Raw genomic sequence first — 115,343 nt, forward strand, 5'->3', positions numbered from 1 at the left:
GTTCGCGGCCGACGGCCACGGGGACGGTACCGACACCGTAACGCGGGTCGCCCGGAGCGTCGCGACCGCCCACGGGGAGAATGACCGGATGCGCAGCCAAAGGGTGTGGGATCTCGTCATACCGCTCAAACCGCTGGTCCTGGCCAAGAGCCGGCTGGGGGATCTGCGCCCTGGCCTGGCCCTCGCGTTCGCCCAGGACACGGTGGCCGCGGCGCTGGCCTGCGCGGCGGTACGGGGGGTGCACGTGGTCACCGACGACGCGCTGGCCGCGGCCGAGCTGTCGGCGCTCGGCGCGCGAATCGTGCCGGACGCGCCCGCGGCGGGCCTCAACGCGGCGCTGGCGCACGGTGCGCGGGTGGTGCGGGCCGAGCGGTCGCTCGGCGCCGTGGCGGCCCTGAACGCGGATCTTCCGGCGCTGCGGCCCGCGGAGCTCGCGGCGGTGCTGGAGGCGGCGTCCGCCGAGGCCGGACGGGCGTTCCTCGCCGACGCGGCGGGCGTCGGCACCACACTGCTCGCCACCGCGCCCGGCACCGAACTGCGCCCCGCCTTCGGCGGCCCCTCCCGCGCCCGCCACCGCGCGTCCGGCGCCAGGGAGATCACACTGAGCGGAGTCGACTCGGTACGGCGGGACGTGGACACCGCCTCCGACCTGCGCGCCGCCCTCGCGTTGGGCGTGGGCCCCCACACGGCCAGGGCCACCGCGGCTCTCCAGTTGTGACCCCTTGCGGGGCGTTCGCGGGCGACCCGGCGACGCGGATCACCACCATCGTGCTGGGGCCTGCCCCAAGTCCCTGTCCGCCGCCGGGGCGGGCAACTCCCACGCCGCGGCCCGGCGGTGTCGAACCAACCGCGTTCAAGGCCCGGGAAGCCCGCCCACCCGGAAGGGAACAGCGTGGCCGGCAGCCGACTAGGCTGCGAGGCATGCAAGCGACGTCGTACACCTTCGATCCCGAGACCCGCAGCGGCAGTGTGCTGCTCGACGACGGCACGCCGGTACCGTTCGACGCGGCGGCGTTCGACGCGGGCGGGCTGCGGTTGCTGCGCGTCGGCCAGCGGGTGCGCATCCGGATCGAGGGCGAGGGCGACGCCCGCCGAGTGGTCTTCGTGACGTTGCAGACCTTCGAGGACCCGGGGGCCTGATCCGTCAACTTCCGCCGTCGACGCGGCGCGGGCCGGGCTCCCGTGTGGGGGCCCGGCCCGTCGCGGCCTGAGGGACTGCTCCGCCTGGCGGTCTACCGCCGGGCGGTCCGCTTGGCGGTGGTCTTGCGGGTGGTGGTCTTCTTCGCCGGAGCCTTCTTGGCGGTGGCCTTCTTGGCGGCGGCCTTCTTCGCCGTCGTCTTCTTGGCGGTGACCTTCTTCGCGGTGGTCTTCTTCGCCGGAGCCTTCTTGGCGGTGGTCTTCTTCGCGGCGGCCTTCTTGGCGGTCGTCTTCTTCGCCGCGGCCTTCTTCGCGGCGGCCTTCTTCGCCACCGCCTTCTTGGCCGTAACCCCGCCGGTGAGGCTGCCCTTGGGCGCCTTCTTCACCGCGACCTCGCCGCCCCGCGGCAGCTTCTTGGTGCCGGCGACCAGGTCCTTGAAGCCCTGGCCCGCACGGAAGCGCGGCACGGAGGTCTTCTTGACCCGGACGCGCTCGCCGGTCTGCGGGTTACGGGCGTAACGCGCGGGCCGGTCAACCTTCTCGAACGAACCGAAACCTGTGACCGAGACCCGGTCGCCAGCGACAACCGCGCGGACGATCGCGTCGAGAACGGCGTCGACCGCTTCCGCGGCGTTCTGCCGCCCGCCGACCTTGTCGGCAATCGCTTCTACGAGCTGCGCCTTGTTCACGTCTTCCCCTTCGGAAACTTTGCTGGAACGAAAACCGTGTCCAAGCAGATCAAGCTTTTTCGCACGTTAGGCAGATATATACCGCAAATCAAATACGAAACGGGCGAATCACCCTTGTGCCGCAACGAACTCGGTGCTCACTGAGTTCCGGGATCGGTGAACCGCCCCTCGTCTAAGTCCCGCATGAAGCGCTCCAACCGCTGCTCTGCGCCAACCACGTCGTGCTTGGCGGCGGCGGTGATGACTAGCAACTTGCGGGTCATCGCCACCCGTACGTCGTCGGGGACTTGCAGTGCCCGCACCCTGGCGTGCGCCACCTTGAGGCGTGCCGCAACGACCCCGTAGAGCTTGAGTTGGTCATCGCGGTCCATGTGGCAATTGTGCCATCTGCTACGAGTTGTCACCTCCGCAGGGGTCAACTCGCCGTGCAGCCAACGCCTCCAGCGTGCCTCACACGCCGAACGCGCCCCCAGCCTCAGGGGCTGGGGGCGCGTTGCGGATGGTACGTGGTGAGCACGGGAAACGGGAGGTCAGACCTCCACCGTGCGCGGCTTGTGGACGGGTCGACGCGCCTCGTAGTCGGCGATGTCGGCCTCATGGCGCAGCGTCAGGCTGATGTCGTCCAAGCCTTCGAGCAGCCGCCAGCGCGCGTTGTCGTCCAACTCGAAGGACTGCGTTAGGCCTTCCGCGCGTACCTCGCGGGCCACGAGGTCGACGGTGATCTCGGCGGCCGGGTCGGATTCCGTCAGCTTCCACAGCCGTTCGATGACGTCCTGCGGCACAACGACCGTCAGCAGGCCGTTCTTCAGCGAGTTGCCGCGGAAGATGTCGGCGAAGCGGGAGGACAGCACGGTCTTGAAACCGTAGTTCTGCAACGCCCACACCGCGTGCTCACGCGACGAGCCGGTGCCGAAGTCGGGTCCGGCGACCAGCACGGTGGCACCCTGCCGTTCGGGCTGGTTGAGCACGAACTGAGGGTCCTTGCGCCATGCCTCGAACAGCCCGTCCTCGAAACCGTTGCGGGTGACCTTCTTCAGCCAGTGCGCGGGGATGATCTGGTCGGTGTCCACGTTGCTGCGGCGCAGCGGGACCGCACGGCCGGTGTGCGTGGTGAAAGCTTCCATGACCGCTCAGGCCTCCACGGGGGTACGTACGTCGGACAGGTCGGCGGGCGAGGCGAGGTGCCCCAGCACCGCGGTGGCGGCGGCGACCTGGGGTGAGACCAGATGGGTGCGGCCGCCCTTGCCCTGCCGCCCTTCGAAGTTGCGGTTGGAGGTGGACGCCGACCGCTCCCCCGGGGCGAGTTGATCGGGATTCATACCCAGGCACATCGAGCAACCCGCGTGCCGCCATTCGGCCCCAGCGGCGGTGAACACCTTGTCCAGCCCCTCCTCGACGGCCTGCAGGGCGACCCGCACCGAGCCGGGCACCACCAGCATCCGCAGCCCGTCGGCGACCTTGCGGCCCTCCAGCACGGACGCGGCCGACCGCAGGTCCTCGATACGGCCGTTGGTGCACGAGCCGACGAACACGGTGTCCACCGCGATCTCACGCAGCGGCTGGTCGGGCGCCAGGCCCATGTACTCCAGCGCCTTCTCGGCGGCCAGCCGCTCGCTCGGGTCGGTGAACGACGCCGGGTCCGGTACGGCGGCCGACAGCGGCGCGCCCTGGCCCGGGTTGGTGCCCCAGGTGACGAACGGAGCCAGTTGGGCCGCGTCGATGTGCACCTCGCGGTCGAACACCGCGTCGTCGTCGGTGCGCAGCGTCTTCCAGTACTCGACCGCCGCGTCCCAGTCCGCGCCCTCGGGCGCGTGCGGACGGCCCTTGAGGTAGGCGAACGTGGTCTCGTCGGGGGCGATCATGCCGGCCCTGGCGCCCGCCTCGATCGACATGTTGCACACGGTCATCCGGGCTTCCATCGACAGCTTCCCGATGGCGGAACCGCGGTACTCGATCACATAGCCCTGGCCGCCGCCGGTGCCGATCTTCGCGATGATCGCCAGGATCAGGTCCTTGGCGCTGACGCCGTCGGGCAGTTCACCGTCGACGGTGATCGCCATGGTCTTGAACCTGGGCATCGGCAGCGTCTGGGTGGCCAGTACGTGCTCGACCTGGCTGGTGCCGATGCCGAACGCCAGCGCGCCGAACGCGCCGTGAGTGGAGGTGTGGCTGTCGCCGCAGACCACGGTGGTGCCCGGCTGGGTCAGTCCCAGTTGCGGTCCCACCACGTGGACAACGCCCTGCTCCACATCACCGAGCGGATGCAGCCGAACACCGAACTCGGCACAGTTCTTACGCAGCGTCTCCAACTGGGTACGGGAGACCGGGTCGGCGATCGGCTTGTCGATGTCGAGGGTGGGGGTGTTGTGGTCCTCGGTCGCGATGGTGAGGTCCGTGCGACGCACGGTACGGCCGCTCAGCCGCAGTCCGTCGAAGGCCTGCGGGCTGGTCACCTCGTGCAGCAGGTGCAGATCGATGAAGAGGAGGTCGGGCTCGCCCTCGGCGCGCCGAACGACGTGGTCGTCCCAGACCTTCTCCGCGAGTGTCCGTCCCATCGCTTTCCCTTCGGCCGGTGTCCCCACCGCGCCTGCTCGTCCTGGCGGGGTTGCCATCCAGCGTGACGGCTTCTCCGGAAAATTGAACTTGCGTTTCACACTGTGAGACGTAAGTATCGTTGCATGGACAACTCTAGCGGCGTCGGCGTTCTCGACAAGGCAGCTCTGGTGCTCAGCGCACTGGAGTCGGGACCGGCCACCCTGGCCGGGCTCGTCGCCTCCACCGGCCTCGCCCGCCCCACCGCACACCGGCTCGCGGTCGCGCTGGAGCACCACCGGATGGTGGCGCGCGACATGCAGGGCCGTTTCATCCTCGGCCCCCGGCTGTCGGAGCTGTCCGCCGCCGCGGGCGAGGACCGGCTGCTGGCCACCGCCGGTCCGGTGCTCACCCACCTACGGGACGTGACCGGTGAGAGCGCGCAGCTCTACCGGCGCCAGGGCGACATGCGGATCTGCGTGGCCGCGGCCGAGCGGCTGTCCGGACTGCGGGACACCGTGCCGGTGGGCTCCACGCTGCCGATGAAGGCCGGATCGGCCGCCCAGGTGCTGCTGGCCTGGGAGGAGCCGGAGCGGCTGCACCGCGGGCTGCAGGGCGCCCGGTTCACCGCCACGGCGCTGTCCGGCGTACGCCGCCGCGGCTGGGCCCAGTCGATCGGTGAGCGCGAGCCGGGCGTGGCGTCCGTCTCCGCGCCCGTACGCGGTCCGTCCAACCGCGTGGTGGCGGCGGTCTCGGTCTCCGGCCCCATCGAGCGTCTGACGCGGCATCCCGGCCGCATGCACGCCCAGGCGGTCATAGACGCCGCCGCGCGCCTGTCCGAGGCGCTCCGCCGCAACGGCTGAGCTCGCCCTCGCGGCGCGTTCGCGGGTTGCGGTTCGTTCGGAATCCGCCGGACTCGCGATTGGCCCCAGTCGCGACGGAAAGGTCCTCGGGGGCCAGCCCCAAGCCTCCAGCGCGATCCCTTGCGGGGTTGGGGCTTGTCCCCAACCGCACCCCCGAACCCCCGCAGCCACGGAGGGAGTTGTGCGCATCCCCGTGCGCGGCGCGTGCCGCCAAAAGCAAAAGGCCTCCTGCGCGAGCAGGAGGCCTTACCGTACCCCCGACCGGATTCGAACCGGCGCTACCGCCTTGAGAGGGCGGCGTGCTAGGCCGCTACACAACGGGGGCCCTAGCGATCCTTCAGGATCCGTACCCCCGACCGGATTCGAACCGGCGCTACTGCCTTGAGAGGGCAGCGTGCTAGGCCGCTACACAACGGGGGCTTGATCGAAGTTCATCGATCAGCTGGGGTACCAGGACTCGAACCTAGACTAACTGAACCAGAATCAGTCGTGCTGCCAATTACACCATACCCCACCGAACTCAACCCCCCGGGGAGGCCTTGTTTGGCGTTTGCGCTTCCCGGTCCGGCCTTTTTTCGGCCCGCCCGGGCGGCGCAGAAAGAACATTACCGGATGCCTGCCCCAGCACCAAAATCGAATACCCCGACCTGCGGTCCGACACGCTGCGTGGCCGTCCCCGCACTCTCGGGCGCGGCCGGTGGAAGGCCCGCGGGAGGCCCGCGGACAGCCGAAAGGGGGCGGCGGCCACCATGGGCCGCCGCCCCCTCACGGGCGTACGGGTGTCAGCCGCCGAGCTTGGCCAGCGCGGCGTCGACGCGGGCCAACGTCCGCTCCCGGCCCAGCACTTCGAGCGACTCGAAGAGCGGCAGCCCGACCGTGCGGCCGGTGATCGCGACCCGGACCGGCGCCTGCGCCTTGCCCAGCTTGAGGCCGTGCTCCTCACCGGCGGCCAGGACAGCCGACTTGAGCTCCTCGGCGTTCCAGTCGGCCAGCTCCGCCAGCTTGGCGCGGACGGTGCGCAGCAGCGCGTCCGAACCCTCCTTCATCGCCTTGTTCCAGGACGCCTCGTCCTCGACCGGCTCGTCGAGGAAGAGGAAGTCCACGTTGGCGGTGATGTCGGACAGCACCGTGAGGCGGGTCTGCGCGTGCGGCGCGATCGCCTCGAAGGCCGCCTGGTCGAACGCCTCCGGGCGCCAGGGCGCGTGCGGGGCCTTCAGCCACGGGCCGCACGCCTCGATGAACGCCTTCGGGTCCAGTCGGCGCAGGTGCTCCGCGTTGATGTGCTCGCACTTCTTCAGGTCGAACCGCGCCGGGTTGGCGTTGACGTCCTTGATGTCGAAGGCGGCGACCATCTCGTCCATGGTGAAGATGTCGCGGTCCTCGGCGAGCGACCAGCCCAGCAGGGACAGGTAGTTGAGCAGTCCCTCGGGGAGGAAGCCTCGCTCCCGGTAGAGGTTGAGCGAGGACTGCGGGTCCCGCTTGGACAGCTTCTTGTTGCCCTCGCCCATGACGTACGGCAGGTGCCCGAACTGCGGGGTGGTGCCGTTGCCCACGCCGATCTCGGCGAGCGCCGCGTACAGCGCGATCTGCCGCGGGGTGGAGGACAGCAGGTCCTCGCCGCGCAGCACGTGCGTGATCTCCATCAGCGCGTCGTCCACCGGGTTGACCAGGGTGTACAGCGGAGCGCCGTTGGCCCGCAGGATGCCGTAGTCCGACACGTTCTCCGGGGTGAAGGTCAGCTCGCCACGCACCAGGTCGGTGAAGGTGATCGGCCGGTCGGGCATCCGGAACCGCACGATCGGGGTGCGGCCCTCCGCCTCGTACGCCGCGATCTGCTCCGCGGACAGCTCCCGGCACTTGCCGTCGTAGCCGGACGGCTTGCCCGCGGCGCGGGCCGCCTCGCGGCGGGCGTCCAGTTCCTCGGTGGTGCAGTAGCAGCGGTAGGCGTGCCCGGCCTCCTGGAGCCGGCGCGCCACGTCCGCGTAGATGTCCATCCGCTGGGACTGCCGGTACGGCACGTGCGGGCCGCCGACTTCGGGGCCCTCGTCCCAGTCGAAGCCGAGCCAGCGCATCGCGTCGAGCAGCTGGTTGTACGACTCCTCGGAGTCGCGGGCCGCGTCGGTGTCCTCGATGCGGAATACCAGGGTGCCCTTGTGGTGCCGGGCGAAGGCCCAGTTGAACAGGGCGGTGCGGACCAGGCCCACATGGGGGTTGCCGGTCGGCGAGGGACAGAACCGTACGCGTACTGGTGCGCTAACCACGCTTGATCACCTTGTTGGTGAGAGTGCCGATGCCTTCGATGGAGACGGCGACCTCGTCGCCGATGTCGAGCGGGCCGACCCCCGCCGGGGTGCCGGTGAGGATGACGTCACCGGGGAGCAGGGTCATCGCCTCGCTGATGTTGACGATGAGGTCGGCGATCGGGTGCGTCATCTGGCTGGTGCGGCCCGCTTGCCGCAGTTCGCCGTTGACCGTGCAGGTGATCGCCAGGTCGGCCGCGGTCTCCAGACCAATGCCGGTCTCCACCCACGGCCCGAGGGGGCAGGAGGCGTCGAACCCCTTGGCGCGGGCCCACTGGTTCTCGGTGCGCTGTACGTCGCGCGCGGTGAGGTCGTTGGCGCAGGTGTAGCCCAGGATGACGTCGGCCACCCGGTCCCGCGGCACCTCCCGGCACATCCGGCCGATGACCACGGCGAGTTCCGCCTCGTGGTGCAGTTCGGAGGAGAACGGGGGGTAGGGGACCGGGTCGCCGGTGCCGATGACCGAGGTCGACGGCTTGAAGAAGGCGAACGGCGCGGTCGGCACCTCGTTGCCCAGTTCCGCGGCGTGCTCGGCGTAGTTGCGCCCGAACGCGACGACCTTGCTGGGCAGTACCGGGGGTAGCAGCCGGACCTTGCTGAGCGGGACCTTGGTGCCGCTCAACTCGAACTCGGCGAACGGGATGCCCTTGATGATGTCGATGGCGAGGGTGTCCGGCTGGGCCGGGTCCCCTTCCACCGCGCCGAAGGCGACATTGCCGTCGATGGAGAATCTGGCGATGCGCACGGATGCCGCGCCCTTCACAGGTTGGAGACTGACGCTCCAGGCTATCGCGGGGTGGCGGCGCGCCCCCGGCTCATTTCCGGGACCGGGCCGGGCGGCGGGGTCAGGCGCCGGGCAGCGTGTCCAGGACGGTGCGGCGCGGGTTCGCGGTCTGCTGCGGGAGGTCGCGGGCCTCCACGGCGGTCTCCTCGGCGGCCGGGGCCGGGACCAGTTCGTCGGCGTCCTTCAGATGGGCGAGCGTGGTGCGACGCGGGTTGGCTATCGGACGCATCAGCATCGTCGTCTTCACGTTTCGGTCCAGACCTTTTGCAGTTGGGGCGCCGACGGCGCCGTTTGTCGAAGTAACACCTTGTGTAAAGGCTCAGGCTATGTCCGTGCATTCCGGTGACTCCGTGACCCAGGCAACGATCACCGTGTGATTTTGCTCACTAACACCAGGGCAATTCGCCGCAAATCGACTCGCCAATTCGATACGGAGAAACCGGCATTGAGGACTGATCGCCTCTTATCTCCCCCGATGGGCGTTAGCGGGTCAGCACGGCCACGTACCGGGCTCGCGGGTAAAAGTCCGTTATCGCCGACATGGTCCTAGACCCGCGGTGATCCATTGCCTGCGGTGCGTAACCATCGTCACAGCTCGGGCACGCACCTTGTTGGACCTCCCCGCCTGTGCTGGAATTCCACGGACCGCCGCGACCAGTCGACGAGCACGCAGGGGGCGCGCAGCAGCGTCGAGCGGCGGTGCAACGGGCACTCGCCGGTCAACCGTTCCCCAGGAGGGCCGCGGGCCCCAAGAACCGACACCGTCCCCCGCGCGCGGGGGACGCCTGGTCCAGAGGTTGCGACGCTAGTGCAGGGACGTTTCAAGAGGGATGGCGGCGCCGCGGGAGACCCGGAGGCGCGCGACGGAGCCGGCCGCGGCCCGGAGCCGCGGATGGCTCCTTCCGCACCGCCAACCGATCCGGTCACCCCGGCCACCGGGCAACCAGGCCCCAAGGGCGGCGCATCCGCGAAGGGCGCGGCCCCCAAGGGCCCATCCGCCAACGGCGCGCCGGCCCCGGACGCCGGCCCCCGCGCCATGAGCGCCCCGGCCACGCCGGGCGGCGATGTGGAGCCCCCCGCCACCTCGGGCAGCCAGGGCAAACACGCCTCGCGCATGTCCATGCGCAACTGGAGCATCCGCACCCGTCTGGTCTCCCTGCTCGCGCTGCCGGTGGTCGCCGCCACCACGCTGGGCGTGCTGCGCATCCAGGACCAGCTGAAGAACGTGGACCAGCTGGACCACATGAAGCTGCTGACCGAGATGACCGGTCACGCCACCAAGCTCGCCGACGCCCTGCAGAACGAGCGCGACGCCTCGGCCGGTCCGATCACCAGCAAGCACCCCAACGACGACACCGTCGTCGCCGCCCAGCAGGCCACCAACCAGCAGATCCAGGGCTTCCAGGACGCCACCGCGGGCATCAACACCAACGACAGCTCGCTGGTCGGCGTCCGCAGCACCATCATCGACATCACCCGGCAGCTGCAGAGCCTCAAGCAGATCCGCGGTGACGCGTACAACAACCCGCAGTACATCTCGCAAACGGTCAGCGGCTACGACCAGTTGATCAACTCGCTGCTGTCGCTCTCCCAGGACATGGCGCAGGCGACCAGCAACTCCGACATGATCAAGAGCACCCGTGCGCTCGCCGCGTTCACCGCGGCCAAGGAGTACGAGTCGATCCAGCGAGCCGTCATCAGTGCCGCGCTCGCCAACCCGTCCGGCCCTTCGCTGTCCAACAGCGACCGGCTGTACGCGCAGACCGCCTCGGACAGTGAGAACTCGGAGATCAAACGGTTCTCCGAGATCTACGGCCCCGGCTCGGCCGAGCTGATGAAGGCGCTGGACGGCGGCAACGTCGTGATCACCCAGGCCGACCAGTACCGCGACCGGGTGCTGCAGACCCAGAACGGCATCGCCCAGGAGTCCAAGTCGTACCTGGACTGGTACGACCAGGCCGACACCAAGATGCAGGAGATGTCCCGCATCGAGGCCGAGCTGCTCGACCAGATGTCGCAGAAGGCGCTGGAGCTGCGCTCCGCGGCCCAGCAGGACGCGCTGATCAACGGTGCGCTGATCCTGCTGGTCCTCGGTGTCTCGCTGGTCGGCGCGTTCGTGGTGGCCCGCTCCATGATCCGCTCGCTGCGGCGGCTCCAGGACGCGGCGCAGGACGCTGCCCAGCGGCGACTGCCCGAGCTGGTCAAGCAGTTGTCCGAGTCCGACCCGCAGGACGTGGACACCTCCGTCCAGGAGATCGGCATCAACACCCGCGACGAGATCGGCCGGGTGGCCCGCGCGTTCGACGACGTCCACCGCGAGGCGGTCCGTCTCGCCGCCGAGCAGGCGCTGCTGCGGGGCAACGTCAACGCGATGTTCACCAACCTCTCGCGTCGCAGCCAGGGCCTGATCCAGCGCCAGCTGTCTCTCATCTCCGAGCTGGAGAGCCGCGAGGCGGACCCGGACCAGCTGTCCAACCTCTTCAAGCTGGACCACCTCGCGACCCGTATGCGCCGCAACGGTGAGAACCTGCTGGTTCTCGCGGGTGAGGAGCCGGGCCGCCGGTGGACCCGCCCGGTGCCGCTGGTGGACGTGCTGCGTGCCGCGGCGTCCGAGGTGGAGCAGTACGAGCGCATCGAGCTGACCGCGGTCCCGCCCACCGAGGTCGCCGGCCGGGTCGTCAACGACCTCGTCCACCTGCTCGCCGAGCTGCTGGAGAACGCCACCTCGTTCTCCTCCCCGCAGACCAAGGTCCGGGTCACCGGCCACGCGCTGCCTGACGGCCGGGTGCTGGTGGAGATCCACGACACCGGCATCGGCCTGTCGCCCGAGGACCTGTCGGACATCAACGAGCGGCTGGCCAACCCGCCGACGGTGGACGTGTCCGTCTCCCGCCGCATGGGCCTGTTCGTGGTCGGTCGCCTCTCGCTGCGGCACGGCATCCGGATCCAGCTGCGGCCGTCGGACTCCGGCGGTACGACCGCGCTGGTCATGCTGCCGGTGGACCTCACGCAGGGCGGCGCCAAGCCCGCCCCCGGCGCGGCCCAGGGCAAGCGCGGCGGCGTCATACCGCCGGTGCCGGGCGGCAAGAGCGCTGCCGGGGACATCGCGGCGGCGCGCGGCGCGTCCGCCGAAGGCGGCGTGCGCCGGGCCGGCCAGGTCGGCCGCGGCGCCCAGCCGGGGCAGCAGCCCAAGAGCCAGGTGCCTCCGGTCGGCCCGCGTCCCGCGCTCACCGGCAACCGGGACTCCGGGCAGGACCGCCCGCAGCAGCGCACCCCCTCGGGCCTGCCGACCCGGTCGGGCCCCGGCGCCCCGCAGCGGCCCGCGGCGCCCACCCCGGCGGCGTCCGGCGAGCGGCCCACACCTAGCTGGGCCGCCCAGCAGGGCCGGGACGGCGCGGACGTGCCGCGCGGCCATGACGACGTGGAGTCCACGGCCCAGTTCGAGCGCCCGGCGTTCCCGGACGCCGCTTCGACCGCCAACCCCGGTGCCCGGCAGCCCGGTTACGGCGACGCCGCCACCGGCGAGTTCCCGGTGGCGCAGCCGCCCGGGTACCCCGACAACGCCACCACGGGCGAGTTCCGGCAGCCCCAGGCGCCTGGCTACGCGGACAACTCCGGGACCGGCGAGTTCCGTCAGCCGGGATACGGCAACTCCGGCACCGGCGAGTTCCGGCAGCCGGGTTACGACAACTCCGGCACCGGCGAGTTCCGTCAGCCCCAGCAGCCGCCGGCCACCGACTTCTTCGGTGGTCAGCCGGCCGGTTCCGGCTCGGACGTGTTCGGCCCGCGCGGCCGTCAGGCGCCGCAGCCGCAGCAGCGTCCGGCCGCCGAGCCCCCCGCGTACGAGGCGACCGGCGAGTTCCCGGCGGTGACCGACGCTCCGCGCGGGCCGCGGCAGCGGCGTGCGGAGGCCCAACTGCCGCCCGCCGCCGAGCCGATGGCGCTGCCGCCCGCCGACTCCCCCGGCGACGGCCGCTCGCCGATCTTCGAGTCGCTGGAGTCGGACTGGTTCCGGCAGCAGGACGAGCACGACGTCCCGGCCGCTGGCGGCCCCGCCGCGCCCCAGCGTCAGCAGCCCCCGCTGACCGGCGGCCCGCAGCCGTCCCGGGTGCAGGGCGCGCCGTCCGCCGAGACGACCCAGGAGTGGCAGCCGTCGCCCAACGACGAGCGGTGGCGCCGCGCCGAGCAGGTACGGGAGCCCGCCGCTGGCGGGATCACCTCATCCGGCCTGCCGCGCCGGGTGCCGCGGGCGAACCTCGTCCCGGGCACCGCGGAGCAGACCCAGCACACCGGTCCGCAGGTCTCGCGGGCACCCGACGACGTACGCGGGCGGCTCACCAACCTGCGCCGCGGCATCCAGCAGGGCCGCAGCGCCGGGTCCGGCCAGACGGACGGGCGCGGCTTCGGTACCGGCACTTCTCACCAGCAGGAGCGTTAGTTGAGTCCGATGAGCCAGGCGGCACAGAATCTGAACTGGTTGATCACCAACTTCGTGGACAGCACGCCCGGTGTGTCCCATACGGTGGTGGTCTCCGCCGATGGTCTGCTGCTCGCGATGTCCGAGGGCTTCCCGCGTGACCGGGCCGACCAACTCGCCGCGGTGGCCTCCGGGTTGACCTCGCTGACCGCGGGCGCCTCGCGCATCTTCGAGGGCGGCAGTGTCAACCAGACGGTGGTGGAGATGGAGCGCGGCTTCATGTTCATCATGTCCATCTCCGACGGCTCCTCCCTCGCCGTGCTTGCGCACCCCGAGTGCGACATCGGCCTCGTGGGCTACGAGATGGCCCTGCTCGTGGACCGGGCAGGGACCGTGCTCACCCCCGATCTACGCGCCGAGCTGCAAGGCACCCTGCTCGGCTGATCCTCGCTCTTTGCAGTACCTCCCCCGCAATGACCCGGACCAGCTTGCTTCTGCTTCGCTCGGAGGACGACGTACATGACCCCGCCACCCGCCTCACCCGACCCGTACGGCGCTGCCCACCACCTGCCGTACGACGCCGAGGAGGGCGAACAACCGCTGGTCCGGCCCTATGCCATGACCGGTGGTCGCACCAGACCCAGATACCAGTTGGCGATCGAGGCGCTGGTGAGTACCTCGGCGGACCCTTCGCTGTACCAGGGTCTGCTTCCTGAGCACCAGCGCATCTGCCATCTGTGCCGTGAGATCAAGTCGGTGGCGGAGATCTCCGCGCTGCTGGCGATCCCGCTCGGTGTGGCGCGGATCCTGGTGGCGGACCTCGCCGAGGCGGGCATGGTGGCGATCCACCAGCCGAGCACCGGTGAGGCCGGCGGACAGCCCGATGTCACTTTGCTGGAGAGGGTGCTCAGTGGACTTCGCAAGCTCTAGACCGCAGGGCGCCGACTCGTACGCACAGGGTGCGGGCGGTCTGCCCCAGCACGGCGCGGCCTACGGGCAGCAGACGGCGCGGTCCACCACCTCCGCCAAGATCGTGGTGGCGGGTGGCTTCGGCGTCGGCAAGACCACCTTCGTCGGTGCCGTGTCGGAGATCAACCCGCTGCGTACCGAAGCGGTGATGACCGCGGCCTCGGCCGGGATCGACGATCTCAGCCAGGTCAGCGGCAAGACCACCACGACCGTGGCGATGGACTTCGGCCGCATCACGCTCGATGACGACCTGATCCTCTACCTGTTCGGCACCCCGGGACAAGACCGTTTCTGGTTTATGTGGGATGACCTGGTGCGTGGTGCGATCGGTGCGGTTGTCCTGGTCGACACCCGTCGGCTGGCCGACTGCTTTCCCGCGGTGGACTACTTCGAGAACTCCGGTCTGCCGTTCGTCATCGCGCTCAACGGCTTCGAAGGCCACCAGCCGTACGCCCCGGACGAGGTCCGCGAGGCGCTGCAGATCGGCCCCGAGGCGCCGATCGTGACCACCGACGCCCGTCAGCGGGCGGACGCCAAGGGCACGTTGATCACGCTGGTGGAGCACGCGCTGCTGGCCAGACTCAAGTAGCCGTTGGATCTTGCCAGTTGTGATCGGCAAGGAGCGGGCCGGCTGTGTCTTATGACACGACCGGCCCGCTCCTTCATAACGTTTCGACAGAGAATCGCCGGGGGGCGGACACCCCCCGCATACGATCCGTTCCACAGCGCTCACTTATCGCTCGTCATTTGCCGCCGAATAGCGCTTATGCCCGTTTTATCAGTCCTGTCTTGGCGGTTGGCGAACTCTGTCCAGACGTTTGGAAAGGACCGCCGTGACGTGCTGGAATTCGTTGAACCAGCGAGTAGACACGGCACGTCGGTGTGTCGGCGCCGAGAGGTTGTTGGTCGAGTGAGGAATACGACGCGGACACGGCCTGACCCCGTGCAACCGGCCCGAGGCAATTTCACGCCGCCGGGCCGCGACACCGGGGCGATGGCCGACGAAGCCATTCCGGCCCCACCCGCAGGCAGTCGCCTCTCGCCCGGCAACTGGCGGGTGCGGACCCGGCTGAACGCGATCCTGCTCATCCCCGTGCTGGTCGCGCTGGTGGTCGGCGGGTTCAACGTCAAGGACTCGGTCGACCGCTACCAGCAGGCCGACGCCGCGGTACGCACCGCCAAGCTGGTCCGAGCCGCCAGCGCCTATAGCCACGCATTGATTGACGAGCGGGACCGCTCGGTGGTTCCACTCCTCAAAGGTGACACAAAGAATTCCGACGTGGTCGCCGCCCGGGCCACCACCGACGCCGCGGCCAACGCCTTCAACGCCGCCGTCGCGCAGATGCCCGACGCCCCGGACCTGAAGCGCCGGTTGGCCTCCTTCCGCCAGGTCGAGCCCAAGCTCGCGGCGCTGCGCCAGGCCGCGTACACCAGCAAGCTGCCGGGCGTGCAGACCGAGGAGGGCTACGTCCAGGTCCAGCACCCGCTGATGGAGTTCGCCAACGACCTGGGCTTCGGCACCAACAACATGACGAGCTACGGCCGCACGCTGTACGCGGTCTCGCTCGCCAAGGCCGCCGAGTCGCTGACCCGTTCGATCGGCATGCAGGTCATGTCCGAGGGCCCGGTCCCGGAGTCCGAGCGCAGGCTCCAGCTGACCGCGCTGGCCTCCTACGCGTACCTGGAGAACATCGCGCTCCAGGAGTACGAGGGCGGCGGCACCCCGACGGACATGCAGCGGCTGCAGGACGCCAACGACTCCGCGCAGCAGCAGGGCAGGCAGCAGATCGCCGACGCCAAGTCCAAGGCGCAGGCCGCCGGCCAGCCGTTCGTCGCCCCGCCGGACCGCACCACCATGGTCAAGGCGATCTCCTCCGGCGAGTCGGCGACCGCGCTGCGCGCCCAGGGCATCACCCCGCAGAGCTGGTGGGCCTCCTCCACGCTGGCCTTCAACGCCTACCGCTCGGTCGAGTCGACGCTGGCCAACCAGGCCGAGAACGACGCCGCGGCGGTGGCCTCCGACGCCAAGAGCAACGCCATCGTCAACTCCGCGGCGGTACTCGCCGGTGTGCTGCTGGCCTTCGTGGTCGCCGCGCTGATGGCCCGCTCCATGAGCCGCAGCATGCGCAAGCTGCGCACCTCCGCCTTCGAGGTGGCCGAGCAGCGCCTCCCGGCCCTGGTCGACCAGCTCTCCCGCACCGATCCCGGCCGGGTGGACACCCGGGTGGCACCGATCCCGATCAACACCCGGGACGAGATCGGCGAGGTCGCCAGGGCGTTCGACCAGGTGCACCGGGAAGCGGTACGACTCGCCGCCGAGCAGGCGCTGCTGCGCGGCAACGTCAACGCGATCTTCACCAACCTGTCGGTGCGCAACCAGGACCTCATCCAGCGCCAGCTGTCGCTCATCACCGAGCTGGAGAACAACGAGGCCGACCCGGACCAGCTGGAGAACCTGTTCCACCTGGACCACCTGGCCACCCGTATGCGCCGCAACGGCGAGAACCTGCTGGTCCTCGCCGGCGAGGAGCCCGGCCGCAGCTGGAACCAGCCGGTACCGCTGGTGGACGTGCTGCGCGCCGCCTCCGCCGAGGTGGAGGACTACGAGCGCATCGAGCTGGCCTCCATACCCGAGGTGGAGATCCACGGCGCGGCCGTCACCGACCTCGTCCACCTGCTCGCCGAGCTGCTGGAGAACGCCACCACGTTCTCCTCTCCGCAGACCAGGGTGAAGGTCACCGCCACCCGGCTGCCGGACGGCCGGGTCATGGTGGAGATCCACGACAAGGGCATCGGCCTGACCGCCGAGGACTTCGCGGACATCAACCACAAGCTGGCCGACCCGCCGACGGTCGACGCCTCGGTCTCCCAGCGCATGGGCCTGTTCGTGGTGGGCCGCCTGGCCGACCGGCACAACATCCGGGTCCAGCTGCGTCCTTCGGGCGAGCAGGCGGGCACCACCTCGCTGGTGATGCTGCCGGAGCCGATCACCCACGGCGGTGGCGGCGAGGAGCCGGCGCCGGACGACTTCACCGTCTCCCGGATCGTCCCCGAGCACCAGGTCGACGACTTCCACGCCGGCCAGTTCACCGCCGCGGAGCTGGGCTTCGACGACCGGGCCTTCGAGGTCCCGGACGACGCCCGGGCGTTGGACCCGATCAGCCGCCAGCTGCGGCGCGAGGAGCGCCGGGCGGCCCTGGAGGCCGCCGCGGGCGAGCGCCAGGACACCGAACGGCGACCGCTGTTCCGCGACGAGGTGGCTCCCGCCGCCCAGCCCGAGCGGACCGCGCAGCAGCCGTACCAGCCCGAGCCGTCGTACCCGCGTCCGGAACCGTCGTACGACCCCGAGTCGTCGTACCAGCCCGAGTCGGCGTACCGACCGGAGGCGTCCTACGACCCGGAGCGGTCGTACCCCGGTTTCGAGCAGCCGGTGCCACCGGTACCGAACCAGTACACCGGCGAGTTCGCCGTACCGCAGCAGCCGTCGCACGGGACCGACGGCCGACCCGCGCACGGCTACCAGCCGGAGGGTGAGTTCACCTCCGCGCAGTGGCAGCCGGAGTATCCGCAGGATGGCTGGTCGGCACCGGGTTCGGAATCGCACTCCTCCCTTGGAGCCGCGGAGCGCGTAGGCTACGACGCACCGGAAGCCGAGCCGACGAGCACCCCTTCGCTGACCGACGCGGGGCTGCCACGTCGCAACCGGCAGTGGCAGCAGCCAGAACCGGCCGCGCCGCAGCGGCAGGAGAACACGCTCGCGGACGGCCCCGTGCGGGAGCAGGGAGGCGATGGCAACGCCGACGACTGGCGTTCCGCGAACGACGAGCACTGGCAGCGGGCCGAGCAGGTCCGTGAGCCCAAGGCCGGCGGAGTGACCAGCTCCGGCCTGCCGCGGCGAGTGCCGAAGGCGAACCTCGTCGCCGGCACCGCACACCAGACCCCGCAGGGCGGCCCACAGGTCTCCCGCGCCCCCGAGGACGTACGCGGCAGGTTGAGCAACCTGCGCCGCGGCGTCCAGCAGGGACGCAACGCTGGAACTGATTCCCCAACTGACAGCCAGGGCCTCGGCCCCAACCACCAGGAGCGTTAGTTGAGTCCGATGAGCCAGGCGGCACAGAACCTGAACTGGTTGATCACCAACTTCGTGGAAAACACCCCGGGTGTCTCCCATACGGTGGTGGTCTCCGCCGATGGTCTGCTGCTCGCGATGTCCGAGGGCTTCCCCCGGGACCGGGCCGACCAACTCGCCGCCGTAGCTTCCGGGTTGACCTCGCTGACGGCGGGCGCGTCGCGTATCTTCGAGGGCGGCAGCGTCAACCAGACGGTCGTCGAGATGGAACGCGGCTTCATGTTCATCATGTCCGTTTCCGACGGTTCCTCGCTGGCCGTCCTGGCCCACCCGGAGTGCGACATCGGCCTGGTGGGGTACGAGATGGCGCTGCTCGTGGATCGCGCGGGCAACGTTCTGACCCCTGATCTGCGAGCCGAGCTGCAGGGCAGCCTGCTGGGCTAGCCTGTCGGGCTCTGCGGCCTTCTGGCCCCCAACTACCGGACAGGCGTGCGCCGATGCGTCACCGGACCGTAAGGTGCGTTAACGCATCGGCAACCCTGCGGCGGAGACGGTGAACGGCACCCCGCCCAGCTGGAGGAGGAACCGTGGCAACGCCCCCAGGCGGATATGGCGATCCGCAACAGCAGCAGCTGAAGCGATTCAACTTCCCCTCGGCGCCCAGCCCGCAGCTGCAGCCGTCGCAGGAGCAGGAACGGCACGATCCGCAGCCGCCCGGGCCGCGGATCCAGCCGCACATGCCCCCACAGGGGCCGCCGCCGCGTTCGCGCGGCGGCGTACGGGGCCGTACGCCGCTCGGCTCCGACCAGCAGCCGCTGGTGCGGCCGTACGCCATGACGGGTGGGCGGACCCGGCCGCGCTACCAACTGGCGATCGAGGCGCTGGTCTCCACGACCGCCGATCCGGAGCGGTTGCGCGGTCAACTCCCGGAACACCAGCGGATCTGCCACCTGTGCCGCGAGATCAAGTCGGTGGCAGAGGTCTCGGCACTTCTCTCCATCCCCCTCGGCGTCGCCCGAATCCTCGTCGCCGACCTGGCGGAGGCCGGACTCGTCGCCATCCACCAGCCCGGTGGCGACGAAGCCGCCGGTGGCCAGCCAGATGTGACACTGCTCGAAAGGGTGCTCAGTGGACTTCGCAAGCTCTAGCGGTGCAGCCCGCTCCACCACCTCCGCGAAGATCGTGGTGGCGGGCGGCTTCGGCGTGGGCAAGACCACGTTCGTCGGTGCCGTATCGGAGATCAACCCGCTGCGCACCGAAGCCGTGATGACCTCCGCCTCCGCGGGGATCGACGATCTGACCCACGCGCCGGACAAGACCACCACGACCGTGGCGATGGACTTCGGCCGCATCACGCTGGACGAGGACCTGATCCTCTACCTGTTCGGCACCCCGGGCCAGGACCGCTTCTGGTTCATGTGGGACGACCTGGTGCGCGGCGCGATCGGCGCAGTGGTGCTGGTCGACACCCGCCGGCTGGCGGACTGCTTCCCGGCGGTCGACTACTTCGAGAACTCGGGCCTGCCGTTCGTCATCGCGCTGAATGGTTTCGACGGCCACCAGCCGTACGGCCCCGAAGAGGTCCGCGAGGCGCTGCAGATCGGGCCCGAGACGCCCATCATGACCACCGACGCGCGGATGCGCGGCGAGGCCAAGAGCACGCTGATCACGCTGGTCGAGCACGCCCTGATGGCGCGGCTGCGGTAGCGGATCACGACGCAGGCCCCCGCACCTTCGGGTGCGGGGGCCTGCGTCGTCTGCGTCGGCGCGTTCGCGGCCTAGGCGACCGCCTGCCAGCTGTGCGGTGCGTAGAAGCCCTGGGCGCGCTCAAGGCGGCGCCAGTGGGCCATGGTTCGTACGTTGTCGGTGGCTGCCGGGCGGGCGTTGGCGGCGGCGCGGGCCAGGAGGACGGCGGTGATGGCCGCGAGTTCCTCGGGCTCGGCGTGCCCGCGCCGCACGGTCACTACGGTCTCGGCAGCGGCGTCTGCGGGAGTGCTCACAGGGTTCTCCATAACTGCAGGGTTACTGCGGTGGGTTGCCGTGCTTGCGGGAGGGGAGGTCTGCGTGCTTGGTGCGCAGCATCGCCAGGGAGCGGATGAGCACCTCGCGGGTCTCGGCCGGGTCGATCACGTCGTCGACCAGACCGCGCTCGGCCGCGTAGTACGGGTGCATCAGCTCCGACTTGTACTCCTTGACCATCGCGGCCCGCATCTCGTCCGGATCGTCGGCCTCGGCGATCTGCCGACGGAAGATCACGTTCGCCGCGCCCTCGGCACCCATCACCGCGATCTCGTTCGTCGGCCACGCGTACGTCAGGTCAGCACCGATGGACTGCGAGTCCATCACGATGTACGCACCGCCGTACGCCTTGCGCAGGATCAACGAGATCCGCGGCACCGTGGCGTTGCAGTACGCGTACAGCAACTTCGCGCCATGCCGGATGATCCCGCCGTGCTCCTGGTCCACACCCGGCAGGAAGCCCGGCACATCCAGCAGCGTGACCAACGGAATGTTGAACGCATCACACATCTGCACGAAGCGCGCGGCCTTCTCCGACGCCTCGATGTCCAGCACACCGGCCAGCGCCTGGGGCTGGTTCGCGATGATGCCGACGACCTGGCCGTCCAGCCGGGACAGCGCGCAGATGATGTTGGTGGCCCAGCGCTCGTGCACCTCCAGGAAGTCACCGTCGTCGACGATCTCCTCGATCACCTTGCGCATGTCGTACGCGCGGTTGCCGTCCGCGGGCACCAGGTCGAGCAGCGCGTCTCCGCGCCGGTCGGCCGGGTCGGTGGTGGGCAGCACCGGCGGGTTCTCGCGGTTGTTCTGCGGCAGCAGGGAGAGCAGGTAGCGGACCTCTTCCAGGCAGCTCTGCTCGTCGTCGTAGGCGAAGTGCGCCACCCCGGAGGTCTCGGCGTGCACATCCGCACCACCCAGACCGTTCTGCGAGACCTTCTCACCCGTCACCGCCTGCACCACATCCGGGCCGGTGATGAACATCTGCGAGGTCTCCCGCACCATGAACACGAAGTCCGTCAACGCCGGACTGTAAGCGGCACCACCCGCACACGGACCCAGCATCACCGAGATCTGCGGAATCACACCCGACGCCCTCGTGTTGCGCTGGAAGATCCCGCCATACCCGGCCAGCGCCGAGACACCCTCCTGGATCCGGGCACCCGCACCGTCGTTCAACGACACCAACGGCGCACCCGCCGCGATCGCCTTGTCCATGATCTTGTGAATCTTCTGCGCGTGCGCCTCACCCAGCGCACCACCGAAGATCCGGAAATCATGCGCGTACACGAACACCGTGCGCCCATGCACGGTCCCCCACCCGGTGATCACACCATCGGTGTACGGCCGCTTCGCCTCCAGGCCGAACCCCGAAGCACGATGCCGCCGCAACGGCTCCACCTCGTGGAACGACCCCTCATCCAGCAACAGCTCGATCCGCTCACGCGCGGTCAACTTGCCCTTGGCATGCTGCGCCTCGGTCGCCCGCTCACTCGGCCCCCGCCGCACCTGCTCACGAATCGCATGCAGCTCCGCCACACGCCCGCGGGCATCGCTCGCGTCGGCTGGCACCTCGTCCACAACGGTCATGTATCGACCTTACGAGCGCGACCCCCGTTTTCCTGGCGTTGACTTCTCACACTGTCAGAAGCGACTTCATGGAGGAACTCCACAGAAGGGGGTGACGAAAGGGCCCCGTGCCAAGCGGACGGGGCCCTGTCGTTTGTACCATTCGCACCAGCCGGGCCGACCGGCCGGGGTGGCTGGCCGGCGGCGAAGACTGGGGTCGGTTCTGGGGTTGTGGGGTTCAGCGACCGGCGACCGCGGCGGCCAGCGCCAGGATCCGGCGGGCCTCCTCGACGTGCAGGTTCTCGATCATCCTGCCGTCCACGGTGACCACACCGCGGCCCTCCCGGGCCGCCTCCTCGAACGCCTCGATGATCCGCCGGGACCGTTCGACCTGCTCCGGCGAGGGCGCGAAGATCCGGTTGCACGGCTCGACCTGCGCCGGGTGGATCAGCGTCTTGCCGTCGAACCCGAACTGCCGTCCCTGGACGCACTCGGCCTCGAAGCCTTCGAGGTCCTTCACGTCGTTGTAGACACCGTCCAGGATCACCTTGCCGGTCTCCCTGGCCGCCAGTAGTGCCAGCGACAGACCGGTGAGCAGCGGGGCGCGGCCCGGGACGTGTTCCGCGTGCAGTTCCTTGGCCAGGTCGTTGGTGCCCATCACCAGTACGGTGAGCCGTTCGCTGGCGGCGGCCACCGCTCGGGCGTCCAGCATCGCCCGCGGGGTCTCGACCATCGCCCAGATCGCGGTGCGGTCCGGGGCGCCCGCGGCCTCCAGGGCACGCTCGACCTCGCGCACCGTCTCGGCGGAGTCGACCTTGGGGACGACCACGGCGTCCGGGCCGGCCTCGGCGGCGGCCCGCAGGTCGTCGGCGTGCCAGGCGGTGCCGGGGCCGTTGACCCGGATGGTCACCTCGCGGTGGCCGTACTCTCCGGAGGCCGCCGCGGCGGCGACCCGCTTGCGGGCGTCGGCCTTGGCGTCGGGGGCGACCGCGTCCTCCAGGTCGAGGATGAGGGCGTCGGCCGGGAGGGACTTGGCCTTCTCCAGGGCGCGTTCGTTGGCACCGGGCATGTAGAGCACCGAACGGCGCGGTCGGGGGCTCGCGTTGGACATGGTGCGGGTCACTCCTTCTCGGCAGCCGCGTAGGCGTCCGCCAGCTCGGGGTCGCGGGCGGCGAGCTCGTCCGCCAGTCGTGCCACCACCTGGCACTGCTTGTAGGTGGCGTCGTCCTGCATCTTGCCGTCGATCATCACCGCGCCGGTACCGTCGCCCATCGCCGCGATCACCTTGCGGGCCCAGGCGACGTCGGCGGGCGCGGGCGAGAACACCTTCTTGGCGATGTCGATCTGCACCGGGTGCAGGCTCCACGCCCCGACGCAGCCGAGCAGGAAGGCGTTGCGGAACTGGTCCTCGCAGGCGACGGTGTCCCGGATGTCGCCGAACGGCCCGTAGTACGGCAGGATCCCGTGCGCGGCGCAGGCGTCGACCATGCGGGCGATGGTGTAGTGCCACAGGTCCTGCTGGTAGGTGGCGCGCGGCTGGTCCTCGCCCCGGGGGTCCTCGCGCACCAGGTAGCCGGGGTGGCCGCCGCCGACCCGGGTGGTCTTCATCCGGCGGCTGGCCGCCAGGTCGGCCGGGCCGAGCGAGATGCCCTGCATCCGCGGGCTGGCTCCGGCGATCTCCTCGACGTTGGCCACGCCGGTGGCGGTCTCCAGGATGGCGTGCACCAGGATCGGCCGCTGGACGCCCGCCTTGGCCTCCAGCTGGGCGAGCAGCCGGTCGACGTAGTGGATGTCCTCGGCGCCCTCGACCTTCGGCACCATGATCACGTCGAGCTTGTCGCCGATCTCGGTGACCAGGGTGACCAGGTCGTCCAACACCCACGGCGAGTCAAGGCTGTTGACCCGGGTCCACAGCTGGGTGTCCCCGAAGTCGGTGGTCCTGGCGATGCTGACCAGACCGCTTCGCGCCGCCTCCTTGCGGTCCGCCGCGACCGCGTCCTCCAGGTTGCCGAGCAGTACGTCGACGGTGGGCGCGATGGCGGGGACCTTCGCCGCCATCTTCTCGTTGCCGGGGTCGAAGAAGTGGATCATCCGGGACGGCCGGAACGGCACTTCCCGTACCGGGGCGGGGGCCCCGACGGCCAGTGGGCGGAAGAAGTCCTTCGGAGAGCGCATCGAGTCTCCCTGGTCGGATCGAGGGGTGCGGGTCGCCGCCCGTCCCGGCGGCACCATCCGGCGTTCACTCTAGGGGTGGCGGCCCGGTTACGTTACTGGTCAGTACGTGTGCTGTTGGTCACCGCGCGGGACCATCCCGCCACGCCCGGCGGAGTGCGCCGATGCCTGATCCGGTGGCGGCCGCCGCCATAGAGTGCGATGCACAGCACGTGCCACCGCACCCGACCGACGCTGGAGCGCCCGTGTCGTCCTTCCGCATCGTCCCGTCCGGCTTCGAACTCGACGGCCGCCCGCTGCGCGTGCTCTCCGGCGCGCTGCACTACTTCCGGGTGCTGCCCGAGCAGTGGCCGCACCGGCTGCGGATGGTGCGCGCCCTGGGGCTCAACTGCGTGGAGACGTACGTCCCGTGGAACCTGCACGAGCCGCGGCCCGGCCGCTTCGACTTCACCGGGATCGCCGACGTCGAGGCGTTCTTGACCGCCTCGGCCGAGGCGGGGCTGTACGCGATCGTCCGGCCCAGCCCGTACATCTGCGCCGAGTGGGAGAACGGCGGGCTGCCCTGGTGGCTGCTGGCCGACCGCGAGGTGCGGCTGCGGGTGTCGGACGCCGCCTATCTGGCGCACGTGCGGCGCTGGTACGACGAGCTGCTGCCGCGGCTGGCCGCCCACCAGACCACCCGGGGCGGCAATGTGCTGATGATGCAGGTGGAGAACGAGTACGGGTCGTACGGCAGCGACACCGCGTACCTGGAGCGGCTGCGCACGATGATGCGCGAACGCGGCGTGGACGTACCGCTGTTCACCTCCGACGGCCCCGAGGACGCCCCGCTCACCGGTGGCTCGCTGACCGGTGCCGTCGCCACCGTCAACTTCGGCAGCCACCCGGAGGACGCCTTCGCGGAGCTGGCCCGGCTCCGGCCGGACGATCCGCCGATGTGCATGGAGTTCTGGTGCGGCTGGTTCGACCACTGGGGCGAGAAGCGCGCGCTGCGCGACCCGCGGGACGCCGCCGACACCCTGCGCCGGATCCTGGACCTGGGGGCCTCGGTCAACATCTACATGGCGCACGGCGGCACCAGCTTCGGCACCTGGGCCGGGGCCAACCGCGGCGGTCCGGCACACGACGGCCCGTACCAGCCGATGGTGACCTCCTATGACTACGACGCCCCGATCGACGAACGCGGAGCGCCGACGCCCAAGTTCTGGGCGTTCCGCGAGGTGCTCACCGGGTTCGCCGAGGCCGCCCCGCCGGAGCCCGAGCAACTCCCCGCGCTGCTGCCGCCGAGCCGGGTCGAACTGACCGACGCGGTAAGGCTGTTCGACCTGCTGGACGCCATCGCCACCCCGGCCGTGCACTCCCCCGTACCACCGTCGTTCGAGGACCTGGGGCTGGCTCACGGGCTGGCGCACTACGAGGCGCATGTGCCGGGGCCGCGCACCGAGTACCCGCTGGTGCTGGAGGGCCTGGCGGACCGGGCGCACGTCTATCTGGACGGCCAGCCGCTCGCGGTGCTGGAGCGGGACGAGGAGGACGACCTTCCGCAGATCTCCGTCGGCTCCTCGGGCACCCGGCTGGAACTGCTGGTGGAGTCGATGGGCCGGGTCGACTACGGGCCGCGGCTGGGCGACCGCAAGGGGCTGGCCGCGGTACGGCACGGCCAGCAGTACGTGCACGGGTGGACGGTGCGCACCGTACCGCTGGGCGGGCCGCTGCCCGACCTGCCGTGGGGCGCCTCGGCGGCCGGTACGACGGGCCAGCGGCCGGGGCCGGTCTTCTACCGCGCCGGTCTGGAGGTCACCGAGCCCGGCGACGCCTATCTGGCCGTGCCCGGCGGCGCCAAGGGCTACGTGTGGGTCAACGGCTTCTGTCTCGGCCGGTACTGGGAGCGGGGCCCGCAGCGCACCCTGTACCTGCCGTGGCCGCTGCTGCGCCCGGGCCGCAACGAGATCGTGGTGCTCGAACTCGACGGCCTGCGGGACCGGTTCGTGGAGATCCGCGACGAACCCGACCTCGACTGAGGAGCCGCGCGGATGCCGCACCGCACGCAGGACAGTCCACCGAGGAAGCCGCACCTTCCGCCGGAAGGTACGGCGGGGAGCCCGCGACGTCCGCACGCCGTCCTCGCCATAAGCCGGGCGGTGCGCGAGGCACTGCTGGACCACGCGGCGCTGCGGCGGCTGCGCCGCGTCGCCCACGTGGACCCCGAGCTGCTGATCAGCTCCCCCGCCGACTTCACCGGTCCCGGGCACACCGCCCGACTGGCCACCGCGGAGGTGCTGTTCACCTGCTGGGGCTGCCCGCCGCTCACCGCGCGGGCACTGGCCCTGATGCCCCGGCTGCGCACCGTGGTGCACGCGGCAGGTTCGGTCAGGGAGCACATCACCGAGGCGTGCTGGGAGCGCGGGCTCACCGTCTCCTGCGCGGCGGCGGCCAACGCGCTGCCGGTCGCCGAGTACACCGTCGCCGCGATCCTCTTCTCCGGCAAGCGGATCCTGGAGTTCGCCCGGGCCTACCGCGCCGGGCGCACCCCGCCGGACGGGCTCGTCGGGCGCGCGGACCTGGGCAACTACCGCCGTACCGTGGGCGTGGTCGGCGCTTCGCGGGTCGGCCGCCGGGTGATCGAGCTGCTGCGCCCGTTCGACCTGCGGGTACTGGTGTACGACCCGTACCTGCCCGGGGAGGCGGCACGCCGACTCGGCGCGGAGCCGGTGGAGTTGGACGAACTGGCCCGCCGCAGCGACATCGTCACGCTGCACGCGCCCGCGCTGCCGCACACCCGGCATCTGTTCGACCGCGCCCGGCTGGCGCTGCTGCCGGACGGCGCGACCTTGATCAACACCGCCCGGGGCTGGCTGGTGGACACCGAGGCGCTCACCGAGGAACTGGTGCGGGGCAGGCTGTACGCGGTGCTCGACCACACCGAGCCGGAAGTGCCGCCCGCCGGCTCACCGCTGTACGAGCTGCCGAACGTGCTGCTCACCCCGCATGTCGCCGGGTCGCTCGGCAACGAGCTCGGCCGGTTGGCGCATGCCGCGATCGACGAGCTGGAGCGCTACGCCGCCGGACTGCCGTACGCCCAGCCGGTCACCCGGGGGATACTGACCCACTCGGCGTGAGCCACCGGCTCAGCACTCCTGCGGCTCGGCCCCCGCGCGGATCAGGCCGTAGGTGTAGGCGTCGTCCAGCGCCTGCCAGGACGCGGCGATCACGTTCTCGCCGACGCCGACCGTGGACCACTCTCCGCGCCCGTCGCTGGTGGAGACCAGCACCCGGGTGGTGGACTCCGTGCCGTGCCGTCCCTCCAGGATGCGGACCTTGTAGTCGACCAACTCCATGTGCGCCAGCGCCGGATAGACGCCTTCGAGTCCGGCGCGCAGCGCGCGGTCCAGCGCGTCCACCGGGCCGTTGCCCTCGCCGGTGGCGACGATCCGCTCGCCCTTCGCCCACAGCTTCACCGTCGCCTCGTTGACCTGGACGCCGTCCGGCCGCTGCTCCACGATGGCGCGCCAGGACTCCACCCGGAAGAAGCGGGTGGCCTCACCGCGCACCTCGTCGCGCAGCAGCAGTTCGAAGGACGCGTCGGCGGCCTCGTAGGTGTACCCGGCCAGTTCGCGCTCCTTGACCCGCTCCACGACCCGTCCGGCCAGTTCGCGGTCGCCGGTGAGGTCGTAGCCCAGCTCCTTGCCCTTCAGCTCGATGGAGGCGCGGCCGGCCATGTCGGAGACGAGCATCCGCATGGTGTTGCCGACCAGTTCGGGGTCGATGTGCTGGTACAGGTCCGGGTCGACCTTGATCGCGGAGGCGTGCAGCCCGGCCTTGTGCGCGAAGGCGGAGACTCCCACGTACGGCTGATGGGTGGCCGGGGTGAGGTTGACGACCTCGGCGATGGCGTGCGAGATCCGGGTCATCTCGGCGAGCGCGCCCTCGGGCAGCACCCGCCTGCCGTACTTCAGCTCCAACGCGGCGACCACCGGGAAGAGGTTGGAGTTGCCGACCCGCTCGCCGTAGCCGTTAGCGGTGCACTGCACGTGGGTGGCGCCCGCGTCGACCGCGGCGAGGGTGTTGGCGACCGCGCAGCCGGTGTCGTCCTGGGCGTGGATGCCCAGCCGGGCGCCGGTGTCGGCGAGCACGGTGCGGACCACGGCGGCGACCTGGGCGGGCAGCATGCCGCCGTTGGTGTCGCACAGCACGACGACGTCCGCCCCTGCCTCGTGCGCGGTGCGCACCACCGACTTGGCGTACTCCGGGTTGGCCCGGTAGCCGTCGAAGAAGTGCTCGCAGTCCACGAAGACCCGCCGCCCCTGCTCCCGCAGATAGCTCACCGTCTCCCGCACCATCGCGAGGTTCTCCTCCAGCGTGGTGCGCAGCGCCAGCTCGACGTGCCGGTCGTGCGACTTGGCGACGAGGGTGATCACCGGTGCCCCCGACTCCAGCAGCGCGGCGACCTGCGGGTCCCCGTCGGCCCGTACCCCGGCCCTGCGGGTGGCGCCGAAGGCGACGAGTTGCGCGTGCCGGAAGTCGATCTCCTCGGACGCCCGCTGGAAGAACTCGGTGTCCCGCGGATTGGCCCCCGGCCACCCGCCCTCGATGAACCCCACCCCGAACTCGTCCAGGTGCCGGGCGATCGCCAGCTTGTCGGCGACGGAGAGGTTGATGCCCTCACGCTGCGCGCCGTCACGCAGCGTGGTGTCGAACACATGGAAGCTGTCGTCGGGCAGCGTCATGGTGGTGCACTCCTGTCGAGTGTGTGGTTTGCGGAACAACCAACTCCACTTGCCCCCAATGATCCCTCGCGCTTCGCTGCCCGGTGCGGTTGGTCCAGGAAACGAAAAAACCTCTCGCGGATGCGAGAGGTCTGCGCGCGGGTCTGGGACACGGCGCCGCCACCACGGTGTACACGATGACGGCCACTGCGGACCGGCGCGCCTAGCCAATAATCATGGCGAAGGACACGAAGGCAGTCTGGCACACGCACGCGTCCGCGCGGACGACCGTCTCAGGATGCGGGCGATTCGCCCGCGCCCGCCCCCGCATTCCCCGGGCACCCAGCAGGTCGGCTTCGAGGCCTCCGGCCAACGCCGCCGGTGGCACCCCGGCCCGGAACGAGGGGTCATCGACCGCCAAGCCGATGAGTTGCTGCGCCACCCACAACCAGGACCGCTCCTTGAGGGCGAAGGTCAGATGGAAGCTGGTCTCCCCGCCAACCGCGTAGGGGCTGTGTATCCATCCCCTGGGCAGCACCAGCGTGTCACCGGGCGCCAACTCGAACTCGGTGTCCGGCGAAGACGTCTCCAGTCTTTTCTGAAGGTCGGGAGTCCACATCCGAGGCGACGACAGGAACTCCCCCATCGGCTGATCAACCACCGGCCGCCACAACGGCCACCGTTTGCGGCCTGTGATCTGTGCGATGACACCTGTGAACTGGTCCCAGTGGTGTGTCAGCCCTTGGTGACCCGGCGGGGTGATGATCGCGCTGACGTGGCTCGGGTAGCCCGTCTCCTGCTGGATCTTCCGTGTCATCCGGGCCAGGAAGGGAATCGAGCGCTGGATTTCACGCAGGTTCACCGTGTAGCCGTCGTCGAGCAGGGTGCGCAGCTTCCCCGGGATCACCGTGCCGCCTCGCGTGTATCGGCCCGGATGCACGGCTTGGCCGTTCCTGACCACTGCCACGTACTGGGGACAGAGACAGTCGTAGTCGATGTACGCGTCTATCAGGGACAGCGTCACATCGCGGTCCAGTTCCGTTGTGCCTCGCTGACGCACGACTGGTTCAGTCGGCCACGACTTCAGTACCTCGTCCGTCTCGTTCGGTAAGAGCAGCTTCAGCGACATCGGTCGTCTCCTTGACTCCGCGTCGATCACATGGGAGGAAGGGGGCAGGGGATTTCGGGGTGGAAGTGGTTGGGACAGCACACGACCGAAAAGGACGCCAGGCTCGCGGACTTGAGGTAGTAGACCCAGGACACATCCACTCCTCGGGGAAGGACATCCATCGCGTATTCCGTCTTCGTTTCACGGCCGGTGTACGCGCGCCTACCGTCGTCCCGCTCGAACGGCGGGTTCTCCGCATACGTCTTCTCCAACCACGCCACCGCAGTTTCGGGGTTGGTCCAGGTGCGATCGGCCGCGGTCTGAATCCGGCGCAGCAGCCAGTGGCCGTTCATCATCGGCGGCATGTCGGAGGCAAGGAAGGAGCGTGTCTGCTCATCAGAGGCGAGGCGCCCTGGGCGGCGCATGCCTTCGTTGCCGTAGGCGTCTCTGCTGCCGATCCACGGCCCGTACCCATGCCAGTGTCCCTGCCAGTTCATGCAGCCCCTTCCTGAGCGGGTGGGGCCACCCCAAGCCGAACAGGGGCGGCCCACGGGTGCGAGTGGTGCTGGCTAGAACGCGAGCCCCCTCAGCGCGGCCCAGCCACGGGCGAACGCGTCCAACTCCGCCGCTGTGGCCCGAAGTTCCCGGCCGACGCCCTCGGGCTTGTCGTCATGCAGGATGTAAGCGTCCGTCGCACCGGGGATCTCGGCGACAGCAAGACACGTCTCGTGCTCGCCGCCGAGGTTGCCGCCGCAGAACGTGGTGAATTCCGCGCCCTTCACGGGCAGCGTGTAGAGGTCCGCCATGGGGTACACCTCCGTGGTTACCTGTGCCATGCGAAGAGACGGTCTCCGCGCCGTCACGCACTTGCCACCCGCCCGGCCTGTCGATCTGACCAGGGCTGTCCGGCCGGTACGGGAATCTGTGGGCATCACGCCGTGATCTGAGCATCGGCGTACTGCGCACACGTTGCCAGCCGGAGTTCGAGGGCGGTGGTGTCCAACGTCAAGTGGCGGTCGTAGATGAACGCCAAGGTGGCTGCGGCCGGTTGTGTTTGCACTCTCATGAGGGGCCTCGTTCGTCATGGTCCGGGGACGTGACCACGATGGCTGGTCAACGGGCGGCCCGTCACGGGCAGCGCTGTCCAAGAATGCTGGACTCCGCAGGCCCAGCTGACCTGGGATAACGCCTGAGGAAGGGACGGCGGTTGGACAGATCGTCACTCCAACCAGCGGGCCATGAGGCCGCTACGCGTAAACCGGTCGGCTACTGTGAGTTCACACCGCCCGTGCACGGAGGCCGTGATGACCCCTCAGCACAAACCCGGTTCGAAGGCTTCCCGAGACGCTCTCCGCCAGGAAATGACCGCCACGGGCTGCCGCACAGCCGAGATCGCCGTCGAGATGCGCGCACGCTGGCGCATGCGGCCCCGCGAGGCGTGGCGGCACTCCCTGGGGTGGACGCTTCAAGAGGCTGCGGATCGACTCAACGCACTCGGCACGGAACGTCCGGGCGAGGCGGTCGCCGCTGATGCGAGTCTCCTGGGGAAATGGGAAAAGTGGCCCGGGCCTTCCGGGCGTCGCCCGACCCTTGCAGTCCTGGTACTCCTCGCCCAGCTCTACGGGTGCGATGTCGAAGACCTCCTCGACCTGGACGACCTCCGCGAGCTCCCCGCCAGCGACCTGCGCGTCCTTCGGCACACGGCCCCGGTCGCCCAGCCGCGCAAGACCGAAACCAGCCAGGCTCCATCGGCGGATGCGCCACCGACTGGCATTGAGCTCGTACGGTCCGCCGCCGCAGAATCGGCGGCCTGGGCTCAGTGGGCGGAAGTATCCAACGTTGGCGACATAGCACTTGAGCAACTTCTGGCCGACGCAGGGGCGTTGGCGGCCGACTACCTCACCGACGAACCGATGGACCTGTTCCGACGCACCCGGGTCCTGCGGGACCGCGTGTTCGCGCTTCTCGAAGGGCATCAGCATCCGCGCCAGTCCGCAGACCTGTACGTGGCGGCCGGGTACCTGTGCGGCCTCCTTGCCTGGATGTCTTCGGATCTCGGCCAACTGCGGGAGGCGGACACCCAGGGCCGTACGGCGTGGTTGTGCGCCGATCTGGCCGGACACAACGACCTTCGAGGATGGGCTCTGTCAACCCGCTCGAAAATCGCCTTCTGGGACGGCAGGTTGAAGGACGCCGTCACCCACGCCCGCCACGGCGCCAGCTACCACCCCGGCGGAACCGTCGGAGTCCTCCTGGCCTGCCAGGAGGCCGACGCCTGGTCCATGATCGGAGCACGGGCCGAGGCCCAACAAGCCCTGGACCAAGCCGACACCGCGCGGGACCGTGTCACGGGAACCGACGACATTGGTGGCCTGTTCTCCTGCCCCGAATTGCGGCGCGCCAACTACGTGTCAGCGGTCCACCTCCGGACTGGCGATCCAGCGCGGGCCCTCAACGAGGCCCACGAAGCCCTTGTCAATGAGCCGTTCCACGCCTATGGCACCACCGCTCAGATGCATATCTCCGAGGCCATAGCACACATCGCGCTGCAGTGCCCGGACGGCGCGGCTGAGGCGTTGCGCCCCGTCCTCGCACTGCCACCGGAACGCCGCATGACTCCCGTGACGACCCGGATGCGGGAACTGAGCGAAGCGATCGCCAGGTCCACGATGGTCGACAGTTCGACAGCCATCGCCCTGCGGGAGGATATCCAGGGCTTCGTTACCGAGTCGGCGCCGCGACGCGTTGCGCTCTCGTCAAGGGAGGCGGGGCCTGATTGGATCCAGGGCCATGGGCACTGACCACGGAGACATGGCGAACCATTGGTGGTGGCGGCCCGGTTGGAAGCCTGGCCGCAAGTTCTACACATGGCACCTCACTTTTCAAGGCGCCGCCGACGTCCACCGCCTGGCCGCGGCGTACCGTCGGTGCCTCGCGGATGTCACAGGCCTCGACCTGGTGCCTGACCAGTGGCTGCACCTGACGATGCAAGGCCTCGGCTTCACTGACGAGGTTTCAGAGGAGGACGCACTCGCGATCGTCGATGCGGCAACGGTACGCCTTGCGCATATCCCGGCTTTCGACCTGACCCTCAGCCGACCTCAGATCACGCCCGAGGCGATCCGGTGGGATGCCGAACCACGGCAGGGGCCAGCCGCTGTACGATCTGCGGTCCGTGCGGCCATCGGCGCCGTCTGGGAAGACGTTCCGGAGAACGCCGACGGGTTCACACCACACGTATCGATCGCCTACAGCAACGACGTCGGCCCCGCAGCACCGATCGCCGAGGCACTCGCCTCGGTGAACGAACCGACCGCGACGGCTCGTATCGAGCAGGTCGAGCTGATCGTACTGAATCGGGATCGCCGGATGTACGAGTGGGAGCCCTTCGCCCATGTGCCGCTCGGTTGAACTGGCCTTGCCGATATCACACGTGACACGCGCAGCCCGAGCGGTCCCGCTCACAACGGATCAGCCGTTGCCAGGGGCCACGTCGAATGGTGGCTGTGTGTAGGCGGGACGTACATCGGGGTAGAGGTCGCTCTCCTCCAGGCGCTCACCGCGGCCGGTCGCCGCACGAGCGGCGTCTTCGGCTTGGATGCCGATGAGCGTCTCGCCGATGTGAACACGGCTTTTGATCATGTCCGGCATGGTAGACGGGGGACGGCCGCGCTCCGCTTGGGGGCGCGCGGCCGTGGGGTCAACGAGCCGTTACCGCAAGGCCGTCACGACCAGATCGTGCCGCCCGCGAAGTCCTTCGCTATCACCTTCTGGACGCCGTCGGCGATCTTGGTGTCCTGGAGGATGATGCCCAGCTCGCGGTTCTTGTTGAGGGAGGTGTTGGAGAAGTTCTCCGAGCCCACGAAGACCTTCTCCTGCGCCGTGCCCTGGTCGGCGACGATCGCCTTGGCGTGGATGTACAGGGGCGCCGAGGCGGCGTACGTGCTGACCTTCACGCCCGCCGAGGTGAGGGTGTCGAACTCGCTGGCGTAGGTGTTGCCGGTGTTGCTCATCACGACCTCGACCTGGACGCCGCGCTGGGCCGCCGCGGTGAGGGCGTTGACCACGGTGGCGTCACCCATCTCCTGGTTCTCCACGTACAGGTTGGTCTGCGCGCCGTTGATCAGTGCGAGGAGTTGGGACTGGGAGTCGGTCGGGGACCACACCAGGTGGTCGCCGTCGCCGGGGGTGACGGACTTCGTCGCGTAGTCGGCGTTGAAGACCTTCTCGATCGCGGAGACGTCGGCGCTGTCGGTGTCGGTGACCGTGTAGTTGCGGTCGGCCGCGTAGTACTTCGAGGTCATGTTGCCGCTCATGATGACGGCCTGGGTGCCGTCGACGACCATCGTCTTCTCGTGCGTGAAGTAGTACGCGCTGCTCGACCAGGCCACTGCGACGCCGTTGTTCTTCAGGTACGTGTACGTGCTGGAGTTGGTGGACTTCCGGCGCTTGTCCAGGATCACGCGGACCTTGACGCCCGCCTTCTCCTTGGCCACCAGGTCCTTCTGGGCGGTGGTGTCGACCAGTTCGTACATCGTCAGGTCGATGCTCTTGTGGGCCGAGTTGATCAGGTCGTAGATCGGCTGGATGCCCTGGTCGGGCTGGACGATCAGGGAGTACGCGCCGGAGGCGGCGTGCGAGGTGGGGGCGGTCAGGGCGAGGGCCGCGGAGGCGGCGACGGTGGCGGTTGCCAGCCGGACTAACCGGATACGGCGCATGCTTCCTCCAAGTGTGGGGGGTGAAGAGGCATCGCGGCGATGCCGCGCCATGCGTACAGCGCGGACATGACAACCGTATGGCTGGACGTCGACATGTGAATGACGCGCGTAGAGTTTTGGCCCTGGCTTTACCGGACTCACAGGGTTCGTTTACAGCCGGCCCGAGGCCGCGTCAGCAGCCCAGCGAATCCGTCACGAACTCCCCCACATGCCCCAGTACTTGCTCCCGTTCCGCTCCCGGCAAGCCCACCACCAGATGGGTGCCGAAGCCGTCGAGCAGCGCGCGCATGCGGATGGCGAAGCGTTCCGCGTCCACGGTGCGGAACTCGCCGTGCGAGATGCCCTCGGCGACCAGGGCCACCAGATCGCGGTGCCAGACCAGTTCGAGGTCGAGTTGGCGGCGCAGCGCCTCCTCGGTCGGGTGGGAGCGGTTCCACACCTCGGACCACAGCACCCAGCGCGGATCGCGCGGGCCGTCGGGCAGGTAGAGGTCCACGAACGCGTCCAGCCGCTCCCGCACCGGAGCCCGCCTGGAGAGCACCGCCCGGCGCTCCACGCCGAGCTGCTCCTCGCTCCACTCCAGGGTCTGCAGCAGCAGTTCGTCCTTGCTGCCGAAGTAGTACATGACGTGCCCGCTGCTCATGCCGACCTCGCGGCCGAGCCCGGCGATCGTCAGCTCGGCGAGGCCGCGCTCGGCGATGGCCGTCATCGCGGCGGCCATCACCTGCTCCCGGGGCTGCTTCAGCCGTCGCCTGGGGCGGACAGGTCCGGGCACCGCGACCTCCGAGTTCGGTCCGCCGGGTGGATCACACCCGGGGCTGCTGCTGTGTGATGCAGTGGATGCCGCCGCCGTGGGCGAAGATCTCACGGGCGTCGACCAGGACCACCTCGCGCTGCGGGAACAGCCGCGCGAAGATCTCCGCGTTGCGTTCGTCCGCCGGATCGTCGAAGCCGCACAGCACGACGCCGCCGTTGCACAGGTAGTGGTTGACGTAAGAGTAGTCGACCGGTTCGCCGTCGACCTCGGTGACGGTGGGGGCGGGCAGCTCGACCACCTCAAGACTGCGGCCCCGGGCGTCGGTGGCGCCGCTCAGCAGCGCGATGACCTCGCGGGAGACCTCGTGGTCGGGGTGTGCCGGGTCCTGCTGGCTGTGCACCACGACCACCCCGGGCCGGGCGAACGCGGCGACGATGTCGACATGGCCCCGGGTGCCGAACCTGCCGTAGTCGGCGGTGAGCCCGCGCGGCAGCCAGATCGCCTTGGACGTGCCCAGGAAGGCGTGCAGCTCCTCCTCGACCTCCTCGCGGGTCCAGCCGGGGTTGCGCCCCGGGTCGAGTTGCACGGTCTCGGTGAGCAGCACCGTGCCCTCGCCGTCGACATGGATGCCGCCGCCCTCGTTGACCAGCTTGGACGAGTAGCGGCGGGCACCGGCCAGCTCCGCCACCCGCGCGCCGACCTCGGCGTCCAGGTCCCAGCGGGCCCACTCCTGCCCGCCCCAGCCGTTGAACGTCCAGTCGGCGGCGGCCAGTTGGCCGCCGCCCACCAGGAAGGTGGGTCCCATGTCCCGCATCCACGCGTCGTTGAGCGGCAGTTCGACCACCTTCACCCCGTACCCGCCCAGCTCGGCGCGGGCGCCCTGCGCGTCGCCCGGCGCGGCCACCATGGTCACCGGCTCGAAGCGGGCCACCGCCTTGGCCACCGCGCCCCACGCCGCCCGTGACGCGGCGAGGTCCTCGGCGTCGTCGAAGGTGATGGACGACGAGGGCCAGGCCATCCAGGTGAGGGCGTGCGGCGCCCACTCGGGGGGCATGCGGAAGCCGTCGGCTGCGGGCAGTGCGGTCATGGATGGGTGTCCTTCAGGGAGTCAGAGGAAGTAGAGGCGGTTGAGCGAGACCCGCTCGGCCGGATCGGAGCGCACCGGCTCGCCGTCCAGCGTCACCAGGCCGCTGTCGCCGTCCACCTGGACGTGTCCGATACGGGAGTTGAGCACCAGGTCGGCCGGGCCGATGCCGCGGGTGCCGCGTACCGCGACCCGGCGGCGCCGGGTGGGCATCCGGTCGTCGCCCAGCGCGACGGCGGCACCGGCGACGAACGCCACCGAGATGTCGGCGGGCGTCGCCCCGTACGAGCCGAACTGCGGTCCCAGCACCAGGGGTTCGCAGGTGTCGGTGGCCGCGTTGGGGTCGCCGGTCACCCCGTACGCCGGGAAGCCGGACTTGAGCACGAGTTGCGGCTTGGCTCCGAAGTAGCGCGGCTGCCACAGCACGATGTCGGCGAGCTTGCCGACCTCCAGCGAGCCGACCTCGTGCGCCAGGCCGTGGGCGATCGCCGGGTTGATGGTGAGCTTGGCGATGTAGCGCAGCACCCGGGCGTTGTCGTCGTCCGCGCCGTCCCCCGCCAGCGGCCCAAGGTCGGCCTTCATCTTGCCCGCCATGGCGAAGGTGCGGCGTACGGTCTCGCCCGCGCGCCCCATGCCCTGCGCGTCGGAGGAGGTGATGCCGATCGCGCCCAGGTCGTGCAGCACGTCCTCGGCGCCCATGGTTCCGGCGCGTATCCGGTCCCGGGCCATGGCCGCGTCGCCGGGCAGATCCGGCTTGAGGTCGTGGACGGAGACGATCATGCCGTAGTGCTCGGCCACCGCGTCCCGGCCGAACGGCAGGGTGGGGTTGGTGGACGAGCCGATGACGTTCGGCACGCCCGCCATCTTCAGCACGTTGGGGACATGGCCGCCGCCGCAGCCCTCGATGTGGAAGGCGTGGATGGTGCGTCCTTCGAGCACCTTCAGGGTGTCCTCGACCGTCAGGCACTCGTTCAACCCGTCGCTGTGCAGGGCGACCTGGACGTCGTGCTCCTCGGCGACCCGAAGCGCCGTGTCCAGCGCGCGGGCGTGCGCGCCCATGTCCTCGTGGACCTTGAACCCGGACGCCCCGCCTTCGGCGAGCGCCTCGACCAGCGGCGCCGGATCGGAGGACGAGCCCCGGGCCAGGAAGCCGATGTTGACCGGCCAGGCGTCGAAGGCGTTGAACGCGTGCCGCAGCGCCCACGGCGAGTTGACGCCGACGCCCCACACCGGACCGAACTCCTGGCCGATGATGGTGGTGACACCGGAGGCCAGGGACGCCTCCATCACCCGCGGGGAGAGCAGATGGACGTGGGTGTCGATGGCGCCCGCGGTGGCGATCAGACCCTCGCCCGGCACGATGGTGGTGCCGGTACCGACCACCACGTCCACCCCGTCGAGCGTGTCGGGGTTGCCCGCCCGGCCGATGGCGTGGATCCGGCCCTCGCGGATGCCGATGGACACCTTGCGGATGCCCAGCGCCGCGTCGATCACCAGCACGTTGCTGATCACCACGTCGCAGGTGTCGCGCACCGCGGCGGCCTTCAGATGCAGGCCGTCGCGGGCGGTCTTGCCGAATCCGGCCAGGAACTCCTCGCCGGTGCGCTGGGAGTCCGACTCGACCCGGATCACCAGTCCGGAATCGCCCAGCCGGACCCGGTCGCCGGCGCGCGGGCCGTGGACGGCCGCGTACTCACGGGTGTCGATCACTCTTCCTCCTCCGCTCCCAGATAGCCGCAGGCCGCCGCCCGCCGCAGGGCCTCCCGCCGGGCGCCGGGCGCGTCCAGCGGTCCGTCGACCAGACCGGCGAAGCCGATCGCCACCCGGTCGCCGCCGATCGGCACCAGGCCGACCTCCACCTGCGACCCCGGGTCGAACCGCACCGAGGACCCGGCGGGCACCGCCAGCCGCATTCCGTAGGCGGCCGAACGGGCAAAGCTCAGCCGGGGGTTGGCCTCGAAGAAGTGGAAGTGCGAGGTGACGCTGATCGGGACGGTCGCCGCGTTCCGCACGGACAGCCGCACGGTGGGCTCGGCCGGCGGGTCGGCGGGTCCGGGCAGCACCGCGCCGGGCGCGTCGTCACCGAGCGAGCCGCCGCTGATCGGGTCGCTGACCACGGCGAGCCGGGAGCCGTCGTCGAAGACCGCCTCGACCATGACATCGCCGATCACGTCGGCCACCCCGGGCAGTACGTCGTCGGGCGTCAGCACGGCGCGCGCGGCCTCGATGGCCTCGGCGAGCCGCCTGCCGTCCCGGGCCGCCTCGCACACCGTGTCGGCTATCAGGGCCGTGGCCTCGGGCACGTTCAGCCGCAGACCACGGGCCCGCCGCGCCCGTGCCAACTCGGCGGCACCGAACAGCAGCAGGCGGTCGCGCTCCGTCGGGGTCAGCCGCATCTCCCCGCCTCCTCCAGGCCGAAGATCAAAAATTTGAACTCCACTCTAACAAGGAAACTCTTCGAAAAGAAGGGTTGACCTACTGCTTGGCGTGAGTCACATTGAGCGGCGTTCTAAAACCTCCCCTCCTAGTCAATGTCCAGGGAGACCGCGCATGCAGATCGAACAGCGGGGCGTCGACACCGTCCCCGAAGAGGAGCGCACCAGCGGGCCACGGGACGTGATCAGCATCCTGCTGGGCTCCAACCTCGCCCTCGGCGTGATCGTCTTCGGCTGGCTCCCGGTCTCCTTCGGACTGGGCTGGTGGGGCTCGTTCACCTCACTGGTGGCCGGCACCCTGGTGGGAACGCTGCTGGTGGCGCCGCTCGCGCTGGTGTCCCTGCGCACCGCCACCAACCTGTCGACCAGCAGCGGAGCCCATTTCGGCGTCCGGGGAAGGCTGTTGGGGTCGATGATCGGGCTGCTGCTCTCCCTCGGGTACACCGCGCTCACCCTGTGGGTCGGCGGTGACGCGGTGGTGGGCTGTCTGCACCGGCTGCTCGGGCTGCCCACCGGCGCGGCGAGCTATGCGACGGTCTACGCGGTGCTCGCGCTGACCACCGCGTCGTCGGCGGTGTTCGGGTACCGGATGCTGCTGCGGCTCAGCCGGCTGCTGACCGTCACGCTGACGGTGCTGCTGTTCGTCGGGGTCATCGCGTACTTCGGGATGTTCCACGCCGCACCGCCGCACGGCTCGTCGTACCTGCTCGGGAGTTACTGGCCGACCTGGCTGCTGTCCGCCGTCTCGGCCGGGCTCAGCGGCCCGATCGCGTTCATCACGCTGCTCGGTGACTACACGCGCTACGTCTCGCCGAACCGCTTCAGCCAGCCGAAGGTGTTCTGGGGCACCTGCTTCGGGCTGGTCGTCGGGCTGTTGGTACCGCAGTTGTTCGGTACGTTCACCGCCCTGTGCGTCAGCGCGGGCGGTGACTACGCGACCTCTCTGGTGGCCGCGTCCCCCGCCTGGTACCTGCCGCTGCTGCTGCTCAACGGCTCGGCGGGGTCGGTGGGCAACGCCGGGTTGATGCTCTACAGCATGGGCCTCGACCTGGACGCGATCCTGCCGAAGGCGACCCGTACACAGGCCACCTACGTGGTGGCGGCGGTCTCCACCGCGCTGGTCTACCTGGGCCACTTCGCCTGGGCCGCACAGGACGCGATGACCTCGTTCGTCCTGGTGCTCACCGCGATCGGCACTCCGTGGGCGGTGATCACGCTGATGGGGTTCCGCCGGGTGCGGGGGTGCTACGACGCGGACGCGCTACAGGTGTACAACCGCCGTACGTTCGGGGGGATCTACTGGTACCGGGCGGGCTGGAACGTGTCGGCAGTGGCCGCCTGGGCCTGCGGGTCGGTGGTCGGTCTGCTGGAGGTCGACACTCCGCTGTACAGCGGGCCGCTGCTGAAGTACACCGGCGGGATCGACATCAGCTTCCTGCTGTCCGCCGCGGTGGCGGCGGTCGTGTACGCCGCCCTGAACGCGGGCCGCCCGCACCCGGTTCCCACGGCGGTCCCGGCGGGCGAGACGGCCGTCGCCGTCAACTGAGTGATTTCCGGCGGGGGTTGGGGCGGAGCCGCCGGGCCGGTTGGGTGTGGTTGCTCGCCGTCGCGGCGGGAGGGAATCTGCCGGCGTACCCGCGAACTCCCGCCGCAGCGGCAAATCTCCCTCCGCCACCGAAGCACGGCGTCAGCCGAGGCGGTGCATCCACCCGTGAGTGTCGGGCACGACGCCCGTCTGGATGTCGAGAAGCGCCTTGCGCAACCGCATCGTCACCTTGCCCGGCTCGCCGTCCGCGACGGTCCAGTTGTCGCGGGTCGACTTCACCGAACCGACCGGCGTGATCACGGCGGCGGTCCCGCAGGCGAAGACCTCGGTGAGGGTGCCGTCGGCGTTGCCGTTCTTCCAGTCGTCCACCGAGATCCGGCCCTCGGCCACCTCGTAGCCGAGGTCCTCGGCGATCTGGAGCAGCGACAGCCGGGTGATACCGGGCAGAAGCGAACCGGTCAGTTCGGGCGTGACGATCTTGTCCCCGTACACGAAGTACAGGTTCATACCGCCCATTTCCTCGATCCACCGGCGCTCGATCGCGTCCAGCCAGACCACCTGGTCGCAGCCGTGCTCGATGGCCTGGGCCTGCGCGACCAGCGAAGCGGCGTAGTTTCCGGCGCACTTGGCGGCACCGGTGCCGCCGGGCGCGGCCCGCACGTACTCCTCGGAGAGCCAGACGGACACCGGCTTGACGCCACCGGGGAAGTACGCGCCGGCCGGGGAGGCGATCACGATGAACAGGTACTCGTTCGCGGGCCGGACGCCGAGCCCGACCTCGCTGGCGAACATGAACGGCCGCAGGTAGAGCGACTGTTCACCCTCGCTCGGCACCCACGCCTTGTCCTGGCTGACCAGCGCGTCGCACGCGGCGATGAAGGTCTCCACCGGCAGTTCGGGCATGGCCAGCCGGCGCGCCGAGGCCTGGAAGCGCTCGGCGTTGGCCCACGGGCGGAAGGTGGCCACGCTGCCGTCCGGCTGCCGGTACGCCTTGAGCCCCTCGAAGATGGACTGCGCGTAGTGCAGCGTCATGTTGGCCGGGTCGATCGACAGCGGCGCGTACGGGACGAGCTGGGCGTCGTGCCAACCACGGCCTTCCGTCCACCGGATGGTGACCATGTGGTCGGTGAAGTGGCGGCCGAAACCGGGGTTGGCGAGGATCGCCTCCCGCTCCGCGTCGGAGAGCGGGTGGGCCGAGGGCTTGAGCTCGATCGTGGGCGTCGTCATGTGTGCGTGTCCTTCACCGTGAGGTAGTGGCGGACCGCGTACTCCGCCTTGGGGCGTTGCTAGGACGTCCTAGCTTCCTCCCTTAGTGCGGCCCTCTGTCCGATTATCGCCGAGAGGGGTGGGGGTGAAAACCACTCGCACATGTGGCGCGGATCGCGGTCCAGGGGTCGATGGTGGCATCCGGGATCGCCGTTGCACAGCACGAGGACCTGTCCGGCGGATGCTGGTTCCGCCGGACAGGTCCTCGTGGAGGTAGGGGTCCGGCGTCAGCCGGATACTCGGGCGGCGAGCGCGTCGCCGATCGCGCTGGTGGAGCGCTGGGCGCCGGTGCGCTCTGCGAGGTCGGCGGCGACCGCGGCCTCGATACGGGCGGCCTCGTCGGGGTGGCCGAGGTGCTGGAGCAGCAAGGCGACCGACAGCACGGTGGCGGTCGGGTCGGCCTTGCCCTGGCCCGCGATGTCCGGCGCGGAACCGTGCACCGGCTCGAACATCGAGGGGAACTCCCCGGAGGGGTTGATGTTCCCACTGGCGGCCAGGCCGATGCCGCCGGTGATGGCGGCGGCGAGGTCGGTGAGGATGTCACCGAAGAGGTTGTCGGTGACGACCACGTCGAACCGCTCGGGCTGGGTGACGAAGAAGATCGTCGCCGCGTCCACATGCAGATAGTCGGTGGTGACCTCGGGGAACTCCTGGCCGACCCGGTCGAAGATGTTCTTCCACAGGTGCCCGGCGTGCACCAGCACGTTGTTCTTGTGCACCAGGGTGAGCTTCTTGCGCGGCCGGGCCTGGGCACGGGCGTAGGCATCCCGCACCACCCGCTCGACGCCGAAGGCGGTGTTGACGCTGACCTCGGTGGCCACCTCGTGCGGCGTACCGGCGCGCAGCACACCGCCGTTGCCGACGTACGGACCCTCGGTGCCCTCGCGGACCACCACGAAGTCGATCTCATGGTCGCCCGCGAGCGCGGACTTCACACCGGGGAGCAGCTTGCTGGGCCGCAGGTTGACGTGGTGGTCGAAGGCGAACCGCAGCTTGAGCAGGAACCCGCGCTCCAGCACACCGGACGGCACCGACGGGTCGCCGATGGCGCCGAGCAGGATGGCGTCGTGCTCCTTGAGCTGTGCCAGATCGGCGTCGGTGAGGGTCTCACCGGTCCCGTGCCAGCGCTTGGCGCCGAAGTCGTAGGTCTTCGTCTCCAGCTTCACGTCCTGCGGAAGGACGGCGCTGAGCACCTTGAGGCCTTCTGACACGACTTCCTGGCCGATGCCGTCACCGGGGATCACTGCGAGGCTGATGGTGCGAGACATGTTGGGCACTGTACGCCTCGTCCCAGTCAATGACATTGCGTATCCACATTCTGGACGCCCGACCGGCCGAGCGGCCAAGTCGCCCGGCCGGAGAGGGAGTTACGGTGCATCAGCGGGGCTCGTGACCGGTGGATCCGCCGTTGTCGCGGCGGTCCAGGGCGCGCTGCAGGGCTTCGGCGGCGTTCTTGCGGGCGGTCTCATCCATGGGTGCACAACTCCAACCATGACGCTGGGGTCCCCTGCCGGGCAGGGGGCGAGGGGTGCGCCGGAAGGGGCGGGGAGCGGGAGCCGCAGGGGTGGCCTGCGCGAAGGCACCGGCTCTCATCCGCCGATCGCTGGATCAAGCGAGACGTTCGGCTCTTACAACGCTAGGACGACTTCGCCGTTCTGTCGTCATGATTACTCGGACTTCCTACTATCTGAGACGGCAACCACACGAACGGCCCCCTGGCGGTTGCCAGGGGGCCGCGGGTCGCCCATGCCGTAGGCCAGGGCCAGGCCGGGTTCAGCCCATGTGCGGGTAGCGGTAGTCCGTCGGCGGGACCAGCGTCTCCTTGATCGCACGGGTGGACGTCCAGCGCATCAGGTTCTGCGCGGCGCCCGCCTTGTCGTTGGTGCCGGAGGCCCGGCCGCCGCCGAACGGCTGCTGGCCGACCACGGCGCCGGTCGACTTGTCGTTGATGTAGAAGTTGCCCGCGGCGTACCGCAGCACGTCCATGGCGTGCGCGGCGGCGGCCCGGTCACCGGCGATGATCGAACCGGTCAGCGCGTACTTGGAGACGGACTCCATCTGCGCCAGCATCTGCTCGTAGTTCTCGTCCTCGTAGACGTGCACGGCGAGGAACGGGCCGAAGTACTCGTCCTGGAAGACCTCGTTCTCCGGGTCGGCGCAGACCACGACGGTCGGACGGACGAAGTAGCCCACCGAGTCGTCGTACGTGCCGCCGGCGATGATCTCGCAGGTCGGGTCGGCCTTGGCGCGGTCGATGGCGGCCTTGTTCTTGGCGAAGGCCCGGTCGTCGATCACGGCACCGATGAAGTTGTCCAGGTCGGTGACATCACCCATGGTGATGCCGTCCACCTCGGCCGCGAAGGCCTCCTTGAAGCCGCTGTCCCAGATGGAGCGCGGGATGTAGGCGCGGGAGGTCGCCGAGCACTTCTGGCCCTGGTACTCGAAGGCGCCGCGGGTCAGGGCGGTCTTCAGCACCGCCGGGTCGGCCGACGGGTGGGCGACCACGAAGTCCTTGCCGCCGGTCTCGCCGACGATCCGCGGGTAGTTCCGGTACTTCTCGATGTTGGCGCCCACCGTCTTCCACAGGTACTGGAAGGTCCTGGTGGAGCCGGTGAAGTGGATGCCCGCCAGCTCGGGGTGGTTCAGCGCCACCTCGGAGACCGCGATGCCGTCGCCGGTCAGCAGGTTGATGACGCCCTTGGGCAGGCCCGCCTCCTCCAGCAGCTCCATCAGCAGCACGGCGGCCCTGGTCTGCGTCGGGGACGGCTTCCAGATGACCACGTTGCCCATCAGCGCGGGCGCGGTCGGCAGGTTGCCCGCGATCGCCGAGAAGTTGAACGGCGTGATCGCGTAGACGAAACCTTCCAGCGGGCGGTGGTCGAGGCGGTTCCACACGCCCGGCGAGTTCGCCGGGGGCTGCTCGGCCAGGATCTGCCGGGCGTAGGCGACGTTGAACCGCCAGAAGTCGACCAGCTCGCAGGGGGTGTCGATCTCGGCCTGCTGGGCGGTCTTGGACTGGCCCAGCATGGTCGCGGCGGCGATCGTCTCCCGCCACGGCCCGGCCAGCAGCTCGGCGGCGCGCAGGATGATCGCGGCGCGGTCGTCGAAGGACATCTCGCGCCAGGCGGGCGCCGCGGCCAGCGCCGCGTCGATGGCGTCCCGGGCGTCCTGGGCGGTGGCGCCGCGCAGCGTGCCGAGCCGGGCCGCGTGGTTGTGCGGCTGTACGACGTCGAAGGGCTCCCCTCCGCCCATCCGCTTCACGCCGCCGATGGTCATCGGCAGGTCGACCGGGTTCTCGCTCAGCTCCTTGAGCTTCACTTCGAGACGGGAACGCTCCGGGCTGCCCGGCGCGTAGGAGTGCACCGGCTCGTTGACCGGAGTCGGGACCTGGGTCACGGCGTCCATGTGAGGGGGTCTCCTTCTACGTTGGGTGATGCTGTGGCGCCGGTCAGGCGCCGGGGACGAACGAGCGCAGGAAGAACGCGAGGTTCGCGGGGCGCTCGGCGAGTCGGCGCATGAAGTACCCGTACCAGTCTGCGCCGTACGGCACGTAAATGCGCATGCGCTCGCCCTCCCCCGCCAGGCGGCGCTGCTCGGCGGTGCGGATGCCGAAGAGCATCTGGAACTCGTAGTCACCGGGCTGCCGCCCGTTGCGCCGGGCCAGGTCCTGGCCGATGGCGATCATGCGCGGGTCGTGCGAGCCGATCATCGGGTACCCGCCGCCCGCCATCAGGATCTTCAGGCAGCGCACATAGGCCCGGTCCACCTCGCGCTTGTCCTGGTACGCGACCGAGGCGGGCTCCTTGTAGGCGCCCTTGACCAGCCGCACCCGGGAGCCCGGGGTGGCCAGGCGGCGGCAGTCGTCCTCGGTGCGGAACAGGTAGGACTGCACGACGGCACCGGTGCCCGGGTGCTCCTTGCGCAGTTCGTCGAGGATGGCCAGGGTCGAGTCGACCGTGGTGTGGTCCTCCATGTCGAGGGTGACCGTGGTGCCCGCGGCGGTGGCCGCCTCGGCGACCTCGCGGACGTTCTCCAGCGCGATGTCGTGCCCGTCCACCGGAAGCGCCTGGCCGAAGGCGGACAGCTTCACCGACACCTCGGCGTGCTTGCCGAGCCCTTCGGCGGCGATGGCCTCCAGCAGCCGGAGGTAGGCGTCGCGGGTGGCGTTGGCGGTGACCCGGTCGGTGACGTCCTCGCCCAGGTGATCGAGGGTGACCTCAAGCCCGGCGGCGGTCAGCGCCCGGACGTTGGCCATGGCGGGCCGCAGTTCGTCACCGGCGACGAAGCGGTCCACGACCGGCCGGGTGACGGGGGCGGCCGCGACGATGCGGCGCATGCGGTCGCTGCGCGAGGCGGCGAGCAACACGGGACCCAGCACGGGGCTCCTCCAATGTGCGCGTAGAGCAAGGGTGCGAGGAGCCCGTACGCGTGCGGCGAGGCATGCGAAGTGACCACTTCGCGCAGGTGGCTCCGCCATGAAATCTAGGTTTCCCCCTCACCGTGAGCTATCGACAGTTGTCACGCATCCGTGACCGACCCCTCATACACATGTATGAGGGACAATGGCCCGGTGCGCGGGGACTACAGCGACTACCAGGAACTCGTCGACGAGGTGTCGGCGCTGCTCGGCGCGCCCGCGACCCTGGAGGACCGGGACTTCCGGCTGATCGCCTTCTGCGCGCACGACAGCGAGGCGGGCGCGATGGACCCGATCCGCACCCGCTCCATCCTGACCCGCGGCTCCACCGCCGAGGTCCGCTCCTGGTTCGAGGGCTTCGGTATCGCGCGGGCGCAGGCGCCGGTGCGCATCCCGGCGGATCCGGAGGCCGGGATACGGGCGCGGATCTGTCTGCCGGTCCGGCACCGGGGCGTGGTCTACGGCTATGTGTGGCTGCTGGACGACGGGCAGGCCCGGCCGCTGGGGGCGGCGATGGCGGTCGCCGCGCGCATCGGCACGCTGCTGGCCGCGGAGGCACGCGCCGGAGCCGACCTCGGCCGGGAGCTGCTGGCGCTGATCACCGGACCGCGGGAGCGCCGGGAAGCCGCGGAGCACGTGCTGCGCGCGACACTCGGCCGGGCCGCGGACGGACCGTTCGCACTGGTCTGCGTGAGCCCGTGGGACACCGCGGACACCGACGAGGACACCGACGCGCTGCCGGACGTACGCGCAGTGCCGGGCACCGCGGCGCTGTGCCCGGTGCGCGACGAGGGGCTGGCGGCACTGGTGCGGCTGCGCTCACCGGACGTGGTGACCCCGGCCCGGACCGCCGCCGCCCGGCTGCTGGAGTCGTCCCGTGCCCGGGGCGCCGCCGGGATCAGTGAACCCCGGTCGGGACTCGGGGAGTTGGCGGACGCCTGGCGCGAGGCGGCGGGCGCGGCGCGGGCGGTTCGGGCGCAGCCGCGGCTGGGGCCGGTGGCGCAGTGGTCGCACATCGGGCCGTACCGGCTGCTGACCGCTCTGCCGGCCGGCGCCGACCGCAGTGTGGCCGAGTTGCTGCGGCCCGCGCACACCGAACTCGCCCACACCGCCGAGGTGTTCCTGGACTGCGCGGGCCAGGCGGGCCGCGCGGCGGCGGCGCTGGCGATCCACCGGCAGACGCTCTACTACCGGCTGTCCCGGGTCGAGCGGCTGACCGGGCTCGACCTTGACGAGGGCGAGGACCGGCTGCTTCTGCACATGGCCCTGAAGGCGGCCAGGTTGTGACCGTCGTCCGCTCAGGACGAGGTGCACACCCTGGACAGCTCGGCCGCCGCGTCGCCCAGCGGCTTCACGTCCGGCGAACCGCCGCTGTCCGCCGCGGCCTTGACGCCCCGCGCGGCCTTGGCCACATCGTCGGCCGCCTTGCGCTGGTCGACGTTGTGACTGTTCCTGGCCATGTCCTTGACGTCCCGCTGGAGCTTGTGGAACGACTGGGACGTCTGCTTGCGCCGCTCGGAGTCCACCAGGTTCCCCACGTTGGTGACCGCGGCCACCACGTCCTGCACATCCCCGGTGATCCTCAACGCCGACCTGCCGCAGTCCGCCGATCTGTTCAGGTCGTTGCAGGCCGTGAAGCCGGGGACCGCCAACGCGACCCCGAGCACGACGCACACCGCCCGGCCCCGTAAGGACATCCCTGTGGCCCCTCCCCCTTGGCACCCGCACCACCATGCTAGGGCCTGCCTGGCGGGCGTTGGCGGGTCGATGTCCAGATCGCGCCATGGAGGGCTGCTCGGCGGTGCGGCGCCAACCCGCACGGCGAACAGACAGCAGCGGCCCGCCGCCCCGGGAGGGCGACGGGCCGGGCGGGTCGGGCAACCCCGCGGTCAGTCCACCAGGTTGACCGCGCGCGCCGAGGTGGCGCCGATCTCCTGGGCGATCTCGGCCAGTACGGGCTGCGGGATGGAGTCGTCCACGGTCAGCGCGACCAGCGCCTCGCCGCCCTCGGTGGTACGGGCCACCTGCATACCGGCGATGTTGATCCCGGCGTCACCGAGGATCCGGCCGATGATGCCGACGATGCCGGGGCGGTCACCGTAGCGCAGGAAGGCCATGTGCTCGGTGAGGACCAGGTCCACGTCGAAGTCGCCGACTCCCACGATCTTCAGGATGTGCTTCGGGCCCGCGAGCGTCCCGGAGACCGACACCTCGTCGCCGCCCGCCAGCGTGCCTCGCACGGTCACCAGGTTGCGGTGCTCCGGCGATTCCGAGCTGGTGGTCAGCCGGACCTCGACGCCGCGCTCCTGGGCGAACAGCGGGGCGTTCACATAGCTGACCGTTTCTGCGACGACATCCTCGAACACGCCCTTGAGCGTGGAGAGTTCGAGCACCTTGACGTCGTGCTGGGTGATCTCGCCGCGCACCTCGACGTCCAGGCGCACCGCGACCTCGCCGGCGAGGGCGGTGAAGATGCGGCCGAGTTTCTCGGCGAGCGGCAGCCCGGGCCGTACGTCCTCGGCGATCACACCGCCCTGCACGTTGACCGCGTCCGGCACCAACTCGCCTGCCAGCGCGAGCCGTACGGACTTGGCGACCGCGATGCCCGCCTTCTCCTGGGCCTCGCCGGTGGACGCGCCCAGGTGCGGGGTGGCGACGACGGAGTCGAACTGGAACAGCGGGGAGTCGGTGCACGGCTCGGTGGAGAACACGTCCAGGCCCGCGCCCGCGACCCGGCCCTCCTTCAACGCCGAGGCCAGCGCCTCCTCGTCGACGATGCCGCCGCGCGCCGCGTTGACGATCCGGACGCTCGGCTTGACCCGGTGCAGCGCCTCGTCGCCGATCAGGCCGAGGGTCTCGGGCGTCTTGGGCAGGTGCACGGTGATGAAGTCGGAGACCTCCAGCAGCTCGTCCAGCGAGAGCAGCTTGACGCCCATCTGCGCGGCACGCGCGGGCTGTACGTAGGGGTCGTAAGCGACGATCTTCATCCCGAACGCGGACATCCGCTGGGCGACCAGCACGCCGATGCGGCCGAGGCCGACCACGCCCAGGGTCTTCTCGGACAGTTCGACGCCGGTGTACTTGCTGCGCTTCCACTCGCCGTTCTTCAGCGCGGAGTTGGCCTGCGGGATGTTGCGGGCGGTGGCGATGATCAGGCCGCAGGCCAGCTCGGCGGCGGTGACGATGTTGGAGGTCGGCGCGTTGACGACCATCACGCCCGCCTTGGTGGCGGCGGAGACGTCCACGTTGTCCAGGCCGACCCCGGCGCGGGCCACGACCTTGAGTTTCCGGGCGGCGGCGATCGCCTCGGCGTCGACCTTGGTGGCGCTGCGGACCAGGATCGCGTCGACGTCGGTGATGGAGCCCAGCAGCTCGGAACGGTCGGCGCCGTTGCAGTGCCGGATCTCGAAGTCCGGTCCGAGCGCGTCGACGGTCGCGGGCGACAGCTCCTCGGCGATGAGTACGACAGGCTTGGTGGTTGAAGCAGTGCTCACGGAGTCCTCACTTGTCCTTCGGGCTGGCCGGTCCCGTACGGCCGCTCCAGAGAGGGAGGGATGGCATGCCGCGTGGAAGACGCACGACGCTGTGAGCCTGACGCGCTTGTTAACGAATTGTATCGGCGGACCACCGCGCGTCTCCCGCCGTTCCGTAAGGATCACCCTCACGGGTCTATACGCCGCGGCTAACCACAACCAGGACGGGGGACACGGGGGCGCGGCCCGCGCGAGGAGGTCCGGGGGCCGGAGCCCCCGGACCGGAACCAGCCGCGCCGGAGGCGTTACGCCTCGTCGTCCACCCAGCTCATCAGCTTGCGCAGCTCCTTGCCGGTGGTCTCCAGCAGGTGGTTGCTGTCGGCCTTCTTGTACTCGTTGTACTTGGGCAGACCCGCGTTGTACTCGTTGATCCAGTTCCGCGCGAACGTGCCGTCCTGGATCTCGCCGAGGACCTTCTTCATCTCCGCCTTGGTGGCGTCGGTGATGATCCGCGGACCGGTGACGTAGTCACCCCACTCGGCGGTCTCGGAGATCGACCAGCGCATCTTCTCCAGGCCGCCCTCGTACATCAGGTCGACGATCAGCTTGAGCTCGTGCAGGCACTCGAAGTACGCGATCTCCGGCTGGTAGCCCGCCTCGACCAGGGTCTCGAAGCCCGCCTTGACCAGCGCGGAGGCGCCACCGCACAGCACCGCCTGCTCGCCGAACAGGTCGGTCTCGGTCTCCTCGGTGAACGTGGTCTTGATGACGCCCGCCCGGGTTCCGCCGATGCCCTTGGCGTACGAGAGCGCCAGCGCGAACGCGTTGCCGCTGGCGTCCTGCTCGACCGCGACGATGCACGGCACGCCGCGCCCCTCCTCGTACTGGCGGCGCACCAGGTGGCCGGGGCCCTTGGGGGCGACCATGCACACGTCCACGTTCGCCGGGGGCTTGATCAGGTCGAAGCGGATGTTGAACCCGTGCCCGAAGAACAGCGCGTCGCCGTCCTTGAGGTTGCCCTTGATGGCGTCCTCGTAGACCTTGGCCTGGATCGGGTCCGGCACCAGGACCATGATCACGTCAGCCTCGGCGGCCGCCTCGGCCGGAGTGACCACGCGCAGGCCCTGCTCCTCGGCCTTCACCCGCGACTTGGAGCCCTCGGGCAGGCCGACCCGCACGTCCACTCCCGAGTCGCGCAGCGACAGCGCGTGGGCGTGGCCCTGGCTTCCGTAGCCGAGAACCGCGACCTTGCGGCCCTGGATGATGGACAGGTCGGCGTCTTCGTCGTAGAACAGCTCGGCCACTTGGGACTTCTCCTTGGCTGATGTGAAGGTTGCGCCTCCCACCGTATGCCGGTGGGGGGAAGGGGGTCGTGACGGTCTCGCCATGCGGTCGGCGGACCGGTTACGCGCTGCGGTCCAGGGCGCGCAGCGAGCGGTCGGTGATGGAGCGGGCGCCGCGGCCGATGGCGATGGTGCCGGACTGGACCAGTTCCTTGATCCCGAACGGCTCCAGCATCTTCAGCAGCGCCTCCAGCTTCTCGCTGCCGCCGGTGGCCTCGATGGTGACCGCCTCCGGTGAGACGTCGACGGTCTTGGCGCGGAACAGCGAGACGATCTCGGTGATCTGCGAGCGGGTCTCGTTGTCGGCGCGGACCTTCACCAGTACGAGTTCCCGCTGCACCGCCGCTGACGGCTCCAACTCGACGATCTTGAGCACGTTGATCAACTTGTTGAGCTGCTTGGTGACCTGCTCCAGCGGCAGCTCCTCCACCACGTTGACCACGATGGTGATGCGGGAGATGTCGGGGTGCTCGGTGGTGCCGACGGCGAGCGAGTCGATGTTGAAGCCGCGGCGCGAGAACAGCGCGGTGATCCGGGCCAGCACGCCCGGCTTGTTCTCCACCAGGACGGAGAGCGTGTGCTTGGACATAACGGCGGTTCTTCCTTCGCTTCCTGGCTCGGTCCTGGTCTCAGTCATCCATGTCGCCGAAGTCCGGGCGGACTCCGCGCGCGGCCATCACCTCGTCGTTGGAGGTGCCCGCGGCGACCATCGGCCAGACCATCGCGTCCTCGTGGCAGATGAAGTCCACCACCACGGTGCGGTCGTTGATGGAGTTGGCCTTCTCGATCACCGCGTCGAGGTCGGCGGGGTCCTCGCAGCGGATGCCCACGCAGCCCATCGCCTCGGCGAGCTTGACGAAGTCGGGGGTGCGGGTGCCGAGGTTGGCCTGCTTCTCCTCCGCCGCGGGGCCGGAGTGCAGCACGGTGTTGGAGTACCGCTCGTTGTAGAACAGGGTCTGCCACTGGCGGACCATGCCCAGCGCGCCGTTGTTGATGATGGCGACCTTGATCGGGATGTCGTTCAGCGCGCAGGTGACCAGTTCCTGATTGGTCATCTGGAAGCAGCCGTCGCCGTCGATCGCCCACACCGCGGCGTCCGGCATGCCCGCCTTGGCGCCCATCGCGGCCGGGACCGCGTAGCCCATCGTCCCGGCGCCGCCGGAGTTCAACCAGGTGTACGGCTTCTCGTAGTTGATGTACTGCGAGGCCCACATCTGGTGTTGGCCGACGCCTGCCGCGTAGATGGTGTTGGGCGGCGCGAGTTGGCCGATGCGCTCGATGACCTGCTGCGGGGACAGGCTGCCGTCGTCGGGCAGGTCGTAGCCGAGCGGGTACGTCTTGCGCCAGGAGTCGATCTGGGCCCACCAGTCGGCGTAGTCGCCGCGGTGGCCGGCCTCGTGCTCCGCCTGGACCGCGACGATCAGATCGGCGATGACCTCGCGGGCGTCACCGACGATCGGCACGTCGGCGGCCCGGATCTTGCCGATCTCGGCCGGGTCGACATCGGCGTGCACGATCTTGGCGTGCGGGGCGAAGGTGTCGACCTTGCCGGTCACCCGGTCGTCGAACCTGGCGCCGAGCGCGATCAGCAGGTCGGCCTTCTGCAGCGCGGTGACCGCGGAGACCGAGCCGTGCATCCCGGGCATGCCGACGTGCTGCGGGTGGCTGTCCGGGAAGGCGCCCAGCGCCATCAGCGTGGTGGTGACCGGCGCGCCGGTCAGCTCGGCCAGGATCCGCAACTCCTCGGTGGCCTGGGCCTTGAGCACCCCGCCGCCGACGTACAGCACCGGCCGCTTGGCCTGGACGATCAGCTTGGCGGCCTCGCGAATCTGCTTGGCGTGCGGCTTGGTCACCGGGCGGTAGCCGGGCAGGTCGGTCTGCGGCGGCCAGCTGAAGACGGTCTGCGCCTGGAGCGCGTCCTTGGCGATGTCCACCAGGACCGGTCCCGGGCGTCCGGTGGAGGCGATGTGGAATGCCTCGGCGATGGTGTGCGGGATGTCCTCGGCCTTGGTCACCAGGAAGTTGTGCTTGGTGATCGGCATGGTGATGCCGCAGATGTCCGCCTCCTGGAAGGCGTCCGTACCGATCGACTTGGAGCTGACCTGGCCGGTGATCGCGACCAGCGGCACCGAGTCCATGTGCGCGTCGGCGATCGGCGTCACCAGATTGGTCGCACCGGGCCCCGAGGTGGCCATGCACACCCCGACCTTGCCGGTGGCCTGTGCGTAGCCGGTGGCGGCGTGGCCCGCGCCCTGCTCGTGGCGGACGAGGATGTGGCGCACACGCTTCGAGTCGAACATCGGGTCGTATGCGGGAAGGATGGCCCCGCCGGGAATGCCGAATACGGTATCGGCGCCGACTTCCTCCAGAGAGCGGATGAGGGACTGGGCACCCGTCACGTGCTCGGTGACGGGCTGTGCTGCCTGTGCCGCGCTGCGGGCCCGCGGCTGCGGATGGTGGGCCCCAGTGGCCTGCTCGGTCATCTGCGTTTCTCTTCTCGAAGAGGCCGCCCCGGCTCAATGGTATGAGGGGCGGTAGGTGCCAGTGCAACAAAAAACCCCTCGTGCCGTTAGGCAAGCGAGGGGAGCGCGCCGGTGCTGTCAGCGGGGCGGACGAGTGGCCCCGGGATCAGCCGACGCGCTTTCCAAGTACGAGAATTCGGGTGCGCATGGCTCCGACCCTCCTCCCCCTTGGTCGCCAGTGTCAAGTGGGTGGGACGGACGTCTCATTATGTGAGCGCGATGGTTTTATGTGAGCGCCGTGTTCTGCTGGTCAGAGGACACCCCCCGAAGCCCCATCCCGCTACCCGCGGGTACGACATCGCGTTCCGCGCACATCGGCACCGGGTAGCCGCCGCGGGCCAGCGAGCCGCGCAGCCGCGGTTCGTCCAGCGGCCCGGAGAACGCCATGCCCTGCCCGTGCGTGCACCCCATCTCGCGCAGCGCCACCACCTGCTCCGGTCGGTCCACGCCGTCGGCCACCGAGCGCAGGCCGAGGTCGCGGGCGATCCGCAGCAGCCCGGCGGTGATCTTGTGCACCCGGGCCGACTCCACCAGGTCCGCGGTGAAGGCCCGGTCCAGCCGCACCACGTCGACCGGCAGCCTGCGCAGCGCCAGCATGCCCGCGTAGCCGGTGCCGAACCCCTCCAGTGCGATGGTCACCCCCGCGCGGCGCAGCGCGAGCAGCCGCCGCTCCAACTCGTCCAGGCAGATCCCCGGATCGTGGCCGGTGAGCGCCAGCACCAGCGCACCGGCGGGCAGCTCATGGCGGGCCAGCAGCGACTCCACCGTCTTGGGCGGCAGATCGCGGCCCATCAACCGCCGCGCAGACATCCGCACCGACACCGGCACCCGATGTCCCATACGGTGCCGGTGCGCGGCCTGTTCGACGGCCTGCTCCAGCATCCAGCGGCTGACCTCGGCGCGGTCCTCGTCCACCTCCCGGCGTTGGTCGGCGAGCCGCAGGAACTCGGCCGGGGTGAACAGGATGCCCTGGGCGGACCGCCAGCGGGCCTGCGCCTCGACGGCGTCCACCACTCCGCTCTCCAGGTCCACCACGGGCTGGTGCAGCAAGGTGAACTCGCCTTTGTCCAGGGCGTTTCGCAGCCGTTCGGCCAGCTCCGCGCGGCGCGCCACCTCGGCCTGCATCTGCGGCGCGTACACCTCCACGCGGTTCTTGCCCGCGGACTTCGCCCGGTACATGGCCAGGTCGGCGTTGCGCATCAGCTCGGCCGGGCCGATGCCGGGTCCGGCGAAGGCCACGCCGATGCTGGCGGCCACCCGTACCGTGGTCTCCCCGACCCGCTGCCCGGTGCGCTCGGCGGTGGTGCCGCGCGCGCCGTCGGACGGGCCGCCGCGGGCCGCGTTGCCCGCCAGTACGGCGTAGGGCTCGGACAGCGTCATCCGCAGCCGTTCGGCGATCTCCACTATCTGCTGCTCGCGCACGTGCCGGTCACCCTTGCCACCACAGATGAGGGCGGCGAACTCGTCGCCGCCCAGCCGTGCCGCCGTGTCCCCGGCCCGTACCGACTCCTGGAGCCTGCGGGCGGCCTGGATGAGGAGTTCGTCCCCGGCCTGGTGGCCCACGGTGTCGTTGACCGCCTTGAAGCCGTCCAGGTCGATGTAGAGCACGGCGGCCTCGCCGTCGTCGGCTCGGCGGCCGCCGAGCGCCTGTCGTACCCGCTCGGAGAACAGCGCGCGGTTGGGCAGGTCGGTGAGCGGGTCGTGGGAGGCGTTGTGCTGCAACTGGGCCTGGAGACGCACCCGTTCGGTCACATCGCGGCTGTTGAAGATCAGGCCGCCCTGGTAGCGGTTGACGGAGGACTCCACGTTGAGCCAGCCGCCGTCGCCGGAGCGGATGCGGCACTCGATACGGGTGGCGGGCTCCTCGGAGGGCGGTGCGGCGAGGAACCGCCGCACCTCGTGCAGCACTCTGCCGAGGTCCTCCGGATGGATGTGCGAGGCGAGTTCTGTGCCGACCATCTGCTCGGCGTCCCGCCCGTAGACACCCTTGGCGGCGGGGCTGACGTAGCGCAGGACGCCGGTGTGCGCGGCGATCATGATCACATCGCTGGACCCCTGGACCAGGGAGCGGAAGTGGTTCTCCTTCTGGGCCAGTTCCTGGGTCAGCGCGATGTTGTCGAGCAGCATGATGCCCTGGCGCGCCACCAGTACGAGGGCGACCGTGCAGCCGGTGAACAGCACCACCCGGTCGATCTTCCGCCCGTTGAGCACGTTGTACAGGATCCCCAACGTGCAGACGGCGGCGGCCAGATACGGGGTGAGCGCGCCCAGCGAACCGTTGCCCCTGGGGTCCGGTGAGCCGTGTGGCGGTACCGTACGGCGGGTGGTGTCCCGTTTGCCGACCCATGGCGCGTACGCCAGCAGTATGCTCCCGGCGAACCAGCCCGCGTCGAGGATCTGCCCCGAGCGGTAGTGCTCACGCAGCAGCGGCGAGGTGAACAGCGCGTCGCACAGCACGGTCAGGGCGAGTGCCGCGATCGCGGTGTTGACCGCGGAGCGGTTGGCCGAGGAGCGCCTGAAGTGCAACGCCAGCACCATGGAAACCAACATGATGTCCAGTACCGGATAGGCCAGCGACAGTGCGATGCTGGCCGTGCTGCGGCCGTCCCACTGCGCGGTACGGGCCAGCGCCAGGCTCCAGGTCAACGTCAGCAGCGAGCCGCCGATCAACCAGGCGTCCAGGCCGAGGCAGATCCAACCCGCCCTGTTCACCGGGCGTTTGGCGAGCACCAGCAGGCCGATGATGGCCGGCGGTGCGAACAGCAGGAAGCAGAAGTCGGCGGCGGAGGCCCGGGGTACGGCTTCCCGCAGCACCAGTTCGTACCATCCCCAGACGGCGTTGCCCGCCGCGACCATCGCGGAGGAGACGGCGAACAGCACCCAGGCGGGCCGGTTACGGCCCGGGACGGAGCGCGCGTACCACAGGCACGACGCGCAGGCGGTCAACGCTGCGCCGGACAGCCCGAAGTCACCCATGAACTGCGCGAGGGCGGGCGAGCCCCAGCCCAGGGCGGCGCCGACGGCGTAGCCGCCACAGAGCACGGCGACGAGGAGTTGGGGCACGAGTGCCGTCCGTCCGCCAGCGGCGGCGGGACCGGAGAGCACCGCCCCGGACGCGCTCATCCGACCGCCCGGCACCGCACCCGGCGGTGTGTCCGTACCGGTGAGAATCTCCATTCGCCGCACATCGCCCGTCATCCCCCTCGCGTCCTGAAGCGCGTCCTGAAGTGTCCGGTCTCCGGTTGTCGGCAACCGACCGGACAGTTTCGTTCCGGTGCGCGTTGTTCATCTCCGGTGCGCGCCAGGGCCAAGCGTGGCCTGTTCGGCGCACCCCCGATCGGGACGATACACCAGATCCGTCACTCAGGGACATAGCTCCTCTACACAGCGTAATCGGGCAGATGATGGCGGTTTCGGAGCGTGTTCATCCGATGCCTTTCGGTCAGAACTTCGGGGGCTCGGGGGCGCTGACGGTGTTGCGCAGCGGCTCCCCGGTGAGGTAACGGCGCAGTTGCTCAACGAGCAGGCGCCGGGCGCGCGGCGGGAACGCGGAAGAACTCCCGCCCACATGCGGGGAGATGAGTACTCCCGGCGCGTGCCACAGCGGATGCCCTGGAGGCAGCGGTTCCGGGTCGGTGACGTCGAGGGCCGCGGTCAGCCGTCCTGACTCCAGCTCGGCCAGCAGCGCCTTGGTGTCCACCACGGCGCCGCGCCCCACGTTGACCAGCAGGGCGCCGTCCGGCATCCGGGCCAGGAACTCCGCGTTCACCAGGTGCCGGGTCTCCTCGGTGAGCGGGGTCACCAGGATCACCACATCGGCGCCGGGCAGCAGCCGCGGCAGCTCGGCCATGGCGTGCACCGGGCCGCGTTCGGCCTCCCGCGCCGAACGCGCCACCCGCACCACCTCGCACTCGAACGGGGTGAGCCGGTCCTCGATCGCGGCGCCGATCGCACCGTAACCGACGATGACCACCGTGCGGTCGGCCAGCGCCGGGTACATCCCGGCGTACCACTTCTCGTTGTCCTGGCCCCGCACGAAGCGCGGGATGCCGCGCAGTGAAGCGAGGGTGAGGGTGACCGCCAACTCGGCGGTGCTGGCGTCGTGCACCCCGCGGGCGTTGCACAGCACCGTCTCCCGCGGCACCTCGTCCTGTACGTGGTCGACCCCGGCGGTGAGCGTCTGCACCACGCCGGGCCGGGCGCCGTGGCGCAGCGGCCGGGTGGCGACCTCGGCGCCGCGCATGTACGGCGGTACGTAGAAGTCGATGTCCCGCGGGTCGGCCGGGAACTCGTCCTCGCCGTCCCAGCGCACGTACTCGGGCCCCTCGGGGAGCCCGTCGATGGTGGCCGGGTCCATCGGCAGCCAGACCGTCACAGGAGTGTTCGCGCTTCGCACCATGCTCTGGAGGCTATGCGATGGCCTGTACGAACGCGCCTTCTACCGGCGCGTTACCTTGGGGGGCGCCCTGCTGGTCAGCGCTGCGGCGCGGAGCGCCTCCTTCGACAGTGGTGGGGGGCGACGGGCGGGAAGCTTCAGGAGGACGGGGCCAAGGTGGAGCGCAGGTCGATCGGTGCGGCAGCCCTCGAAGTGGGCGCGGTGGGGCTGGGTTGCATGCCGATGAGTTGGGCGTACACCACTTCGCAGCAGGACGGCGAGGGCTCGTTGCGCGCCGTTCACGCGGCACTCGACGCGGGCACCTCGCTGCTCGACACGGCCGACATGTACGGCCCGTTCACCAACGAGCTTCTGGTGGGGCGGGTGTTGAAGGAGCGGCGGCGGGATGCCTTCCTCTCCACCAAGTGCGGGCTGCTCGTCGGCGACCAGCACATCGTGGCCAACGGCCGCCCCGGCTACATAAGGAGGGCCTGCGACGCCTCGCTGCGCCGGTTGCAGACCGATGTGATCGACCTGTACCAGCTGCACCGGGTGGACCCCGAGGTACCGATCGAGGAGACCTGGGGCGCGATGGCGGAACTGGTCGCCGCGGGCAAGGTGCGTTCGCTGGGGTTGTGCGCGGTGGGCGCGCGCGGCAACCGGCGCTACGGAACGGGGTTGCACACCGAGACGGTGCGCCAGCTGGAGCGGGCGCAGCAGGTGTTCCCGGTGAGCTGTGTGCAGGCCGAGCTGTCGGTGTGGGCCAGGGAGGCGCTGGAGGAGTTGCTGCCGTGGTGCACGGTGCGCGGCGTCGGCCTGATGGCGGCGATGCCGCTCGGCAACGGCTTCCTGACCAGCACGCTCACCCCGGGCCAGGGCTTCGAACCGGACGACGTACGAGCCCGGCATCCGCGGTTCACGGCCGAGATGATGGCCGCGAACCAGCCCATCGTGGCTGGCTTGCGCAGGGTCGCGGTACGGCACGGGGCGACTCCCGGGCAGGTCGCGCTGGCCTGGGTGCTGGCGCAAGGCCGGCACGTGGTGCCGGTACCGGGCACGAAGCGGGCCCACTGGGCCCGGGAGAACGCGGCGGCGGCGGAACTGCGGCTGTCGGCGGCGGACTTGGCGGAAGTCACGGGTCTGCCGCCTGCCAGGGGGTCGTGGGACTGAGGGTTGCCCGGCGGCGGTTTGGTCGCGGTGGGTTGGAGACCACCGGTCTGGGCCGTCGCGGTTGCTCGTCACCGCGGCGGGCCCCTTTTCGGGGCGAGCCCCAGCCCCCATCAGGCAGAGCTTTCGCGAGTTGCCCCCGATGGGAGCCGTCGCGGCGGGAGGGGCGTGCCCCACCCCCGTGGGGGCGCGCGCCTCCCGCCGCCGTCAGTGGGGAGCCGCTGGGGCGGGTTCCGGGGCGAACAGCCTCAGGCGGTGCGCCAGCGCCGCCGCCTCACCGCGGTTGGATACCGCCAACTTGGCCAGGATGTTGGAGACATGGACGCTCGCCGTCTTCGGCGAGATGAACAGTTCCTCGGCGATCCGCCGGTTGCTTCGCCCCGCCGCGACCAACCGCAGCACATCGCGCTCGCGTGGCGTCAGTCCCAACTCCTCGGCCGGGTCCTGGCCGTCGCCGTCGGACGTCTCGTCCAACGACAGGCGGGCCCGCCGGGCCAGCAGCTGTGTGCCCTCGCGCAGTGGACCGGCGCCCATTCGCTCGGCGGCCGAGTGCGCCAGGGCGAGCGGTCGCGCGGCATGCTGCCGGGCCTCGCCGTCCGCGCCGGAGGCGAGCAGCGCACGCGCCCACTGGAACCGGGCGGTCGCCAACTGGTACGGCCGCTCCAGCGGTTCGAAGGCGGCGACCACCTCGGCCCACAGCCCGGGGGTGTCCCGGCCCTCGGCGCGCAGCAGTTCGGCGTCCACCAGCCGCGCGTACGCCTGCCACACCGGGACGGTGCCGGGCAGCCGTCGCGCCGCGAGCCGTATGCGGCCCAGGACTTCGGCCCGGTCCGGTGCGGCGACGGGCAGCCCACCGGCGTCCGCCTCCGCGCTGGCCGCCGCGAGCAGCAGCGGCCAGGCGTGCCGCTGGGTGCCGGGCGGGAAGCCCTCCGCCAGCGCCTCGTCCAGTGCGGCGCGGGCGTCCTGGATCCGGCCGCGGGCCGCGGCGAGGCTGAGGGTCTGCCGCAGCGTGGGGATGGTGTACTGCGGCTGCGGATTGTGGGTGCCGTAGTGTTCGCGGGAGACGGCCAGTTCACGCTCGGCGGTGTCCAGCTCGCCCCGGGCCAGGGCGAGTTGGGTGAGTCTGCTGGCCGCGGCGGCGCGGGGGTTGGCTCCAGCGGCCAGGCGCCGCGCGGACAGCGCCGCTTCCTCGGCTTCGGCCCAACGCCCGAGTGAGAACAGCGACTCCGCGAGGTTGCAGTACAACCACGCCCTGGCGTCGGACAGTCCGAACCGGCGCACCACCTCGACGCCCCTGATCGCCGCCTGAACCGCCTGGTCGGAGCGGCCGACCCCTTCGAGGGCGGAGGCGTAGTTGACGTAGCAGCGGCCGAGCACGCCGACGTTGCCGATCTCGGTGACCCGCTCGCACAGCTCGGCCATCTCGGCCAGGCCGTCCGCGACATCTCCGGAGTCCACCTTGAGCCAGCCGAGGGTGAGCCTGGCGTGCGCTTCGGTGCCCTCGGCGCCGACCAACCGGGCCAGTTCCACCGCCCGTTCCGCGGTGCTGAACGCTTCGGGGCCCGGCTCGTGCAGCGCGCACCAGCCCGCCACCTGGGCCAGCACCTCGGCATGTACGGCGGACGGCGGCAGACCGCGCACCAGCTCCTGGGCTCGGCTGAGTTCCGCCCAGCCGTCGCCCCGGCCCAGGCCCTCCAGCAGCTTGCCGCGCTGGGTCCAGAACCAGGCGGCGCGCAGGGCGTCCACACCGTCGTCCAGGGCGCGCAGCGCCCGCTTGATGATGGACAGCGCCCGCTCGCGCTCTCCGGACAGATGGGCGGCGACCACCGTCTCGGCGAGCAGGTCGAGATGGCTGAGCGCCTCGTCGTCGCAGCCGCAGGCCGGGTACACGTCCACCTGGTCGAAGGGGCGCTGCGCCTGGCGGATGTGCGGCGGGGTGTCCTCCCACAGCTCCAACGCCCGGTCCAGCAGCCGCATCTGCTCCGCGTAGGCGTACCGACGGCGGGCGTCCACGGAGGCGGCGAGCACCGCGGGCAGCGCCTTGGCCGGGTCATGGGCGTGGTACCAGTAGCTGGCCAGCCGGGCCGCGCGCTGGTCGGCGCGGACCAGCGCGGGATCGGCCTCCAGGGCTTCGGCGTAACGGCGGTTGAGCCGGGAGCGCTCGCCGGGCAGCAGATCGTCGACCACCGCCTCGCGGACCAGGGCGTGCCGGAACCGGTAGCCGTCGCCGTCGGCGGTGGGCAGCAGGATGTTGGCGCCGACGGCGTCCCGCAGCGCCTCGATCAACTGCTCCTCCCCGAGCCCGGCCACGGCGGCGAGCAGCGGATACTCCACCTCGGAGCCGCCCTCGGCGGTGATCCGCACCACCCGCTGGGCGTCCTCCGTCAGCGCCTCGACCCTTACCAGCAGCAGGTCGCGCAGCGATTCGCTCAGTCCGCTCCCGCAGCCCTTGGCGATGCTGCGCGCCAACTCCTCGACGAAGAAGGCGTTTCCCTCGGAGCGCTCGAAGACCCGGTCGACCAAGGCGGGGCCGGGCTCGGTGCCGTTGATCCCGGCCAACTGGGCGTGCACCTCGGCCCGGTTGAAGCGGCGCAGCTCGATGCGGCGCACCACGCGCATGCGGTCGGTCTCGGCGAGGAACGGCCGCAGCGGATGGCGGCGGTGGATGTCGTCGGAGCGGTAGGTGGCGATCACGACCAGCCGGGCGCGGTGCGGCGAGCGGAACAGATAGCCGAGCAGTTCGCGGGTGGAGCTGTCCGCCCAGTGCAGGTCCTCGATGGCGACGACCAGCGTACGGTCCGCGGCGAGCCGCTCCAGCAGCCGGGCGGTCAGCTCGAACAGCCGGGCCCGGCCGGTCTCGTTGTGCGCCTCGCGGGTGGCCTCGCCCAACTCCGGCAGCAGCCGGGCCAGTTCACCCTCCACTCCGGCGGCGGCCGTGGCCAGCTCGTCCCCCAACTGCCGGTGCAGTACCCGCAGCACGGTGGCCACCGGGGCGAACGGCAGCCCGTCGCAGCCCATTTCGACGCAGCCGCCGGTCGCGGTGACCGCGCCCGTGGCGCGGCAGCGGCCCAGGAACTCCTCAAGCAGCCTGCTCTTGCCGACCCCCGCCTCGCCGCCGACCAGCAACGCCTGCGGCTCGCCCGCGTTGGCGCGGGCGAGCGCGGCGTCGAGGTCGGTCAGCTCGCGGATGCGGCCGACGAACACCGGGGACACGGACTGCGTCTGCACGAGGCCGAGCATCGCACAGGGGTCTGACAATCCGGTGCGCGGTGTACTGCGGACCGGCGCGATGGCCGTCATACCGGCTGGTCAGCCGACCAGGCGCGGGTGGATGAGGGCGCGCAGCCGGGCCACCGCACGACCGCGGGCGGGCGGCGCGTCGTCCTGGCCGCGGCGCGCCTCCTGGGCCCGCCGCCACTTGCAGGCGTCCCGCCGCAGCTCGGCGGCGCGGGACCGGATCTCGGACTCGTAGTAGTACATGACTCCCCCTTGTGAACGTGGTGACTTGGGCTTTTCGATCTGCCCCAAGCCTCGTCTCCCAGGGGGTGCGCCACATCGGGCGACTTACCGATCTATGCGGTACCGGATGCCTTAGGCCGTGCGGCGTCCGACGCCTGGAGGACCTTAGGCGGCGCCGGTGCCTCCTCAGTCTCGGGCGGCTCGATGCTCAGCCGGGGCAGTCTGCGCTCCAGCCAGCCGGGCAGCCACCAGTTGGCGCCGCCGAGCAGATGCATCAGCGCCGGTACCAGCAGGGTGCGCAGCACGAACGCGTCCAGCGCGACGGCGGCGGCGAGTCCGATGCCGAACATCGCGATCACCCGGTCGCCGCTGAGCACGAACGCCAGGAACACCGAAATCATGATCACCGCGGCCGAGTTGATCACCCGGCTGGTCTCGGCAAGCCCGACCCGTACCGCCCGCCGGTTGTCGCCGGTCTCCCGCCACTCCTCGTACATCCTGCTCACCAGGAAGACCTGGTAGTCCATGGAGAGCCCGAACAGCACCGAGACCATGATCACCGGCAGGAACGGTTCGATGGGACCGGCCCGGCCCAGGCCCAGCGGCTCGCTGCCCCAGCCCCACTGGAAGATCACCACCACCACCCCGAACGAGGAGGCCACGGCGGCGAGGTTCATCAGTGCGGCCTTGAGCGGGATGCCCAGGCTGCGGAAGGCGAGCAGCAGCAGTACGCCGCCGAGCGCGATCACCACGCCGACGAACACCGGCAGCTTGCCGACGATCACGGACGCGAAGTCGTCGTACCCCGCGGTGACCCCGCCCACGTCGACCTGGAGGTCCGTGCCCTTCTCGGCGGCCGGGACCACCTCGTGCCGCAGCCGGTTGATCAGGTCGCTGGTGTCCTGCGACTGCGGCGCCGTGGTGGGTACGACGGTCAGCACCTCGATGTCACCGGAGCGCTGGGCGGTTCCGGCGGCGACCGAGGCGACGCCGTGGGTGTCGCGCAGGGTGTCGGTGAGCTTGTCCAGGGCGACCTTGTCGGCCGCGTCGTCGGTACGCGCGACCAGTTGCAGCGGGCCGTTGACGCCCGGCCCGAAGCCCTCGGCGACCAGGTCGTACGCCTTGCGGGTGGTGGAGGTCGCGGGATCGTTGCCCTGGTCCGAGGTACCCAGGCGCATCGACAACGTGGGCACCGCCAGCACCAGCATCACCACGGCGGCCACAGTGGCCAGCAGCCGCGGATGGCGTTCCACGAAGCCCGACCAGCGGGCGGCCAGGCCGGTGGGCACTTCCGGCTGCGGGCCGTGCTCGCAGAGCCGTCGCCGCTCACGCTTGCTGAGCGCGAACCTGCCGATCACCCCCAGCAGCGCGGGCAGCAGGGTGACCGAGGCGGCGACGGTCAGCAGTACGGTCAGCGCGGCGGCGATCGCCACCCCGGTGAGGAAGCTCAGCCGCAGTACGAGCATGCCCAGCACCGCCACGCACACCGTGCCACCCGCGAACACCACCGCGCGCCCCGAGGTGGCGACGGCCCGCTCCGCCGCCTCGGCCACCGGCAGACCGCGCCGTAGGCCCCTGCGGTGCCGGGTGACGATGAACAGGGCGTAGTCGATGCCCACGCCCAGGCCGATCAACGTGCCGAGCATCGGCGCGAAGTTGGCGATGCTCATGACATGGCTGAGCAGTTGGATGCCCATCGTCGCGGCGCCCACGCTGACCAAGGCGGTCACGATCGGCAGGCACATCGCCGCCAGCGAGCCGAACGCGATCAGGAGCACCACGGCGGCCACCGCCACCCCGACGACCTCGCTGAGCTGCCCGCTGGTCGGCTGGGTGAGCGCGATGGCGTCACCGCCGAGCTCCACCTGGAGGTCCTTGGCCGCAGCGCTCTTCGCGGCGCTGACCACGTGCTTCACCTGGCCGGCGTTGAGGTGCTCGGCGTCGGCGTCGAAGGTGACCGTGGCGTACCCGGTGTGCCCGTCCCGGCTGATCTGCGCGCCACCGGCACCCGCGGCCTGCGGGCCGTACGGGCTGGTGACGGTGCGCACGCCGGGCAGCCGGGAGACCTCGTCCAGCGCGTGGCCGACCCGCTGCTCCACCGAGGCGGCGCGCACGGTGCCGTGCGTGGTGTGCCAGACGATGGTGTCGGCCGACCCCGCCGCGCCCGGGAACGACTTGCTGAGCAGCGCCGCCGCCCGCCCGGCCTCGGTGCCGGGAACGTTGTAGACGCTGGAGTACGCGGATCCGGTGGCGAAGGCCGCCGTGGCGAGTCCGGCGAACGCCGCGAGCCACAGCACGATCACGGCGAGGCGGCGGTGCAGACACCACCGGGCGAGTGCGGCCATTCCCCTGCTTCCTGGCGCTTACCGGAACTACCCGAACAAAAGAATCTTTCGGGCCGAATGCCCTCAAAGAACATGCGGGTACAGCGGTCCACTGTGGCAGCCGGAAGAGATCCTTTGCGGCTTTCGTGGCCTTCCTCACAGCCGTGGGAGGGAATTCTCAGCGGGCCTTCATCAGGGCCTTACCCAGGCCGTACTCGGCAGCGCCGGGGGCCGCGCGTCGGGCGCGCCGCCGTACGCGAGAGGCGGCGACCCGGGGGTACCGGATCGCCGCCTCTCTGGTTCCACGGTGGGCCTCAGCCCTGGACGCCCAGGCGCTCCAGGATCAGCTCGCGGGCCCGGCCCGCGTCGGCCTGGCCGCGGGTGGCCTTCATGACCGCGCCGACCAGCGCGCCCGCCGCCGCGATCTTGCCGTCCCTGACCTTGTCGGCCACCGCCGGGTTGGCCGCGATGGCCTCGTCCACGGCGGCGCCCAGCGCGCTGTCGTCGGAGACGATGGCCAGCCCGCGCTGCTCCACGACCTGGTCCGGGTCGCCCTCGCCGAGCAGCACCGCCTCGATCACCTGGCGGGCCAGCTTGTCGTTGAGCGTGCCCTCGGCGACCAGCTCGCAGACCCGGGCCACCTGCGCCGCGGAGATCGGCAGCGCGGACAGCTCGGTGCCGGACTCGTTGGCGCGGCGCGCCAGTTCGCCCATCCACCACTTACGGGCCTGGTCGGCCGGGGCGCCCGCGTCGATCGTGGCGACGATCGGGTCGATGGCGCCCGCGTTGAGTACCGACTGCATCTCGTGGTCCGAGATGCCCCACTCCGCCTGGAGGCGCTGGCGCCGCACCCGCGGCAACTCCGGCAGCGTCGCCCGCAGTTCCTCGACCCACTCGCGCGACGGCGCGACCGGGACCAGGTCGGGCTCCGGGAAGTACCGGTAGTCCTCGGCCTCCTCCTTGATCCGGCCGGAGGTGGTGGAGCCGTCCTCCTCGTGGAAGTGCCGGGTCTCCTGCACGATCTTGCCACCGGTGCCGAGCACGGCGGCGTGCCGCTGGACCTCGAACCGGACGGCGCGCTCGACGCTGCGCAGCGAGTTGACGTTCTTCGTCTCGGAGCGGGTGCCGAACTTCTCCTCGCCGATGGGCCGCAGCGACAGGTTGACGTCGCAGCGCATCTGGCCCATCTCCATGCGGGCCTCGGAGACGCCCAACGCCTTGATCAACTCGCGGAGTTCGGCCACGTACGCCTTGGCGACCTCAGGGGCCTTGGCGCCGGCGCCGACGATCGGCTTGGTGACGATCTCGATCAGCGGGATGCCGGCCCGGTTGTAGTCGAGCAGCGAGTGCTGGGCGCCGTGGATACGGCCGGTCGCGCCGCCGACGTGGGTGGACTTGCCGGTGTCCTCCTCCATGTGGGCGCGCTCGATCTCGACCCGGAAGGTCTCGCCGTCGACCTCGACGTCCAGATAGCCGTTGAAGGCGATCGGCTCGTCGTACTGCGAGGTCTGGAAGTTCTTCGGCATGTCCGGATAGAAGTAGTTCTTCCGGGCGAACCGGCACCACTCGGCGATCTCGCAGTTGAGCGCGAGACCGATCTTGACCGCGGACTCCACGCCGACCGCGTTGACCACCGGCAGCGAACCGGGCAGGCCGAGGCAGGTGGGGCAGGTCTGCGAGTTGGGCGGCGCGCCCAGCTCGGTCGAACAGCCGCAGAACATCTTGGTCTTGGTGCCCAGCTCGACATGGACCTCAAGGCCCATGACGGGGTCGTAGGCCGCCAGCGCGTCCTCGTACGACACCAGGTCTTCAGTGACAGTCACGGAAACTTTCCCTTTTCTGACCCGTCAGTCGGCGAGGACGTCGCCGCTGTCGAGGCGGCGCAGATCGCGTACGAGCAGGGCCACGCCGGTGACGATGGCCGTCGCACCCACCACCGCGTCGATGAGCTTGAGCTTGTCGCCCTCGCTCCGCGCGGTGCGCAGCTGCTTGATCACGGAGACGGCACCGAACAGCGAGGTGCCGATCTGCAGGTAGGTGCCGGGCTTGGACTTCTTGAAGCCCTTGACCTTCTTCGCGGTGCTCATAGAGTCGGTGCCTCCTCAAGCAGCGGGTGTCCCCAACGGGTGGTGAACGCGGCCTCGACCGCCGCGCCGACCCGGTAGAGCCGGTCGTCGGCCAGCGCGGGGGCGATGATCTGCAGGCCCACCGGCAGACCGTCCTCCGGCGCGAGCCCGCAGGGCAGCGACATGGCCGCGTTGCCCGCGAGGTTCGCCGGGATGGTGCACAGGTCGGCGAGGTACATCGCCATCGGGTCGTCCGCCCGCTCCCCGATCGGGAACGCGGTGGTCGGGGTGGTCGGCGAGACCAGGACGTCCACGTCCGCGAAGGCCCGCTCGAAGTCCCGGGTGATGAGCGTACGCACCTTCTGCGCCGAGCCGTAGTACGCGTCGTAGTAGCCGGAGCTGAGCGCGTAAGTGCCCAGCATGATGCGGCGCTTGACCTCGGGGCCGAACCCTGCCTCGCGGGTGAGGGAGGTGACCTCCTCGGCGCTGCGGGTCCCGTCGTCGCCGGTGCGCAGCCCGTACCGCAGGCCGTCGAAGCGGGCCAGGTTCGAGGAGCACTCGGACGGCGCGATCAGGTAGTACGCGGCCAGCGCGTAGGTGAACGAGGGGCAGGACAGCTCCACGACCTCCGCGCCCAGCTCGCGCAGCAGCTCCACGGACTCGTTGAAGCGCTGCATCACACCGGCCTGGTAGCCCTCACCGGCGAACTCCTTGACGACGCCGACCCGCAGGCCCTTCACGTCGCCGTTGCGCGCCGCCTCGACCACCGGCGGAACCGGAGCGTCGATGGAGGTGGAGTCCAGCGGGTCGTGCCCGGCGATCGCCTCGTGCAGCAGCGCCGCGTCCAGCACGGTACGGGCGCACGGCCCGCCCTGGTCGAGCGACGAGGAGAAGGCGACCATGCCGTAGCGGGACACCCCGCCGTAGGTCGGCTTGACGCCGACGGTGCCGGTGACCGCCGCGGGCTGGCGGATGGAGCCGCCGGTGTCGGTGCCGATGGCCAGCGGCGCCTGGAAGGAGGCCAGCGCGGCCGAGGAGCCACCGCCGGAACCACCCGGGATGCGGGTGAGGTCCCAGGGGTTGGAGGTCGGGCCGTAGGCGCTGTTCTCGGTGGAGGACCCCATGGCGAACTCGTCCATGTTGGTCTTGCCGAGGATGACGATGTCCGCGGCCTTGAGACGCTTGGTGAGGGTCGCGTCGTACGGCGGGATCCACCCTTCGAGGATCTTGGAGCCGACGGTGGTCGGCACGCCCTCTGTGGTGAAGATGTCCTTGAGCGCCAGCGGGACACCGGCGAGCGGGCCGAGCTTCTCGCCCCTGGCACGCTTGTCGTCCACCGCGCGGGCGGCGGCCAGCGCGCCCTCGGTGTCGACGTGCAGGAAGGCGTGCACCTTCTCGTCGATCGCGGCGATCCGGTCCAGGTGGGCCTGGGCGACCTCGACGGCGGAGGTCTCGCCGGAGGCGATCTTCGCGGCGGTCTCGGCCGCGGTGAGCCTGGTCAGGTCGGTCATGCCCCTGCCTTACTGTTCGCTTCTCCGCCCGCGCGGCGCAGAGGCGCGGATTTCGTGGTCGGGTGCGGCCCGGCGGCCGCGCGCACGTCACTCACGGTTCAGTCCTCCCCCAGGATCTGCGGCACCTTGAAGCGCTGCTGTTCCTGCGCGGGGGCACAGGAGAGGGCCTGCTCGGGGGTCAGCGACGGCCGGACGGTGTCCGGGCGCATGACGTTGGTGAGCGGCAGGGGGTGGGAGGTCGGCGGTACGTCCTCGCCGGCCACCTCGGAGACGCGGGCGACCGCGCCGATGATCTCGTCGAGCTGCTCGGCGAAGTGATCGAGCTCTTCGTCCTTCAGCTCAAGACGCGACAGCCGGCCGAGGTGGGCGACCTCCTCGCGCGTGATGCCAGGCATGCGGCGATCCTCAGGGAGTGAGTCTGTAGTTTCCGCGCCCAATCCTATGGCTCCCGCCCCCACCCCCGCGAAACGGTTATGCCTGTGGCCCCGCCGGGGGCTCTCCCGCCCCGGCCACGGCGTCGCCCCGGCCGCTTCGGGCGGGGCCCGGAGCCCCGGCGGGAGGCGGGGGTCGGGCGGCGCAGCCCAGCGGGGTCTGGGGCGCGGCCCCAGGCGGGGCCTGGGGCGCACCACCCGAGAGGGGTGGTGGGTGGGAGAGCTACTTCACGGGCTGGCCCGAAGGGGACGCCTGCGTGGGGCGAACGGAATCATCCCCGCGATGCCACCCGCTCTTCGCCCGGATCCGCAGCCACGCCGTCGTCTCCTCCGGCGGCATCGCCGCCGCCACCAGCCAGCCCTGGATCGCGTCACACCCGAGATCGCGCAGCCGCTCCCACGTCTCGTCGTCCTCGACGCCCTCCGCGACCACCAGCAGGCCCAGGGAATGGGCCAGATCCACCGTGCAGCGCACGATCTCCGCGTCCTCGTTGTCGACCACCAGCCGGGCCACGAACGACCTGTCGATCTTCAGCTCGCTCACCGGCAGCCGCCGCAGATGCACCAGCGACGAGTACCCGGTGCCGAAGTCGTCCAGCGACATCTTCACCCCGTGCCCGGTCAACCCGGCCAGCGTGTCGGCGGCGCGCTGCGGATCCTCCAGCAGTACGTGTTCGGTGATCTCCAACTGCAGCGCCCCCGGCGGCACTCCATGCCGCGCCAGCCGCGCCGCCACCGCGCCCGCGAACCCGGGGCTGTGCACATCGCGTGGCGAGACGTTCACCGCGACCGGCACCTCTATACCCATCTGGCGCCACCGCGCCACCTGCGCCAGCGCGGTCTCCAGCACGTACTCGGTCAACTGCGGCATCAGTCCGGAGCTCTCGGCGATCGCGATGAACTCCTCGGGGCTGACCCGCCCGCGCTCCGGATGCTCCCAGCGCAGCAGCGCCTCTAGTCCGGCCACCTGTCCGTCGAACCGCACCTTGGGCTGGTAGTGCAGCTTGACGTCCCCGACGTCCAGCGCGCGCCGCAGATCGCCCAACAGGCCGAGCCGGTCAGGGGTGTTGCCGTCCCGGGTGGCCTCGTACACCTCGACCCCGCTACGGTCCTGCTTGGCCTCGTACATCGCGACGTCCGCGCGCCGCAGCAGCCCCTCGGCGTCCACCGCGTGGTCCGGGAAGACGGCCACTCCGGCGCTGGCCTCCAGCACCAGCGTCAGCCCGTCCAGGTTGAGCGGTGAGCTGAGCGCCCCGACCAGCGTGCGGGCCACCCGCTGGGCGCGGGTCGGCGAGTCGCAGGCGGGCAGCAGCACGGCGAACTCGTCGCCGCCGAGCCGGGCGGCCTCCGCGCCGCGCGGCAGTGCGAGCCGTAGCCGGTCAGCTATCTGCAACAGCAGCCGGTCACCGGCGAGATGACCCAGTGTGTCATTGACGGAGCGGAACCGGTCGAGATCTATCAGTACCAGCGCCGCACGTTCACCGTTGCGTTCCGCGTGGTCCAGCGCCGACCAGGTGCGCTCCAACAGCCACTGGCGGTTGGGCAGTCCGGTCAGCGGGTCGCGCAGCTGCTCCTCCGCCCGGGCCCTGGCGATCCACAGCGTGGAGTCCAGCGCGATCAGCGGCACCGCGAACAGCGGCAGCACCACCGGCATCCGGTCGGCCACCACGACGATCAGCGGCGAGATGCCCAGTAGCGCCACCCCGACCAGGGCCTGCCGTATCAGCGCGGTACGGGCCACCGTGGGCAGCCCGCCGCCGCGCGGCGCGACCGCGTACCACAGCAGGGTGCGGGTCGCCGCGAGGTAGCACAGCGAGGCCGCGACGACCACCGGCAGCGCCGACAGCTCCCAGGTCTCGGGCCGCCAGGGGTGTTCCACGGAAGGGTGGTTGCCGGACACGGTCAGCGCCAGCGCCGCCGCGCCGATGCCCAGGATGTCCACCGCCCCGTGCAGCACCGCCTGCCGCCATCGGTGCCTGCGGGCGGTGCCGACCAGCACCACCACCGCCAGGCTCACCAGGACCGAGGGCACCCAGCCGTACAGCAGCAGCACCGCCAGGGTGAGCGCGGCGCCCGATCCGGTGCCGCCCCACCAGCGGTCGCGGCCGAGTGCCACCAGGTGGCCGACGATGATGCCGGTGAGGATGGCGAACGCCCAGCCCGGCGCGCCGCCGGGGAACAGGGCGTGACCGTCCGCCAGTATCCGTGCCACGCCCGCCGTGAGCGCCAGCGCGGCACCGGCTACCAGCCCTCCGCGCAGCACCGCCGGGGGTACCGGCGGCACGGCGGACCGCCGTCGGCGCGAAGCCGGTTCGGCGCTGTCCGTCGGTTTCATGCCCGTCCCTCTCACAGCCGGGGGTGCTGCGCCTGTTGGTCGCCACGCCCGGCGTTGGGACTGATGCCCGGCAGGAGCGCTCCTCAACAGTAGGCCGGATAAGCCTGCCGCGGGCAGCGATCCACCGTGGTTGCCCGAATGGAACACTGCTTCCCTCATCCTTCTGGTATGCGCCGAACGGGTGACGTATACCTGTTATTCGGTCGGGTTGACCGCCACCTCACGAGCCGCGTCCGCACCCTGTTCGAGCAGCACGGCGAACCCCGCCTCATCGAGGATCGGCACCTTCAGCTGAACCGCCTTGTCATACTTCGAACCGGGGTTGTCTCCCACCACAACGAATCCGGTCTTCTTCGAAACAGACCCTGTCACTTTGGCGCCACGGCTGACGAGCGCCTCTTTCGCGCCATCTCGCGTGTACTCCTGGAGGGTTCCGGTTACCACCACGGTGAGCCCTTCGAGTGGCCGGGGGCCTTCGTCCGAGCCCTCCTCGGTGAAACGGACACCGGCGGTCCGCCACTTCTCGATGATCTCCCGGTGCCAGTCCTCGGCGAACCACTGTTTGAGCGAGGCGGCGATGGTCGGGCCGACGCCCTCCACGGCCGCCAGCTCCTCCTCGTCGGCCTCGGCGATGCGGTCCAGGTCACGGAACTCGCGGGCCAGCGCCTCGGCCGCGACCGGCCCGACATGGCGGATCGACAGCCCCGTGATGATCCGGGCCAGCGGACGCTCCCTGGCCGCCGCGATGTTCTCCAGCATGGCCAGGGTGTTCTTCTTCGGCTCGCCCTTCTGGTTGGCGAAGAAGGTGACGACCTTCTCCTCACCGGTCTTCGGGTCGCGCTTGGGCAGGCCGGTGTCCGGATCGAGCACGTAGGACCTGATGGGCAGCAACTCCTCGACGGTCAGGCCGAACAGATCGCCCTCGTCGCGCAGCGGCGGCTCCGCGGGCTCCAGCGGCTGGGTGAGCGCGGTGGCCGCCACGTAGCCGAAGTTCTCGATGTCCAGGCACTTGCGGCCCGCCAGGTAGTAGACGCGCTCCCGCAACTGGGCGGGGCAGTAACGGGCGTTGGGGCAGCGCAGGTCGACGTCGCCCTCCTTCATCGGCTGCAACGCCGCGCCGCAGTCGGGGCATTCGGCGGGCATCACGAACTCCCGCTCGGTGCCGTCCCGCAGGTCCACCACCGGGCCCAGGATCTCCGGGATCACGTCACCGGCCTTGCGCAGCACCACGGTGTCACCGATCAGCACGCCCTTGGCCTTGACCACGTCCTGGTTGTGCAGCGTGGCGAACTCGACCTCGGAGCCCGCCACCGTCACCGGCTCCACCACCGCGTACGGCGTGACCCGCCCGGTGCGGCCGACGCCGACCCGGATGTCGACCAGCTTGGTGTTGACCTCCTCCGGCGGGTACTTCCACGCGATCGCCCAGCGCGGTGCCCGCGAGGTCGAGCCCAGGCGGCCCTGGAGCGCGATCTCGTCCAGCTTGACCACCACACCGTCGATCTCGTGCTCGACGGAGTGCCGGTTCTCGCCGTAGTACGCGATGTACTCGCGCACCGCCTCGATGGAGTCGACCACCTTGTAGTGAGCGGCGGTCGGCAGGCCCCACTCGTGCAGCAGTTCGTAGGCGTGCGACTGGCGGTCGATGTCGAAGCCGGTACGGGCGCCGATGCCGTGCACCACCATGTGCAGCGGACGGCTGGCGGTGATGCGCGGGTCCTTCTGTCTGAGCGAGCCCGCCGCCGCGTTGCGCGGGTTGGCGAACGGCTTCTCACCGGCCTCCACCAGGCGGGCGTTGAGCGCCTCGAACTCCTCCATCGGGAAGTAGACCTCGCCGCGGACCTCGACCAGCTCCGGGATCCGGTCGCCCTTGAGACGGTTGGGGATCTCGCCGATGGTACGGATGTTGGGCGTGATGTCCTCACCGGTGCGGCCGTCGCCCCGGGTGGCGGCGCGGGTCAGCCGCCCGTGCTCGTAGGTGAGGTTGACGGCCAGGCCGTCCACCTTCAGCTCGCACAGGAAGTGGTACGGCAGCCCGTCCAGGTCCTGGGCGACGCGGTCCGCCCAGGCCGCCAACTCGGCCTCGTCGAACGCGTTGTCCAGCGAGAGCATCCGCTCGCGGTGCCGGACCTCGGTGAACTCGGTGGCATAGGTCCCCCCGACCTTCTGGGTCGGCGAGTCGGGCGTGCGCAGCTGCGGGTACTCCTCCTCCAGCTCCTCCAACTCGCGCATCAGCCGGTCGAATTCGGCGTCGCTGACGACCGGCGCGTCCTTCACGTAGTACCGGAAGCGGTGCTCCTCGACCTGTTCGGCCAGTTGGGCGTGCCGCTCCCGTACCTCTGCCGGTGTCTCCATGCCGGTCCTCCGTTGTCCTCATTGCGCGCTGCGGGCGGCTACTCAGGGTCGTCGACGAGTGTCCTGGCCGCCTTGACGCAGTGCGCCAGCGCCGCGCGGGCGTACGCTGGCGAGGCGCCCGCGAGACCGCACGCCGGAGTCACCACCACGGACTCCGCGAGGGTCCCCGGTGCCAGCCCCAGCCTGCGCCACAACGACCGGACACCACTGACGCTACCGGCAGGGTCTGACAATGCCCTCGAATCGGTGCCCGAATCCGCGTCCGCGCCGGGCACCACTCCGGCGAGCAGTTTGACGCCTCCTTCAACCGCTTCCCCGATGGCGTCCCACTCACGCTCCGTGAGCAGCGCGAAGTCGAACGACACACCGGTGAAACCGGAGCGCCGCAGCAGCGCGAACGGCACGGCGGGGGCGCACGAATGCGCGATCACCGGCGTGCGCACCGCCGCCACGACCTGCCGCAACGCGCCCTCGACCACCGCTCGGTCCACCACCCGGTACGTCCGGTAGCCGCTTGCGGTGCGCACCTGCCCGCGCAGTACGGCGGCGAGCGACGGCTCGTCCAGTTGCAGCACCACCTCGGCGCCCGGCACTCGGCGCCGCACCTCCGCCACGTGCTGCCGCAGGCCCTCGGCGAGCGAGGCGGTCAGGTCCCGGCAGGCGCCGGGGTCGCCGAGCGCCGCCTCACCGCCCTTCAACTCGACGCAGGCGGCCAGCGTCCACGGCCCCACGGCCTGCACCTTCAGCGGACCGGTGTACCCCTGGGTGAACTCCTCCAGCGCGTCCAGGTCCTCGCCCAGCCAGGCCCGGGCGCGCCGGGTGTCGCGGCCCGGCCGGTCGCCGAACCGCCAGCCGCTGGGCTCAACCCGGGCGTACAGCTCCACCAGCATGCCGAGGGAGCGGCCGATCATGTCGGCGCCCGGTCCGCGTGCGGGCAGCTCCGGCAGGAACGGCAGCGCTTCCACCGTTCCGACGGCGGTGCGCGCGGCCTCCCGCGCGTCGCCGCCGGGCATGGATCCCACGCCGGTGGCCGCTCCGACGGGCGGCTCGAAAGGGCGGGGCTGGGTTTCGTTGTCCGTGCTCACGCCCTGAGCGTATGAGACGGCCGGGGCGGGGCGCGCCCGGGCCGCGATCCAGGAAGATCTCCCACCGCCCGCCCGTCACCGCCCGACGCGGCACCGCCCGGGCCGGCCGCGGTTACCGGCTACCGTCCCGGGCGGATCGACAGTTCGGTGATCTCCGCGTCGCGCGGCAGGTCGAGGGCGGTGAGCACGGTCGTGGCGACCGACTCGGGGGCGATCCACCGCTGCGGGTCGTACTCCCTGCCCTCCTGCTGGTGCACCTTCTGCTGCATCGGGCTGGCGGTGCGGCCGGGGTGGATGCTGGTCACCCGTACCCCGTTGTCGTGCTCCTCGGCGCGCAGCGAGTCCGCCAGCGCCTTCAGGCCGTGCTTGCTGGCCGCGTACGCGCCCCAGTCGGGGTTGGCGCGCAGGCCCGCGCCGGAGTTCAGGAAGACCACATGGCCGCGGGCCAGCCGCAGTTGGGGCAGCAGCAGCCGGGTCAGCTCGGCGGGTGCGACGAGGTTGGCGGCGAGCGTACGGTTCCAGGTCTGCACGCTCGTCTCGGCGATCAGTCCGAGGTCCACCACGCCCGCGACGTGCAGCAGCGAGTCGAGCCGGTCGGGCAGCGTCTGGTGGCCGAACGCCCAGGACAACCGCTCCGGTTCGGCCAGGTCGCCGACGAGGGTGCGGGCGCCCGGGAAGGCCTCGGCCAGTTCCTTGGCGCGGCCCGCGTCCCGGGCCAGCAGCCACAGTTCGTCGCCGCGGTCGAGGAGACGGCGGGTGACCGCCGCGCCGATGCCGGAACCCGCTCCGGTGATCAGATGCGTACTCATGCCGCCATGCTGTCATCACCGGGCATCACTGGATGCCGACGGCCTCCTCCAGATAGGCCAGCGCGCCGACGCCGTCCTCGGCGAAGAACACCAGGTCGGCCAGCGGCAGTGGAAGGAAGCCCTCCTCCTCCATGCGCTGGAACTGCTGCCGGAGGCCGTCGTAGAAACCGGCCGCGTTGAGCAGCACCACCGGCTTGGTGTGCAGCCCGTGCTTCTTCAGTTCCAGTATCTCGGTGGCCTCGTCCAGCGTGCCGGTGCCGCCCACCATGATCACGATCGCGTCGGAGCGGGCCAGCAACTGCGCCTTGCGCTCGGCGAGATCGGCGGCCACCACCATCTCGTCCGCGTCTGTCCGCGCCTTGTCGCCCAGGAACTCCACGGACACCCCGACCAGGCGCCCGCCGTTCTCCCGCACGCCGTCCGCGACCACCTTCATCAGACCGACGTCGGACCCACCCCACACCAGGGTGTGGCCGCCCTTGCCTATGAGTTCCGCGAACTCCCGGGCGGGGGTGGTGTATCGCTCGTCCAGATCGGCCGCGGAGAGGAAGACGCAGATGTTCACACGGCTACGGTAGCCGCACCCTCGCGCCGCTCCGTCGTCGCGATGGTGGCCGAACCGACCACCCTGGTGCCGTCGTAGAGCACCACGGCCTGGCCGGGGGCGACTCCGCGTACCGGCTCGGTGAAGCGCACCCGCAGCTCCCCGTCGACGAGTTCGGCGGTGACCCGCGACTCGCCGCCGTGGGCGCGCAGTTGGGCGGTGTACTGGCCAGGGCCGGTCGGCGGGGTGCCGCACCAGCGGGGCTTGACGGCGGTCAGGGCCACCACGTCCAGGGCCTCGGCCGGGCCGACGGTGACCGTGTTGTTCACCGGGGAGATGTCCAGCACGTACCGCGGCTTGCCGTCGGCGGCCGGGGTGCCGATCCGCAGGCCCTTGCGCTGGCCGATGGTGAAGCCGTAAGCGCCCTCGTGGGTACCGAGTTTGGTGCCGTCCTGGTCCACGATGTCGCCTTCCGCGGTGCCCAGGCGCTTGGCCAGGAAGCCCTGGGTGTCGCCGTCGGCGATGAAGCAGATGTCGTGGCTGTCCGGCTTCTTGGCGACGGCCAGACCGCGGCGCTCCGCCTCGGCGCGGATCTCGTCCTTGGTGGTGAGGGTGTCGCCGAGGGGGAACATGGCGTGCGCGAGCTGCCGCTCGTCGAGCACGCCGAGGACGTACGACTGGTCCTTGGCGGCATCGCTGGCGCGGTGCAGTTCGCGGGTGCCGTCCTCGCGGAGCACGACCGTGGCGTAGTGGCCGGTGCACACCGCGTCGAAGCCGAGCGCCAGGGCCTTGTCCAGCAGCGCCGCGAACTTGATCTTCTCGTTGCAGCGCAGGCAGGGGTTGGGGGTGCGGCCGGCCGCGTACTCGGCGAGGAAGTCCTCGACGACGTCCTCGCGGAAGCGGTCGGCGAGGTCCCACACGTAGAAGGGGATGCCGATCACGTCGGCGGCGCGCCGGGCGTCCCGGGAGTCCTCGATCGTGCAGCAGCCACGGGCGCCGGTACGGAAGGACTGCGGGTTCGCCGACAGGGCGAGGTGGACGCCGGTCACGTCATGCCCCGCCTCGGCGGCCCGGGCAGCGGCGACGGCGGAATCCACCCCACCGGACATCGCCGCGAGCACCCGGAGGCGGCTGCCGTTACGAGGCCCGTTCGGGGCGCCTGGGAATTCAGTCATAGCCCTTCAAGAGTACGCGGCGCGGCGGACTGCCCGAGGGCCGGAGCATCGCCCTTCACGGCCAACCGCGCGCAACGGCGACCGAAGGCGCAGGGCCAAGGAGTGGGCGGGCGGGACGAACCCCCGAACGCCGGCCCGAGCGAACCCGCGTACCCCCTACGACAGCCCGGCGGCCCGGGCGCGCGAAACGACCGGGCCGATCGCCTCGCCCACCGCGGCGACATCCGCAGCGGTGGACGTGTGCCCGAGCGAGAACCGCAGTGACCCCCGCGCCCGAGCGGAATCCGCCCCCATCGCCAGCAGGACGTGGCTCGGCTGGGCCACCCCAGCCGTACACGCGGACCCGGTCGAGCACTCGATCCCCCGCGCGTCGAGCAGCAGCAGCAACGAGTCTCCCTCGCACCCGGGGAAGGAGAAGTGCGCGTTGGCGGGCAGCCGCCCCTCCGGCGTGGGATCGCCGTTGAGGATCGCGTCCGGCACCGCCTCCCGTACCGCGTCGACCAGCTGGTCGCGCAGTCCGCCGATCTGCCGGGCGAACTCCTCCCGCCGCCGCGCGGCCAGCGTGGCCGCCGTGGCGAACGCCACCACCGCGGGGGTGTCCAGCGTCCCGGAGCGGACGTCCCGCTCCTGCCCGCCGCCGTGCAGCAACGGCACCGGCGCCCACTCGCGGCGCAGCACCAGCGCCCCGACGCCGTACGGGCCGCCGATCTTGTGCGCGGTCACCGTCATCGCGTCCAGGCCCGAGGCGGCGAAGTCGACCTCCACCTGGCCGAAGGCCTGTACCGCGTCGGAATGCAGCGGAACCTCGAACTCCCGCGCCACGGCGGTGAGTTCCCCTATCGGGAAGACCGTGCCGACCTCGTTGTTGGCCCACATGATCGTGGCCAGCGCGACATCGGAGGGGTCGCGCCGGATCGCCTCGCGCAGCGCCTCGGGGTGCACTCTGCCGTGGCCGTCGACCGGCAGCCAGTCGATCCTGGCGCCCTCGTGGTCGGCGAGCCAGTGCACCGCGTCGAGCACCGCATGGTGTTCGACGGGGCTGGCCAGCACCCGGGTGCGGCGCGGGTCGGCCGCCCGGCGCGCCCAGTACAGGCCCTTCACCGCGAGGTTGTCGGACTCGGTGCCACCACCGGTGAACACCACCTCGCTGGGCCGGGCGCCCAGCGCGGCGGCGAGTGCTTCCCGGGACTCCTCGACCATCCGCCGGGCGCGCCGCCCGGCGGCGTGCAGCGAGGAGGCGTTCCCGGTGCTGGTGAGCTGCTCGGTCATCGCCTGGACCGCCTCCGGAAGCATCGGAGTGGTGGCGGCGTGGTCAAGGTAGGCCATGGTGGACCCGATTCTACGAGCCCGTCCGCCGCATCCGCGCCGGGCCGGGGGCCGGTCCAGGCCACCCGGCACCCCGCGGCGCGGCCCAGAGCCAAACACCCCCACGGCAGTCGGGCAGGGGGCAGCCCCCACCCGGGGGTCAGAGCAGGGGCGTGTCCCCGGCACGCCCCGGCCCACAACCAGTCGAGCGCGGCGGTGAGCAGAAGCCCGACGGCGAAGGGGCGGCCGGGTGGGCGTACCCCCCGACGCGCAAACCCTCAGCGCGACCGCGAACCGCCCACCGTGCGCGACGGCACCGCGAAGGCCGGCGGCGAACAGTTGGCGTGGGCGGCGCCCGCCGACAGCCGACGCTCAGCGAACCCGCGCCAACTGCCGTGACTGGGCCACCAACCGGTCCTCGGAGTCCCAGACCTCGCCGTCCTCCTCCAGGAATCCACCGGCCAGGTTGCGGGTGCGGGTGGCGATCCGCAGCAGTCCGGGCGCCGGGCGGCACCGTATGTGCACGGTGAGTTCAACGGTAGGCACCCAGCCGCCCAGACCGAGGTCGAAGGCGGTCGGCGGCAGCGCGTCCACCGCGAGCAGCAGCGACAGCGGGTCCGCGTCCCGGCCGTCGGCGAGGCCGAACCATGCCCGGATCTCGCCCCGCCCGCTGGGTTCGCCGAGCGCCCAGCCGGCGGTCCGCGGGTCCAGCCGGATGTCGAGCCGGTCGGTGATCTCGGTGCTGCCGGACGAGAACGCCGCCGCGTCCGCGACGCCCGGGCCGTCGGCCCTACCCACGCATCGCTCGTAGGGCGGGATGGCGAACGGCTTCGCGCTGGTGCGCACGTCGTCCGGGAGCGCGGCCAGGTCACCGTGGGTGGCGGTGACCCTGAGCCGTTCCACCTCCTGGCCCGCGCCGTCGGTCTGGAGCAGCCGTGCCTGGCCGGTGGACATGGTGCGCCCGGCACGGACCACGTCGGTGCGCACCACGGCGGGGCCCGGCCCCGAGGGGGTCAGATAGTGCGCGGTGATGGTGAACGGGTCGGGGTGCGGGAGGATTTGGCCGAGGGCGCGGGCCGCGGTGGCGAGCAGATAGCCGCCGTTGACCGCGCGCAGGATGGTCCAGCCCGCGGAGAGGTGGGCGTCGAAGACGCCCTGGTCGCCCGGCCGGGCGGTGACCGCCGTGTCACGGTCGAACTCGCTGTTCCCGATGGTCGCCTGTGCCATGGCGTGCACGGTACACCGAGAAGTTACCGGCCGGTAGCCCGGATTTGCGGGACGCGCCTCACAGCTGGTCCTGAGCCTCGGTCGCCGTACTGCGCCGGTGCCAGGCGCGCGGTGCCCGCCAGCCGTACCGCATCGCCAGCAGCCGCAGGACGAACGCGGCCACCGCCGCGCAGCCGCTGCCGAGCGCGTTGAGCGCGTGGAAGTGGATCAGCACCGCCACGATGGTCGCGCCGAGCAGCGCCGGAACGGCGTACAGGTCACGGTCCCAGCGCAGCAGCGACGGCACCTCCTGGGCGAGCACGTCACGGATCACGCCGCCGCCCACCGCCGTGGCGACGCCCAGCGCGGCCGAGAAGGTCAGGCCCAGGCCGTAGGCGTGCGCCTTGGTGGTGCCGGTGACGCAGAACAGTCCGAGGCCCGCGGCGTCCATCACCATCACCGCGCGGTTGATCCGCTCCACCTCGGGATGCAGGAAGAAGACCAGCACGGTGGCGGCGAACGGGGTCAGGAAGTAACCGAGGTCGGTGAAGGCCGCGGGCGGCACCGCGCCGATGATCAGGTCCCTGAGCACCCCGCCGCCGAGCCCGGTGACCTCGGCCAGCATCCACATGCCGAACACGTCGAGGTTCTTGCGGACCGCGAGCAGCGCGCCGGAGATCGCGAAGATGAAGATCCCGACCAGATCGAGCAGATGCTGCACGGAAGGGCTGAACAGCGCGGGGCTGAGCGGGTGGAGCGTCACGCGGACATTTCTACCGGCAACGGCCGTGGCCGACGTCGGCGCCCGCACCGTGCCTGTGAGTCCGCCGCATCCCGCACACAGGTGGTCAGCCGGGTCACGTAAGGTCACCGTGACATGTTCGGTACCACGTGGGGGGACCACCAGGGTGCGCAAAGTTTCTTCGTCCCGCGCCAGACGCCGCGTCAACCGCGCGAGACGTCGTGGAGTGATCGCCGCCGTCTCCGGAGCGGCGCTGCTCGCGGGGGCCTTCCTCTGGCCCAACGCCTCGGCGGTGACCGCCGAGTTCACCGAGGACCAGTCCATATCGGCCCAGGCGATACCCGACGAGGCGCCTCCGGCGCTGCCCGAGTCGCGCCGCTGGACCGCCAAGGACGCCAAGAGCTTCTGGACCGCGGCGCGGATGGCCGACGCCAAGCCGCTGCCGTTGCCCGACAACGCCAAGAAGCCCGTCCCGCACACCGGTAGGCCCGCACCGCACGGAGCGGCGAAGGCGGCGAGCCCGGCGCGCGGCGCGGTGCACGAGTTCAGCACGATGGACCTGCCGTCCTCATCACCCATCCCGACCGACAGCCCGACCGGCGGCGCGAGCAGCAGTCCCCCACCTGCTGCCGCCAGCACGACGCCGTCGGCACCGGCCAGCACACCGCCCGCCCCCGCGAGCCCCTCCGGCAGCCCGTCGCCGAGCCCCACCCCCTCGGCCAGCACCCCACCGCCGTCGCCCAGCCAGCCCTTCGCCGGGCTGCCGATGGTGGGCCGCATGTACCTGCTGCGCAACGGTGGTTCGTACTTCTGCACCGCGAGCGTGATCAACAGCCCGCACCACAACATCATCCTGACGGCAGGCCACTGCCTGGACACCGCGGCGCCCAACGACGCGATGGCCTTCGTGCCGCAGTGGACGGCCGCCAAGCCGCAGCCCTACGGCATCTTCCCGGTCAACCAGGACTCCGAGGGGCGCGGCCGGGTCTGGATCGATCCGCGCTACTACGACCGCGGACGCGTACAGGGCGACCAGTGGGACGTGGCCTTCGCGGAGGTCGGTCCGGGTACCAACGGCAAGCAGGTGCAGGACGTGGTCGGCGGCAACGACCTTGCCACCGGCCGTGGTTACGCCTTCGGCAACGTCACCCTGGTCGGCTACCCGGGCGACGCCAGCCAGCCGCTGACCTGCACGTCCAGTACCACCCAGTTCACGCCGACCGACGGCACCCCGGGCTCGTTCCTGCGCATCGGCTGCCAGGGCTACAAGACCGGTACCAGCGGCGGGCCGTTCCTCGCCGACTTCAACCCGCAGACCGGTACCGGCGATGTGGTCGGCAGCATCGGCGGCTGGGACACCGGCGGCCCCACGGCGGACGTCTCCTACAGCGCCAACTACGGCACCGACATCCAGAACCTGTACAACACCGCCGTCTCCGGCGCCGCGCCCGCGCGGCCCAACGTCCTGCCGAGCGCCTCGACGATGGCGCACGCCAGCGCCATCGCCTCCGGGTACTTCACCCCCTCCCCCACGCCCGGCAAGGACTACGGCGACATGATCGTGCGCTGGTCCGACGGTGAACTCACGCTCTACCGCGGGGCCGGCAACGGCCGGTTCGACAAGGAGATCCAGCTCGCCAAGTCCGGCTCGGTGTGGAGCAAGGCGGTCTCCATCACCGCGGGTGACTTCGTCGGCGCCAACACCTATGACCTGGTGGTGCGTTGGACCGACGGCAGCCTGTCGCTCTTCCCGGACGTGGACGCCACCGGCCTGCACAAGCAGATCGTTCTGGTGAAGCCCGGGTCGCTGTGGCAGCACGCGGCGTCCATCACCGCGGGCCGCTTCTCCAGCACCGACAAGTGGCCGGACGACCTGATCGTGCGCTGGTCCGACGGTGAGCTGACGCTCTACCCGGACGTGGACGGCAAGGGCCTGCACAGCCAGGTGCAGCTCGCCAAGCCGCACTCGGTGTGGACCCACGCCAGCAGCGTCGCCGCGGGCGACTTCGCGGGCAACAACACCTGGGACCTGATGGTCCGTTGGTCCGACGGCGAGCTGGACGCCTATCCCGACGTCGACGAGCACGGCGTCAAGACCGAGGTCCGCGAGCGCAACGCCAGCCCCCTGTGGACCAACGCCACCCTGACCACCTCGGGCAACTACGGCACCGGTCCCTGGAACGACGACTACGTGGTCCGCTGGTCCGACGGCGAACTGTCCATGTACGGCAACACCGGCAAGGCCCTGGGCCAGGAGTCCGTGCTGGTCACCCCGTCCGCCAACACCAACCTGCCCCCGGTCCGCGGGTAACTGGTGCCGTCCGCCGTGGAGTTGGCCTGGAAATCGCTGGTGTCCAACTCCACGGCGAACGGCTCCGGCAGCCGGATCGGAGTGTCAACACGCTGCGGTCTCAGCTGGTGACGCCGTGATCACCACGGGCATCGTATGCCGAAGCGCCCTCACCACACGTCCCGTTCCTCCGACAGTACGGCATATACCCCTTTCCGATCACTCTTTCGAGACCTCCACCCCCTCCGGAAAATGGCAGGCCACCCGCTGCCCCGGCCGGAGCTCGCGTAGCGGGGGTTCCTGTGCCGCGCACAGGTCCGTCGCCTTCCAGCAGCGGGTGTGGAAGCGGCAGCCGGGGGGTGGGGCGATGGGGGACGGGACGTCGCCGGTGAGCAGGATGCGGTCCCTGTGGTGGCGTCGGGTGGGGTCGGGAACGGGGACGGCGGACAGCAGGGCGCGGGTGTACGGGTGGGCGGGGTGGGCATAGAGGGCCGACTGGTCGGCCAACTCCACGACCCGGCCGAGGTACATCACGGCCACCCGGTCGGAGACATGGCGGATGACGGACAGGTCATGGGCGATGATGACGTAGGTCAGCCCCAGCCCGCTCTGGAGGTCGGCCAGTAGGTTGACCACCTGAGCCTGGATGGAGACGTCGAGGGCGGAGACCGGTTCGTCGGCCACGACCAGCCGCGGCTTGAGGGCCAACGCCCGGGCGATGCCGATGCGTTGCCGCTGGCCGCCGGAGAACTCGTGCGGATAGCGGTTGTAGTGCTCCGGGTTGAGCCCTACGAGTTCCAGCAGTTCCTGCACCGCCCTGCGGGTGCCGCCCGTCGGCTTCACACCCTGGAGCCTGTAGGGCGCGCCGACGATGGTGCCCACGGTGTGGCGCGGGTTGAGCGACGAGTACGGGTCCTGGAAGACCATCTGCACGTCGCGCCGGAGTGGCCGCATGGCGGCCGTGCCCAGGTGGGTGATGTCGCGGCCCGCGAACTCCACGCTGCCGCCGGTGGGTTCCAGCAGCCGGGTGAGCAGCCTGCCCAGGGTGGACTTGCCGCAGCCTGACTCCCCCACCAGGCCCAGCGTCTCCCCGGGCCACACGTCCAGGTCGACGCCGTCGACCGCCTGCACGGCGCCGTGCGCACGCCGCAGCAGCCCCTTGGCGAGCGGGAAGTGCTTGACCAGGCCGATGGCCCTCAGCAGCGGTTCGGTGGCGGTGGTCATCTGCCGGCCTCCCAGATGCGGTCGCGGTCCGCCACCGGCAGATGGCAGGCGGCGAAGTGCCGCCGCGCCACCTCGCGCAGCTCCGGTACGGCGGTGCGGCTGGCCCCGGCGGTCAGTTCGGCATACGGGCAGCGCGGGTGGAAGGCGCAGCCGGACGGCACGTTGATCAGGCTGGGCGGGGCGCCCCTGACCGGTGTGAGGCGTGCGCCGCGCTCCCGGTCGAGCCGGGGCATGGAGCCCAACAGGCCCCAGGTGTAGGGGTGTTGGGGTGCGCGGAAGACCCGTTCCGCGGGGCCGCGCTCCACACATCGTCCGGCGTACATCACCAGGATGTCGTCGGCGAGTTCGGCGACCACGCCGAGGTCGTGGGTGATGACGATGACGGCCGAGCCGAACTCCCTTTGCAGGTCCCGGATCAGGTCGAGGATCTGCGCCTGGACGGTGACGTCGAGCGCGGTGGTCGGCTCGTCGGCGATCAGCAGGTCCGGGTTGTTGACCAGGGCCATGGCGATCATCACGCGTTGCCGCATACCGCCGGAGAACTGGTGCGGGTGGTCGTCGAAGCGCCGGTCGGGCCGTGGGATGCCGACCCGGCCGAGGAGTTCGACCGCGCGGGCGCGTGCGGCGGCCTTGCCGACCGGGTGGTGCACCCGGTACGCCTCGCTGATCTGGGCGCCCACCGTGTAGTACGGATGCAGCGAGGACAGCGGATCCTGGAAGATCATCGCCATCTCCCGCCCGCGCAACCGCCGCACCTCGTCCGGGGCGGCGGCGGTCAGTTCCTGCCCGGCGAGCCGGATCTCACCGGAGATCCGGGCCCGCCCGCGCCCGTACTGCCCGACCCCGTGCAGTCCCATCACCGCCAGCGAGGTCACCGACTTGCCGGAGCCTGACTCGCCGACGATGCCCAGGGTGCGCCCGCGGGACAGTTCGAAGGAGAGCCCGTCAACGGCCCTGACCAGTCCGTCGTCGGTGGGGAAGTGCACCTTCAGGTCCCGCACCGACAGAAACGCTTGGGCCTCGTCCGTCATGTCAGCCTCACTCTGGGGTCGGCCACGGCGTACAGCAGGTCCACGACGAGGTTGGCGACGATCACGAAGAACGCGGCGACCATGGTCACCCCGAGGATCACCGGCAGGTCCTGGTCGCTGATGGCCCGGACCGCCGCCTGCCCGAGCCCCTGGAGGCTGAACGTGGTCTCGGTGAGGATCGCGCCGCCGACCAGTGCGCCGAGGTCCAGGCCGAGGATGGTCAGCACCGGTGTCATGGCGGCCCGCAGCGCGTGCCTGCGGATCACCACCGGTTCCGCAAGTCCCTTGGCGCGGGCGGTCCTGATGTAGTCCTCGCCGAGGATCTCCAGCATGGTGGCCCGGGTGAGCCGGGCGTACATCGCCGCGTACAGGAACGCCAGCACGATCCACGGCAGCAGCAGGCCCCGCGCCCATGCCAACGGGTTCTGGGTGAACGGCACGTAGCCCACCGTCAGCCAGTGCAGCTTGTAGGTGAACACGGCGAGCGCCAGCATCCCGGTGAAGTAGATCGGCAGCGACACCCCGGCCAGAGCGGCGGTCATCGCGGCCCGGTCCCACAGGCTGCCGCGGCGCAGCGCGGAGAGCACCCCGGTGGCCACCCCGACCGCCAGCCACAGTACGCACGCGCCGATCGCCAGTGAGAAGGTGACCGGGAAGCGGTCGGTGAGCAGCGGCCACACCGGCTGCTCGGTCTTGAAGGAGTAGCCGAAGCAGGGCGCCGCGCAGTGCGTGACGTCCGCGCCGTCAGCGTAGTCGCGACCGGCGACCAGCCCCCGGATGAACCGGGCGTACTGGACGATCACCGGTGCGTCCAGCCCCAGCTTCTTGCGGATCCCGGCGATGGCGGCGGGGTCCGCCTGCCGTCCCGCGAACAGTGCCGCCGGGTCGCCCCCGGTGAGCTTGGGGACCAGGAAGAAGATGCCGAAGGTGACCAGCGTGACCACCAGCAGCATCACCACGACGGCCGCCAGCCGCCGCAGGAGGTAGGCCGACACGGCGCCCCGCCCCCTTTACTTCGCGCCCTCGACGCCCAGCGACACGAAGTCGTACTTGCCGCTGTAGGAGGTGGCGATGTACGCGTTGGTCAGCCGGTCGCTGCGCCACAGCAGTGCCTTGTCGTAGACGATCGGCAGGTAGTAGGCGTCCTCCATCACCCGGTGGTTGATGTCGGAGTACAGCTGGCCGGCCTTGTCGGCGTCGGTGGTGGCGATGGCCTGGTCGAACTCGCCGTTGATTGCGGGGTCGTTGATCTCCGAGTAGTTGTTGTTGCCGTTCGGCAGGATGAACCGGCCGTCCACCAGCGGCTGCAGAAAGCCCTGGCCGGTGTAGAAGTCCGGCCCCCAGCCCATGATGATCAGGCCGTAGCCCTTCTTGTGGACCACGTTGGGCACGCCGATGATGTTCGGTGTCTGCGCGCCGTCGTACTGGTCGATCTGGGTGTTGATGCCGACGGCCTTGAGCGAGGCCTGGAGGGCGACGGCGGAGGCCACCTCGGCGGGCTTGTTGTTGCGCACCGCGATGGTGGTGGAGAAGCCGTTCGGCTTTCCGCACTGCTGGAGTTCGGACCTGGCCTTGGCGAGGTCCGGCGCGCCGCCGTTGCTGGTCTGGCCGAACGGGTCGTACTTGACGTCGGCGCCCTTGACGCCGTCGGGCAGCATGTTGGTGCCGATGTCGCCGCCCGCGACCGGGCCGCCGCGCGCGGTCTGCAGCGCCTTGTGGTCGGCCGCGTAGATGACCGCCCTGCGGCAGTGGATGTTGTCGAGCGGCTTGATGGCCGGGACCAGTGAGACGTAGCGGATGTAACCGGTGGTGGGGTCGTCGGTGCTCGCCTTGAGCTTCGGGTCCTGCAACACCTTTACCCTGGCGGCCTGTTGGAGCCCGGTCTGGTTGAGGTCGAGGTCGGCGTCACCGCCCAGCATCTTGCTGTCCAGGTCGTCCGCGTTGGAGCCGTAGGTGACCTCGACGCGGTCCGGCAGGGCGGGGCGGATCGGGTCGGAGGACTTGTTCCACCTGTCGTTGCGGACCAGCACGAGCGTCTTGTTGGGCTGGTAGGTGAGGAACTTGTACGGGCCGTCGGAGAACGGCCGCAGCCCGTACTTGGCCCCGGTGTCCTTGGACCGCTTGACCGGCGAGCCCTCCGGCAGCGCCAGCATCTGCTCGAAGTCGCCGTTGGGCTTGGCCAGGTGGAAGACGACGGTCTGGCTGTCCGGGGTGTCGATCGACTTCAGCCCCAGCTTGTCGGACGAGGGGTCCTTGTACGGGCCGGGGTACTTCTGGCCGTCGTCGAGGTTCTGCATCAGCCAGATCGGACCGCCGGTGATCACGTCCTGCGCCCAGGTGCGTTCGATGCCGTACTTCACGTCCTGGGCGGTGACGGGCGAGCCGTCCTCCCAGGTGGCACCGGATCTCAGGTGGTACGTGTACGTCCTGCCGCCGTCCGTGACCTGCGCCAGCGAGGTGGCCAGGTCCGGCACCAGCCTCAGGCTGGCGTTGCCCGGTTTGTTGTCGTACGTGATGAGCTGGCGGGTGTAGTAGCGGGCGAAGTCCCACATGAAACCGTAGTAACCACGTTGCGGGTCGAGCGAGTCGAAGTCCTGGGCGGCGGTGAACCGCAGGGTGCCGCCCTTGGCGGTGGACGGGTGGACGACGCCGGTGGCCGCGGTGTTGAAACCGGCCGCCGTGCCGCCGCCGCTGGAGCCGGAGCCGCCGCTGCACGCGGCCGTGCCGAGCAGTGCGGCGAGGGCGACGGCGGATCCTGCCGCCAGGGTGAGCCGGGTGGACCGAGGGGACATCACGGGTGTCTCAACCTCCATGATCGGTCGGCGCGTTGGTGGGTTCAGCGGGTGCCCTTCGGGTCCAGCGCGTCACGCACACCGTCGCCGAAGAGGTTGAAGGCCAGCACGGTGACGAAGATCGCCAGGCCCGGGATGATCATGAACATCGGGTCCGCCTGGAAGACGGTGACGGCCGTCGCGAGCATCTGGCCCCAGGACGGCGTGGGCGGCTTGACCCCGGCGCCGAGGAAGCTCAGCGCCGCCTCGGTGAGGATGTTGGTGGGGATCATCAAGGTGGTGTACACGGTGATCGGCGCGATCAGGTTGGGCAGCAGCTCCCGGAAGAGGATGTAGCCGCGGCCCGCGCCCAGGCTTCGCGCCGCCTCCACGTACTCGCGCTCGCGCAGCGCCAGGGTCTGGCCGCGCACGATCCGCCCGACGTAGGGCCAGCCGAAGAAGCCGATCACCACGATCAGCACCGCCATCCGCACCCCGGAACCGGTGAACCCCCACAGCGAGTCGGGCACCACGGATACCAGCGCGATGATGAACAGCAGTTGGGGAAACGCCAGCAGCAGATCCATCACCCTGCTGACCAGCGCGTCCACCCAGCCGCCGAAGTACCCGGCGACGATGCCGAACAGGGTGCCCAGCAGCACCGCGACCACCGCGGCCAGGAACGCCACCAGCAGCGACACCCGCGCCCCGTAGACCACCCTGCTGAACATGTCGCGGCCGTTGACCGGTTCCACCCCGAACAGGAAGTGGCGGCTGATGCCGCCGAAGGGGTGGATCGGCGTGCCCAGGTTGGGGTCGATCTGGTCCTCGTGCAGTTGGTCCGGCGGATGCCCGAGCAGGCCGACGATCTGCGGCGCGAAGACCGCGACCAGGACCAGCAGTACGACGACCGCGCCCCCGACGAGCGCGACCTTGTCGCGCCTGAGCCGCAGCCAGGCGATACGGCCCGGGGAGCGGCCCTCGATGGCCTTGGCCGGAAGGTCGGCGGTGATGTCGGCGGGCGCGGAACCTGCTGCGCCGGGCTCGTGCGGCGGTGCGCTCATCGGTCCTCGTGGGTCCTCGGCCGGAGATCTCCGGCGGCGGCGGAGGGGGCGACGTACGTGGGGCACCTTGCGGCGCGAGTCTGTTGTGTGACCTAGATCACTAGCCAGATCCCGGGGGGAATGGATGCGCAACCGTGATCTGGGCAGTGACCTTCCGTTATCGCTCTGTCGTTAACGGACAGGCACAGCCGTGTTTCCGGAAGATACGGTCGTCCCATGGACAACCGACTACGAGCCGTCTGCGACCTGATGGTTCCCGTCGTCCGCGAGATGGCCGGGCTGCACGAGTACGACGGTGTCGTACAGGACCTGTCGCCGGAGGGCGTACGGCGCTCGCTGACCGCGCTGGCCAGGGCCCGGCGGGACACGCCGGTCCGCCGCGACCCGCATGACGAGGCGCATCTGGCGGTCTTCGAGGAGGGGCTGCGGGTGCAGTTCGGTGAGCTGGAACTGCACCGCAGGGACCCCTATCTGCACCTGTCGAACCTCGAACTCACCGCGTACGACCGGGAGTACGCGCCCGCGCCGGAGCGCGCCGCGGCCCGCCGCAGGCACCTCGCCCAGTGGCCGGACGCCGTGGACGCCGCGATCGCCTCGCTGGACCAGGTCAGCGCACCGGTGGCGAGCGCACTGCTGACGGCGGTACGCGGCCTGGCGGCCGGGCTCGATCCGGCACGGGACCAGGAGACGGCCACCGCGCTCGTCGCACACCAGCGGCTGGTCGCGCACATCGCCCGGGCCGCGGAGACCGGTGATCCGGACCCCCGGCTGGGCGGCGCGGCGCTCGCCGCCCTGATGGGTAGTCAGGAAGGTGTGGACGTCGACCTGTCGGCGCTGGCCGAGACGGCGGAGCGGGAACGGCAGCGGCTGGCCGAGCTGTTGGCAGAGGCCTGCCGGGCGCTCGATCCGCACAGGCCGGTACGGGAGTTGGTGCCCGAGCTGCTGGCGGACCACCCCGACGCGGACGGGGTGATCCCCGAGGCGGCCGAACTGGCCGCCGAGGTCATCGAGTTCACCCGCGAGCGTGGACTGGTGCCGTACCTCGACGGGGAGTGCCGGGTCGGCCCGGCACCGGAGTCCCGGCGCTGGTCGTCGGCGATGATGACGTGGGCGGCACCGTTCGAGGCCGACGCCCCCTCCTGGTACCACGTCACTCCGCCCGGCGCGGGGTGGTCCGCGGCCGAGCGGGAGGAGTGGCTGACCCTCTTCAGCCGCACCGGGCTGCCCTCGGTGACCGTGCACGAGGTGGCCCCCGGGCACTTCGCACACGGCCGGGCGCTGCGGCACGCTCCCACCGACGTACGGCGGGCACTGCACTCGTTGACGTTCTGCGAGGGGTGGGCGCACTACGCCGAGGAGATGTGCCTGGAGGAGGGGTTCCGGGCGGGCGATCCGCGGTTCACCATCGGGGTGGCGTTGGAGGCGCTGGTGCGGGTGACCCGGCTGACCTGCGCCATCGGACTGCACACCGGTGCGATGGATGTCGTGGAGGCCACCGAACTCTTCGTCCGCGACGCGCACCTGGCCCGTGCGGCGGCCGCGTCGGAGGCCCGCCGCGGCACGTTCGACGCGGCGTACGGCCGCTACACGTGGGGCAAGCTGGAGCTTCTTCGCCTCCGCGAGGAGGCCAGGAAGCGGTGGGGTTCCGGGTTCACCCTCCAGCGCTTCCACGCCGCGCTGCTTTCCCTTGGCTCCCCGCCACTGGGCCTGCTGCCCGCAGCGCTGTCCGGCTGACACCGGGGGTGCGTCTTGAGTGGCGGTGCGCTTCTGGGTGCGGTGCGTTCGGGCACCGCGCCGCCCGTGGCGGGATCGGTCTGGGAGGCAAGCCCCCAGCCTCCCGGCTAAGGGGTGCACCCACTCGCACCGGGGCGCACCCAACTACTCGTCCTCGCCCGGGGCTTGCCCCCGAGGTGAATCCACGGCGGCGAGCAGCCCCCGCGGCAGACGCCGACGGTGTCAAAGCGCGCCGGAGCCCCGCGAACTCCCGTCGGCGAGGCGCTAGTAGGGGCGTTGCGGCCAGCCCGGGGTGGGCGGGGGCCAGGCCGCGCTCCCGGCCGACGGCGCCGGGGCCTGGCCCGCCGCGCGGTCGTAGAACGGCCGCGCGGCCCGCATCCACATCGCCACGGGATCGAACTCGTCGGCCAGTGACACCGTGGACAGCGCCAACCCGTCCGGCGCCGCCGCGGCGGCCTGCCGCATCATCGTCTGGACCGCCTCCACCGCGTGCGGCCCCGTCTCGTACAGGCCGACGCCGATCGCCAGGAAGGGCTCGCCGAGCGTCGGCCGTACCCAGGCCACGCACAGCGTGCGCACCGCCGGCGTGTGCTGGGCGTGCTGCGACAGCGCGGCGTAGAACTGCGGCATCTGCACGGTGGGTTCACTGATCTGCAGCGGCCCGGCGGGCAGCCGGTCGAGCCCGCAGGCGATCCGCCGCAGGTCGAGCCAGGGCACTCCGACGCCCCCGCCGGGGGCGTGCGGGTTGAGCCACAGCCCGTACCGCTCCCGGTACAGTTCGGCCGCGACCTCGCGCCCGGTGACCAACTCGTGCGCCCGGTTCCACCCGCTGGCCGCCAGCTCCTGCGCGGAGGTGACGCACGGCGCGTACCCGTACCCGCCGACGTCCATGTTCCCGTACTGCGCGTCGGGCGAGCCGGGTTGGCCATGCCAGAGCAGCATCCACACCTGCCCGTCGGCCAGTGCGCGCAGCAGCGCCTCGTACATGTCGTAGCGGCCGGGCGCCACTTGGCGCAGCGCGTCCTCCACGCCTGCGTTCACTTAGGGGTCCGCCCCTTCCGTCGCTCGGTCCGCCCCGTCCGCCAATCAGGCCCCCCAGCCTAGCGGCGGGGCCCCAGAAGGGCCCGGGTCCCCGCTCTCAGTCGCGCGCGAAGAACGGCCGAACGCGTTCGTGCATCCAGTCGCCCACCGGATCCTGGGCGACGTCCAGCAGCACCAGGTTGACCGTCCACGGCACCGGCACCGCGCCGAGGGCGCGGCCGAGCGCGTTCATCGCGGCGGCCCGGTCCTCCTCCTGCCAGCGGTCCAGCTCGACGCCGACGAACAGCGTCGGCGGCTGTCCCTCCACCGACCCCAGCACGCGGCGTGCCGAGAGCACCACAGGGGTGATCGCGAACTCGCCCGCGGCGGCCGCGAGGAAGTCCACCGGCTCGTCGTCGGGCCCCGGCTCCCACAGCCGTACCCGGCCGCCGCCCGGCGCCCCGCCCCGGCAGAACTGCTCGACCGCGGCGGCGGGCAGCCGCAGCCCCACCGCGCCGTCGGGGTTGATCGCGATACCGGCCCGCGGTGGCAGCCCGCGGGCGAACTCCAGCGCGGGTGCGACCGCGAAGGGCATTCCGGGCGCGACCCGCACCAACTGCTCCTCGGAGCTGAACACCGGTATGTACGCGGCGCCGTCCAACTCCATCGCGGGCAGGTCGAGATCGGGGCTGTCCGGCCCGCCGCCGTTCGGCAGCGGCACCCACAGCGGGGAGCGCCCGAGCACTTCGAGCACCCGCGGAATGGCGCCGGGCTCACCGAGCGCGGCGGAGAGCACCTCTTCCAGTTCGTTGCCGGGCCAGCCGCCGCCGTGCGGCAGCCCGGGCTGCGCGGTCCCGTACGGCTCGTGCTCCCCCGATCCGTAGCCGTACTGCGCCGGAACGTTCATCTCCACCCCACCTGCGGTCATCGTCGTGCCTGGCGGAACCCTAGCGGCCCTGGCCGGTACGCCGCGCGGCGTGTAATGATGCACGCGCCAACTCCATACCGGCCGTTCGAGTCCGTGCGGGAGAGTTCCCGGCGACGTGCGAAAGCGTCACCGGGGCGCCGAAGGAGCAAGTCCTCCCTTGAATCTCTCAGGCCCCGTTACCGCGCGGATGAGGCACATCTGAAAAGCGGGTGGCCCCGGCCACCCCACCCAAGGTGCAAACCGCGCCCCGTCCGGGCCGTGGTGAACCTCTCAGGTTCGATGACAGATGGGGAGGATTGTCATCGCCACGCCTCATCGTCCGCACCTGGGAGCCCGTAAATGACCACCGCCCCCGCCGCTCCACGCCGTACCGCGCTGGACGCGGTGCACCGCGCGCTCGGCGCGACCATGACCGACTTCGCGGGCTGGGACATGCCGCTGCGCTACGGAAGCGAGCGCGACGAGCACAACGCCGTGCGCAACACCGCCGGGCTGTTCGACCTCTCGCACATGGGCGAGATCACCGTCACCGGGCCGCAGGCGGGCGAGGCCCTGGACTTCGCGCTGGTCGGCCATCTGTCCGCGCTGGCGGTCGGCCGCGCCCGGTACACCATGATCTGCGCCGCCGACGGCGGGATCCTGGACGACCTGATCGTCTACCGCCTGGGCGAGGCCGAGTTCATGGTCGTCGCCAATGCCTCCAACGCCCAGGTGGTACTGGACGCGGTCATCGACCGGGTGTCCGGCTTCGACGCCGAGGTGCGCGACGACCGGGACGGCTACGCGCTGATCGCGGTGCAGGGCCCCCAGTCCCCCGCCATCCTGAAGTCGCTGACCGACGCCGACCTGGACGGCCTGAAGTACTACGCGGGCCTGCCCGGTACCGTCGCCGGCCGGCCCGCGCTGATCGCCCGCACCGGCTACACCGGCGAGGACGGCTTCGAGCTGTTCGTCTCCCCCGCCGACGCTGAAACGTTGTGGCAGGCACTCACCGACGCGGGCACGCCGTACGGGCTGGTTCCCTGCGGGCTGTCCTGCCGGGACACCCTGCGCCTTGAGGCGGGCATGCCGTTGTACGGGCACGAGCTGACGACGGCCCTGACGCCGTTCGACGCCGGGCTCGGCCGCGTGGTGAAGTTCGACAAGCCCGGCGACTTCGTCGGCCGCCGGGCGCTTGAGCTGGCCGCCGAGCAGGCCGCCGCGAACCCGCCGCGCAAGCTCGTCGGGCTGGTCGCGCAGGGCCGCCGGGTCCCGCGCGCCGGGTACCAGGTGACAGCCGAGGGCGGCACGGTGATCGGCGAGGTCACCTCCGGCGCGCCCTCGCCCACCCTGGGCAAGCCGATCGCCATGGCCTACGTGGACGCCGCGCACGCCGCGCCCGGCACGCCCGGCGTCACGGTGGACATCCGGGGCAGCCACGAGCCGTATGAGGTCGTGGCGCTCCCCTTCTACAAGCGGCAGCGTTGATCATCCGCTGACCGCCGATCCCATCAGCACGAAGGTCCCCAGGGCCGACCCGCCCGAACGCCCACCCGCCGCATCGGCACGGCTTTACATCCGGGAGAATTCCGTCATGAGCATCAACCCCCAGGAACTGCGTTACAGCAAGGAGCACGAGTGGATCTCCGCCGCCGAGGCGGGCGTGTCCACCGTGGGCATCACCTCGCACGCCGCCGACGCGCTCGGCGATGTGGTGTTCGTCCAGCTGCCGGAGGTCGGCGACAGCGTGACCGCGGGCGAGAGCTGCGGCGAACTGGAGTCCACCAAGTCGGTGAGCGACCTGTACGCACCGGTCAACGGCGAGGTCACCGAGGTCAACGAGGACGTGGTCAGCGACCCGTCGCTGGTCAACTCCGCCCCCTTCGAAGGCGGTTGGCTGTTCAAGGTCCGGGTCACCGAGGAGCCCGACGACCTGCTGACCGCCGACGAGTACACCGCCTTCATCAGCGGCTGACCGGGGAGAACCGATGTCACTGATCAACAGCTCGCTGCACGAGTTCGACCCGGAGGTCGCGGCGGCCGTCGACGCCGAGCTGCGCCGTCAGCAGTCCACCCTGGAGATGATCGCGTCGGAGAACTTCGCTCCGGTCGCGGTGATGGAGGCCCAGGGTTCGGTACTGACGAACAAGTACGCCGAGGGCTACCCCGGACGCCGCTACTACGGCGGCTGCGAGCACGTCGACGTCGCCGAGCAGATCGCCATCGACCGGGTCAAGGAGCTGTTCGGCGCCGAGGCCGCCAACGTCCAGCCGCACTCGGGCGCGCAGGCCAACGCGGCGGCGATGTTCGCCCTGCTCAAGCCGGGTGACACCATCCTGGGTCTGAACCTCGCGCACGGCGGGCACCTCACCCACGGCATGAAGATCAACTTCTCCGGCAAGCTCTACAACGTGGTGCCGTACCACGTCGACGCGCAGACCAACCGGGTCGACATGGCCGAGGTGGAGCGGCTGGCCAAGGAGCACCGGCCGCAGCTGATCGTGGCGGGCTGGTCGGCGTACCCGCGCCAGCTGGACTTCGCCGCGTTCCGCCGGATCGCCGACGAGGTCGGCGCGTACCTGATGGTCGACATGGCGCACTTCGCCGGTCTGGTGGCGGCGGGGCTGCACCCGTCCCCCGTGCCGCACGCGCACGTGGTGACCACCACCACGCACAAGACCCTCGGCGGCCCGCGCGGCGGCGTGATCCTGTCCACCGCCGAGCTGGCCAAGAAGATCAACTCCGCGGTCTTCCCCGGCCAGCAGGGCGGTCCGCTGGAGCATGTGATCGCGGCCAAGGCGGTGGCGTTCAAGGCCGCGGCCACCGAGGAGTTCCGGGAGCGGCAGTCCCGTACCCTGGAGGGCGCGAAGATCCTCGCCGAGCGGCTCACCCGGCCGGACGCGGTGGAGGCGGGCGTCTCGGTGCTCTCCGGCGGCACGGATGTGCACCTCGTCCTGGTCGACCTGCGCAACAGCGAGCTGGACGGCCAGCAGGCCGAGGACCGGCTGCACGGGATCGGGATCACGGTCAACCGCAACGCGGTGCCGAACGACCCGCGTCCGCCGATGGTCACCTCGGGCCTGCGGATCGGTACTCCCGCGCTGGCCACCCGTGGCTTCGGCGCGGACGAGTTCCGTGAGGTGGCGGACATCATCGCCGAGGCGCTCAAGCCGTCCTTCGACGCGGGGACGGCCGAGGGCCTCAGGGCGCGCGTGACGGCGCTCGCCACCAAGTTCCCGCTGTACCCGGGCCTGAACTAGCCCGCAGCCGGTTGACGGGGCACCGCGCACACTGGGAACAGTGCGCCGGTGCCCCGCGCCACGCACCACCCCTGCGCACCACCCGCGCGCCGACAAAGGAGTCCCATTGGCCATCTCGGTCTTCGACCTGTTCTCGGTCGGCATCGGCCCGTCCAGCTCGCACACGGTCGGCCCCATGCGCGCCGCCCGGCTGTTCGCCCTCCGGCTGAAGAACGAGGGCCTGCTGGCACACACCGTCTCGGTGCGCGCCGAACTCTTCGGTTCGCTGGGCGCCACCGGTCACGGGCACGGCACGCCGAAGGCGGTACTGCTCGGCCTTGAGGGCGACGCGCCGCGCACGGTGGACGTGGACACTGCGGACGACCGGGTGGAGCGGATCCGTACCTCCGGGCGGCTGCGGCTGCTCGACGCGCAGGAGATCGACTTCGACTTCGACCGTGACCTGATCCTGCACCGCCGCCGCTCGCTGCCGTACCACGCCAACGGCATGACGCTGTTCGCCTACGACGCCGAGGGCGCGCCGCTGCTGGAGAAGACCTACTACTCGGTCGGCGGCGGTTTCGTGGTGGACGAGGACGCGGTCGGCGAGGACCGGATCAAGCTCGACGACACTGTCCTGAAGTACCCGTTCCGCACCGGTGACGAACTGCTGCGGATGGCGCGGGAGACCGGTCTGTCGATTCCGGCGCTGATGCTGGAGAACGAGAAGGCATGGCGCACCGAGGCGGAGATCCGCGCCGGGCTGCTGGAGATCTGGCAGGTCATGCAGGACTGCGTACGCCGCGGCATGACGCGTGAGGGCATACTCCCCGGCGGCCTGAAGGTGCGCCGCAGGGCGGCGGCCGCCGCCCGCCAGCTGCGTGCCGAGGGCGACGCCGCGCCGCGGGCCATGGAGTGGGTGACGCTGTACGCGATGGCGGTCAACGAGGAGAACGCGGCGGGCGGCCGGGTGGTCACCGCCCCGACCAACGGCGCGGCGGGCATCATTCCGGCGGTGCTGCACTACTACGTCAACTTCGGGGCCGGCCACGCTTCCGAAGCAGAGAAGGAAGAGGGCGTCGTCCGCTTCCTGCTGGCGGCCGGTGCGATCGGCATGCTGTTCAAGGAGAACGCCTCGATCTCCGGCGCCGAGGTCGGCTGCCAGGGCGAGGTGGGCTCGGCCTGCTCCATGGCCGCGGGCGGCCTCGCCGAGGTCCTGGGCGGCTCCCCCGAGCAGGTGGAGAACGCCGCCGAGATCGGCATGGAGCACAACCTCGGCCTGACCTGCGACCCGGTCGGCGGCCTGGTCCAGATCCCGTGCATCGAACGCAACGGCATGGCCTCCGCCAAGGCCGTCACCGCCGCCCGCATGGCCCTACGCGGCGACGGCCGCCACCACGTCTCCCTGGACAAGGTCATCAAGACCATGAAGGAGACGGGCGCGGACATGAAGGTCAAGTACAAGGAGACCGCCCGCGGCGGGCTCGCGGTGAACGTCATCGAGTGCTGAGCGGATGGACCTGACCTGCGACTTTGCCTCTTTCAGAGCTGTCGGGGCCTTCCCTTCTTACCTGGTGGATTGTCCCCGAAAAGTCCCCGGGACAGAGCTGAAAGTCCCCGAAAAGTCCCCAGGAAATCTCCAGCACGATGGGCGCTGACCAGCCCATTCGGGTCACTGGCCAAGCCCGTCCGCCGACGGGGAGCGCCGGAGGGCAGGTGCTCCGGCCTCGGAACTGCGGCTGCTGGACCGGCTGCCGGAGCCCGTCTGCGACAGTCGGTGCACAAGGTCACCACCGAGCCGTTCCCGGACGGCTCCTTCGACGTGATCCACGCCCGGCTGGTGCTCAGCCGTCTCCCGCAGTGCGACGACGTCATACGTTGCGGCACGAGCAGCTCGGGCTCGGCTGCGGCGTCGGGCTGTGAGAGCCGGGGTGATGCGCAAGCTCGTCTTCGTCGACCGACTGCTGGCCACACCGGTGAATCTGCGCCATGGAACCACTCATGACGTGCTGATCGGGTTCGACTCCCCTGGGCTCCACCCGGCAAATATCATCTGACCTGCGGAAACCATGATGTATAGGTGCTTTTGTGCCAGTTTCAACCCGCAGGTGCACGGTCGGCCGTCGAAGGTGGCACTGCCAGTGACAGTCTCCCCAGGAGTGCTGTCAAGGGGGATCTGGCTGGTGGGAGCGGGGCCCAGGAGTCTGGGGAGCATGACAACCGCTGATACCGCCGCGACGGCAGAAGCCGCGCAGTCGACGCCAACCGCCGTACGGATGACCGGGCGCCAGGTCGCCGCCCTGGTGGTGCTGCTGGCGTCGCAGTTCATGATGGCCGCCGACTTCTCCGTGCTGAACGTGGCGCTGCCCGAAGTCGGCACGTCCCTCGGGTTCTCCACGGGGAGCCTGCAGTGGATCACCACGACCTTCGCCTTGTGTGCCGCCGGGTGCACGCTGGTCTTCGGCCGGGTCGGGGACTATGTGGGCCGCCGGCGCATCTTCACCGTCGGCATGGTCGTCCTGACCGTCTCCTCGCTCGTCGGTGGCGTCGCCCAGTCGCCGGCGATGCTGCTGGCCGCCCGTACGCTGCAGGGCCTGGCCACCGCCGCCGTCACGCCGGCCGCGCTCGCCCTGCTCACCACCGCCTTCACCGAGCCCGCGTTGCGCACCAAGGCCCTCGGCCTCAACAGCGTGATGATGAGTTCCGGCTTCAGTGTCGGGGCAATCCTGGGCGGTGTCCTCACGGACGTGTTCTCCTGGCGCTGGGCCTTCTTCATCAACATCCCCGTGGCCATCGCGGCGATCGTCGTCGTGCCGATGGTCGTCGACGAGAGCCGGGCCGAGCAGCGCAGCCGGATCGATCTGCCGGGTGCACTGCTGATCACCCTGGGGCTGTTCGCCGGGATCTACGGCGTCACCCGCGTCGGCGAGGAGGGCCTGGACTTGACGGCCAGCATCGCGCTGATCGTCGCCGCCGTGCTGCTGGGTGTCTTCTGGGCCGTGGAGAGCCGTACCGCCGACGCCCTGGTCCCGGTGAAGATCCTCAAGAAGCCCGACATCGCCTTCGGCAACCTGGCCGCGCTGTTCATCTTCGGCGGCGAGACCGCGCTGATCTTCTTCACCGGTCTGTACGTCCAGAACGTGCTCGGCCTGTCGCCCCTGGTGGCGGGCCTGGTGCTGCTCGGTATCGGCGTCGGCCAGATCATCGCCGGCACCGTCGGTCCGCGCATCCTCCAGCGGGTCTCGCCGCGCACGATGCTCGGAGTCTCCCTGGCTTTGCAGGGCGCGTTCATGCTGCCGGCGCTGTGGGCGACCTCGGAGTCCGTCTGGCTGGTCCCGCTCATCGTGACCCAGTTCGTGAACGCCTTCTTCTCCATGATGGCGGCGCTGTGCTTCATGGTCATCGCCACCTCGTCCGTCGACGCCGACGCGCAGGGCATGGCGACCGGCATGGCTACCCAGAGCCAGCAGGTCGGCATCGCAATCGGCATCCCGCTGGTGAGCGCGGTGTTCGCCGCGGGCATCGGGCAGGGCACCGTGACCACCGCCGAGGAACTCACCGGAATCCACACGGCGATCGGCGTGGCCGGCTTCTCCCAGCTCGCCGTGGGTCTTCTGCTCTGGCTGGTGCTGCGACGCAAGGCGGAACAGCAGTAGCGGCAGCCACCGCGCCGGACGGACGCGGTGGCCGGTACGGCCGGGAGTGCGGCGGGTTCCGCTCTCCCGGCCGTTGTGGCACCAGTCACCGTGGTTCCAGGCGACGTTGCCCATGCCATAAGGGAGTTCATAATGAGAAAGGTGGACCAGATCGTGAACACCGACCTCGGCAGTTATCTACGACAGATGCGCGAGCGTGTCCGGCCGGAGCAGAGGGGGCTGCGGACCAGTGGCTCGCGTCGAGTGCCGGGGCTGCGCCGAGAGGAAGTGGCCGCGCTGGCGGGGGTGAGCCAGACCTACTACACGCGTCTCGAGCAGTCCCAGACCGCGCATGCCTCGCCGCAGGTGCTGCTCTCCATCGCCCGCGCCCTGGATCTCAGCACCGACGAACGGGACTACCTGCTCAAGATCGGCACACCGGTACAGGATCCGCACCAGCCAGCGCCCCAGGCCGACCAGCTCAGCCCCAGCACCAAGATGCTGATGGCGTCGCTGGGCAATGTGGCGGCGGCAGTGCTGAACTACCGGTGCGACATCCTGGCCTGGAACTCGCTGTACCACAAACTGTTCGCGCCGCACCTCGACTTTGACGTCACCGAGGACGGCGACCGGCGGCCCAACATCATCAAGATGAACTACCTCGACGACAACGTCCGGGCGCTGTACGCGGACTGGGCGGCGGAGTCCGAGTCGAACGTGACGTATCTGCGGTTCATCTCCGGAAACCACCGGCACGATCCGCGGCTTGCTGAGTTGATCGGTGAACTGACCATCCAGAGCGAGGAGTTCGCGGCGCTCTGGTGCCGTCAGCGGGTGTCCAACTGCATCGAGGGGACGAAGCTCTTCGACCATCCGGTCGTCGGCGAACTGGAGTTGATGTACCAGTCCGCGGACCTGCAGGACGGCAACATCCTGAAGTTCTACCACGCGGAGCCAGACTCCCCGCACGAGGCGGCGCTGCAGCTCCTCACGGTGGATCTGGACTCCGTGCACCACCGCTGAGCGGCCTCTTGAGGGCCTTCAGCTTGCCGACGGGGAGGACGGTGATGGCGAAGGACATGCACGGGCCGAGGGTGGGCTGCCTGATGCAGTCCTTGAGGTCGTTGAGGCCAAGGAGTTCCCAAGTCACGGCAGTCAGCGTGGGATCGGGCGGCGTGGTGTCGATTGCGTCGTCCGCATCACGGCTTGCGGACTCGGCGGCGTTGCGGGCGGTGATTGCCGACTTGGCCGCCTGAGTAGAGGAGTTCTCCGCGCTGGTGGCGGCAACGTCAGCGTCGTGGGCATAACCCTGGGCCTGTTTCGCCGAGTTCGCTGCCTGAGTGGCTGCCTTCTGCGCGTCGGTTGCGGACTTGTGGGCGTCGGCTGCGGCCTTGGCGGCGAGCCAGCTGTTCTGTCGGGCCTTGGCCGCGATCACGGATGCCTGCGCGATCAGGCCCTTCATCTGGGCGCTGTGAGTCGCGGCGAGCTGATCCATACAGTCAGCCATATATCGGCCGACCTGAAGGAAATTATCCAACTGGTCCGCAGGCCCCGACAGGCACGCAAAGCGCTCGGCTGAGAAATCCCAACCGAGCGCTTGGCTAAGCTCCTGGCCGCGGCCGCATGGTCGAAGCGGCCGCATGGTCAAAGGTATTGACACTCCACCTTGAATTCGCCAACCGGGCCGGCTTTCTTCGGTACTGCTGCGAAGTCTCTGAATTGTACCGCTGGACCTGCTTCCGCCCTCACGTGGAGCCGCCTCCATGCCCTCGGCGGGCATGTCAGGGCTTACAAAAGTGCCCTGATCGCTGCCATGCCTCCCTGGTCGGATACCGCAACTGCCACGTTTCCGCAGCATACATAACGTGCTGGCTTTTGGTCGACAAAGACCAACTCAATGTGATCAGCGGTTCGAACGAAACCTATGTCCTCGATGGCCGAGACCGCCGAGACGCTGTGGTTCACGCCATCCGAGCCGTGTCCTAGCCCCCACGGGGTGCGCTCGATGACCGGGGAGTGCTGCTGCGTTTTCGGCTCGGTGGGCAGGGGGCCGGTTCCCGATACCTGCCTGGGTTCCTCGATGACAACTACCTGCACGAGCATTCCGGTAGTGGGATCGACCTTCACCTCAACCTCTCCACCGTTAGAGCCCGAGATCCTTAGGTACAAAGGCGTTTCCAATGGGCGAGGCTCCCAGGTGACCTTCATGGGAATCCAAGGATCGCACTCCAAGCTCGCCTCTGAGCAAGCTATCGAATCAACTACTCGGATCATCTGCATTGCCAATCATTGTAGAGGCAGGGCGTGGATCAATGCGGGGAGTTGACCTTCGCGCCTCGGTGCACTGAATTTCAGCTCCCAGCCGCCGGCCGTGACCACCTTATCAAAAGTGATGCCGCCCCTCGAAGCGTCGCTGACCGCTGCTCGCAGACTGTCGAGCTGCGCCTGGGTCGCCAGATCTAGCTGAGCCTTTGTCGTCCCTCGCTTGGTCATACCCGACAGGTATTCCGCGATATGTTCGGTCGCATTTGGGTGCACCCAGACGTGTACATCGTCGGCAGTTAGCTCGAAAGATTTCGGTAGACTGCTGCCGGGATAATTCGGCTGTGTTGCCTTGATCGCACCCCAGACCGTGCGTGATTCCTCGGCTGCTCCTTCAACGCCCTTGGCTATTCTCTCAACAGCCCTGATTTTGCCGATGGGGAGAACCATCATGGCGAAGGTGGCGCATTTGCCGAGGGTGGGTTGGGTGATGCAGTCCTTGAGGTCGTTGAGGCCGAGGAGTTCCCAGGTGATGGCGGTCAGGGTGGGGTCGGGTGGTGTGGTGTCGATGACGAAGTCGCCGGGGGCCAGTGCGCAGGGCAGGAGGCCTGCGATTTCGTGGTTGGGGCTGGGGATGCAGCGCCGGGGCTGCTTGGCTGCTTCGGCCTTGCGTGCCTCTTGCGCCTTGCGTCGTGCTTCGGCTTCTTCGGCGCGGCGCTTGTCCATCGTGCTCTGCCACGCCTGGGAGGCCAGGGTCTCGGCGTCGTTGGCGCTCTTACCTGCCGCTTGTGCGGAGGTGCGGGCGTCGTCGGCGGCTTCATTGGCTTGCGCGGCGGAGGTGCGTGCGTAGTTGGCGTTGAAGGAGGCCTGGGCGGCGGAGTCGGTGGCGGCGTCGGCGTCGCGGTCGGCGGCGTCGGCCGCGTTGCGCGCGGTGGCCGCTGACTTCGCGGCCTGTGCCGCGGAGTTCTCCGCGCTGGTGGCGGCAACGTCGGCGTCGTGGGCATAACCCTGGGCCTGTTTCGCCGAGTTCGCTGCCTGAGTGGCTGCCTTCTGCGCGTCGGTTGCGGACTTGTGGGCGTCGGCTGCGGCCTTGGCGGCGAGCCAGCTGTTCTGCCGGGCCTTGGCCGCGATCACGGATGCCTGCGCGATCAGGCCCTTCATCTGGGCGCTGTGAGTCGCGGCGAGCTGGTCCTTGCGATCGGCCATGTACTGACCGACCTGGAGGAAGTCGTCCAGTTGGTCGGCCGGACCCGACAGGGCGATCTTGGCCGCTGCCTTCACTTCCGGTCCGCCGTCGTTGACCAGTTTGGAGGCGGCGACGCGTTCGTCGTCGTTTCGGGCGACGTACTGGCCGTTGGCGATGAAGGCGGCCAGGGTTTTGGGCTCGTTGCTTGCCAGGGCGGCCTTGGAGGCTTCCTTGACGCCGGGCCCGCCGGTGTAGTTGATCTGGGAGACCTTCACCCGCAGGTCATCGTTGGCCACGGTGTACTGGCCGGTGGTGTAGAAGTCGGCAACCTGCTGGTCACCGCCCTTCAAGGCATCGACCGCAGCGGTGCGTACCGCCTCGTAGGGGCTTTGGGTGGTGAGCTCGAAGACCTTCTGGCGGGTGTCCTGCGCCTTGGCGTTCTGCCAGCCGGTGCGCAGGTAGTCGAGGACGTCGTTGTCGGTGCCGGACAAGGCTCGGGTGGCCGCTTCCTGACTGAAAGGGCCGAGTTCCTTCAAGGCTTTGAGAGCCAGTTGGCGTCCCTGGGTCGCCAGAGCTTTGGTGTCCGGGTTGGGCTTGGCGGCTTGGGTGGCCAGTGTTTGGGCGGTGTCGTCCAGGCCGCGGGCTTCGCTCAGGGCGGCGGCGGCGTCAGAGGTGGCCTGGTCGTCCTGGTCCTTTTGTGAACGGGCGCGTTCGATGGCGGCGTTGGTGCGTGTGGTGAGGTCTTCTGCCTCGCTCTTGCGAGCGATGTCGAACACCTTCTTGGCGGTCGCAGCAGCCTGCTCGGCGGTGTCGGCGGCCTTCTTGGCGGCGTCGGCATGCTGGTCGGCCTGCTTGGCCGCGTCCGCGGCCTGACCGGCGTGCTTGGCAGCGTCCTCGGCCGCGTCCGCGGCCTTGTTCGCGTGATCGGCGGCCGAATTGGCCGCATCGCGTGCCGCGTAGGCCGCGTCCGCGGACTCATCCGCCAGCGCCTGGGCGGCATTGGCCGCCCGGTTGGCCTCCGCCGCGTGCCGACGCGTCTCCGCAGCCGCCTGCGCCGCTTCGTTGGAGTGGACCCCGGCCGCATCGGCGGCGGCGTTCGCCTCATCCGCCGCATCGGCGGCGGCATTGGCGTCGGCGCCTGCGGACAGGGAGTCCTGCGCGGCGGCCTTGGCTGCCCGGGAGGCGTCCCCGGCCGCCTGGGCGGCCCGCGCCGAAGTGGCCGCGAGCCCCGCCGCCTTACGCGCGGCGGCCGCGGCGTTCTTGGCTTCCGCCGCCTTCCCGGCATTACCGGCCGCAGCGGCGGCGGCATCGTAGGCCCGTGAGGCGGCATCAGCCGCGGCCACCGCAGCGCTGGCAGTCTGCGCGGCCGCCATCGCCGCGACCCGCGCCGACTCGTTCGCCGCGTTCGCCGCACCGATCGCCTCCTGCGCAGCATCGGCAGCCGCCCGCGCGGCGGCCGCCGCCTGCCCGGCCTTGGCCGCCGCCCGCTCGGAGTCGCCCTTGGCCGCCTGGGTTTCCCGAGCTGCCCTTTGTGCGTCCTCCTTTGCCAAAGCCGAGGCCGCCTTGGCGCGTGCGGAGGCTGCCTTGGCAGCATCGGTGGCGGCTTGGGCCCGTACCCCGGCCTTCTGTGCCTGGTCGACGAGTTGGCCGATGGTGGCGTGTTCCTGGTCCTTGTTGCGGGCCACGAACTGCCCGACCTCCAAGAACTCCACGACGTCGTCGGGGGTGCCCTGCAAGGCCAGCTTGCCGGCCGCCTTCACCGCCGGCCCACCATCATTGATGATCTTGGAGACCTCGACTCGGTCGTCGGTCTCACGCGCCTGGTACTGGCCGGCCTTCAAGAACTGGGCGACATCGTCCGGACTGCCCTTCAGGGCAGCCATACCTGCCTGCTTGACTCCGGTGCCGCCGAAGTTGATGACCCGTGATGCCTCCACCCGCTGGTCCTCTTGCAGCGGGGCTTTCCAGCCGTCGATGAGGAAGGTACGCAGTTGGTCCGGGGTGCCATTGAGGGCGTTCTTGGCGGCTTCCCGCACTGCGGTGCCACCCACGTTGAAGATGCGGCTGGCGTCGACGCGGTCGTCATCGTTTTGAATGCTGTCCTTGTCGGCGAGGAACTTCTTGACGTCCTCGCCCGAGCCCACCAGGGCTTTCTCCGCCGCCGCCCTGATTCCCGGGCCACCGTTCTGCCACAGGTCAACGACCAAAGCGCGGTCGGATATCCCGTACGAGTCCTCGTCGTCCGCGGCGGCTGGGCTGGCGCCCAGGAGACTGGCAGCGAGCGTGATCGGCAGCAGGGTGGCGCACGCACCGCGCAGGCCGGGCATGCGTCCGCAGGTTCCCGTTGCCGTGTTCTTGGATGGCGCTCCTGGTGAGCGCGCTGGCCGTTTCACAGGCCCATCCCCCCTGAGAAATATATGAGTTCGGTCCTAGCTCGGCACACATGCGGGTGCGGCTGGTCGAGCCGTGCACCTCGTCGTGGCATGTGGGCGCACTGGCCAATGGGCCGTCATCTGCGGCCAGGCGCAGTGCTTGCGATGTGTACCGGTAGCATCCTTACACAGGCATTACATAGGAAGTTCACAGACGCTTCACTGTTGTGCCGGTACCACCATGAGGAAGGAAAACACCGTGCTACCCACTGGCAGACGGCTCGTCATGACGGGCGTTGCCGGGGCGCTGGCCATCAGCGCCGCAGTTGCGACCCTGACCACCGCGCACGCCGCCCCAGGGGACCCCACACCATCCCCGGCCCCGTCCGTCTCCGCTACGGCTTCTTCCGCCGATGACGCGATGCCCTCAGCCGTGGAGGACTTCGCCTACCCGGGAGCGGCGAAGATCTTCCAGGACCAGCAGATCCTCCTCAAGCGGGGTGACGGCCACATCCTGCTGACCGACTGCAAGTCCCCGCACGCGATCATGGTGGAGTCGCGGACCGCTCAGAAGCAGTTCTGCTTCGCGGTCAGTGGCAAGCAGGGTGAGCTGACCCTCGAGTTGCCCGATGCCTACGGCATCTGGACCCAGGACCATCCCGTCGAGGCCACGGTCAAAAGCGATGACAAGGAAACCGTCGTAGAAGCCGGGAAGAACGACTACCAGCCCTTCGGCGAGTCCGGCACCAGCGGAAAGCGCGCCGTCCTCGTCGAGTTGCGCGTCACCGGCTGAACCCGCCCCTCCTTACGCCAGTTCGCCCCTTCGGCAACCTCCATTTCTGAAAGACGCACACATGCCTGGCAGACGTCCACGTGCCGCGTGGATCACCGCACTTGTCACCACCACCGCCGCCGCGACGGTCGGGCTGCTCACCGGGACGGCAGCCCATGCCGTGGTAGGTGACCCGGCCCAGGACGGCGCCTACCCGTACCTGGCGAAGCTGGACATCACCGTGGGCGACGCGAAGCGCTCGTGTACCGGCACTGTCGTGGACGAGCAGTGGGTCCTCACCGCGAGCAGTTGCTTCGCCGACGACCTCCAGCAAGGCTCCACAGTCGCGGCCGGGGCACCGAAGGGGAAGACCACCGCGACCATCGGCCGCACGGACCTGACCGGCACCACCGGCGCCGTCGTCGACGTCACACAGCTGGTGCCACGCCCCGACCGCGACCTGGTCATGGCCCGCCTGGCCAAACCCGTCACCGGCATACCCGCCCTCGCCATCACCTCCACCGCCCCGGCAGGAGGCGACGAACTCACCGCTGTCGGCTACGGCCGCACCAAGGACGAGTGGGTACCCAACCGCCCCCACACCGGCGCCTTCACCATCGACGCCCCGCAGAACACCACCCTCGCCATCAACGCCAAGCCCGGCACTCAGGCAGCCCTGTGCAAGGGCGACACCGGCGCACCCCTGCTCCGCCAAACCAGCAGTGGAGGCCCCGAGTTGGCCGCAGTGGCCACCCGCTCCTGGCAAGGCGGCTGCCTCGACTCACAACAGACCCGCACCGCGGCACTGGCCACCCGGGTCGACGATCTGGCCGCCTGGATCCAACAGATCCGCTACTCCAGCACCTTCGCCAAAGCGCCCTGGAAGTACGCCCAGCAGATGACCGCCGGTTACTACACCGGTGGCTCGGCAGGCGGCACCCGCCACATGGACCTCATCGTCCAATGGATCGACGGCGAAGTGACCCTCTACCAGGGCGCCGACGGCAACAATCCGGCACGGCCCTTCGCGGCCGAGTACCGCCTGGCACCGTCGAAGGGCGCATGGGCCAAGGCCGTCTCCATCGACAGCGCCAACTTCACCGGTGACAACACCGACGGCCTGATCGTGCGCTGGGACGACGGGAAACTCACCCAGTACACCACCGTCGACGCCCACGGCTTCCACGGCGAGAAGCAACTCGCCGCGCCCAACGCCACGTGGAAGAACGCCCGGCAGATGACCGTTGGCCGCTACACCCCCGGCGGGCGCCGTGACGACCTGGTCGTGGTCTGGAAGGACGGAGAGACCTCCCTCTACACCGATCTCGTCGCCAATGGCGTCAAGCGCGAGACGCAGCTGGCCAAGCCCAACACCACCTGGACCTACGCCGACCAGATCACCTCAGGCGAGTTCGCCGGCAAAACCACCGGTGACCTACTCGTGCGATGGAAGGACGGCGAGACCACCATCTACCCCGGCCTGACCACCAAGGGCCTACCCGGCGAGATGAAAATCGAGAAGGCCAAATCCGCCTGGGCCGACGCCACCGTCGTCGCCGCAGGCGCCTTCACCACCAACACCGTCCCCAACGATGTCCTCGTCCGCTGGAACACCGGCCGCCTCACCCTCTACCCCGGCGTCGACGCCACCGGTCTCCACGACGAGATCCCCCTAGCGCCCTAACGCGGCAGTGCAGCACGGGCAGGGATCGTTCCCTGACCCACCCGGCACGCGGGGCAACCGCCGTAGCGCCACGCCCGGCGGCGTCTCGTTGTCGTCTCCGCCGCAGGGCGTGGTCCGCCCCTCTCCCTTTCCTTCTGGTCGCCGCACCCGACCGGCCGCATGGCCCCGCCCCTGCGCCGACAGCCCCGACGCTCCCCGGCAGCAGACGCCGACGATCCAGGAAACGCACGTGCCTCAACGCACGGAAAGGCATCCGAATCGCATATGAAGAAGCTGATCATCACCGCTGCGGCCGCTGTGGCCCCGGCCGTCGCCCTCACCTCGCCAGCCCTCGCGACGCCCCACACCCCGCCAGCCCACACCATCCCCGACAGCCACCCGACCGGTGCGCCCGCCGCGCCGAGTGCGTCGCCGCTCACCACCCCGGCAACCCCGCCCGTCACCCAGACTGCGATCGACACTCCGCCAGGAGCGATCACCTCCCCGGATGAGGACCGGGCCGCGATCGAGAAGATCCTCGCGGCCCCGAACACCGGGAAGTACCTGCGCGAGGCCGCCCAGCATGCGCTAAACGGCACCGCGGCCGACATGCGGCACTTCCTGGAGACCGGCCAGTACGTCGCGCGGGACAACGACGACCGCATCCGCACGGCCCAGATCATCAGCGTGGGCGGACCAGCAGTGAGCAGAGCCGGCGACCTTGCGCTCAGCAGCGGCGACCGCGAAAAGATCCGCTACTTCCTCGAAGTCGGCCAGTACCAAGCCCGCGATGAGGACAATCGAGCTCGCGTCCGTCAGATCATCGGTGCTAAGACCGCTAGCTCCAACATGAAGGCGGCGGGCCAGGCGGCGTTGCGGGGCACCGCCCAGGACGTGCAGTACTTCCTGGACGTCGAACAGGACAACATCCGCTTCCAAGACGATCGGGTACGTATCGCCCGTATCCTGAGCGGCCCCGTCGGTCCCGCACTGATGAAGGCCGGGCAAAAGGCTTTGGACAGCGACAACCCCGAGATCATCCGTGCCTTCCTCGATGTGGGGCAGTACCAGGCCCGAGCGGCCGACGAAGCCCACGCACACGCCCACCACAAGGCCAAGCCCACTTCGTCCTCGCATCGCAGCAGCGGCAAGCACGCCAAACCCGCCACCAGGTAACCCGGAGAGGCTCCTTTCGAAACGGCTCTGACCGTGGTCCCCCTTCCCCTCCCCAGCTGAGGGGCGGGATTGGGGGACCACCGCCTGGGCTCCAACGTCCACGGCGGCCTGTGCATCGCCCAGCTACCGAGCGCTGATCGCGCTCGCCCACCGCGCGGCCGTGTGCGCCGCCGACTGCGCGGGCACGACGGCGAGTTGGGAGTAGGGCCGCCGACTGCGCGGGCGGGGGGGCGGGTTGGTCAGTGGGCGGTCCAGCCGCCGTCCAACGGCAGGGACGCGCCGGTGATGTGGGCGGCGTGCGCGGTGCACAGCCACAGTGCGGTCTGGGCGACGTCCTCGGGCTCGATCAGCCGCTTTATCGCGGTGCGCTCCAGCAGCACGCGCTCGACGACCTCGGCCTCCGGGATGCCGTGCGCGGTGGCCTGGGCGTTGATCTGCTGCTCCACCAACGGGGTACGTACGTAACCGGGGTTGACGCAGTTGCTGGTGACGCCGTGTGCCGCGCCTTCCAGCGCCACCACCTTGCTGAGCCCCTCCAGGGCGTGCTTCGCGGCGACGTAGGCGGCCTTGTACGGGCTGGCCCGCAGACCGTGCACCGAGGAGATGTTGACCACGCGGCCCCAGCCGCGTCCGTACATGTGCGGCAGGGTGCGGCGGAGGATGCGGAACGGCGTCTCCACCATCACCCGTTGCATGACCGCGAAGCGCTCCGGCGGGAAGTCCTGGAGCGGCGCGACATGTTGTGACCCGGCGTTGTTGACGACGATGTCGGCGTCGTCCGGGAGGGTGTCGACCACGTCGGGGTCGGCGAGGTCGACGACGTGGGCGGTGCCGCCGGTCTCGTCCGCGACCAGCCTGGCCGCCTCCCCGGCCCGGTCCACGACATGGACCCGGGCCCCGGCGGCCGCGAACGCGATCGCGCAGGCCCGGCCGATGCCGCTGGCGCCCCCGGTGACCAGCGCGGTTCGCCCGGCCAGGAAACGGTCACCGACCGTCGGGCGGGGGCTTTGCGGAGTCTCCATGGGCCGACACTACGGCGTGGCGTCACGGGCCGTCAGGTGCCCGGACCATGTGTTCGGCGGCGCGCCTGTGTACATGCGATGGATGTCCGTACATGCGGTGGATGTCCGTCCGCCTCCCGAACCCGGTTCGGTGGCAACCGAGTTGGCATCCCCCGCGACCCGTCGCCGCGGACCGCGAACCACCCTCAGGGTGTGGGCTGGACGGCTCGTCCAGCCCCCGTCTCACCGTGTAGGCCGCGCCTCCTGCGTCCCGTCCACGGCCACCGGCAGGTGTCGTGGCCCCCGCAGGATGGGATTGCGGCGATACGGAGGCGGGTCCTCCAGCAGGCGGGGGTTGCGGAGTCTTTGGGACAGCTGGGTCAGCGCCATCTGGGCTTCCAGCCGGGCCAGCGGGGCGCCGAAGCACAGGTGGATACCGCCGCCGAAACCGAGGTGCTGGTTGTCCTGGCGGTCCGGGTCGAACCGGTCGGGATCGGGGAACCGGCGCGGGTCGCGGTTGCCGGAAGCCAGGGCCAGCCAGACGGGGGCGCCCGCGGGGATGACGGTTCCGGCGATTTCGATGTCGGCCAACGTGACGCGCTGCGGCAGGATTTGCACCGGCGGCTCGTAGCGCAGCAGTTCCTCCACCAGCGGTACCGCCAGGTCCGGTTCCTTCGCCAGCCGTTCGAGGTGCTGCGGCTGGCGCAGCAGCGTGAGCATGCCGTTGGTGATGAGGTTGACGGTGGTCTCGTGCCCGGCGATCAGCAGCAGTACGGCGGTGGTGATCTGTTCGATCGGCGACATCCGCCCGTCCGGGCCCTGGTCGGTGGCGAGTGCCGAGAGCATGTCGTCGCCCGGGTTTCGGCGGCGCTGGTCGATGAGTCCGCCGAGGTATCCGCCGAGTTCGACCCGGGCCCGCTGGGCGGTGCGCTGCCGCTCGGTGAAGTCCTGGCCGGGAGTGAGGTCCAGGCCGCCCACGATGTCGTCGGCCCAGTCGTGGAAGCGCGGCTCGTCCTCGCGCGGGACGCCCAGCAGCCGGCAGATCACCGTGACCGGAAACGGATAGGCGACGTCGTCCACCAGGTCGAACCGCTCCTTGCCGTGCAGTTCGTCGATGACGTCGGTGACGATCCGCAGCAGCTCGCCGCGCATGCCGTGGATGCGGCGCGGGTTGTGCGGTGGGCCGAACGCGCGCATCGCCAGGCGGCGCATCCGGTCGTGCTCGGGGGGATCGAGCCGGATGAAGGAGGGCGGCAGTCCGGCCTCCTCTTCCTCGGTCAGCCCGCCCCGCCGGTCGGCGAGGTTGCGCGGATCGGAGCTGAGCCGTGGGTCGTGCAGCAGACCGCTGATCTCGTAGTAGGTGCCGACGAGGTAGGTGCCGTCGTCCTGGCGGGCCACCGGGGTGCTGCGCAGCTCGGCGTAGAACGGATACGGGTCGGCGCGGTTGGCGTAGTCGGTGATCTGCTGGAGCAAGGTGCCGGACGTCATGGAGCGGCCTCCCGCGGTCCGGGACGTCGGCCACCCCGGAGCCGTTGCGCACAATTGGTAATGGTTCATCACCATACGTGGCAGTCATGGGCGCCGCCCGGTGAACCGCCGCCATCCGCAACGAGTGCCGCATATCGATCCAGGGCCATGCAAGGTCATTACTGGCGCGTAGCCACCACTTTCAAGGGTGGTGGCGCGTATCACCTTCAATTCGATCGGCGGTACACCCGATATGGCCTGAGTGTCGGAAATGCCCGCTTGTCTCCCCCGCGCCCTCCGTGCGAAAGTCGTGGCAACGACCCCCATTGACCCGGGCTCGGTCGTGCCAAGTGCGCCGTGGACCACACCCCCCCTTGCTCCCCGGCGCCACGAAGAAGCCCCCATCGCGTCCGCAACCCGGCGCAGGGGGCTTCTCGCATCTTCAGCGCTCGACCACGCGCTTCTCGAACCAGGTGGTCTTGCCGCGCGGCAGCAGATCCACCCCCCAGCGGTCGGAGAGCTTGTCGACCAGGAACAGTCCGCGCCCGCTTATGTCCAGCTCGCGGACCGGCAGCAGACAGGGCAGCGCCCGCGACGGATCACGCACCTCGATCCGGATCCAGCCCCGGCGGCGCAGCATCCGCAACCCGAAGGTGCGGGCACCGGTGTGCCGGACGGCGTTGCCCACCAGCTCCGAGACCAGCAGCTCGCAGTCCTCACCGAGGTGCGCCAGCGACCACAGCCGTAGTACCGCCAGGGTGAGCCGGCGCGCGGTGGACGCGGACTCCGGGCGCGAGGTGAGCCGCACCTCGTCCAGTGATGGGTTGCCGAGCAGCACCAGAGTGCTGGCGTCGTACCGGTCCTGCGGCATCGCCGCCCATGCCGCCGCGGTACTGCTCGACCGCTGTGCCTGCTCAGATCCTCCCCGACCCGCCATGCGTTCATCATGGCCGTCCAGGCACCGGTTCGGGCCGGAACCGGGGGAATTGGACCCGTCGCAAGGACGGTTCCCAGCCACCTCGAAGGCATATGCCCGAGGCAGTGACACCCCCACCACGGCCCTGTCCACCTGCGGCGATCGGCACCGGGCCGAGGGTGACGAACCGTCGCGGACCAGACTCCCTTAAGGCTCTCTTAAGGTGGCCTTAAGCAGCCTTCCGCCGCCGGCCGTCACCCACACGGCCGTGGGTCCGGCTCAGCCGAACTTGGCCTTGCCCGGCCCCTCCTCGACGAAACTGCGCATGCCGATCTCCCGGTCCTGGGTCGCGAACAGCCCGGCGAACAGGCCGCGTTCAACGGCCAGGCCGGTCTCCAGATCCGTCTCCAGACCGCTGTCGACGGCCTCCTTGGCGGCGCGCAGCGCGAGCGCCGGTCCCTTGGCGAGCTTCGCCGCCCAGGCGTGCGCCTCCTCGTAGACCTTCTCGGCCGGAACCACCCGGTCGACCAGGCCGATGGTCAGCGCCTCCTCGGCGGTGACCATCCGGCCGGTGAAGATCAGGTCCTTGGCCTTGGCCGGACCGACCAGGCGGGACAGCCGCTGGGTGCCGCCCGCGCCCGGAATCAGGCCGAGCAGGATCTCCGGCTGGCCGAGCTTGGCGTTCTCCGCCGCGATCCGCACGTCGGCGCACAGCGCCAACTCGCAGCCGCCGCCGAGCGCGTAGCCGGTCACGGCTGCCACCACGGGCTTGGGGAGACGGGCCACGGCGGTGAACGAGTCCTGCAGTGCCCGGGCCCGCACCGCCATGTCCTCGTACCCCATGGCCTGCATTTCCTTGATGTCCGCGCCGGCCGCGAACACCTTCTCACCGCCCCACACGACGACGGCCCGTACGTCGTCGCGGCGGGCGGCCTCGTGCGCGACCTCGCGCAGCCGGTCCTGGGTGGCGACGTCCAGCGCGTTCATCGGCGGGCGGTCCAGACGGATGACGCCGACGCCGTCGGCGGCCTCAAGGTGAACAGTCATGGCCGCACGGTAGCGCCCGCCTACGGCAAACGGCCCGCCGGGGCGGGCCGTTCACCGTAGGTCACCGAGGCGGCCCGCTCACTGACCGGCGGTCCACTGCGACCACGGCATGTTCCAGCCGTTGAAGCCGTTGTCCGGCGCCACCGTCTTGTCGTTGGAGTTCTTGACCACCACCACGTCGCCGATCATCGAGTGGTCGTAGAACCAGGCGGCCGGTGTGCCGTTGTCGCCACCGCCGCGGATGTCGTGCAGACCGACGCAGCCGTGACTGGTGTTCTCACTGCCGAACACCGAGGGGTCGCCCCAGTAGTTGCCGTGGATGAACGTCCCGGACTGGCTGAGCCGCATCGCGTGCGGCACGTCCTTGATGTCGTACTCGCCGCCGAAGCCGACGGTCGAGCCGTCCATCCGGGTCACCGGGTCCTTCTCGCTGATCACCATCTGCCCGTTGTACGTGGTGTGTTCGGGCGCGCCCGCGGAGATCGGGATGGTCTTGATGGTCCTGCCGTCCTGCGTCACGGTCATCTCGTGCGAGGCGGCGTCCACGTAACTGACCTGGTTGCGGCCGATGGTGAAGTGCACGTCCTTGGACTGCGAGCCGTACACCCCGGACGCGGCCTGCACGCCGTTGAGCCGCAGGCTCAGGGTCACCTTGGTGCCGGGCGCCCAGTACTTCTCCGGGCGGAAGTCGATGCGCTGGTTGCCGAACCAGTGGCCGACGACGGGCACGGACGGGGAGGTGGTCACCTTGATGCCGTTCTGCACGGCCTTGATGTCGTCGATAGGCCGGTTGAAACTGATCGAGACCTCGGTGCCGACGCCCACCGTGGAGCCGTCGTCGGGCGTGAAGAAGCCGATGAAGTTGTCCTTGGGGACGACCGTGGTGAACGTGGCGTGCTTGGCCGATTCACGACCCTGCGCGTCCTTGGCGATGGCGTCCACCGTGTACTTGGTGGAGGTGCTGAGGTTGCTGTCCGGCACCCAGCTGGCGCCGTCCGCCGAGATCCTGCCCGCGACCGCGGTGCCCTTGGCGTCCTTGACCGCGACCTGGGTCAGCTTGCCCTGGGCCGCGGATATCTTCAGCGCCCCGCTGGTGGCGACATCGGTCGCGCCGTCCTTCGGCGCCACGTTCACCACGGCCTGCGAAGCCTGCTTGTCGGATCCGGAACCGCCCTTGCCCTGGCTGGAATCGTGGCCACCGCACGCGGTCGCCAGCAGCAGCACCGCGCCCAGCGCACCGGCCAGCAGACCCCGCCTGGCGCCCGACGCCGCCCCCGCGGTCCGCCGGGCCTTCGGCTGATGTGACAGCAACTCGTCTCTCCCCTCGCGCGACCGTCCGCTTCCACCGCCGGGCACGCCGTCATGGCCCGCCCCGGTAGCGATCCTGCCCGGTCGAACTCGCACTGATCCCCCGTGTATGCGCCGAGATGCTCTGACCGCACCTGAACAGGCGCCATCCACGCTCGTCGATAGATAACCACACTGTTGATGGTCACCAAGCCACGGAATTGTCACCGTTCCGTCCCAGTCCGCCGCTAACCGCCCGCAACTGGGTAGAGTGGGGCGGCCGTTCGGCCCGGCCCCTGGGCCGCGGGACGAACGTGTCAGGCTTCGACGGACATGTTCAGGGCGAGGCCGACGCCATGGCGGCCGCGGAACCCGCGAGCCACTGCGCCCACGTCAGGTTCCAGCCACTGAGCCCGTTGTCCGGCGCGACGGTCGCGTCATGCGCGTTGATCACCTGGACCACGTCGCCCACCAGCGAACTGCCGAAGAACCAGCCGGCCGGGGTCTGGGCGCCGCCGCCCTTGACGTCGTACAGCCCGACGCAGCCGTGACTGGTGTTCGCGGTGCCGAACGTCTCCTTCGGCGACCAGTAGTTGCCGTGCACGAAGGTGCCGGACTGGGTGAGCCGCATCGCGTGCGGCACGTCGGGGATGTTGTACTCCCCGCCGTAGCCGACGGTGTCCCCGTTCATCCGGGTCACCGGCAGCTTCTCGGAGATCACCATCTTCCCGGCGTACGTGGCGTGTTCGGGGCTGCCGGTGCTCACCGGCAGGGTGCGCACCACCACCCCGTCCCGGCGCACGGTCATGGTGTGCGCCTCGGCGTCCACCACGCTGGTCTGGTCGCGGCCGACGGTGAAGACCACGTCCTTGAACTGGCTGCCGTAGACACCGGGCGCGCCCTGTACGTCGCGCAGCCGCAGCCGCAGGTCGACCTTGGTGCCGGGGGTCCAGTAGCGCTCCGGCCGGAAGTCGAGTCGCTGGGCGCCGAACCAGTGCGGCGCCACCTGGACGGCGGGCTGGGCGATGACGGAGACCGCCCGCTCCACGGCGGCGCGGTCGGCGACCGGGCGGTTGAAGGTGAGCGAAACGATCATGCCGGTGCCCACGGTGGCGCCCGTCTCCGGCGTGTAGAACGCGATGAGCCGGTGCTGCGGCACCAAGGTGGTGAACTCGGCGTGCTTGGCGGCCCGCCGCCCCCCGGAGTCCTCGGCGAGCGCGTCCACCGTGTACCTGGTCTCCAGCGCCAGCTTGCCGGTCGGGTGCCAGGAGTGCCCGCCGGAGTCGGTCCGGCCCGGCACCTGGGCTCCGGTGGCGTCGGCCACCTTGACCTGGGTGAGCACCCCGCCGTCCACCGTCACCCCCAGCACGCCGGTGGGCGGTACCCCGGAGGCGCCGTCCTCGGGGGTGATCCGGATGGTGGCCTGGGAGACCGCCGGTGCGCCGGAACCCGCCCCGCGCCCGTCCCCGGCCGCGCCACCGCTGCCCCCGCCGGAGCC

The 115,343-nt window shown here is 70.3% G+C and carries 94 protein-coding genes, 3 tRNA genes, 1 pseudogene and 1 riboswitch (1 of these 99 cut by a window edge); of the genes and pseudogenes, 30 read left to right on the forward strand and 68 right to left on the reverse strand.

Features of this window, described 5'->3' with window-relative positions:
• Positions 1-88 precede the first annotated feature (88 nt).
• Positions 89-718 (forward strand): 2-phospho-L-lactate guanylyltransferase, encoded by a 630-nt coding sequence (gene cofC, locus P3G67_RS08235; protein ID WP_276092858.1) that lies wholly within the window; start codon positions 89-91, stop codon positions 716-718.
• Between the two features lie 203 nt (positions 719-921).
• Positions 922-1,140, forward strand: a complete 219-nt coding sequence (locus tag P3G67_RS08240; protein ID WP_269859047.1) for a hypothetical protein — start codon at positions 922-924, stop codon at positions 1,138-1,140.
• A gap of 92 nt (positions 1,141-1,232) precedes the next feature.
• Here P3G67_RS08240 and P3G67_RS08245 read toward each other — a convergent pair whose 3' ends face one another.
• The 4 genes from P3G67_RS08245 to leuC form a co-directional block, all read right to left on the reverse strand.
• Positions 1,233-1,826: an HU family DNA-binding protein gene (locus P3G67_RS08245; protein ID WP_269859048.1), complete on the reverse strand. Its 594-nt coding sequence runs from the start codon at positions 1,824-1,826 to the stop codon at positions 1,233-1,235.
• A gap of 137 nt (positions 1,827-1,963) precedes the next feature.
• Positions 1,964-2,197, reverse strand: a complete 234-nt coding sequence (locus P3G67_RS08250) for an SCO5555 family protein (RefSeq protein ID WP_269859049.1) — start codon at positions 2,195-2,197, stop codon at positions 1,964-1,966.
• A 159-nt stretch (positions 2,198-2,356) separates the two neighbouring features.
• Positions 2,357-2,950 carry a 3-isopropylmalate dehydratase small subunit gene (gene leuD, locus P3G67_RS08255; protein WP_276092859.1) on the reverse strand — a complete coding sequence of 198 codons (594 nt, stop codon included), beginning with the start codon at positions 2,948-2,950 and terminating at the stop codon, positions 2,357-2,359.
• Positions 2,951-2,956: 6 nt separating this feature from the next.
• The gene (gene leuC, locus P3G67_RS08260; protein ID WP_276092860.1) at positions 2,957-4,381 is read right to left on the reverse strand and encodes a 3-isopropylmalate dehydratase large subunit; all 1,425 of its coding nucleotides are present in this window, start codon (positions 4,379-4,381) and stop codon (positions 2,957-2,959) included.
• A gap of 123 nt (positions 4,382-4,504) precedes the next feature.
• On the opposite strand from leuC, the gene ndgR reads away from it, so the two are divergent.
• Positions 4,505-5,221 (forward strand): IclR family transcriptional regulator NdgR, encoded by a 717-nt coding sequence (ndgR, locus tag P3G67_RS08265; protein WP_269859052.1) that lies wholly within the window; start codon positions 4,505-4,507, stop codon positions 5,219-5,221.
• 252 nt (positions 5,222-5,473) lie between these two features.
• On the opposite strand, the gene P3G67_RS08270 is transcribed toward ndgR, so the two are convergent.
• From P3G67_RS08270 to P3G67_RS08295, 6 genes are all read right to left on the reverse strand, one after another.
• Positions 5,474-5,546 (reverse strand) — tRNA-Glu (locus tag P3G67_RS08270).
• Positions 5,547-5,568: 22 nt separating this feature from the next.
• Positions 5,569-5,641: transfer RNA gene (locus P3G67_RS08275), tRNA-Glu, on the reverse strand.
• A gap of 22 nt (positions 5,642-5,663) precedes the next feature.
• Positions 5,664-5,735 (reverse strand) — tRNA-Gln (locus tag P3G67_RS08280).
• Between the two features lie 268 nt (positions 5,736-6,003).
• Positions 6,004-7,482: a glutamate--tRNA ligase gene (gene gltX / locus P3G67_RS08285; RefSeq protein WP_269859053.1), complete on the reverse strand. Its 1,479-nt coding sequence runs from the start codon at positions 7,480-7,482 to the stop codon at positions 6,004-6,006.
• Positions 7,475-8,266 (reverse strand): fumarylacetoacetate hydrolase family protein, encoded by a 792-nt coding sequence (locus P3G67_RS08290; protein WP_276092861.1) that lies wholly within the window; start codon positions 8,264-8,266, stop codon positions 7,475-7,477. The genes gltX and P3G67_RS08290 overlap by 8 nt, the downstream gene beginning before the upstream one ends.
• A gap of 100 nt (positions 8,267-8,366) precedes the next feature.
• A complete protein-coding gene (locus P3G67_RS08295) occupies positions 8,367-8,552 on the reverse strand; it encodes a hypothetical protein (RefSeq protein WP_276092862.1) in 186 nt (61 codons plus the stop codon).
• A gap of 561 nt (positions 8,553-9,113) precedes the next feature.
• Between P3G67_RS08295 and P3G67_RS08300 the strand changes: the two genes are divergently transcribed.
• The 8 genes from P3G67_RS08300 (at position 9,114) to P3G67_RS08335 (ending at position 19,467) form a co-directional block, all read left to right on the forward strand.
• The gene (locus P3G67_RS08300; RefSeq protein WP_276092863.1) at positions 9,114-12,743 is read left to right on the forward strand and encodes a sensor histidine kinase; all 3,630 of its coding nucleotides are present in this window, start codon (positions 9,114-9,116) and stop codon (positions 12,741-12,743) included.
• A gap of 9 nt (positions 12,744-12,752) precedes the next feature.
• The gene (locus tag P3G67_RS08305; protein WP_255930345.1) at positions 12,753-13,166 is read left to right on the forward strand and encodes a roadblock/LC7 domain-containing protein; all 414 of its coding nucleotides are present in this window, start codon (positions 12,753-12,755) and stop codon (positions 13,164-13,166) included.
• Between the two features lie 75 nt (positions 13,167-13,241).
• The gene (locus P3G67_RS08310) at positions 13,242-13,652 is read left to right on the forward strand and encodes a DUF742 domain-containing protein (RefSeq protein ID WP_269859057.1); all 411 of its coding nucleotides are present in this window, start codon (positions 13,242-13,244) and stop codon (positions 13,650-13,652) included.
• On the forward strand, positions 13,633-14,280 hold the full coding sequence (locus tag P3G67_RS08315) for a GTP-binding protein (protein WP_391858221.1): 648 nt from the start codon (positions 13,633-13,635) through the stop codon (positions 14,278-14,280). Before P3G67_RS08310 ends, P3G67_RS08315 begins: the two co-directional genes overlap by 20 nt.
• 405 nt (positions 14,281-14,685) lie before the next feature.
• Positions 14,686-17,781, forward strand: coding sequence for a sensor histidine kinase (locus tag P3G67_RS08320; protein ID WP_276092864.1), 3,096 nt, complete (start codon positions 14,686-14,688; stop codon positions 17,779-17,781).
• Positions 17,782-17,790: 9 nt separating this feature from the next.
• Complete coding sequence (locus tag P3G67_RS08325) at positions 17,791-18,204, forward strand: roadblock/LC7 domain-containing protein (protein WP_303654100.1); 414 nt, start codon at positions 17,791-17,793, stop codon at positions 18,202-18,204.
• Between the two features lie 143 nt (positions 18,205-18,347).
• On the forward strand, positions 18,348-18,908 hold the full coding sequence (locus tag P3G67_RS08330; protein ID WP_269859059.1) for a DUF742 domain-containing protein: 561 nt from the start codon (positions 18,348-18,350) through the stop codon (positions 18,906-18,908).
• The gene (locus P3G67_RS08335; protein ID WP_269859060.1) at positions 18,889-19,467 is read left to right on the forward strand and encodes a GTP-binding protein; all 579 of its coding nucleotides are present in this window, start codon (positions 18,889-18,891) and stop codon (positions 19,465-19,467) included. Before P3G67_RS08330 ends, P3G67_RS08335 begins: the two co-directional genes overlap by 20 nt.
• Positions 19,468-19,538: 71 nt before the next feature.
• Here P3G67_RS08335 and P3G67_RS08340 read toward each other — a convergent pair whose 3' ends face one another.
• From P3G67_RS08340 to P3G67_RS08355, 4 genes are all read right to left on the reverse strand, one after another.
• Positions 19,539-19,772, reverse strand: coding sequence for an acyl-CoA carboxylase epsilon subunit (locus P3G67_RS08340; protein WP_276092865.1), 234 nt, complete (start codon positions 19,770-19,772; stop codon positions 19,539-19,541).
• A 10-nt stretch (positions 19,773-19,782) separates the two neighbouring features.
• Complete coding sequence (locus tag P3G67_RS08345; protein WP_276092866.1) at positions 19,783-21,366, reverse strand: acyl-CoA carboxylase subunit beta; 1,584 nt, start codon at positions 21,364-21,366, stop codon at positions 19,783-19,785.
• 217 nt (positions 21,367-21,583) lie between these two features.
• Positions 21,584-22,456, reverse strand: coding sequence for an HpcH/HpaI aldolase/citrate lyase family protein (locus P3G67_RS08350; RefSeq protein ID WP_269853064.1), 873 nt, complete (start codon positions 22,454-22,456; stop codon positions 21,584-21,586).
• 8 nt (positions 22,457-22,464) lie between these two features.
• Positions 22,465-23,520 (reverse strand): HpcH/HpaI aldolase/citrate lyase family protein, encoded by a 1,056-nt coding sequence (locus P3G67_RS08355; RefSeq protein ID WP_276092867.1) that lies wholly within the window; start codon positions 23,518-23,520, stop codon positions 22,465-22,467.
• Positions 23,521-23,762: 242 nt separating this feature from the next.
• On the opposite strand from P3G67_RS08355, the gene P3G67_RS08360 reads away from it, so the two are divergent.
• Together P3G67_RS08360 and P3G67_RS08365 are read left to right on the forward strand one after the other, a co-directional pair.
• A complete protein-coding gene (locus tag P3G67_RS08360) occupies positions 23,763-25,538 on the forward strand; it encodes a glycoside hydrolase family 35 protein (RefSeq protein WP_276092868.1) in 1,776 nt (591 codons plus the stop codon).
• A 12-nt stretch (positions 25,539-25,550) separates the two neighbouring features.
• A complete protein-coding gene (locus P3G67_RS08365; RefSeq protein WP_276092869.1) occupies positions 25,551-26,636 on the forward strand; it encodes a hydroxyacid dehydrogenase in 1,086 nt (361 codons plus the stop codon).
• A 9-nt stretch (positions 26,637-26,645) separates the two neighbouring features.
• Here the strand turns inward: P3G67_RS08365 and cimA are convergent, their stop codons facing one another.
• The 5 genes from cimA to P3G67_RS08390 all read right to left on the reverse strand — a co-directional run bounded on the left by cimA (position 26,646) and on the right by P3G67_RS08390 (position 30,397).
• Positions 26,646-28,244 carry a citramalate synthase gene (cimA, locus tag P3G67_RS08370; RefSeq protein WP_269853068.1) on the reverse strand — a complete coding sequence of 533 codons (1,599 nt, stop codon included), beginning with the start codon at positions 28,242-28,244 and terminating at the stop codon, positions 26,646-26,648.
• Between the two features lie 202 nt (positions 28,245-28,446).
• Positions 28,447-29,352, reverse strand: a complete 906-nt coding sequence (locus tag P3G67_RS08375) for a JmjC domain-containing protein (RefSeq protein WP_276092870.1) — start codon at positions 29,350-29,352, stop codon at positions 28,447-28,449.
• Between the two features lie 26 nt (positions 29,353-29,378).
• A complete protein-coding gene (locus P3G67_RS08380; protein WP_276092871.1) occupies positions 29,379-29,828 on the reverse strand; it encodes a hypothetical protein in 450 nt (149 codons plus the stop codon).
• Between the two features lie 72 nt (positions 29,829-29,900).
• Positions 29,901-30,167 (reverse strand): DUF397 domain-containing protein, encoded by a 267-nt coding sequence (locus P3G67_RS08385; RefSeq protein WP_276092872.1) that lies wholly within the window; start codon positions 30,165-30,167, stop codon positions 29,901-29,903.
• A 95-nt stretch (positions 30,168-30,262) separates the two neighbouring features.
• Entirely contained in the window at positions 30,263-30,397 is a 135-nt protein-coding gene (locus tag P3G67_RS08390; protein WP_276092873.1) for a hypothetical protein, read from the reverse strand.
• A gap of 238 nt (positions 30,398-30,635) precedes the next feature.
• Here P3G67_RS08390 and P3G67_RS08395 point away from each other — a divergent pair, with 238 nt between their 5' ends.
• On the forward strand, positions 30,636-32,132 hold the full coding sequence (locus P3G67_RS08395; protein ID WP_276092874.1) for an XRE family transcriptional regulator: 1,497 nt from the start codon (positions 30,636-30,638) through the stop codon (positions 32,130-32,132).
• Positions 32,122-32,742: a 2'-5' RNA ligase family protein gene (locus P3G67_RS08400; RefSeq protein WP_276092875.1), complete on the forward strand. Its 621-nt coding sequence runs from the start codon at positions 32,122-32,124 to the stop codon at positions 32,740-32,742. The genes P3G67_RS08395 and P3G67_RS08400 overlap by 11 nt, the downstream gene beginning before the upstream one ends.
• A 102-nt stretch (positions 32,743-32,844) precedes the next feature.
• Here the strand turns inward: P3G67_RS08400 and P3G67_RS08405 are convergent.
• The 6 genes and pseudogenes from P3G67_RS08405 to ureA form a co-directional block, all read right to left on the reverse strand.
• Positions 32,845-32,937 (reverse strand): annotated as a pseudogene (locus tag P3G67_RS08405) (HAD family hydrolase); the annotation flags it as partial.
• Positions 32,938-33,056: 119 nt separating this feature from the next.
• Entirely contained in the window at positions 33,057-34,049 is a 993-nt protein-coding gene (locus tag P3G67_RS08410; protein WP_276092876.1) for a phospholipase D-like domain-containing protein, read from the reverse strand.
• Positions 34,050-34,221: 172 nt separating this feature from the next.
• Positions 34,222-34,824 (reverse strand): TetR/AcrR family transcriptional regulator, encoded by a 603-nt coding sequence (locus P3G67_RS08415; RefSeq protein ID WP_276092877.1) that lies wholly within the window; start codon positions 34,822-34,824, stop codon positions 34,222-34,224.
• A 31-nt stretch (positions 34,825-34,855) separates the two neighbouring features.
• Positions 34,856-35,893 carry an agmatine deiminase family protein gene (locus tag P3G67_RS08420; RefSeq protein ID WP_276092878.1) on the reverse strand — a complete coding sequence of 346 codons (1,038 nt, stop codon included), beginning with the start codon at positions 35,891-35,893 and terminating at the stop codon, positions 34,856-34,858.
• A gap of 21 nt (positions 35,894-35,914) precedes the next feature.
• A complete protein-coding gene (locus tag P3G67_RS08425) occupies positions 35,915-37,630 on the reverse strand; it encodes an urease subunit alpha (RefSeq protein ID WP_391858225.1) in 1,716 nt (571 codons plus the stop codon).
• The gene (gene ureA, locus P3G67_RS08430; protein WP_276092879.1) at positions 37,597-38,286 is read right to left on the reverse strand and encodes an urease subunit gamma; all 690 of its coding nucleotides are present in this window, start codon (positions 38,284-38,286) and stop codon (positions 37,597-37,599) included. Before ureA ends, P3G67_RS08425 begins: the two co-directional genes overlap by 34 nt.
• A gap of 154 nt (positions 38,287-38,440) precedes the next feature.
• Between ureA and P3G67_RS08435 the strand changes: the two genes are divergently transcribed.
• Positions 38,441-39,871, forward strand: coding sequence for a cytosine permease (locus P3G67_RS08435; protein ID WP_276092880.1), 1,431 nt, complete (start codon positions 38,441-38,443; stop codon positions 39,869-39,871).
• A 141-nt stretch (positions 39,872-40,012) separates the two neighbouring features.
• Here P3G67_RS08435 and P3G67_RS08440 read toward each other — a convergent pair whose 3' ends face one another.
• From P3G67_RS08440 to P3G67_RS08455, 4 genes are all read right to left on the reverse strand, one after another.
• The gene (locus tag P3G67_RS08440) at positions 40,013-41,098 is read right to left on the reverse strand and encodes a branched-chain amino acid aminotransferase (RefSeq protein WP_269853080.1); all 1,086 of its coding nucleotides are present in this window, start codon (positions 41,096-41,098) and stop codon (positions 40,013-40,015) included.
• Positions 41,099-41,364: 266 nt separating this feature from the next.
• A complete protein-coding gene (locus P3G67_RS08445; RefSeq protein WP_269853081.1) occupies positions 41,365-42,405 on the reverse strand; it encodes a 3-isopropylmalate dehydrogenase in 1,041 nt (346 codons plus the stop codon).
• Between the two features lie 505 nt (positions 42,406-42,910).
• Entirely contained in the window at positions 42,911-44,542 is a 1,632-nt protein-coding gene (pruA, locus tag P3G67_RS08450; RefSeq protein WP_269853082.1) for an L-glutamate gamma-semialdehyde dehydrogenase, read from the reverse strand.
• A gap of 43 nt (positions 44,543-44,585) precedes the next feature.
• Entirely contained in the window at positions 44,586-45,515 is a 930-nt protein-coding gene (locus P3G67_RS08455; RefSeq protein ID WP_276092881.1) for a proline dehydrogenase family protein, read from the reverse strand.
• A gap of 174 nt (positions 45,516-45,689) precedes the next feature.
• On the opposite strand from P3G67_RS08455, the gene P3G67_RS08460 reads away from it, so the two are divergent.
• Positions 45,690-46,841: a PucR family transcriptional regulator gene (locus tag P3G67_RS08460; protein WP_276092882.1), complete on the forward strand. Its 1,152-nt coding sequence runs from the start codon at positions 45,690-45,692 to the stop codon at positions 46,839-46,841.
• 11 nt (positions 46,842-46,852) lie between these two features.
• On the opposite strand, the gene P3G67_RS08465 is transcribed toward P3G67_RS08460, so the two are convergent.
• The 7 genes from P3G67_RS08465 to P3G67_RS08495 all read right to left on the reverse strand — a co-directional run bounded on the left by P3G67_RS08465 (position 46,853) and on the right by P3G67_RS08495 (position 57,291).
• Positions 46,853-47,251: a hypothetical protein gene (locus P3G67_RS08465; RefSeq protein WP_276092883.1), complete on the reverse strand. Its 399-nt coding sequence runs from the start codon at positions 47,249-47,251 to the stop codon at positions 46,853-46,855.
• A 192-nt stretch (positions 47,252-47,443) separates the two neighbouring features.
• Positions 47,444-49,048 (reverse strand): phosphoglycerate dehydrogenase, encoded by a 1,605-nt coding sequence (gene serA / locus P3G67_RS08470; protein WP_276092884.1) that lies wholly within the window; start codon positions 49,046-49,048, stop codon positions 47,444-47,446.
• A gap of 284 nt (positions 49,049-49,332) precedes the next feature.
• Complete coding sequence (gene ilvC / locus P3G67_RS08475; RefSeq protein WP_269853087.1) at positions 49,333-50,331, reverse strand: ketol-acid reductoisomerase; 999 nt, start codon at positions 50,329-50,331, stop codon at positions 49,333-49,335.
• A 100-nt stretch (positions 50,332-50,431) separates the two neighbouring features.
• The gene (ilvN, locus tag P3G67_RS08480) at positions 50,432-50,959 is read right to left on the reverse strand and encodes an acetolactate synthase small subunit (RefSeq protein ID WP_269853088.1); all 528 of its coding nucleotides are present in this window, start codon (positions 50,957-50,959) and stop codon (positions 50,432-50,434) included.
• 40 nt (positions 50,960-50,999) lie between these two features.
• On the reverse strand, positions 51,000-52,853 hold the full coding sequence (locus P3G67_RS08485; RefSeq protein ID WP_269853089.1) for an acetolactate synthase large subunit: 1,854 nt from the start codon (positions 52,851-52,853) through the stop codon (positions 51,000-51,002).
• A gap of 264 nt (positions 52,854-53,117) precedes the next feature.
• Positions 53,118-56,015, reverse strand: a complete 2,898-nt coding sequence (locus tag P3G67_RS08490; RefSeq protein ID WP_276093066.1) for a putative bifunctional diguanylate cyclase/phosphodiesterase — start codon at positions 56,013-56,015, stop codon at positions 53,118-53,120.
• A gap of 319 nt (positions 56,016-56,334) precedes the next feature.
• Entirely contained in the window at positions 56,335-57,291 is a 957-nt protein-coding gene (locus P3G67_RS08495; protein WP_276092885.1) for a 2-hydroxyacid dehydrogenase, read from the reverse strand.
• A 153-nt stretch (positions 57,292-57,444) separates the two neighbouring features.
• Between P3G67_RS08495 and P3G67_RS08500 the strand changes: the two genes are divergently transcribed.
• Complete coding sequence (locus tag P3G67_RS08500; RefSeq protein ID WP_276092886.1) at positions 57,445-58,437, forward strand: aldo/keto reductase; 993 nt, start codon at positions 57,445-57,447, stop codon at positions 58,435-58,437.
• Positions 58,438-58,641: 204 nt separating this feature from the next.
• Here the strand turns inward: P3G67_RS08500 and P3G67_RS08505 are convergent, their stop codons facing one another.
• The 16 genes from P3G67_RS08505 to P3G67_RS08580 form a co-directional block, all read right to left on the reverse strand.
• Positions 58,642-61,674: a helix-turn-helix transcriptional regulator gene (locus tag P3G67_RS08505; RefSeq protein WP_276092887.1), complete on the reverse strand. Its 3,033-nt coding sequence runs from the start codon at positions 61,672-61,674 to the stop codon at positions 58,642-58,644.
• A gap of 69 nt (positions 61,675-61,743) precedes the next feature.
• A complete protein-coding gene (locus P3G67_RS08510; RefSeq protein ID WP_276092888.1) occupies positions 61,744-61,914 on the reverse strand; it encodes a hypothetical protein in 171 nt (56 codons plus the stop codon).
• Between the two features lie 92 nt (positions 61,915-62,006).
• Positions 62,007-64,238 (reverse strand): MMPL family transporter, encoded by a 2,232-nt coding sequence (locus P3G67_RS08515; protein ID WP_276092889.1) that lies wholly within the window; start codon positions 64,236-64,238, stop codon positions 62,007-62,009.
• A 293-nt stretch (positions 64,239-64,531) separates the two neighbouring features.
• Positions 64,532-66,040 (reverse strand): Asp-tRNA(Asn)/Glu-tRNA(Gln) amidotransferase subunit GatB, encoded by a 1,509-nt coding sequence (gene gatB, locus P3G67_RS08520; protein ID WP_269853093.1) that lies wholly within the window; start codon positions 66,038-66,040, stop codon positions 64,532-64,534.
• 24 nt (positions 66,041-66,064) lie between these two features.
• Positions 66,065-66,304 carry a hypothetical protein gene (locus P3G67_RS08525; protein WP_269853094.1) on the reverse strand — a complete coding sequence of 80 codons (240 nt, stop codon included), beginning with the start codon at positions 66,302-66,304 and terminating at the stop codon, positions 66,065-66,067.
• The gene (gatA, locus tag P3G67_RS08530; RefSeq protein ID WP_276092890.1) at positions 66,301-67,794 is read right to left on the reverse strand and encodes an Asp-tRNA(Asn)/Glu-tRNA(Gln) amidotransferase subunit GatA; all 1,494 of its coding nucleotides are present in this window, start codon (positions 67,792-67,794) and stop codon (positions 66,301-66,303) included. Before gatA ends, P3G67_RS08525 begins: the two co-directional genes overlap by 4 nt.
• 98 nt (positions 67,795-67,892) lie before the next feature.
• Positions 67,893-68,189: an Asp-tRNA(Asn)/Glu-tRNA(Gln) amidotransferase subunit GatC gene (gatC, locus tag P3G67_RS08535; RefSeq protein ID WP_269853096.1), complete on the reverse strand. Its 297-nt coding sequence runs from the start codon at positions 68,187-68,189 to the stop codon at positions 67,893-67,895.
• A 259-nt stretch (positions 68,190-68,448) separates the two neighbouring features.
• Positions 68,449-70,560, reverse strand: a complete 2,112-nt coding sequence (locus P3G67_RS08540; protein WP_276092891.1) for a putative bifunctional diguanylate cyclase/phosphodiesterase — start codon at positions 70,558-70,560, stop codon at positions 68,449-68,451.
• A 195-nt stretch (positions 70,561-70,755) separates the two neighbouring features.
• Positions 70,756-72,915, reverse strand: a complete 2,160-nt coding sequence (gene ligA / locus P3G67_RS08545; RefSeq protein ID WP_276092892.1) for an NAD-dependent DNA ligase LigA — start codon at positions 72,913-72,915, stop codon at positions 70,756-70,758.
• Between the two features lie 38 nt (positions 72,916-72,953).
• Positions 72,954-74,000 (reverse strand): methionine synthase, encoded by a 1,047-nt coding sequence (locus P3G67_RS08550; RefSeq protein ID WP_269853099.1) that lies wholly within the window; start codon positions 73,998-74,000, stop codon positions 72,954-72,956.
• 119 nt (positions 74,001-74,119) lie between these two features.
• Entirely contained in the window at positions 74,120-74,809 is a 690-nt protein-coding gene (locus tag P3G67_RS08555; RefSeq protein ID WP_276092893.1) for an SDR family oxidoreductase, read from the reverse strand.
• 25 nt (positions 74,810-74,834) lie between these two features.
• A complete protein-coding gene (locus tag P3G67_RS08560; protein WP_276092894.1) occupies positions 74,835-75,374 on the reverse strand; it encodes an LOG family protein in 540 nt (179 codons plus the stop codon).
• Entirely contained in the window at positions 75,371-76,528 is a 1,158-nt protein-coding gene (gene mnmA, locus P3G67_RS08565; protein ID WP_269853102.1) for a tRNA 2-thiouridine(34) synthase MnmA, read from the reverse strand. Before mnmA ends, P3G67_RS08560 begins: the two co-directional genes overlap by 4 nt.
• A gap of 156 nt (positions 76,529-76,684) precedes the next feature.
• The gene (locus P3G67_RS08570; RefSeq protein WP_276092895.1) at positions 76,685-77,854 is read right to left on the reverse strand and encodes a cysteine desulfurase family protein; all 1,170 of its coding nucleotides are present in this window, start codon (positions 77,852-77,854) and stop codon (positions 76,685-76,687) included.
• A 351-nt stretch (positions 77,855-78,205) separates the two neighbouring features.
• Positions 78,206-79,060: a thioesterase family protein gene (locus P3G67_RS08575; protein ID WP_276092896.1), complete on the reverse strand. Its 855-nt coding sequence runs from the start codon at positions 79,058-79,060 to the stop codon at positions 78,206-78,208.
• A 58-nt stretch (positions 79,061-79,118) separates the two neighbouring features.
• A complete protein-coding gene (locus tag P3G67_RS08580; RefSeq protein WP_269853105.1) occupies positions 79,119-79,802 on the reverse strand; it encodes a trimeric intracellular cation channel family protein in 684 nt (227 codons plus the stop codon).
• 205 nt (positions 79,803-80,007) lie between these two features.
• On the opposite strand from P3G67_RS08580, the gene P3G67_RS08585 reads away from it, so the two are divergent.
• On the forward strand, positions 80,008-82,092 hold the full coding sequence (locus P3G67_RS08585; RefSeq protein WP_276092897.1) for a trypsin-like serine peptidase: 2,085 nt from the start codon (positions 80,008-80,010) through the stop codon (positions 82,090-82,092).
• A 198-nt stretch (positions 82,093-82,290) separates the two neighbouring features.
• Here P3G67_RS08585 and P3G67_RS08590 read toward each other — a convergent pair whose 3' ends face one another.
• Genes P3G67_RS08590 through P3G67_RS08610 form a run of 5 tightly spaced genes read right to left on the reverse strand, consistent with a single transcriptional unit; the run spans position 82,291 to position 88,161 of the window.
• Positions 82,291-83,295 (reverse strand): ABC transporter ATP-binding protein, encoded by a 1,005-nt coding sequence (locus P3G67_RS08590; protein ID WP_276092898.1) that lies wholly within the window; start codon positions 83,293-83,295, stop codon positions 82,291-82,293.
• Complete coding sequence (locus P3G67_RS08595) at positions 83,292-84,326, reverse strand: ABC transporter ATP-binding protein (protein ID WP_276092899.1); 1,035 nt, start codon at positions 84,324-84,326, stop codon at positions 83,292-83,294. Before P3G67_RS08595 ends, P3G67_RS08590 begins: the two co-directional genes overlap by 4 nt.
• Complete coding sequence (locus P3G67_RS08600) at positions 84,323-85,321, reverse strand: ABC transporter permease (protein WP_276092900.1); 999 nt, start codon at positions 85,319-85,321, stop codon at positions 84,323-84,325. Before P3G67_RS08600 ends, P3G67_RS08595 begins: the two co-directional genes overlap by 4 nt.
• A 15-nt stretch (positions 85,322-85,336) precedes the next feature.
• Entirely contained in the window at positions 85,337-87,118 is a 1,782-nt protein-coding gene (locus P3G67_RS08605) for an ABC transporter substrate-binding protein (protein ID WP_276092901.1), read from the reverse strand.
• 44 nt (positions 87,119-87,162) lie between these two features.
• Positions 87,163-88,161 (reverse strand): ABC transporter permease, encoded by a 999-nt coding sequence (locus tag P3G67_RS08610; RefSeq protein ID WP_269853112.1) that lies wholly within the window; start codon positions 88,159-88,161, stop codon positions 87,163-87,165.
• Between the two features lie 216 nt (positions 88,162-88,377).
• Between P3G67_RS08610 and P3G67_RS08615 the strand changes: the two genes are divergently transcribed.
• Positions 88,378-89,895 carry a DUF885 family protein gene (locus P3G67_RS08615; RefSeq protein ID WP_276092902.1) on the forward strand — a complete coding sequence of 506 codons (1,518 nt, stop codon included), beginning with the start codon at positions 88,378-88,380 and terminating at the stop codon, positions 89,893-89,895.
• A gap of 264 nt (positions 89,896-90,159) precedes the next feature.
• Here the strand turns inward: P3G67_RS08615 and P3G67_RS08620 are convergent, their stop codons facing one another.
• Both P3G67_RS08620 and P3G67_RS08625 read right to left on the reverse strand, forming a co-directional pair.
• Positions 90,160-90,882 (reverse strand): enhanced serine sensitivity protein SseB C-terminal domain-containing protein, encoded by a 723-nt coding sequence (locus tag P3G67_RS08620; protein ID WP_276093067.1) that lies wholly within the window; start codon positions 90,880-90,882, stop codon positions 90,160-90,162.
• 151 nt (positions 90,883-91,033) lie between these two features.
• On the reverse strand, positions 91,034-91,822 hold the full coding sequence (locus P3G67_RS08625; protein WP_391858226.1) for an enhanced serine sensitivity protein SseB: 789 nt from the start codon (positions 91,820-91,822) through the stop codon (positions 91,034-91,036).
• A 107-nt stretch (positions 91,823-91,929) separates the two neighbouring features.
• A riboswitch (glycine riboswitch) is annotated at positions 91,930-92,035 on the forward strand.
• A gap of 147 nt (positions 92,036-92,182) precedes the next feature.
• Between P3G67_RS08625 and gcvT the strand changes: the two genes are divergently transcribed.
• The 7 genes from gcvT to P3G67_RS08660 all read left to right on the forward strand — a co-directional run bounded on the left by gcvT (position 92,183) and on the right by P3G67_RS08660 (position 99,719).
• Positions 92,183-93,310: a glycine cleavage system aminomethyltransferase GcvT gene (gcvT, locus tag P3G67_RS08630; protein WP_276092904.1), complete on the forward strand. Its 1,128-nt coding sequence runs from the start codon at positions 92,183-92,185 to the stop codon at positions 93,308-93,310.
• Between the two features lie 106 nt (positions 93,311-93,416).
• Positions 93,417-93,797: a glycine cleavage system protein GcvH gene (gene gcvH, locus P3G67_RS08635; RefSeq protein WP_269853116.1), complete on the forward strand. Its 381-nt coding sequence runs from the start codon at positions 93,417-93,419 to the stop codon at positions 93,795-93,797.
• Positions 93,798-93,810: 13 nt separating this feature from the next.
• Complete coding sequence (gene glyA / locus P3G67_RS08640; protein ID WP_276092905.1) at positions 93,811-95,082, forward strand: serine hydroxymethyltransferase; 1,272 nt, start codon at positions 93,811-93,813, stop codon at positions 95,080-95,082.
• A gap of 106 nt (positions 95,083-95,188) precedes the next feature.
• The gene (locus P3G67_RS08645; protein ID WP_269853118.1) at positions 95,189-96,571 is read left to right on the forward strand and encodes an L-serine ammonia-lyase; all 1,383 of its coding nucleotides are present in this window, start codon (positions 95,189-95,191) and stop codon (positions 96,569-96,571) included.
• A 424-nt stretch (positions 96,572-96,995) separates the two neighbouring features.
• Complete coding sequence (locus tag P3G67_RS08650) at positions 96,996-97,118, forward strand: hypothetical protein (protein WP_276092906.1); 123 nt, start codon at positions 96,996-96,998, stop codon at positions 97,116-97,118.
• A 156-nt stretch (positions 97,119-97,274) separates the two neighbouring features.
• Positions 97,275-98,717, forward strand: a complete 1,443-nt coding sequence (locus tag P3G67_RS08655) for an MFS transporter (RefSeq protein ID WP_276092907.1) — start codon at positions 97,275-97,277, stop codon at positions 98,715-98,717.
• Between the two features lie 132 nt (positions 98,718-98,849).
• The gene (locus tag P3G67_RS08660) at positions 98,850-99,719 is read left to right on the forward strand and encodes a helix-turn-helix transcriptional regulator (protein ID WP_276092908.1); all 870 of its coding nucleotides are present in this window, start codon (positions 98,850-98,852) and stop codon (positions 99,717-99,719) included.
• Here the strand turns inward: P3G67_RS08660 and P3G67_RS08665 are convergent.
• The 3 genes from P3G67_RS08665 to P3G67_RS08675 form a co-directional block, all read right to left on the reverse strand.
• Entirely contained in the window at positions 99,685-100,191 is a 507-nt protein-coding gene (locus P3G67_RS08665) for a hypothetical protein (RefSeq protein ID WP_276092909.1), read from the reverse strand. The genes P3G67_RS08660 and P3G67_RS08665 overlap by 35 nt on opposite strands.
• Before the next feature lie 293 nt (positions 100,192-100,484).
• A complete protein-coding gene (locus tag P3G67_RS08670; RefSeq protein ID WP_276092910.1) occupies positions 100,485-100,976 on the reverse strand; it encodes a hypothetical protein in 492 nt (163 codons plus the stop codon).
• A 6-nt stretch (positions 100,977-100,982) separates the two neighbouring features.
• Complete coding sequence (locus tag P3G67_RS08675) at positions 100,983-104,471, reverse strand: ALF repeat-containing protein (RefSeq protein ID WP_276092911.1); 3,489 nt, start codon at positions 104,469-104,471, stop codon at positions 100,983-100,985.
• Between the two features lie 331 nt (positions 104,472-104,802).
• Here P3G67_RS08675 and P3G67_RS08680 point away from each other — a divergent pair, with 331 nt between their 5' ends.
• From P3G67_RS08680 to P3G67_RS08690, 3 genes are all read left to right on the forward strand, one after another.
• Positions 104,803-105,309 carry a hypothetical protein gene (locus P3G67_RS08680; RefSeq protein ID WP_276092912.1) on the forward strand — a complete coding sequence of 169 codons (507 nt, stop codon included), beginning with the start codon at positions 104,803-104,805 and terminating at the stop codon, positions 105,307-105,309.
• A 61-nt stretch (positions 105,310-105,370) separates the two neighbouring features.
• Positions 105,371-106,972 carry a S1 family peptidase gene (locus tag P3G67_RS08685; RefSeq protein ID WP_276092913.1) on the forward strand — a complete coding sequence of 534 codons (1,602 nt, stop codon included), beginning with the start codon at positions 105,371-105,373 and terminating at the stop codon, positions 106,970-106,972.
• Positions 106,973-107,236: 264 nt separating this feature from the next.
• Complete coding sequence (locus P3G67_RS08690; RefSeq protein ID WP_276092914.1) at positions 107,237-108,127, forward strand: ALF repeat-containing protein; 891 nt, start codon at positions 107,237-107,239, stop codon at positions 108,125-108,127.
• Between the two features lie 239 nt (positions 108,128-108,366).
• Here P3G67_RS08690 and P3G67_RS08695 read toward each other — a convergent pair whose 3' ends face one another.
• The 6 genes from P3G67_RS08695 to P3G67_RS08720 form a co-directional block, all read right to left on the reverse strand.
• Positions 108,367-109,149, reverse strand: coding sequence for a 3-hydroxybutyrate dehydrogenase (locus tag P3G67_RS08695; protein ID WP_276092915.1), 783 nt, complete (start codon positions 109,147-109,149; stop codon positions 108,367-108,369).
• Between the two features lie 222 nt (positions 109,150-109,371).
• Complete coding sequence (locus P3G67_RS08700; protein WP_276092916.1) at positions 109,372-110,616, reverse strand: cytochrome P450; 1,245 nt, start codon at positions 110,614-110,616, stop codon at positions 109,372-109,374.
• A 421-nt stretch (positions 110,617-111,037) separates the two neighbouring features.
• Positions 111,038-111,532 carry an ATP-binding protein gene (locus tag P3G67_RS08705; RefSeq protein ID WP_276092917.1) on the reverse strand — a complete coding sequence of 165 codons (495 nt, stop codon included), beginning with the start codon at positions 111,530-111,532 and terminating at the stop codon, positions 111,038-111,040.
• Positions 111,533-111,790: 258 nt separating this feature from the next.
• A complete protein-coding gene (locus tag P3G67_RS08710) occupies positions 111,791-112,558 on the reverse strand; it encodes an enoyl-CoA hydratase/isomerase family protein (protein WP_276092918.1) in 768 nt (255 codons plus the stop codon).
• Positions 112,559-112,636: 78 nt separating this feature from the next.
• Positions 112,637-113,866, reverse strand: coding sequence for a L,D-transpeptidase (locus tag P3G67_RS08715; protein ID WP_276093068.1), 1,230 nt, complete (start codon positions 113,864-113,866; stop codon positions 112,637-112,639).
• Between the two features lie 316 nt (positions 113,867-114,182).
• A protein-coding gene (locus P3G67_RS08720) for a L,D-transpeptidase (RefSeq protein ID WP_269853130.1) crosses the window boundary here: on the reverse strand, positions 114,183-115,343 show its 3' portion. 78 nt of this gene lie beyond the right edge of the window; the window shows 1,161 of its 1,239 coding nt (coding positions 79-1,239); the start codon falls outside the window, past its right edge; the stop codon is at positions 114,183-114,185.

Source organism: Streptomyces silvisoli, assembly GCF_029269905.1.
In the GTDB taxonomy this organism is placed as follows: Bacteria; Actinomycetota; Actinomycetes; order Streptomycetales; family Streptomycetaceae; genus Streptantibioticus_A; species Streptantibioticus_A silvisoli_A.

Excerpts from the sequence above, each read along its gene's own strand:
- P3G67_RS08555 (WP_276092893.1), bottom strand. The coding sequence starts at position 74,809 with ATGAGTACGCATCTGATCACCGGAGCGGGTTCCGGCATCGGCGCGGCG.
- pruA (WP_269853082.1), bottom strand. The coding sequence starts at position 44,542 with ATGGACGCCGTGACCCAGGTCCCGACTCCGGTCAACGAGCCGGTGCAC.
- P3G67_RS08465 (WP_276092883.1), bottom strand. The coding sequence starts at position 47,251 with ATGTCCTTACGGGGCCGGGCGGTGTGCGTCGTGCTCGGGGTCGCGTTG.
- gatC (WP_269853096.1), bottom strand. The coding sequence starts at position 68,189 with ATGCCTGGCATCACGCGCGAGGAGGTCGCCCACCTCGGCCGGCTGTCG.
- P3G67_RS08390 (WP_276092873.1), bottom strand. The coding sequence starts at position 30,397 with ATGAGAGTGCAAACACAACCGGCCGCAGCCACCTTGGCGTTCATCTAC.
- P3G67_RS08420 (WP_276092878.1), bottom strand. The coding sequence starts at position 35,893 with ATGACCGCACTGCCCGCAGCCGACGGCTTCCGCATGCCCCCCGAGTGG.
- P3G67_RS08305 (WP_255930345.1), top strand. The coding sequence starts at position 12,753 with ATGAGCCAGGCGGCACAGAATCTGAACTGGTTGATCACCAACTTCGTG.
- P3G67_RS08380 (WP_276092871.1), bottom strand. The coding sequence starts at position 29,828 with ATGAACTGGCAGGGACACTGGCATGGGTACGGGCCGTGGATCGGCAGC.
- P3G67_RS08325 (WP_303654100.1), top strand. The coding sequence starts at position 17,791 with ATGAGCCAGGCGGCACAGAACCTGAACTGGTTGATCACCAACTTCGTG.
- P3G67_RS08605 (WP_276092901.1), bottom strand. The coding sequence starts at position 87,118 with ATGTCCCCTCGGTCCACCCGGCTCACCCTGGCGGCAGGATCCGCCGTC.
- P3G67_RS08350 (WP_269853064.1), bottom strand. The coding sequence starts at position 22,456 with ATGTCCAACGCGAGCCCCCGACCGCGCCGTTCGGTGCTCTACATGCCC.
- P3G67_RS08355 (WP_276092867.1), bottom strand. The coding sequence starts at position 23,520 with ATGCGCTCTCCGAAGGACTTCTTCCGCCCACTGGCCGTCGGGGCCCCC.
- P3G67_RS08250 (WP_269859049.1), bottom strand. The coding sequence starts at position 2,197 with ATGGACCGCGATGACCAACTCAAGCTCTACGGGGTCGTTGCGGCACGC.
- P3G67_RS08700 (WP_276092916.1), bottom strand. The coding sequence starts at position 110,616 with ATGACGTCCGGCACCTTGCTCCAGCAGATCACCGACTACGCCAACCGC.
- P3G67_RS08525 (WP_269853094.1), bottom strand. The coding sequence starts at position 66,304 with ATGAGCACCGCGAAGAAGGTCAAGGGCTTCAAGAAGTCCAAGCCCGGC.
- P3G67_RS08615 (WP_276092902.1), top strand. The coding sequence starts at position 88,378 with ATGGACAACCGACTACGAGCCGTCTGCGACCTGATGGTTCCCGTCGTC.
- P3G67_RS08395 (WP_276092874.1), top strand. The coding sequence starts at position 30,636 with ATGACCCCTCAGCACAAACCCGGTTCGAAGGCTTCCCGAGACGCTCTC.
- leuC (WP_276092860.1), bottom strand. The coding sequence starts at position 4,381 with ATGGGACGGACACTCGCGGAGAAGGTCTGGGACGACCACGTCGTTCGG.
- P3G67_RS08705 (WP_276092917.1), bottom strand. The coding sequence starts at position 111,532 with ATGGCGGGTCGGGGAGGATCTGAGCAGGCACAGCGGTCGAGCAGTACC.
- P3G67_RS08685 (WP_276092913.1), top strand. The coding sequence starts at position 105,371 with ATGCCTGGCAGACGTCCACGTGCCGCGTGGATCACCGCACTTGTCACC.
- P3G67_RS08610 (WP_269853112.1), bottom strand. The coding sequence starts at position 88,161 with ATGAGCGCACCGCCGCACGAGCCCGGCGCAGCAGGTTCCGCGCCCGCC.
- P3G67_RS08410 (WP_276092876.1), bottom strand. The coding sequence starts at position 34,049 with ATGCGCCGTATCCGGTTAGTCCGGCTGGCAACCGCCACCGTCGCCGCC.
- cimA (WP_269853068.1), bottom strand. The coding sequence starts at position 28,244 with ATGACGCTGCCCGACGACAGCTTCCATGTGTTCGACACCACGCTGCGT.
- gcvH (WP_269853116.1), top strand. The coding sequence starts at position 93,417 with ATGAGCATCAACCCCCAGGAACTGCGTTACAGCAAGGAGCACGAGTGG.
- P3G67_RS08340 (WP_276092865.1), bottom strand. The coding sequence starts at position 19,772 with ATGGAGAACCCTGTGAGCACTCCCGCAGACGCCGCTGCCGAGACCGTA.
- P3G67_RS08680 (WP_276092912.1), top strand. The coding sequence starts at position 104,803 with ATGACGGGCGTTGCCGGGGCGCTGGCCATCAGCGCCGCAGTTGCGACC.
- P3G67_RS08435 (WP_276092880.1), top strand. The coding sequence starts at position 38,441 with ATGCAGATCGAACAGCGGGGCGTCGACACCGTCCCCGAAGAGGAGCGC.
- ureA (WP_276092879.1), bottom strand. The coding sequence starts at position 38,286 with ATGCGGCTGACCCCGACGGAGCGCGACCGCCTGCTGCTGTTCGGTGCC.
- P3G67_RS08400 (WP_276092875.1), top strand. The coding sequence starts at position 32,122 with ATGGGCACTGACCACGGAGACATGGCGAACCATTGGTGGTGGCGGCCC.
- P3G67_RS08650 (WP_276092906.1), top strand. The coding sequence starts at position 96,996 with ATGCGCAAGCTCGTCTTCGTCGACCGACTGCTGGCCACACCGGTGAAT.
- P3G67_RS08240 (WP_269859047.1), top strand. The coding sequence starts at position 922 with ATGCAAGCGACGTCGTACACCTTCGATCCCGAGACCCGCAGCGGCAGT.
- P3G67_RS08570 (WP_276092895.1), bottom strand. The coding sequence starts at position 77,854 with ATGGCCTACCTTGACCACGCCGCCACCACTCCGATGCTTCCGGAGGCG.
- P3G67_RS08345 (WP_276092866.1), bottom strand. The coding sequence starts at position 21,366 with ATGACCGTTGTGGACGAGGTGCCAGCCGACGCGAGCGATGCCCGCGGG.
- P3G67_RS08495 (WP_276092885.1), bottom strand. The coding sequence starts at position 57,291 with ATGGTGCGAAGCGCGAACACTCCTGTGACGGTCTGGCTGCCGATGGAC.
- mnmA (WP_269853102.1), bottom strand. The coding sequence starts at position 76,528 with ATGACTGAATTCCCAGGCGCCCCGAACGGGCCTCGTAACGGCAGCCGC.
- P3G67_RS08485 (WP_269853089.1), bottom strand. The coding sequence starts at position 52,853 with ATGACCGAGCAGGCCACTGGGGCCCACCATCCGCAGCCGCGGGCCCGC.
- P3G67_RS08510 (WP_276092888.1), bottom strand. The coding sequence starts at position 61,914 with ATGTACTACTACGAGTCCGAGATCCGGTCCCGCGCCGCCGAGCTGCGG.
- P3G67_RS08690 (WP_276092914.1), top strand. The coding sequence starts at position 107,237 with ATGAAGAAGCTGATCATCACCGCTGCGGCCGCTGTGGCCCCGGCCGTC.
- P3G67_RS08625 (WP_391858226.1), bottom strand. The coding sequence starts at position 91,822 with ATGAACGTTCCGGCGCAGTACGGCTACGGATCGGGGGAGCACGAGCCG.
- gatA (WP_276092890.1), bottom strand. The coding sequence starts at position 67,794 with ATGACCGACCTGACCAGGCTCACCGCGGCCGAGACCGCCGCGAAGATC.
- P3G67_RS08460 (WP_276092882.1), top strand. The coding sequence starts at position 45,690 with ATGAGGGACAATGGCCCGGTGCGCGGGGACTACAGCGACTACCAGGAA.
- P3G67_RS08365 (WP_276092869.1), top strand. The coding sequence starts at position 25,551 with ATGCCGCACCGCACGCAGGACAGTCCACCGAGGAAGCCGCACCTTCCG.
- P3G67_RS08695 (WP_276092915.1), bottom strand. The coding sequence starts at position 109,149 with ATGGAGACTCCGCAAAGCCCCCGCCCGACGGTCGGTGACCGTTTCCTG.
- P3G67_RS08710 (WP_276092918.1), bottom strand. The coding sequence starts at position 112,558 with ATGACTGTTCACCTTGAGGCCGCCGACGGCGTCGGCGTCATCCGTCTG.
- P3G67_RS08655 (WP_276092907.1), top strand. The coding sequence starts at position 97,275 with ATGACAACCGCTGATACCGCCGCGACGGCAGAAGCCGCGCAGTCGACG.
- ligA (WP_276092892.1), bottom strand. The coding sequence starts at position 72,915 with ATGGAGACACCGGCAGAGGTACGGGAGCGGCACGCCCAACTGGCCGAA.
- P3G67_RS08505 (WP_276092887.1), bottom strand. The coding sequence starts at position 61,674 with ATGCTCGGCCTCGTGCAGACGCAGTCCGTGTCCCCGGTGTTCGTCGGC.
- cofC (WP_276092858.1), top strand. The coding sequence starts at position 89 with ATGCGCAGCCAAAGGGTGTGGGATCTCGTCATACCGCTCAAACCGCTG.
- P3G67_RS08575 (WP_276092896.1), bottom strand. The coding sequence starts at position 79,060 with ATGGCACAGGCGACCATCGGGAACAGCGAGTTCGACCGTGACACGGCG.
- P3G67_RS08310 (WP_269859057.1), top strand. The coding sequence starts at position 13,242 with ATGACCCCGCCACCCGCCTCACCCGACCCGTACGGCGCTGCCCACCAC.
- ilvN (WP_269853088.1), bottom strand. The coding sequence starts at position 50,959 with ATGTCCAAGCACACGCTCTCCGTCCTGGTGGAGAACAAGCCGGGCGTG.
- P3G67_RS08320 (WP_276092864.1), top strand. The coding sequence starts at position 14,686 with ATGGCCGACGAAGCCATTCCGGCCCCACCCGCAGGCAGTCGCCTCTCG.
- P3G67_RS08670 (WP_276092910.1), bottom strand. The coding sequence starts at position 100,976 with ATGCAGATGATCCGAGTAGTTGATTCGATAGCTTGCTCAGAGGCGAGC.
- P3G67_RS08620 (WP_276093067.1), bottom strand. The coding sequence starts at position 90,882 with ATGTACGAGGCGCTGCTGCGCGCACTGGCCGACGGGCAGGTGTGGATG.
- P3G67_RS08595 (WP_276092899.1), bottom strand. The coding sequence starts at position 84,326 with ATGACGGACGAGGCCCAAGCGTTTCTGTCGGTGCGGGACCTGAAGGTG.
- glyA (WP_276092905.1), top strand. The coding sequence starts at position 93,811 with ATGTCACTGATCAACAGCTCGCTGCACGAGTTCGACCCGGAGGTCGCG.
- P3G67_RS08515 (WP_276092889.1), bottom strand. The coding sequence starts at position 64,238 with ATGGCCGCACTCGCCCGGTGGTGTCTGCACCGCCGCCTCGCCGTGATC.
- P3G67_RS08675 (WP_276092911.1), bottom strand. The coding sequence starts at position 104,471 with ATGCCCGGCCTGCGCGGTGCGTGCGCCACCCTGCTGCCGATCACGCTC.
- ndgR (WP_269859052.1), top strand. The coding sequence starts at position 4,505 with ATGGACAACTCTAGCGGCGTCGGCGTTCTCGACAAGGCAGCTCTGGTG.
- gcvT (WP_276092904.1), top strand. The coding sequence starts at position 92,183 with ATGACCACCGCCCCCGCCGCTCCACGCCGTACCGCGCTGGACGCGGTG.
- P3G67_RS08440 (WP_269853080.1), bottom strand. The coding sequence starts at position 41,098 with ATGACGACGCCCACGATCGAGCTCAAGCCCTCGGCCCACCCGCTCTCC.
- P3G67_RS08490 (WP_276093066.1), bottom strand. The coding sequence starts at position 56,015 with ATGAGCGCGTCCGGGGCGGTGCTCTCCGGTCCCGCCGCCGCTGGCGGA.
- P3G67_RS08445 (WP_269853081.1), bottom strand. The coding sequence starts at position 42,405 with ATGTCTCGCACCATCAGCCTCGCAGTGATCCCCGGTGACGGCATCGGC.
- P3G67_RS08660 (WP_276092908.1), top strand. The coding sequence starts at position 98,850 with ATGAGAAAGGTGGACCAGATCGTGAACACCGACCTCGGCAGTTATCTA.
- P3G67_RS08590 (WP_276092898.1), bottom strand. The coding sequence starts at position 83,295 with ATGACCACCGCCACCGAACCGCTGCTGAGGGCCATCGGCCTGGTCAAG.
- P3G67_RS08540 (WP_276092891.1), bottom strand. The coding sequence starts at position 70,560 with ATGAAACCGACGGACAGCGCCGAACCGGCTTCGCGCCGACGGCGGTCC.
- P3G67_RS08375 (WP_276092870.1), bottom strand. The coding sequence starts at position 29,352 with ATGTCGCTGAAGCTGCTCTTACCGAACGAGACGGACGAGGTACTGAAG.
- P3G67_RS08665 (WP_276092909.1), bottom strand. The coding sequence starts at position 100,191 with ATGGATCAGCTCGCCGCGACTCACAGCGCCCAGATGAAGGGCCTGATC.
- P3G67_RS08385 (WP_276092872.1), bottom strand. The coding sequence starts at position 30,167 with ATGGCACAGGTAACCACGGAGGTGTACCCCATGGCGGACCTCTACACG.
- leuD (WP_276092859.1), bottom strand. The coding sequence starts at position 2,950 with ATGGAAGCTTTCACCACGCACACCGGCCGTGCGGTCCCGCTGCGCCGC.